This window comes from Burkholderia sp. GW821-FHT14F03 (assembly GCF_058803765.1).
In genome coordinates, this window is record NZ_JBXAPG010000002.1 from 112836 (window position 1) to 225707 (window position 112872).

At 68.4% G+C, this 112872-nt stretch carries 96 protein-coding genes and 1 pseudogene (2 of these 97 running past the window's edge); 53 read left to right on the forward strand and 44 right to left on the reverse strand.

The features are described 5' to 3' along the window. From AC1RQF_RS02015 to rpiB, 4 genes are all read right to left on the reverse strand, one after another. Positions 1-187, reverse strand: partial view of a methyltransferase family protein gene (locus AC1RQF_RS02015; protein WP_492871187.1) — the 5' end (the start) only. Its footprint begins 473 nt before the window's first position; only the first 187 of its 660 coding nucleotides appear in the window; it begins with the start codon at positions 185-187; its stop codon lies beyond the left edge, outside the window. 88 nt (positions 188-275) lie between these two features. Then, positions 276-503, reverse strand: coding sequence for a hypothetical protein (locus AC1RQF_RS02020; protein WP_273997382.1), 228 nt, complete (start codon positions 501-503; stop codon positions 276-278). A 118-nt stretch (positions 504-621) separates the two neighbouring features. Continuing rightward, positions 622-1584 (reverse strand): sugar-binding transcriptional regulator, encoded by a 963-nt coding sequence (locus AC1RQF_RS02025; RefSeq protein WP_273997383.1) that lies wholly within the window; start codon positions 1582-1584, stop codon positions 622-624. A gap of 34 nt (positions 1585-1618) precedes the next feature. Further along, positions 1619-2113: a ribose 5-phosphate isomerase B gene (gene rpiB / locus AC1RQF_RS02030; protein ID WP_273997384.1), complete on the reverse strand. Its 495-nt coding sequence runs from the start codon at positions 2111-2113 to the stop codon at positions 1619-1621. A gap of 275 nt (positions 2114-2388) precedes the next feature. Between rpiB and AC1RQF_RS02035 the strand changes: the two genes are divergently transcribed. The 7 genes from AC1RQF_RS02035 (at position 2389) to dhaL (ending at position 9553) form a co-directional block, all read left to right on the forward strand. Continuing rightward, positions 2389-3870 carry a sugar ABC transporter ATP-binding protein gene (locus tag AC1RQF_RS02035; RefSeq protein WP_492871188.1) on the forward strand — a complete coding sequence of 494 codons (1482 nt, stop codon included), beginning with the start codon at positions 2389-2391 and terminating at the stop codon, positions 3868-3870. A gap of 8 nt (positions 3871-3878) precedes the next feature. Further along, positions 3879-4856 (forward strand): ABC transporter permease, encoded by a 978-nt coding sequence (locus AC1RQF_RS02040; RefSeq protein ID WP_273997387.1) that lies wholly within the window; start codon positions 3879-3881, stop codon positions 4854-4856. 30 nt (positions 4857-4886) lie between these two features. Then, complete coding sequence (locus AC1RQF_RS02045) at positions 4887-5912, forward strand: substrate-binding domain-containing protein (protein WP_273997388.1); 1026 nt, start codon at positions 4887-4889, stop codon at positions 5910-5912. An 11-nt stretch (positions 5913-5923) separates the two neighbouring features. Continuing rightward, positions 5924-6694, forward strand: coding sequence for a GolD/DthD family dehydrogenase (locus AC1RQF_RS02050; RefSeq protein WP_273997389.1), 771 nt, complete (start codon positions 5924-5926; stop codon positions 6692-6694). 61 nt (positions 6695-6755) lie between these two features. Next, positions 6756-7898, forward strand: a complete 1143-nt coding sequence (locus tag AC1RQF_RS02055; RefSeq protein WP_492871189.1) for an MDR/zinc-dependent alcohol dehydrogenase-like family protein — start codon at positions 6756-6758, stop codon at positions 7896-7898. A 3-nt stretch (positions 7899-7901) separates the two neighbouring features. Then, positions 7902-8906, forward strand: coding sequence for a dihydroxyacetone kinase subunit DhaK (locus tag AC1RQF_RS02060; RefSeq protein WP_273997392.1), 1005 nt, complete (start codon positions 7902-7904; stop codon positions 8904-8906). Continuing rightward, on the forward strand, positions 8903-9553 hold the full coding sequence (dhaL, locus tag AC1RQF_RS02065; protein WP_273997393.1) for a dihydroxyacetone kinase subunit DhaL: 651 nt from the start codon (positions 8903-8905) through the stop codon (positions 9551-9553). Before AC1RQF_RS02060 ends, dhaL begins: the two co-directional genes overlap by 4 nt. 79 nt (positions 9554-9632) lie before the next feature. Here the strand turns inward: dhaL and aac(6') are convergent, their stop codons facing one another. The 4 genes from aac(6') to AC1RQF_RS02085 all read right to left on the reverse strand — a co-directional run bounded on the left by aac(6') (position 9633) and on the right by AC1RQF_RS02085 (position 12198). Next, the gene (gene aac(6') / locus AC1RQF_RS02070) at positions 9633-10091 is read right to left on the reverse strand and encodes an aminoglycoside 6'-N-acetyltransferase (RefSeq protein WP_492871190.1); all 459 of its coding nucleotides are present in this window, start codon (positions 10089-10091) and stop codon (positions 9633-9635) included. Between the two features lie 31 nt (positions 10092-10122). After that, on the reverse strand, positions 10123-10503 hold the full coding sequence (locus tag AC1RQF_RS02075; RefSeq protein ID WP_252982880.1) for a DUF6232 family protein: 381 nt from the start codon (positions 10501-10503) through the stop codon (positions 10123-10125). A gap of 90 nt (positions 10504-10593) precedes the next feature. Then, complete coding sequence (locus AC1RQF_RS02080; RefSeq protein ID WP_252982881.1) at positions 10594-10854, reverse strand: DUF2866 domain-containing protein; 261 nt, start codon at positions 10852-10854, stop codon at positions 10594-10596. A 204-nt stretch (positions 10855-11058) separates the two neighbouring features. Further along, a complete protein-coding gene (locus tag AC1RQF_RS02085) occupies positions 11059-12198 on the reverse strand; it encodes a porin (protein WP_273997397.1) in 1140 nt (379 codons plus the stop codon). A 301-nt stretch (positions 12199-12499) separates the two neighbouring features. Between AC1RQF_RS02085 and AC1RQF_RS02090 the strand changes: the two genes are divergently transcribed. Continuing rightward, positions 12500-13309: a MetQ/NlpA family ABC transporter substrate-binding protein gene (locus AC1RQF_RS02090; RefSeq protein ID WP_492871191.1), complete on the forward strand. Its 810-nt coding sequence runs from the start codon at positions 12500-12502 to the stop codon at positions 13307-13309. Between the two features lie 114 nt (positions 13310-13423). On the opposite strand, the gene AC1RQF_RS02095 is transcribed toward AC1RQF_RS02090, so the two are convergent. Then, positions 13424-14539: a succinylglutamate desuccinylase/aspartoacylase family protein gene (locus AC1RQF_RS02095; protein WP_273997401.1), complete on the reverse strand. Its 1116-nt coding sequence runs from the start codon at positions 14537-14539 to the stop codon at positions 13424-13426. 271 nt (positions 14540-14810) lie between these two features. Between AC1RQF_RS02095 and AC1RQF_RS02100 the strand changes: the two genes are divergently transcribed. Next, positions 14811-15296 carry a DM13 domain-containing protein gene (locus tag AC1RQF_RS02100; protein WP_273997403.1) on the forward strand — a complete coding sequence of 162 codons (486 nt, stop codon included), beginning with the start codon at positions 14811-14813 and terminating at the stop codon, positions 15294-15296. A gap of 90 nt (positions 15297-15386) precedes the next feature. Here AC1RQF_RS02100 and AC1RQF_RS02105 read toward each other — a convergent pair whose 3' ends face one another. Continuing rightward, entirely contained in the window at positions 15387-16169 is a 783-nt protein-coding gene (locus AC1RQF_RS02105) for an ABC transporter substrate-binding protein (protein WP_273997404.1), read from the reverse strand. Positions 16170-16813: 644 nt separating this feature from the next. Between AC1RQF_RS02105 and AC1RQF_RS02110 the strand changes: the two genes are divergently transcribed. Continuing rightward, positions 16814-17083, forward strand: a complete 270-nt coding sequence (locus tag AC1RQF_RS02110; protein ID WP_492871193.1) for a hypothetical protein — start codon at positions 16814-16816, stop codon at positions 17081-17083. Between the two features lie 22 nt (positions 17084-17105). Here the strand turns inward: AC1RQF_RS02110 and AC1RQF_RS02115 are convergent, their stop codons facing one another. Beyond that, positions 17106-18026, reverse strand: coding sequence for a LysR family transcriptional regulator (locus AC1RQF_RS02115; RefSeq protein WP_492871194.1), 921 nt, complete (start codon positions 18024-18026; stop codon positions 17106-17108). 461 nt (positions 18027-18487) lie between these two features. On the opposite strand from AC1RQF_RS02115, the gene AC1RQF_RS02120 reads away from it, so the two are divergent. Continuing rightward, entirely contained in the window at positions 18488-18973 is a 486-nt protein-coding gene (locus tag AC1RQF_RS02120; RefSeq protein WP_273997407.1) for an Lrp/AsnC family transcriptional regulator, read from the forward strand. Positions 18974-19020: 47 nt separating this feature from the next. Here AC1RQF_RS02120 and AC1RQF_RS02125 read toward each other — a convergent pair whose 3' ends face one another. Further along, a complete protein-coding gene (locus AC1RQF_RS02125; RefSeq protein WP_492871195.1) occupies positions 19021-19686 on the reverse strand; it encodes an O-methyltransferase in 666 nt (221 codons plus the stop codon). A gap of 107 nt (positions 19687-19793) precedes the next feature. Here AC1RQF_RS02125 and AC1RQF_RS02130 point away from each other — a divergent pair, with 107 nt between their 5' ends. Next, positions 19794-20411 (forward strand): TetR/AcrR family transcriptional regulator, encoded by a 618-nt coding sequence (locus AC1RQF_RS02130; RefSeq protein ID WP_273997409.1) that lies wholly within the window; start codon positions 19794-19796, stop codon positions 20409-20411. An 87-nt stretch (positions 20412-20498) separates the two neighbouring features. On the opposite strand, the gene AC1RQF_RS02135 is transcribed toward AC1RQF_RS02130, so the two are convergent. Beyond that, a complete protein-coding gene (locus AC1RQF_RS02135) occupies positions 20499-20981 on the reverse strand; it encodes an aminoacyl-tRNA deacylase (protein ID WP_492871196.1) in 483 nt (160 codons plus the stop codon). A gap of 297 nt (positions 20982-21278) precedes the next feature. On the opposite strand from AC1RQF_RS02135, the gene AC1RQF_RS02140 reads away from it, so the two are divergent. Next, entirely contained in the window at positions 21279-22466 is a 1188-nt protein-coding gene (locus AC1RQF_RS02140) for a M20 aminoacylase family protein (protein WP_492871198.1), read from the forward strand. 105 nt (positions 22467-22571) lie between these two features. Beyond that, a complete protein-coding gene (locus AC1RQF_RS02145; RefSeq protein WP_273997412.1) occupies positions 22572-23888 on the forward strand; it encodes an MFS transporter in 1317 nt (438 codons plus the stop codon). A gap of 22 nt (positions 23889-23910) precedes the next feature. On the opposite strand, the gene AC1RQF_RS02150 is transcribed toward AC1RQF_RS02145, so the two are convergent. Next, positions 23911-24615, reverse strand: coding sequence for a TetR/AcrR family transcriptional regulator (locus tag AC1RQF_RS02150; RefSeq protein WP_492871199.1), 705 nt, complete (start codon positions 24613-24615; stop codon positions 23911-23913). Positions 24616-24825: 210 nt separating this feature from the next. Here AC1RQF_RS02150 and AC1RQF_RS02155 point away from each other — a divergent pair, with 210 nt between their 5' ends. Next, positions 24826-25341, forward strand: coding sequence for a GNAT family N-acetyltransferase (locus AC1RQF_RS02155; protein WP_492871200.1), 516 nt, complete (start codon positions 24826-24828; stop codon positions 25339-25341). A 22-nt stretch (positions 25342-25363) separates the two neighbouring features. Here AC1RQF_RS02155 and AC1RQF_RS02160 read toward each other — a convergent pair whose 3' ends face one another. Then, positions 25364-26317: a CgnE/CgnB domain-containing protein gene (locus AC1RQF_RS02160; RefSeq protein ID WP_273997415.1), complete on the reverse strand. Its 954-nt coding sequence runs from the start codon at positions 26315-26317 to the stop codon at positions 25364-25366. 61 nt (positions 26318-26378) lie between these two features. Further along, positions 26379-26501: a hypothetical protein gene (locus AC1RQF_RS02165; protein WP_059573278.1), complete on the reverse strand. Its 123-nt coding sequence runs from the start codon at positions 26499-26501 to the stop codon at positions 26379-26381. 648 nt (positions 26502-27149) lie between these two features. On the opposite strand from AC1RQF_RS02165, the gene AC1RQF_RS02170 reads away from it, so the two are divergent. The 5 genes from AC1RQF_RS02170 to hydA all read left to right on the forward strand — a co-directional run bounded on the left by AC1RQF_RS02170 (position 27150) and on the right by hydA (position 34212). Continuing rightward, positions 27150-28415 carry a Zn-dependent hydrolase gene (locus AC1RQF_RS02170; RefSeq protein ID WP_273997417.1) on the forward strand — a complete coding sequence of 422 codons (1266 nt, stop codon included), beginning with the start codon at positions 27150-27152 and terminating at the stop codon, positions 28413-28415. Positions 28416-28524: 109 nt separating this feature from the next. Beyond that, positions 28525-29877 carry an NAD(P)-dependent oxidoreductase gene (locus AC1RQF_RS02175; protein WP_492871202.1) on the forward strand — a complete coding sequence of 451 codons (1353 nt, stop codon included), beginning with the start codon at positions 28525-28527 and terminating at the stop codon, positions 29875-29877. 52 nt (positions 29878-29929) lie between these two features. Continuing rightward, the gene (preA, locus tag AC1RQF_RS02180; protein WP_492871203.1) at positions 29930-31192 is read left to right on the forward strand and encodes an NAD-dependent dihydropyrimidine dehydrogenase subunit PreA; all 1263 of its coding nucleotides are present in this window, start codon (positions 29930-29932) and stop codon (positions 31190-31192) included. Between the two features lie 33 nt (positions 31193-31225). Beyond that, entirely contained in the window at positions 31226-32749 is a 1524-nt protein-coding gene (locus AC1RQF_RS02185) for an NCS1 family nucleobase:cation symporter-1 (RefSeq protein WP_492871204.1), read from the forward strand. After that, positions 32746-34212: a dihydropyrimidinase gene (gene hydA / locus AC1RQF_RS02190; protein WP_492871205.1), complete on the forward strand. Its 1467-nt coding sequence runs from the start codon at positions 32746-32748 to the stop codon at positions 34210-34212. Before AC1RQF_RS02185 ends, hydA begins: the two co-directional genes overlap by 4 nt. Before the next feature lie 180 nt (positions 34213-34392). Here hydA and AC1RQF_RS02195 read toward each other — a convergent pair whose 3' ends face one another. Then, a complete protein-coding gene (locus AC1RQF_RS02195; protein ID WP_273997424.1) occupies positions 34393-34731 on the reverse strand; it encodes a DUF4148 domain-containing protein in 339 nt (112 codons plus the stop codon). A gap of 346 nt (positions 34732-35077) precedes the next feature. Between AC1RQF_RS02195 and AC1RQF_RS02200 the strand changes: the two genes are divergently transcribed. Next, complete coding sequence (locus tag AC1RQF_RS02200; protein WP_492871206.1) at positions 35078-35275, forward strand: hypothetical protein; 198 nt, start codon at positions 35078-35080, stop codon at positions 35273-35275. Between the two features lie 408 nt (positions 35276-35683). Here the strand turns inward: AC1RQF_RS02200 and AC1RQF_RS02205 are convergent, their stop codons facing one another. Further along, a complete protein-coding gene (locus AC1RQF_RS02205) occupies positions 35684-36223 on the reverse strand; it encodes a cytochrome b (protein WP_492871208.1) in 540 nt (179 codons plus the stop codon). Between the two features lie 365 nt (positions 36224-36588). Between AC1RQF_RS02205 and AC1RQF_RS02210 the strand changes: the two genes are divergently transcribed. Then, positions 36589-37125: a sigma-70 family RNA polymerase sigma factor gene (locus AC1RQF_RS02210; protein WP_273997426.1), complete on the forward strand. Its 537-nt coding sequence runs from the start codon at positions 36589-36591 to the stop codon at positions 37123-37125. Beyond that, the gene (locus AC1RQF_RS02215; RefSeq protein ID WP_492871209.1) at positions 37125-37910 is read left to right on the forward strand and encodes an anti-sigma factor family protein; all 786 of its coding nucleotides are present in this window, start codon (positions 37125-37127) and stop codon (positions 37908-37910) included. The genes AC1RQF_RS02210 and AC1RQF_RS02215 overlap by 1 nt, the downstream gene beginning before the upstream one ends. Before the next feature lie 131 nt (positions 37911-38041). Here AC1RQF_RS02215 and AC1RQF_RS02220 read toward each other — a convergent pair whose 3' ends face one another. Both AC1RQF_RS02220 and AC1RQF_RS02225 read right to left on the reverse strand, forming a co-directional pair. Next, a complete protein-coding gene (locus tag AC1RQF_RS02220; RefSeq protein WP_492871210.1) occupies positions 38042-39772 on the reverse strand; it encodes a S8/S53 family peptidase in 1731 nt (576 codons plus the stop codon). Between the two features lie 227 nt (positions 39773-39999). Beyond that, the gene (locus AC1RQF_RS02225; protein ID WP_273997429.1) at positions 40000-40788 is read right to left on the reverse strand and encodes an IclR family transcriptional regulator; all 789 of its coding nucleotides are present in this window, start codon (positions 40786-40788) and stop codon (positions 40000-40002) included. Positions 40789-40994: 206 nt separating this feature from the next. Between AC1RQF_RS02225 and pcaF the strand changes: the two genes are divergently transcribed. Next, positions 40995-42197, forward strand: a complete 1203-nt coding sequence (gene pcaF, locus AC1RQF_RS02230; RefSeq protein ID WP_492871211.1) for a 3-oxoadipyl-CoA thiolase — start codon at positions 40995-40997, stop codon at positions 42195-42197. A 110-nt stretch (positions 42198-42307) separates the two neighbouring features. On the opposite strand, the gene AC1RQF_RS02235 is transcribed toward pcaF, so the two are convergent. Together AC1RQF_RS02235 and AC1RQF_RS02240 are read right to left on the reverse strand one after the other, a co-directional pair. After that, positions 42308-42856: a GNAT family N-acetyltransferase gene (locus tag AC1RQF_RS02235; protein ID WP_273997431.1), complete on the reverse strand. Its 549-nt coding sequence runs from the start codon at positions 42854-42856 to the stop codon at positions 42308-42310. Next, a complete protein-coding gene (locus tag AC1RQF_RS02240; RefSeq protein ID WP_273997432.1) occupies positions 42853-43698 on the reverse strand; it encodes a class I SAM-dependent methyltransferase in 846 nt (281 codons plus the stop codon). Before AC1RQF_RS02240 ends, AC1RQF_RS02235 begins: the two co-directional genes overlap by 4 nt. 268 nt (positions 43699-43966) lie before the next feature. Here AC1RQF_RS02240 and AC1RQF_RS02245 point away from each other — a divergent pair, with 268 nt between their 5' ends. Then, positions 43967-45511, forward strand: coding sequence for a methyl-accepting chemotaxis protein (locus tag AC1RQF_RS02245; RefSeq protein ID WP_492871212.1), 1545 nt, complete (start codon positions 43967-43969; stop codon positions 45509-45511). Between the two features lie 42 nt (positions 45512-45553). Here the strand turns inward: AC1RQF_RS02245 and gabD are convergent, their stop codons facing one another. Further along, positions 45554-47014: an NADP-dependent succinate-semialdehyde dehydrogenase gene (gabD, locus tag AC1RQF_RS02250; protein WP_273997434.1), complete on the reverse strand. Its 1461-nt coding sequence runs from the start codon at positions 47012-47014 to the stop codon at positions 45554-45556. Between the two features lie 81 nt (positions 47015-47095). Continuing rightward, positions 47096-48379 carry a 4-aminobutyrate--2-oxoglutarate transaminase gene (locus tag AC1RQF_RS02255; RefSeq protein ID WP_492871213.1) on the reverse strand — a complete coding sequence of 428 codons (1284 nt, stop codon included), beginning with the start codon at positions 48377-48379 and terminating at the stop codon, positions 47096-47098. A gap of 134 nt (positions 48380-48513) precedes the next feature. Between AC1RQF_RS02255 and pdxR the strand changes: the two genes are divergently transcribed. Then, positions 48514-50031: a MocR-like pyridoxine biosynthesis transcription factor PdxR gene (pdxR, locus tag AC1RQF_RS02260; protein WP_273997437.1), complete on the forward strand. Its 1518-nt coding sequence runs from the start codon at positions 48514-48516 to the stop codon at positions 50029-50031. 109 nt (positions 50032-50140) lie between these two features. Here pdxR and AC1RQF_RS02265 read toward each other — a convergent pair whose 3' ends face one another. Genes AC1RQF_RS02265 through AC1RQF_RS02275 form a run of 3 tightly spaced genes read right to left on the reverse strand, consistent with a single transcriptional unit; the run spans position 50141 to position 53360 of the window. Next, a complete protein-coding gene (locus tag AC1RQF_RS02265; protein ID WP_492871215.1) occupies positions 50141-51661 on the reverse strand; it encodes a YfcC family protein in 1521 nt (506 codons plus the stop codon). 29 nt (positions 51662-51690) lie between these two features. Then, positions 51691-52464, reverse strand: coding sequence for an IclR family transcriptional regulator (locus AC1RQF_RS02270; RefSeq protein WP_492871217.1), 774 nt, complete (start codon positions 52462-52464; stop codon positions 51691-51693). Continuing rightward, positions 52461-53360 (reverse strand): N-formylglutamate amidohydrolase, encoded by a 900-nt coding sequence (locus AC1RQF_RS02275; protein WP_273997440.1) that lies wholly within the window; start codon positions 53358-53360, stop codon positions 52461-52463. The genes AC1RQF_RS02270 and AC1RQF_RS02275 overlap by 4 nt, the downstream gene beginning before the upstream one ends. A 348-nt stretch (positions 53361-53708) precedes the next feature. Between AC1RQF_RS02275 and AC1RQF_RS02280 the strand changes: the two genes are divergently transcribed. Further along, entirely contained in the window at positions 53709-54812 is a 1104-nt protein-coding gene (locus AC1RQF_RS02280) for a porin (RefSeq protein WP_273997441.1), read from the forward strand. A gap of 31 nt (positions 54813-54843) precedes the next feature. On the opposite strand, the gene AC1RQF_RS02285 is transcribed toward AC1RQF_RS02280, so the two are convergent. Next, complete coding sequence (locus tag AC1RQF_RS02285; RefSeq protein WP_273997442.1) at positions 54844-55677, reverse strand: DMT family transporter; 834 nt, start codon at positions 55675-55677, stop codon at positions 54844-54846. Between the two features lie 107 nt (positions 55678-55784). On the opposite strand from AC1RQF_RS02285, the gene selD reads away from it, so the two are divergent. Further along, complete coding sequence (gene selD, locus AC1RQF_RS02290; RefSeq protein WP_273997443.1) at positions 55785-56849, forward strand: selenide, water dikinase SelD; 1065 nt, start codon at positions 55785-55787, stop codon at positions 56847-56849. Positions 56850-57338: 489 nt separating this feature from the next. Beyond that, positions 57339-58409, forward strand: a complete 1071-nt coding sequence (locus AC1RQF_RS02295) for a purine-nucleoside phosphorylase (RefSeq protein ID WP_273997445.1) — start codon at positions 57339-57341, stop codon at positions 58407-58409. A 206-nt stretch (positions 58410-58615) separates the two neighbouring features. Here the strand turns inward: AC1RQF_RS02295 and AC1RQF_RS02300 are convergent, their stop codons facing one another. Next, a complete protein-coding gene (locus tag AC1RQF_RS02300) occupies positions 58616-58903 on the reverse strand; it encodes a DUF4148 domain-containing protein (protein WP_492871218.1) in 288 nt (95 codons plus the stop codon). A 481-nt stretch (positions 58904-59384) separates the two neighbouring features. On the opposite strand from AC1RQF_RS02300, the gene AC1RQF_RS02305 reads away from it, so the two are divergent. The 4 genes from AC1RQF_RS02305 (at position 59385) to AC1RQF_RS02320 (ending at position 64747) form a co-directional block, all read left to right on the forward strand. Beyond that, positions 59385-60305: a dihydrodipicolinate synthase family protein gene (locus AC1RQF_RS02305; RefSeq protein WP_492871219.1), complete on the forward strand. Its 921-nt coding sequence runs from the start codon at positions 59385-59387 to the stop codon at positions 60303-60305. A gap of 176 nt (positions 60306-60481) precedes the next feature. Further along, positions 60482-62044, forward strand: a complete 1563-nt coding sequence (locus AC1RQF_RS02310) for an APC family permease (RefSeq protein ID WP_273997447.1) — start codon at positions 60482-60484, stop codon at positions 62042-62044. Between the two features lie 65 nt (positions 62045-62109). Beyond that, the gene (locus AC1RQF_RS02315) at positions 62110-63714 is read left to right on the forward strand and encodes an aldehyde dehydrogenase (NADP(+)) (protein ID WP_273997448.1); all 1605 of its coding nucleotides are present in this window, start codon (positions 62110-62112) and stop codon (positions 63712-63714) included. After that, on the forward strand, positions 63707-64747 hold the full coding sequence (locus tag AC1RQF_RS02320; RefSeq protein ID WP_273997449.1) for an Ldh family oxidoreductase: 1041 nt from the start codon (positions 63707-63709) through the stop codon (positions 64745-64747). Before AC1RQF_RS02315 ends, AC1RQF_RS02320 begins: the two co-directional genes overlap by 8 nt. A 19-nt stretch (positions 64748-64766) precedes the next feature. Here AC1RQF_RS02320 and AC1RQF_RS02325 read toward each other — a convergent pair whose 3' ends face one another. Then, positions 64767-65453, reverse strand: a complete 687-nt coding sequence (locus AC1RQF_RS02325; protein ID WP_492871220.1) for a response regulator transcription factor — start codon at positions 65451-65453, stop codon at positions 64767-64769. A gap of 317 nt (positions 65454-65770) precedes the next feature. On the opposite strand from AC1RQF_RS02325, the gene AC1RQF_RS02330 reads away from it, so the two are divergent. Then, positions 65771-66112 (forward strand): H-NS histone family protein, encoded by a 342-nt coding sequence (locus tag AC1RQF_RS02330; RefSeq protein WP_492871222.1) that lies wholly within the window; start codon positions 65771-65773, stop codon positions 66110-66112. Between the two features lie 166 nt (positions 66113-66278). Next, the gene (locus tag AC1RQF_RS02335; RefSeq protein ID WP_273997451.1) at positions 66279-66944 is read left to right on the forward strand and encodes an IS110 family transposase; all 666 of its coding nucleotides are present in this window, start codon (positions 66279-66281) and stop codon (positions 66942-66944) included. Between the two features lie 15 nt (positions 66945-66959). Here the strand turns inward: AC1RQF_RS02335 and ceoR are convergent, their stop codons facing one another. Beyond that, on the reverse strand, positions 66960-67964 hold the full coding sequence (gene ceoR, locus AC1RQF_RS02340; RefSeq protein WP_273997452.1) for a putative multidrug efflux transcriptional regulator CeoR: 1005 nt from the start codon (positions 67962-67964) through the stop codon (positions 66960-66962). 498 nt (positions 67965-68462) lie between these two features. Between ceoR and AC1RQF_RS02345 the strand changes: the two genes are divergently transcribed. From AC1RQF_RS02345 to AC1RQF_RS02360, 4 genes are all read left to right on the forward strand, one after another. After that, positions 68463-69308 carry an alpha/beta hydrolase gene (locus tag AC1RQF_RS02345; protein WP_252983913.1) on the forward strand — a complete coding sequence of 282 codons (846 nt, stop codon included), beginning with the start codon at positions 68463-68465 and terminating at the stop codon, positions 69306-69308. A gap of 32 nt (positions 69309-69340) precedes the next feature. Then, the gene (locus AC1RQF_RS02350) at positions 69341-70555 is read left to right on the forward strand and encodes an efflux RND transporter periplasmic adaptor subunit (protein WP_252983912.1); all 1215 of its coding nucleotides are present in this window, start codon (positions 69341-69343) and stop codon (positions 70553-70555) included. A gap of 61 nt (positions 70556-70616) precedes the next feature. Then, positions 70617-73802, forward strand: a complete 3186-nt coding sequence (locus AC1RQF_RS02355) for an efflux RND transporter permease subunit (protein WP_492871224.1) — start codon at positions 70617-70619, stop codon at positions 73800-73802. Between the two features lie 10 nt (positions 73803-73812). Continuing rightward, the gene (locus AC1RQF_RS02360) at positions 73813-75348 is read left to right on the forward strand and encodes an efflux transporter outer membrane subunit (RefSeq protein WP_273997455.1); all 1536 of its coding nucleotides are present in this window, start codon (positions 73813-73815) and stop codon (positions 75346-75348) included. Positions 75349-75447: 99 nt separating this feature from the next. Here AC1RQF_RS02360 and AC1RQF_RS02365 read toward each other — a convergent pair whose 3' ends face one another. The 4 genes from AC1RQF_RS02365 to AC1RQF_RS02380 form a co-directional block, all read right to left on the reverse strand. After that, positions 75448-75846, reverse strand: a complete 399-nt coding sequence (locus tag AC1RQF_RS02365) for a type II toxin-antitoxin system VapC family toxin (protein ID WP_273997456.1) — start codon at positions 75844-75846, stop codon at positions 75448-75450. Continuing rightward, complete coding sequence (locus AC1RQF_RS02370) at positions 75843-76088, reverse strand: AbrB/MazE/SpoVT family DNA-binding domain-containing protein (protein WP_273997457.1); 246 nt, start codon at positions 76086-76088, stop codon at positions 75843-75845. The genes AC1RQF_RS02365 and AC1RQF_RS02370 overlap by 4 nt, the downstream gene beginning before the upstream one ends. A gap of 96 nt (positions 76089-76184) precedes the next feature. Beyond that, a complete protein-coding gene (locus AC1RQF_RS02375) occupies positions 76185-76679 on the reverse strand; it encodes a GNAT family N-acetyltransferase (protein WP_492871225.1) in 495 nt (164 codons plus the stop codon). 382 nt (positions 76680-77061) lie between these two features. Next, positions 77062-77520, reverse strand: coding sequence for a hypothetical protein (locus tag AC1RQF_RS02380; protein ID WP_492871226.1), 459 nt, complete (start codon positions 77518-77520; stop codon positions 77062-77064). Between AC1RQF_RS02380 and AC1RQF_RS02385 the strand changes: the two are divergent. Next, positions 77519-78124 (forward strand): annotated as a pseudogene (locus AC1RQF_RS02385) (aminoacyl--tRNA ligase-related protein); the annotation flags it as partial. The gene AC1RQF_RS02380 and the pseudogene AC1RQF_RS02385 overlap by 2 nt on opposite strands. A gap of 300 nt (positions 78125-78424) precedes the next feature. Here the strand turns inward: AC1RQF_RS02385 and AC1RQF_RS02390 are convergent. Both AC1RQF_RS02390 and AC1RQF_RS02395 read right to left on the reverse strand, forming a co-directional pair. Beyond that, positions 78425-79930 (reverse strand): M81 family metallopeptidase, encoded by a 1506-nt coding sequence (locus AC1RQF_RS02390; RefSeq protein ID WP_273997461.1) that lies wholly within the window; start codon positions 79928-79930, stop codon positions 78425-78427. A 109-nt stretch (positions 79931-80039) separates the two neighbouring features. After that, positions 80040-81371, reverse strand: a complete 1332-nt coding sequence (locus tag AC1RQF_RS02395) for an MFS transporter (protein ID WP_492871227.1) — start codon at positions 81369-81371, stop codon at positions 80040-80042. A gap of 155 nt (positions 81372-81526) precedes the next feature. Between AC1RQF_RS02395 and AC1RQF_RS02400 the strand changes: the two genes are divergently transcribed. Next, positions 81527-82504, forward strand: a complete 978-nt coding sequence (locus tag AC1RQF_RS02400) for a LysR family transcriptional regulator (RefSeq protein WP_492871228.1) — start codon at positions 81527-81529, stop codon at positions 82502-82504. Positions 82505-82537: 33 nt separating this feature from the next. Here the strand turns inward: AC1RQF_RS02400 and AC1RQF_RS02405 are convergent, their stop codons facing one another. After that, the gene (locus AC1RQF_RS02405; protein ID WP_273997464.1) at positions 82538-83395 is read right to left on the reverse strand and encodes a LysR family transcriptional regulator; all 858 of its coding nucleotides are present in this window, start codon (positions 83393-83395) and stop codon (positions 82538-82540) included. Positions 83396-83498: 103 nt separating this feature from the next. Here AC1RQF_RS02405 and AC1RQF_RS02410 point away from each other — a divergent pair, with 103 nt between their 5' ends. Then, a complete protein-coding gene (locus AC1RQF_RS02410) occupies positions 83499-84800 on the forward strand; it encodes an aspartate aminotransferase family protein (protein ID WP_492871229.1) in 1302 nt (433 codons plus the stop codon). On the opposite strand, the gene AC1RQF_RS02415 is transcribed toward AC1RQF_RS02410, so the two are convergent. Both AC1RQF_RS02415 and AC1RQF_RS02420 read right to left on the reverse strand, forming a co-directional pair. Then, the gene (locus AC1RQF_RS02415) at positions 84736-85446 is read right to left on the reverse strand and encodes a LysR family transcriptional regulator (protein WP_492871230.1); all 711 of its coding nucleotides are present in this window, start codon (positions 85444-85446) and stop codon (positions 84736-84738) included. The genes AC1RQF_RS02410 and AC1RQF_RS02415 overlap by 65 nt on opposite strands. 5 nt (positions 85447-85451) lie before the next feature. Next, the gene (locus AC1RQF_RS02420; protein WP_273997467.1) at positions 85452-86360 is read right to left on the reverse strand and encodes a spherulation-specific family 4 protein; all 909 of its coding nucleotides are present in this window, start codon (positions 86358-86360) and stop codon (positions 85452-85454) included. A gap of 548 nt (positions 86361-86908) precedes the next feature. On the opposite strand from AC1RQF_RS02420, the gene AC1RQF_RS02425 reads away from it, so the two are divergent. Genes AC1RQF_RS02425 through AC1RQF_RS02450 form a run of 6 tightly spaced genes read left to right on the forward strand, consistent with a single transcriptional unit; the run spans position 86909 to position 93058 of the window. Then, on the forward strand, positions 86909-87739 hold the full coding sequence (locus AC1RQF_RS02425; protein ID WP_492871231.1) for a MetQ/NlpA family ABC transporter substrate-binding protein: 831 nt from the start codon (positions 86909-86911) through the stop codon (positions 87737-87739). Positions 87740-87752: 13 nt separating this feature from the next. Further along, positions 87753-89144, forward strand: a complete 1392-nt coding sequence (locus AC1RQF_RS02430; protein WP_492871232.1) for an LLM class flavin-dependent oxidoreductase — start codon at positions 87753-87755, stop codon at positions 89142-89144. Between the two features lie 17 nt (positions 89145-89161). Beyond that, positions 89162-90319, forward strand: coding sequence for a methionine ABC transporter ATP-binding protein (locus tag AC1RQF_RS02435; protein ID WP_273997470.1), 1158 nt, complete (start codon positions 89162-89164; stop codon positions 90317-90319). After that, the gene (locus AC1RQF_RS02440; RefSeq protein ID WP_273997471.1) at positions 90312-90968 is read left to right on the forward strand and encodes a methionine ABC transporter permease; all 657 of its coding nucleotides are present in this window, start codon (positions 90312-90314) and stop codon (positions 90966-90968) included. Before AC1RQF_RS02435 ends, AC1RQF_RS02440 begins: the two co-directional genes overlap by 8 nt. Positions 90969-91004: 36 nt before the next feature. Continuing rightward, the gene (locus AC1RQF_RS02445; RefSeq protein WP_273997472.1) at positions 91005-91853 is read left to right on the forward strand and encodes a hypothetical protein; all 849 of its coding nucleotides are present in this window, start codon (positions 91005-91007) and stop codon (positions 91851-91853) included. Further along, positions 91850-93058 carry an acyl-CoA dehydrogenase family protein gene (locus AC1RQF_RS02450; RefSeq protein ID WP_492871233.1) on the forward strand — a complete coding sequence of 403 codons (1209 nt, stop codon included), beginning with the start codon at positions 91850-91852 and terminating at the stop codon, positions 93056-93058. The genes AC1RQF_RS02445 and AC1RQF_RS02450 overlap by 4 nt, the downstream gene beginning before the upstream one ends. On the opposite strand, the gene AC1RQF_RS02455 is transcribed toward AC1RQF_RS02450, so the two are convergent. From AC1RQF_RS02455 to AC1RQF_RS02465, 3 genes are all read right to left on the reverse strand, one after another. Continuing rightward, on the reverse strand, positions 93049-94050 hold the full coding sequence (locus AC1RQF_RS02455; protein WP_492871234.1) for a fatty acid desaturase family protein: 1002 nt from the start codon (positions 94048-94050) through the stop codon (positions 93049-93051). The genes AC1RQF_RS02450 and AC1RQF_RS02455 overlap by 10 nt on opposite strands. A 112-nt stretch (positions 94051-94162) precedes the next feature. Continuing rightward, positions 94163-95251: a GNAT family N-acetyltransferase gene (locus AC1RQF_RS02460; RefSeq protein WP_492871235.1), complete on the reverse strand. Its 1089-nt coding sequence runs from the start codon at positions 95249-95251 to the stop codon at positions 94163-94165. An 86-nt stretch (positions 95252-95337) separates the two neighbouring features. Beyond that, on the reverse strand, positions 95338-96147 hold the full coding sequence (locus AC1RQF_RS02465; RefSeq protein ID WP_492871236.1) for a class I SAM-dependent methyltransferase: 810 nt from the start codon (positions 96145-96147) through the stop codon (positions 95338-95340). An 895-nt stretch (positions 96148-97042) separates the two neighbouring features. Here AC1RQF_RS02465 and AC1RQF_RS02470 point away from each other — a divergent pair. Next, positions 97043-97348, forward strand: coding sequence for a type II toxin-antitoxin system Phd/YefM family antitoxin (locus AC1RQF_RS02470; RefSeq protein WP_273997478.1), 306 nt, complete (start codon positions 97043-97045; stop codon positions 97346-97348). 52 nt (positions 97349-97400) lie between these two features. Here the strand turns inward: AC1RQF_RS02470 and AC1RQF_RS02475 are convergent, their stop codons facing one another. Beyond that, complete coding sequence (locus AC1RQF_RS02475) at positions 97401-98141, reverse strand: hypothetical protein (protein ID WP_273998298.1); 741 nt, start codon at positions 98139-98141, stop codon at positions 97401-97403. A gap of 267 nt (positions 98142-98408) precedes the next feature. Between AC1RQF_RS02475 and gspI the strand changes: the two genes are divergently transcribed. From gspI to AC1RQF_RS02495, 4 genes are all read left to right on the forward strand, one after another. After that, the gene (gspI, locus tag AC1RQF_RS02480) at positions 98409-98795 is read left to right on the forward strand and encodes a type II secretion system minor pseudopilin GspI (RefSeq protein WP_492871237.1); all 387 of its coding nucleotides are present in this window, start codon (positions 98409-98411) and stop codon (positions 98793-98795) included. Continuing rightward, the gene (locus tag AC1RQF_RS02485; RefSeq protein WP_273997480.1) at positions 98779-99450 is read left to right on the forward strand and encodes a PulJ/GspJ family protein; all 672 of its coding nucleotides are present in this window, start codon (positions 98779-98781) and stop codon (positions 99448-99450) included. The genes gspI and AC1RQF_RS02485 overlap by 17 nt, the downstream gene beginning before the upstream one ends. A gap of 442 nt (positions 99451-99892) precedes the next feature. Then, positions 99893-100234, forward strand: coding sequence for a glycosyltransferase family 9 protein (locus AC1RQF_RS02490; RefSeq protein WP_492871238.1), 342 nt, complete (start codon positions 99893-99895; stop codon positions 100232-100234). A 251-nt stretch (positions 100235-100485) separates the two neighbouring features. Next, positions 100486-112872, forward strand: the 5' portion of a protein-coding gene (locus AC1RQF_RS02495) for a filamentous hemagglutinin family protein (protein WP_492871239.1). 27 nt of this gene lie beyond the right edge of the window; only the first 12387 of its 12414 coding nucleotides appear in the window; the start codon lies at positions 100486-100488; the stop codon falls past the right edge of the window.

Consider the following 112872-nt stretch of genomic DNA (forward strand, 5'->3'; position numbering starts at 1 on the left):
CGCCGGGGTTCAGGTTGGCCTGCGAGAACAACGAGACGACGGCCAGCGCCACGGTGGCGAGCGCGACGGTCGTGAGCGCGGGTTCGGCGAAGAAGGCGCGGCCGCCGCCCCGGGCGACGATCGCGAGACCGAGGTAAACGGCGGTCGAGACGAGGATCGCGGGGGTGAGTTGGGGGTTGAGTTTCATGCGCGTTTCACCGTGTGGACGTGGCCGGCCTGCCGCGCGGCCGAGCGGACGGCGAGGCGCGGCTGAGCCTGCCGCGCAGGCGGCTTCCTCATCCGAGCGATTCGATCCGGATCAGCAATTTCCTGGCGTGGGTGATCATCGCGTCGTGCAGTTCCTTGTCGGCGGGCGACGCGTGGGACGTGTCCTCCGCGAAGCCGATCTGCTGCCGGAATCCTTCGACGAGCGCGCGGCGCAGGTCGTCCGGCATTGCCCGGACCATCGACGCGACCAGCATTTCCTGGGCGCGCAGCGCGCCCGACAACGCGGTGGTGTTCATGCGGACCTCCAATCGGTGGAACAAGGCGGGCCCGGATCGGGCTCGCGCTTGCTGTTTCCATCGTAGGCGCTGCGAAGCGAAGCTGCCGAGGCATCGGGTCGGGGCGCGCCCGGGCCACCTAGCGCCGCGCGCCCCGTTCGGTCGCTTCGGCCAGACTCAGCACGGTCTGCGCGATCGACTGCGTCGTCGCGAGCGTATTGATCACGCCCGAGCGCAGCGCGCCCAGGATGCCGGTCGCCTTGGTCGGCTCGCTCGCGGTCGCGATCACGTTCGGGATCCGCTTCAGGTCGTCGAGCGTGAGGCCGATCACGCGCCCGCGCAGCATCGTGGTGGTCGGCTCGCCGTGCAGGTTGATGAAGTCGTAGCCCATGATGTCGCCGACGGCGCCCGCGCGCTTCGCCTCGGCCATCTCCTCGGGCGTGAACCAGCCCATCCTGACCATGTTGCTGTCCTCGAGGATGTCGCCGATCCCCACCAGCGCGAACGATGCGCGCCGCGCCTTGTCGAGCGACTGGCGCACGACATCGTTGTCGAGCAGCGCCTTGAACAGCTGCGGGTCGTTGACGAGCGCGGGCGCGTAGAGCGTCTCGCTCTCGCCGCCGAAGCGCGCGGCGAGCTGCCGGCAGATGTGGTCGGCGTTCATGGTTTCGCCGCCGCGATACGAGCCGCCGATCGCGGAGACGAACGAGCAGCGTCGCTGCGTGGTCGACACGGCGTGCCGGGATACCGCGCTCACGTTGCGGCCCATGCCGACCGCGACGATCGAGCCGTCGGCCAGCACCCGGTCGAGATAGCTCGCGACGAGGCCCGCGAGCAGTTCGCGCTGGCTGTCCTGGTTGTGATGGTCGACGGAGATGATGGCGCGCTGGATGCCGAAATGCGCGATCAGCGCCTGTTCCAGATCCTGAACGGCGCGCGAGTGGTGCCGCACGCGGATCTCGACGATGCCCTCCTCGACGGCGCGCTTCAGCATCCGGCCGACTTTCGGGCGCGAGATCGCGAACTTGTGCGCGAGTTCTTCCTGCGTCAGCCCGTCGACGTAATAGCAGGTCGCGAGCTGCGTGAGTTCTTCGTTTGTCATGTCGTAGTCGATTGGCGCGCGCCGCGCGGCCGTGTCACGAGCTGCGCGGCGCGTCGTTCGGGCCGGCGTGGGGGACGCCGGCCCGGCGTTCGTATTCGGCGATGCGCTCTACCTTCGGCCCGGAGCGTCCGCCGTCGAATTCTGCCTTAAGCCAGGCGTCGACGATGCTGTTCGCCAGCTCGACGCCGATCACCCGCGCGCCCATCGTGATGATCTGCGCGTCGTTGCTGCGCCGCGCGCGTTCGGCCGAGTAGGTGTCGTGGCACTGCGCCGCGCGGATGCCCGGCACCTTGTTCGCCGAGATCGCGACGCCGATCCCGGTGCCGCACAGCAGGATGGCCCGCGCGAACTCGCCGGCGGCGACCCGCTGCGCGACCTCGATCGCGATGTCGGGATACAGCACCGATTCGTCCGCGCTGTGGGTGCCGAAATCGACCAGTTCGACCTCGGGGTGCCGCGCGCGCAGGTGGGCCTTGAGCGATTCTTTCAGCGTGTAGGCCGCTTCGTCGCAGCCGATCGCCACTTTCATGGGGGCCTCCGGGCAGGCGCATCGAATGCGCGAATGTTCAGATGCGAGCAATTATAACAATGATATCGAGCATTTGCTGAGAGGTGATTTTTTGCTCGGTGCAGCATCAAATCAACCCAACGCATTGATGGGTAAGCGTTTGCGCTGCATATACAGATGATTCCTAGTGTTTACCAGTAATTGACACCGCAAAATTACGATCGCTACCATGACCTCACGATGTATCAAATTATCGATATTGATCAAAAGTTCATTCGATCGTTCGAGGAGTGATCGTGACATCCGTTCTGCTCGAGGCAAGCCAGGTGGCGAAGCGGTTCAATGGCGTGAGCGCGTTGCGCGACGGCCGCCTGACGCTTGCGGCCGGCCGCGTGCATGCGCTGTGCGGCGGCAACGGCACCGGCAAGTCGACCTTCCTGAACATCCTGATGGGCCTGCTGCGCCGCGACGCGGGCTCGATCCGCGTCGACGGCCGCGAGGTGGATTTCGCCTCGCCGGCGGAGGCGCTCGCGCACCGAATGGCGATCATCACGCAGGAACTGTCGCCGGTGCCGGGGATGAGCGTCGCGGAAAACCTGTTCCTTGGGCGCGAGCCGGTGCGGTGCGGCGTGATCGTCGACTACCGGAGCCTCAAGCGGCGCGCGCAGGCGCTGCTCGACCGGCTCGGCTTCGCGATCGACGCGGGCGCGCCGATGAACCGGCTGAGCCTCGCGCAGACCCAGCTCGTCGAGATCGCGAAGGCGTTCAGCCACGACTGCCGGGTGATGATCATGGACGAGCCGACGTCCGCGATCGGCGAGCGCGAGACCGAGACCTTGTTCGCCGCGATCCGCGGCGTGACCGCGCAGGGCGCGGGCATCATCTACGTATCGCATCGGTTGAGCGAACTGTTCGAGATCGCCGACGACTACACGGTGTTTCGTGACGGCGCGTATGTCGAGAGCGGCCGGATGGCGGACATCGATCGCCTGCGCCTGGTGCGCGCGATCATCGGCCGCGCGCCGCCCGCGGCGGCCCCCACGCGGCGCGCGGCACAAGGCGCGCCCAGTCTCGCGACGCGCAACCTGTCGCGCGCGGGCGAGTTTCAGGACGTGACGCTCGACGTACGGCGCGGCGAGATCCTCGGCATCTACGGCCTGATGGGCTCCGGCCGCAGCGAATTCCTCAATTGCCTCTACGGGCTCACGCGCCCCGACGCGGGCACGCTCGAATTGAACGGCCGGCCCTTGCCGCAGGGCAACCCGGCGCGCGCGATCGCGGCCGGCGTCTCGCTCGTCACCGAGGATCGCAAGCACTCGGGGCTCGTGCTGAGCGGCAGCGTGCAGGACAACATCGCGCTCGCGGCCTATCCGCGGCTCGCCTGGTGCGGCGTCGTGCGCGGCGCGCGCGTGCGGCGGCTGGCGCAGCGGATGGTCGGGCAACTGCGGATCAAGGCCGCGTCGCTGCGGATGCCGGTCGCCATGATGAGCGGCGGCAACCAGCAGAAGGTGGTGCTCGCCAAGTGCCTGTCGACGCAGCCGACGCTGCTGCTGTGCGACGAACCGACACGCGGCATCGACGAAGGCGCGAAGCAGGAGATCTACCGCCTGCTCGATGCGTTTGCGCGCGACGGCGGCGCCGTGATCGTCGTGTCGTCGGAAGCCCCCGAGTTGTTGCAGCTCGGAGACCGCATCGCGGTGTTCAAGGGTGGGCGCGTCGCGGCGATCTGCGACGGCGCGCACGCCCCCCAGGAATCCCTGCTCCACCTTGCCTCCTGAGAGTCGACATGCCCAGCCAGATCCTGTCCCGCCCCGAGCCCGTGCCGTCCCGCGTGAATCTTGCCGAGTGCGCGAGCCGCTTCGGCATTCCACTGATCTTCGTCGCGCTGTGCATCGTGCTGGCGTTCGCGAGCCCGTATTTCCTGACCTGGCGGAACTGGAGCGACATCCTGCGGCAAACCTCGATCAACGGCATTCTCGCGGTCGGCATGACCTGCGTGATCCTGACCAAGGGCATCGACCTGTCGGTGGGCTCGGTGCTCGCGCTCGCGGGCATCGTGAGCGGGCTGGTCGCGGCGGCGGGTTACGGGCTGGCGGCTGCGCTCGCGGCGGGCGTTGGGTGCGGCGCGTTGCTCGGCGCGTTGAACGGCGCGACGATCGCGCGTTTCAACGTGCCGCCGTTCGTCGCGACACTCGGGATGCTGAGCGTCGCGCGCGGTGTCACCTACATCGTCAACGACGGCAGCCCGGTGGCGAACCTGCCCGACGGCTATCTCGCGCTCGGCGTCGCGCGGCTCGGGCCGCTCGGCATGCCGGTGCTGATCTTCGCGGCGGTCGCGCTCGCCTGCTGGTGGGTGCTGCGCTATACGACCTACGGGCGCTATCTGTATGCGGTCGGCGGCAACGAGAAGAGCGCGCGCACGTCGGGGATCGGCGTGCGCAAGGTGGTGTTCTCGGTCTACGTGGTGTCCGGCGCGCTCGCGGGGCTCGCCGGGATGATCCTCGCCGCGCGCACGACATCCGCGCTGCCGCAGGCCGGCGTGTCCTATGAACTGGACGCGATCGCGGCGGTGGTGATCGGCGGCACCAGCCTGTCGGGCGGGCAGGGCGGCGTGATCGGCACGCTGTTCGGCGCGCTGCTGATCGGCGTGATCAACAACGGCTTGAATCTGCTCGGCGTGTCCTCGTATTACCAGCAGATCGCCAAGGGACTCATCATCGTGCTGGCCGTCCTGATCGACGTCGCCCGCAAGCAGCAGCGCTGATCCAGCGCATTCCCATCCGGAGGAGACGACATGAAGACACGCAGGACTTGGCTCGGGCGCGCCGTCGCGGCGGCGCTCGGCGCGACGCTGGCCATCGCGGTGACGCACGGCGTGGCGCAGGCGGCGGGTGCGCCGTATCGCGTGGGGGCGGCGGTGTACGGGATGAAAGGGCAATTCATGCAGAACTGGGTACGCGAGATCAAGGCGCACCCGGCCGTGAAAAGCGGCATGGTGCGTCTCACGGTGTTCGACGGCAACTACGACGCGCTGACCCAGAACAACCAGATCGAGACGATGCTGACCCAGCAGTACAACGGCATCCTGTTCGTGCCGATCGATACGAAGGCGGGCATCGGCGTGTCGGCGCGCGCGGCCGCGTCCGACACGCCGCTCGTGGCGTCGAACACGATGCTCGCGACGCCGAAGGTGCCGTACATCGGCAACGACGACGTGCAGGGCGGGCGCTTGCAGGCGGAGGCGCTCGCGAAGCGGCTCGGCGGCAAGGGCAATGTCGTGATCATCCAGGGGCCGATCGGCCAATCCGCGCAGATCGATCGCGAGCAGGGCGAGATGGAGGTGCTCGCCCGATATCCGGGCATCAAGGTGATCGAGAAGAAAACCGCGAACTGGTCGCGCGCGGAGGCGATGAACCTGATGGAGGACTGGCTGAACGCGCATCCGAAGGGCATCGGCGGCGTGATCGCGCAGAACGACGACATGGCGCTCGGCGCGCTGCAGGCGATCAAGAACCGCGGGCTCACGGCCCGCGATATTCCGATCACGTCGATCGACGGGATGCCCGATGCGATCCAGGCCGCGAAGCGCGGGGAACTCACCACCTTCCTGCAGGATGCGCAGGCGCAGTCCCAGGGCGCGCTCGATCTCGTGCTGCGGCAACTCGTCGGCGCGGACTACAAGCCGCAGTCGGTGATCTGGCAGCGCTATGCGAAGGATTTGAAGTGGGACGGCGGCACCGCGAAGCGCTACATCCTGCCGTGGGTGCCGGTGACGCCGGACAACGCGGATGCGCTGTACAAACAGGTCACGGGCGGATGAACGGGAACGCGATGAGCCACTTCTGGGACAAGGCGTTCGACTTCGACGGGCGCGTCGCGTTCGTCACGGGCGGCGCGGCGGGGATCGGTCATGCGTGCGCGGCCTTGCTGGCCGCGCGCGGCGCGCGGGTGGCGCTCGGCGATCGTCATCCGGACACCGAACGGATCGCGGCCGCGCTGCCGGGCGGGGCCGGCCGGCATCGGGGCTTCGTGCTCGACCTCGGCGACGGCGCGGCCGCGCGCGAGGGCGTCGAACGCGTGACGGCGCATTTCGGCGCGCTCGACCTGGTGGTCAACAGCGCCGGCGTGGCCCTGCTCGACAAAGCGCTCGACGTGGACGAGGCCGCATGGGACGCGACGATGGCGATCAACCTGAAGGCGTCGTTCTTCGTGGCGCAGGCGGCGGCGCGCGCGATGATCGCGCAGGGGCGGGGCGGGCGGATCGTCAATCTCGCCTCGCAGGCGAGCGTGGTCGGGCTGGAACGGCACGCCGCGTATTGCGCGAGCAAGGCCGCGGTCGTCGGCATGACGAAGGTGCTCGCGCTCGAATGGGCGCCGCACGGGATCGCGGTCAACGCGGTGTCGCCGACCATCGTGGAGACCGAGTTGGGGAAGCAGGCGTGGGCGGGCGAGGCGGGCGAACGCGCGCGGCGCGAGATTCCGGCCGGGCGGTTCGCGCAGCCCGACGAGATCGCCGCGCTGGTGCTCTATCTGCTGAGCGGCGCCGCCGCCATGATCACCGGTGAGAACGTCGTGATCGACGGGGGTTACACGGTGCGTTGAACGCGCGCGGCGCCGCGCCGCGCATATCGAGTGCGAAACAGCATCACCCAGGAGGCGTTTCATGACGTCGACAGCCGAGGCGGCCGTGCCGCCCCAAACCATTGACGCGACGCACGAACCGGGCCCCTTGCCCGAGACGATGCGCGCGGTCGTGTGCCACGGGCCCGAGGACTACCGGCTCGAACAGGTGCCGGTGCCGCGTCCGGGGCCGGACGAGATCCTGACGCGGGTCGAGCGCGTCGGCATCTGCATGGGCGATATCAAGACCTATCGCGGCGCGCCGTCGTTCTGGGGCAATGCGGTGCAGCCGCGCTACGTGAAGCCGCCCATGATTCCGGGGCACGAATTCGTGTGCCGCGTCGTCGTGCTCGGGGCGAATGCCGCGCGACGCGGCGTGCGGGTCGGCGAGCGGGTGATTTCCGAGCAGATCGTGCCGTGCTGGGGCTGCCGCTTCTGCAACCACGGCCAATACTGGATGTGCCAGAAACACGATCTGTACGGCTTTCAGAAGAACGTGCACGGCGCGATGGCCGAATACATGATCTTCACCCGCGAAGCGATCGTGCACGGCGTGCCCGATTCGATCCCGCCCGATGAGGCGATCCTGATCGAGCCCCTGGCGTGCTCGCTGCACGCGGCCGATCGCGCGAACGTCGGGTTCGACGACGTGGTGGTGGTCGCCGGCGCGGGAACGCTGGGGCTCGGCATCGTCGGCGCGGTGCGGATGCGGAATCCGAAACGCCTGATCGTGCTCGACATGAAGCCGGAGCGCGCGGCGCTCGCCCGGCGCATGGGGGCGGACGAGGTGTGGAATCCGGCCGAGGAGAACGTGATCGACAGGATCCACGCGCTCACCGACGGCTACGGCTGCGATATCTATATCGAGGCCACCGGCCATCATCGCGCGGTCAACCAGGGCCTGTCGATGCTGCGCAAGCTCGGTCGTTTCGTCGAATTCAGCGTATTCAACGACGACGCGACCGTCGATTGGTCGATCATCGGCGACCGCAAGGAGCTGGACGTGCTCGGTTCCCATCTCGGCCCCTACATGTATCCGCGCGCGATCGATTTCATCGCGTCGCGCAAGATCGACATGCGCGGGATCGTCACGCATACGTTTCCGCTGTCACGCTTCGCCGACGCGTTCGCCGTGATGGAACGCGGCGAGCAATCGCTGAAGGTTGTCCTGGATCCAAGAGGGTGAAACATGAATCGTGTCATCAATGATCCCGACTACGTCGTCGAGGACATGCTGCGTGGGGTGATCGCCGCGCATCCGGCGTTGTCGCTCGATCCGCGCAATCCGCGCGTGATTGGCGTCGCCCGGCCGATCGCGAACAAGGTCGGCGTCGTCACGGGCGGCGGATCGGGGCATGAGCCGGCGTTCCTCGGCTATGTCGGGCCGGGCCTCGTCGATGCGGCCGCGGTGGGCGAGGTGTTTTCCTCGCCCACCGCGAAAAGCTTCTTCGATGCGTTCAAGCGCGCGAATGGCGGCTCGGGCGTCGCGTGCCTGTACGGCAATTACGCGGGCGACAACATGAACGTGAAGCTCGCGATGAAGATGGCGGCCGAGCAGGGCATCGAAGTGCGGACCGTGGTCGCCAACGACGACGTCGCATCCGCGCCGAAGACCGAGCGAGACAAGCGCCGCGGCGTGGCGGGCGAGATCCTGATGTGGAAGGCGGGCGGCGCGCGGGCCGCGGCGGGCGGCGATCTCGACGCCGTGATCGCGAGCGCGCGCAAGGCGATCGATCAGACCCGCTCGGTCGGCATCGGGCTGTCCGCGTGCACGATACCGGCGAACGGCAAGGCGAACTTCCATATCGCGGACGGCGAGATGGAGCTGGGCATCGGCCATCACGGCGAGCACGGCGTGCGCGTGGCGCGCACCGTGCCGGCCAGGGACATGGCCGCCTTGATGCTGGACATCGTGCTGCCGGATTTTCCGCTCGAACGCGGCGAGGAGGTCGCGGTGCTGGTGTCCGGGCTCGGCGCGACGCCGCTGATGGAACAGTACATCCTGTATGCGGAGGTCGCGGAGCAACTGGCGGCCGCTGGCATCCGGATCGGTTTCCGGCGGGTGGGCAATCTGTTCACGTCGCTTGAAATGATGGGCGTGACCTTGACCGTCACGCGGCTCGACCAGGAACTGAGGGACTTGTTCGCCGCGCCGTGCGCGAGCATCGGCCTGGTCCAGGGAGAATCGACATGACTGCGCAGACCCTGCCGCTCGGCGATGCCGGCTACGTCGTTCGTGAACTGGTGGACGTGATTCGTCAGCACCGCGATCAGCTGTCCGAGATCGACGCGGCGATCGGCGACGGCGACCACGGCGTGAACATGCACAAGGGCTTCAGCCAGTGCGGGGCGCATCTCGATGCGCTGGGCGTCACGAGCCTGCCCGATGCGCTCGGTTTGCTGTCCGAAGCGTTGCTGGACGGAATTGGCGGTTCGATGGGGCCGCTCTACGGCAGCTTCTTCATGGCGTTCGCGGCGGAGCTGAAGGGGCGGGACACGCTCGATGCGCCGTTGTTCGGCGCGGCGCTGTCGGCGGGGCTGAGCGGGGTGCGGTCGCTCAGCGATGCCGAGGTGGGCGACAAGACGCTGATCGATACGCTTGTGCCGGCGGACGCCGCCTTTCATCAGGCGGTGCACAGCGGCGAGGATTTCCGGCACGCGCTGGCGGCCATGAGCGCGGCGGCCGAGCGCGGGAAGGCGTCGACGCGCTGGTTGCAGGCGAAGATCGGGCGGGCGGCGCGTCTCGGCGAGCGATCGGTGGGCACGCTGGATGCGGGGGCGACCTCGTGCTGCCTGATCTTGTGCAGCATGGCCGGGTCGATCGGCGCGCGCTTGCGGTGAGGTCGTGCCGGGCGGCGCCCGGCTCAACCGCTCAACCGCTCAACCGCTCAACCGCTCAACCGCTCAACCGCTCAACCGCTCAACCGCTCAACCGTTTCCGAAAAAACACCACCCGCTCGCTTTCATCGAACCCGAGCGCGCGATGCAGCGCATGCGCGGCCGGATTGTCGACGGCGGCGTCGGACGCGAACTCCTCGCAGCCGCACTGCCGGCCCCACGCGGCGGCGGCCGCGCACAGTGCGCGCGCCACGCCCTGCCGGCGCGCGGCGGGCGTCACGTGGATGCCTTTGAGAAACAGCACCGGCGAGGTGTCGCAGCCGTTCACGTGATCGTGCCGCAATGCGACTTCGGCGAAGCCGAGCGGCGCGCCGTCGGGCGCCGTGGCGATGAAGCCCGCGTGGCGCGCGGGATCGGCGAGTTGCTGCGCGATCTCGCGTCGATGCGCGGCGGTGTCCGCGTGCGGCCACAAGGCGCGGCGCAAGGCGAGCCACGCATCGAGGTCGGCGTCGGTCGCCGCGCGTATCGCGAAGCCGGACATGGGAGCAGCGGGTAGGTGGTTCAGCGCGCGTTCAGGCCGCGTTCGCGGCGCGCGCCGCGCGCACGACCTCGGCGACCCGCTCGACGAAGTCGAGATCGACGCTCGACAGCGCCTCGCGCTTGCCGTCCGTCATGTCGACCATCAGCCGGTGCGTGACGTCCTGCGTGGTCCATGCCAGATAGCCGACCACGACGAGCATCACGCCGGCGACGAGCGCGACGTTCGAGCCGTACACACCGCCCACGATCGCGGCCAGCGCGCCGAGCAGCGAGATCGAGATCGGCACGACCCGGTTCTTGTTCACGGTAAGCACTTCGACGCCGCGGATGTCGCGCAGCGCGAACAGTTGGCCGGCGGCGGAAAGACCATTGCGCGTGACCATCACGCCGCGTTCGTTGAAAGCGTTTTCCATCATGTCAGACCGTGCGGAAAACGCGCAGGGTAACAGACTTCATCGCCGCGCCACACGAGGCGCGATGCCGCACGAACGCGCCGCCGCTCGCTAGAAGCGCACGGCGCCCTCGCCGTACAGCCGGCCCGGCACGTGCGCGGCGACCACCTCGGCAATCTCTTCCTCGGTGGATTCGGCGGGTACGACCTGCCGGCGCGCGGGCGCGTCGAGGTGCATCGTCCATTCGACGAGCCGGTACGGACGCCCCCACGGGCGTTGCATCTCGACCGAGACGCGGCAGCTTTGAACCGGTAACGCGTGCTGGCGCGTGAGAATCGTGTGCAGGTGGCAATAAACGGTATCTTCGATCATCGTCGCCTCCGGTCCTGTCTTGCGTTGGGCGGCGGGGCCGCCTTCATCTGGATAAAAAAATGCCGCCGGTACTCAGGCGGCCAACAGGGGGGGTGAAGACATCCTCGCAGCCCAGAATTAAGCGAAACTTAAAAGGAATAAAAAAACGCCCCGCAAGATTGCGGGGCGTTTCTGCCGTAGTGTGCCGCGAGTTAAGCGAACGCTTTAGAACTTGTGGCGGATACCGACGCGGGCAGCGATCTGGTTCGTCGTGCCCGTGCCCGACGGCGTGAAGAAGCTCGATGCGCTCGAACCGATCTGCGCTTGCGTGTTGCCCGATGCCTTCTGGTAGATCACGAGGCCGTAGACGTCGGTGCGCTTGCTGAGCGCGTAGTCGAGCGCGGCGTTGGCCTGGTTCCAGTGGTACGAGTTGCCGTTGTTTTGCGCGCTCGTGTACGTGTAGCCCAGCGCAGCCGACAGTGCCGGCGTGAACGCGTACTTGCCGCCTGCTTCATACGCGTTGTACGACGCGCCTGCCGACGTGCCGATCGTCGTGAACTGCGTGCGCGTCCACAGCGCCCAGACCGTTGCCGGGCCCCACACGTAGCGGCCGCCGACGCCGTACGTCTTCAGGTCCTGCACGTTCGAGATCGCGACTGCCGCGATGTTCGTCGAGAACGACGGCGACGCAGCCGACGGGTAACGGATGTCCGTGTACGCCGCGCCGATCGAGAACGGGCCGTTCGCGTAGTTCGCGCCGAAGCTGTATGCGCGCGACGAAGCCGTCGACGAGCCCGTCGGCGAGCCGGCGAACGAGGTCGTGTTCGAGAAGCCGTACAACGCGCCGAACGTCAGGCCGCCGTAGTTCGCGCTCTGGTACTTGACCGCGTTGTTGATGCGGCTCGACGTCAGCTGGTCGATATCGTTGACGTGGTACGCGTAGTTGCCCGCGACCGTGTTGCCGCCCGTCGAGTAGTTCGAGCCGAGGATGTCGGTCGAGAACGAGTACTGGCGGCCGAACGTGACCGTGCCGTACTGGTTGTGCGACAGGCCGACGTATGCCTGACGGCCGAACATCGCGCCGCCCTGGCCAGCCGTGCCGTTGCCGCTGTTGAAGCCGTTTTCGAGCACGAAGATCGCCTTCAGGCCGCCACCGAGGTCTTCGGTGCCGCGCAGGCCCCAACGGCTGCCTTGGGCGACGCCGTCGTCGTACTTGAACAGCTTGCCGCTGCCGTTCCCCACCTTCACGTGGTTGACATAGCTGACGCCGGCATCGATCACGCCGTACAGGGTCACGCTGCTCTGCGCGTGGGCGGCGGTCGCGGTCGCGGCGAGGACAGCGGTGGTCAACAGTTTCTTGTTCAAAGGAATCTCCGAGCGAATGAAAGATAAATGCGGTTCCACTGCGCTCTCGTGGCGCCTGGAAGGAACGGACCGCACTGTAATGGTCAGGCGCGTAATGAATGTGACAGCTCTTGTCATATTAATGGAGTGTCGCGCCCGCGCCACAGCTCATGATCGTCGCTTGTGTGACCGGCAGTTATATCGATTTCGCAGGACGATCCCGGCCGAGGCGGAATAAGCGTAGCAGAAATATTTGGTTTGACCCTATCTGCTTGCGTGCCACGATGCGCGCACGATACAAACGGGATAAGGGGACCCAACTATGCAAGGTTTTGCTTCTATTTCTCGCCTGGTGGCGGTAGGGGCGGCGCTGGCGCTGTCGGCGACGCTCGCGCACGCGGGCGGCCAGGTGCTCAAGGTCGGCACGATGAGCGGGCCGGACGCGGAGATCTGGACCGAGGTGACCAAGGTCGCCGCGCGCGACGGGCTCACGCTCAAGGTGATCGAGTTCAACGACTACGTGCAGCCGAACGCCGCGCTCGACGCGGGCGATCTCGATGCGAACGGCTTCCAGCACCAGCCGTTCCTCGACAGCCAGATCAAGCAGCGCGGCTACAAGATCATCAACGCCGGCCTGACCTACGTCATGCCGATGGGTTTTTATTCCAGGAAAATCAAGGGCTTGAAGGATCTGCCCGTGGGCGCGAAGGTGGGCATCCAGAACGATCCGTCGAACGGCAACCGCGCGCTGCTGCTGCTGCAGAAGTACGGCGTGATCAAGCTGAAGCCGGGCGCGGGCGTCAACGGCGTCAATGCGACGCCGCTCGATGTCGCCGAGAACCCGAAGAAGATCAAGCTCGTCGAGTTGGATGCGGCGCAACTGCCGCGCGCGCTGCCGGATCTCGACGCCGCATCGATCAATACCGATTACGCGGTGAAAGCCGGGCTGACGCCGGTGCGCGACGCGATCGCGGTCGAGGACCTGAAGGGCCCGTACGCGAACCTGATCGCGGTGCGCGCGCAGGACAAGGACAAGCCGTGGGTGAAAAAGCTGGTGGCCGCGTATGAATCGGAGGATGTCCGCCGCTTCATCGACGCGAAGTACAACGGCGCGATCATTCCCGCGTTCTGAGCCGGTCGCGCGGGCTGCCCGCTGCCCGTGCGTGAAATCCGGCCGTGATCCTGCCGGTTGCAGCTTGTCCGCGATCGTCCGCCTGGCGCGGGCGATCGCGTTTTGACGCGGTGCTCAGGCGGACAGCAGCGAGCCCGTGCGGATCGGCGTCGCGCCGGCGATGCGCGCGACTTCCATGCCGGCCGTCGCGAACCGCGCGATCTGACGCGCATACAGCACGCCCGACACGCTGCTTTTCAGCGTGATCACGCGGTCGGTGAGCGGGTCGACGATGTCCGCGACCGCCTGCCCCGCTTCGATCCACACGCCGACCGCCGTGCGGAACACGATGATCCCCGACACCGGGGCGACGAGCGGATCGGTGCCGGCGAGCGGCGTGGCCGGGTAGGCGAGCGGCGGCAGCGGCGCGGGCGTGCCGTCGATCGCGTCGCGCAGGGTCAGGTAGTCGAGCAGCGCCTGAGCGTCGCGTTCGGCCAGCTCGTAGGAGACGTCGCGCTCGCTGCGCAGCTCGACCGTCACCGAGATCGAGCCGTTCGGGATCGGGAAGCGGTCGCCGAAGCGGCCGCGCAGGTCCGACCAGCAGAAGCTGTGGATCTCGTCGAACGGATTGCCGACCGAATTGAGCGCGAGCAGCGAGGCCTGTGCGTCGAGGTAGCGCGCGAGCGGCTCGACCTCTTCCCACAGTTCCGGATTCGTGTAGAGGTGCATCACCGCATCGCTGTCGCAATGCAGGTCGAGCACGATATCGGCGTCGTAGGAGAGCTTTTGCAGCGCGAGGCGCTGTGACTCCAGCTCGGTGCGCGGCTTCTGCTCGTCGAGCGCTTCGCGCATCGCCGCGCGCACCGCCGCGAGGTTCTTCGTCGCGTCGCCGGTCAGCCGGGACTCGATGCGCGGCGCCACCAGCGCGGCGAGATCGTGGAAATTGCGGTTGAAGTTCTGCATCGAGCCCAGCTCGAAGCGGCCCAGGTGGTCGCCGAACACGTGTTGCGACAGGCCGATCGGATTCGGCACGGGCACCACGACGATCTCGTCGCGCAGCCGGCCGGCGGCTTCGAGCGTGGCGAGCTTGCGGCGCAGGAGCGTGGCGACCAGCATGCCGGGCAGTTCGTCGGCGTGCAGCGACGACTGGATGTACACCTTTTTCCCGCTGCGCGGGCCGTAGTGGAAGCTCGTGAGGTGGCGCTCGGTGCCGAGCGAGGGGGAGATCAGCGGATGGGTCTGCGTTTGCATGTTTGGTATGAGCGGCGCAGCGGCTGCGATCGTTCGAACGATGTCAGTGGAAGGACGATTGTACGTTGCCCGTCGCACACCGACCAAGCGCGCGGCAAACGCTTGAGATTTCTCATTTGAATCAAGGGTTTGGCGGGAAAGCGGAGAGGTTGTGACGGTTTTTTGTCAGATTCGGGCGGGTCGGCCGACCATGGGAGAGGCGTCGCTGTCGCGGCGCGCCGAGATGATCGCGCCGGCACCCCGTCGGCGCGCGCGATGGAGTATCGAGACGATGAAGCGCCCCTTGATCCTGATCTGCACCCACCTGGCGATGCTGGCCGTCGGCTTTGGCGCGGGCGTCTACACCCTGCCGATCCTGACGGCCGGCCCGGGCCTCAGCGCGGCCGACGCGCGCGCGGCGGCTCAGGAGGCGCGCTATCGCGGACATTTCGTGCGGGATCTTCCGGGCAGCGATGCGCTGCATTGGGCGGACGGCGCGCTCGCGGTCACGGATGACGCGCTGGTGTTCGACGGGCGCGTCGCGCCCGGGCCGGACTACCGGGTCTACCTCGTGCCCGAGTTCGTCGATTCGGGGCCGGCGTTTCTCGCGCTGAAGGCGCGCGCGCGGCAGGTGGGCGCCTTGCGCACCTTCGGCGCGTCGCGCACGCCGCTTCCGTCCGACGTCGATGCCGGCGCCTATACGACGGTGGTGATCTGGTGCGAGCGCTTCTCGCGCTTCATCGGCGCCGCGCAGTACCGGGGCGCGGGCGATGCCTGAGCGCGACATGAAAACAGCCCGCGCGGCGCGGGCCGGGCGGGCTGTTCGAGGCGCCCGGCGCGGGTGCGCCGGGCGCGGCGTCGACGGGCTTTACTTGCCGTAGACGTCGAAGGCGAAGTACTTCTTCGCGATCTTGTCGTAGGTGCCGTCCTTGCGCATGTCGGCGATTGCCTTGTCCATCTTCGCCTTCAGGTCTGTGTCTTCCTTGCGCAGGCCCACGCCCGCGCCTTCGCCGAGCGTCTTCGGATCGTCGAGGTCCGGGCCGGCGAACGCGTAGCCCGCGCCGCGCGGCGTCTTCAGGAAGCCGATGTCGGCCTGCACGGCGTCCTGCAGCGTGGCGTCGAGGCGGCCGGCGATCAGGTCGGCGTACACCTGGTCCTGATTCTGGTACGGCTGGACCTTCACGCCCTTCGGCGCCCAGTAGGTCTTTGCGTAGGTTTCCTGGATCGTGCCCTGCTCGACGCCCACCGTCTTGCCCTTCAGCGATTCGGCGGTCGGCATCAGGTTGAGGCCCTTCTTCTCGACGAGGCGGGTCGGCGTGTTGAACAGCTTCGAGGAGAATGCGATCTGCTCCGCGCGTTGCGGGGTCATCGACATCGACGACAGCACGCCGTCGAACTTGCGCGCCTTCAGCGCGGGGATCATGCCGTCGAAGTCGTTCTCGATCCACACGCATTTGGCGGCGATGCGCTTGCAGATCTCATTGCCGAGATCGATATCGAAGCCGACCAGCTTGCCGTCCGCGGCTTTCGATTCGAAAGGCGGGTAGCTCGCGTCGACGCCGAAACGGACCGTCGTCCAGTCCTTCGCATAGGCGCCGCCCGCCGAGACGGCAAGCATGGCGACCGTCCAAGCCGCTACGATTTTTTTCACTGTGACTCCTCGTGTAGTTCGTGGTTTGCGCGCGGGATTCCGCGAACGCTGCGCTCCGGCGCGGCTGCTGGCCGGGCGGGCAGGGCGCCCGTCCGGGTGCGGACGAACGTTCCGCGAACATTATCAAGACAAAATTGTGCACAGCGGCTTAGTGGAAGACCTGATGGCGGTGGGGGACGGGGGGAAGCGCTGCCGGGCGGGGGGCTGCGCGTGCGCGTTTGTGTAAGGGGCGGTTTGCCGGTTTCAGATCGGACTCATGGTTTTCATTTCAAGGGGGAGATAGTTTGGGAATTCTTGGGGAGAGGCGATGGACTTGGCATTTGTTTTGAATGGCCAGGAATATTTATCAATCAGGTATGGGTCCAGGACATTCAAGACATTTCCCGGGAGAGGGCGGGATAAGAATGAGCGGGCGTATCAATGTATGAATGGTTGCGGATCGATGCCGAAAGCACGGTATTTCATTGCCGATAGACCGTCGGGATGAAGGGGCGGACCGATCACGGATATCGTCAAACGAGAGACAAGTTCGGTTGTGTTATTCGTGGATGACGGGAAGATCGATGACTGGACATTATGCAATTGTGTCGAGCGGAGCGATTTTCGGCTTCATCGGTATCGGCTGAGGGAATATTGAAGGTGCGATGAAAAAGGCTGTCAAGTTCGCGGGTTTGCTTTTGGCGGCCCTGTCGATCTCATCCATCCTCGTCAATCCATGGTTGGGGAGAATCATCCCCTTCCCATCGATCAGCGATGAATGCGCGAACCTCATCCACGGCCTCTACGGCGCAAGAAACCAGGAGCAGGCGGTCGACGCGCTTGCCGTCGTCGGCTACCTGATCTGGACGCCGTTCGTCATATTGGCCGGCTGGATTCCGCGGCGGCTCCGGCAACGCCATCGCCGCGAACCTTGATCCCGCGCAAGCCCCCGCCTCATCACCCCAGCGTTTCGCTTACCGCCTGCCGCAGGCACGCGGTGAACTGCGTGACGGCGGGCGTCGGCAGCAAATCGCGGCGCGCGAGGATCGACAGGTCGTAGCTCGGCAGCGCATCGTCGAGCGGCGCCGCGCGGATGCCGAGCGGCGCGACCACCTCGGCGAGCGGCTTCGTGAAGCAACCGATCACGTCCGAGTGCGCGACGAGGCCGAGCGTGACCGCGAACGACGACGGCGCGCGCAGCATCCGCTTCGGCAGCGGCAGCCCGTGCGCATTGAACATCGTCATCATCACGCTGTGCGGGAACTGGTCCGCGCCCACCGTGAGGATCCATTCGGCGTCGAGCAGTTCGGACAGCCGGTGCGCGTGCGCGAGCGGGTGACCCTCGCGCATCACGACGACGAACTCGGTCGAGAACAGCGGGGCCTGGGTGAAGTCGCGATCGAGCGCGGGGATGTGGTGCATGGCCGCGATGTCGAGCGTGCCGTTGCGCAGCCGCGCGAGCGCGTCGGGCACCGTCACCTCCTCCATCGACAGGCTCACGTTCGGCATCGCCGCGCGGAATTTCACGACCGCGCGCGGCAGCGCGGTCAAGGCGATCGACGGCATCGTGCCCACTGCGACCCGGCCCGACATCTCGCCCTTCACCTGTTCCACCGCTTCCACCGTGCGGCGCATGTCGCCGAGCAGTTGCTCGGCGCGCGGCAGCAGCGCATGGCCGCAGGCGGTCAGCTCGACGCCGCGCACGCTGCGCGCGAGCAGTTCCGCGTTGAGCGCATGTTCGAGTTCGCGGATCGTGTGCGTGATCGCCGGCTGCGTGACGCCGAGTTCGCGCGCGGCGGCGCGCAGGCTCTTGTGATGCGCGGCGGCGACGAAGGCCTGCAGTTGCGTGAGGTTCAGGTAGTTGCGGGGGCGGGTCATCGAGAGGCGTCCGGAGAGGCGGGCGCGTTCATTGTCCTACAACGCGGCCGTTCACCCGTTCGCGCGCCGCGCGGCGCCCAGCGCAGATCGAACGGACCGGCGGCGATACCCGTGCACAGGGGTGATCGACAATGCAACGAGGAACGGCAAGCCGAATCTCCACCTGGACGATTCGGTGCGGGTCACGGTACGCATCGGTACTGCGCCGAGGGCGGACCTGCCACGGGAACCCGCACATGCTTAACAGCGGCGGCGAACTGATTAAGAACGCGTCGTGCACACTGAAGATCTTCGGCCATGTGTCCCACGCGCCGAAATCGACACAGCCATCGCGATGCCGAGCGCCCCGTCCCGCACGGCAGCGGCGGAAAAATAAAATGAACGTTCGAATTCACGGACAGCGGCAGGGTTCGTCAGTAGAATCTGCGCCACAACAAAACGAGACCAACGGAATCCGCGACATGAACCCCGATCGCACCGACATGCGCATCCTGCGTCAGCTCGAACGCGATGGACGCATCAGCAACCAGGATCTCGCGAGCGCCGTGGCGCTTTCACCGTCCGCCTGCCTGCGGCGCGTGAAGCTGCTCGAGGAGGCGGGAATCATCGACGGCTATCGCTGCGCGATCGCCGCCAAGCGCGTCGGCGTCGCATTCGAGGCGCACGTGCATGTGTCGATGCGACAGGACGATCCGGGTTGGCACGATCGCTTCAGCGAGGCGATCATGAACTGGCCCGAGGTGGTGTCGGCCCAGGTCGTGACCGGCGCGTCGAACTACGTGCTGACCGTGCGCACGCGAGACCTCGAACATTACTCTGCATTCGTCATCAACGAATTGCATCGCGCGCCCGGCGTGATGTCGATCCAGTCGAACGTCGTGCTCGCGACGCTCAAGCGTGACGGATCGGTGCTCGACCTGGTCGACGCGCCCGCGCCCGCGGGCTGAGATCGGGCAGCGGCGCGGTTGCGCGCCGCCGCCGCCTCAACGCGGTTTCAACCGAGCCGCATCGACAGCTCGACTTCGTCACCGAACGGAACCGACAGATAGCCGCCGGCGGGCGTGCGCACGCGCGCCAGATACTCGGGGCTGTAGTCGGCGTTGTCCGCGATGATCAGCGCGCCCGGCTTCAGGTGCGGTTCGAGCAGGCTCAGGATGTCAGGATAGAGCGCCTTCGCGCCGTCGAGCAGCACCAGGTCGATGGCGTCGGGAAGATCGTGCGCCAAGGTTTGCAGCGCATCGCCCACGCGGATCTCGACGAGATCGACGAGGCCGCCTGCAGTCAGGTTGGTGCGCGCCCGCTCGACCTTGGAAGGCTCGAACTCGGTCGTGATCAGACGGCCGCCGCCGTTGTCGCGCAACGCCGCCGCCAGATGCAGCGTGGAGATGCCGAACGACAGGCCGAACTCGACGATGGTCCGCGCACGGCCGGCGCGGGCGAGCATGTAGAGCAGCGCGCCGGTATCCCGCGAGACCGGGATCGGCACATCTTTCAGTTGTCCGTATAGATCGAAATATTCGGTCTTGCTCTGCATCAGGCGCGTGTGCTCCTCGGGCGGCAGGGCCGCCAGGACGGGGTGCGTCCTGGGCGTGATCGCGTCGGATTCGGCGAACAGGCGCGCCAGCAGGGGCGCGACGGGGGAGGTGGTCAAGGTGGTCATGCGGGACTCCGTCTAAGGGTTGAAGGCATCGATGCGCATGTCTAGAATACGACTAATCATTCAGGTTTTACTATTCGCATTGGCGGCCCCCGATGAGCGAACGTCGCATGACCCAGATTTCCTCGCGAAAACAGCCCAAACAGGCGCGCTCGACCCGTCTCGTGGAGGACGTGCTGCAGGCGGCTATTCAGGTTTTGGCGAAGGAAGGCGCGCCGCGCTTCACGATGGCGCGGGTGGCGGAGAAGGCCGGCGTGAGCGTCGGCTCGCTGTATCAATATTTTCCGAACAAGGCGGCGCTGCTGTTCCGCTTGCAGAGCGACGAGTGGCGGGAGACCGGCGACCTGCTGCGCGAGATCCTCGAGGATCGGGAGAAGACGCCGCGCGAGCGTCTCCACGCGTTGACGCGCGCGTTCATCCGCTCGGAATGCGAGGAGGCGGAAATGCGCGTCGCGCTCAGCGATGCCGCGCCGCTCTATCGGGATGCGCCGGAGACGCAGGAGGTGAGGGCGTCGGGTCGATGCACGATCCAGGCGTTCATGTTGGAAGTGCTGCCCGATGCGGCGGAGCCGGCCCGGGTGCTGGCCGGCGAATTGATCGGGGCGACGTTCGGCGCGGTGGGGAAGCAGTTCTCGGAGCAGCCCCGGACCCCGGCGGAAATCGACGTCTATGCCGAGGCGATGGCGGAGATGTTCTGGGCGTATCTGGAGCGGGTGCGGGAGGGATGAGGCGCGCACACCCGGCCTTTCGTGGAATGGCACGCGCGGCCATGCCGCCGCGGTCGGCTCCCGGATCCCGCCCGCCCGGCGGCAAGCTCAGCCGTCTGCGCCGACATCGCAGAACTGCACGCGGGCGATGCGCTCGAGTTCCTCCGGCGCGAGTTTCATCGCGCAGAACTCGCTGCCGCCGGAACCATAAACGAACGAGGCATCCCTGACTCTCCGGCTGATCACCCGGTAGGTGCAGTGGTCGAGGGCGATGGGCGGGACGCCGCCGATCACATATCCCGTGATCCGGGTGACTTCCTCGGGGCTGGCGAAGCGCAGGTTCTTCAGGCCGGTCGCATCGCGCAGCTTTTTCTGATCGATGCGCTCATCGCCGCGGATCAGGACGCCCGCGCTGTCGCTGGTCTTCTCGTCGACGAGAATCATCATCTTCAGGATGAGGCCGGCGTCCACGCCGAGGGCGAGCGCCGCGTCCGCGGTGGCCTTGCCGCTGGTGTCGTGCGGAATGATCTCCATCGCGACGCCGAGCCTGGCCGCCTCTCGACGCGCTTTGTCAGTATCGTCCTTGACCATCGATGTCCTCGCTTCGCATGTCATGAGCGGCCGTCGGCAGTTCCCTATTTCTCAGGGGCGATCTTGGTTGGGAAGTCATGCCGCGGTGCGACGGCGCGAGAATCCGAGCCGCGCGTGCCGGACCCATCATTGCACAAGACAGGTCGACGCACCCGGCTCAACCCCAGGGATAACCCCCGATAAACATCCTTTATCGCAGTGAAAAATTCCGCATCTTATTGACGTTGATTTGGCTGGCTATAGTGGCCCGCTTCACGCATCCGCCGCCGGATGCCCGAGCACCCCACGGAGCCCGCCATGAGCGACACACGTTTCACCGAGATCGACGATCTCGCGCCGGCCGCGGCCGGCCTGCGCGAGATTCGCCACCACATCCACCGCCACCCCGAACTCGCCTACGAGGAAGTCGCCACGGCGGCGCTCGTCGCCGAGCGGCTCGAAGCGTGGGGCTGGCAGGTCACGCGCGGCGTCGGCCGGACGGGCGTGGTCGGCACGCTGAAGGTGGGCGACGGCGCGCGCAGCATCGGCATCCGCGCCGACATGGACGCGCTGCCGATCATCGAGGCGACCGGCCTGCCGTACGCGAGCGCCACCCACGGCAAGATGCACGCATGCGGCCACGACGGCCACACGACGATGCTGCTCGGCGCGGCGCAGCAGCTCGCGCGAACCCGCCGCTTCTCCGGCACCGTGCATCTCTACTTCCAGCCCGCGGAAGAGCACGGCGTCGACAGCGGCGCGAAAAAGATGATCGACGACGGCCTGTTCACGCGCTTCCCGTGCGACGCCGTGTTCGGCATGCACAACCACCCCGGCGCGGAGCCGGGCGTGTTCCTGATGCGTCGCGGCGCGTTCATGTCGGCGGGCGACAAGGCGATCATCGAGATCGAAGGCGTGGGCGGCCACGCGGCGCGGCCGCAGCTCACGGTCGATCCGGTGGTCGTCGCGGCGAGCATCGTGATGGCGCTCCAGACCATCGTCGCGCGCAATGTCGATCCGACCCAGCCGGCGGTGGTGACGGTCGGCACGATCCACGCGGGCACCGCGAACAACGTGATCCCGAATCGCGCGCGCCTCGAACTGAGCGTGCGCTCGTTCAGCCCCGACGTGCGCGCGCTGCTCAAGCGCCGTATCGTCGAGCTGGCCGAGGCGCAGGCCGCGAGCTATGGCGCGCGGGTGGAGGTCCAATACATCGAGGGTTATCCGGTCGTCGTGAACAGCGATGCGGAAACCGATTTCGCCGCGCAGGTCGCGAAGGAACTGGTCGGCGCGGACAAGGTGGTCGAGCAGGCCGACCTGCTGATGGGCAGCGAGGATTTCGCGTTCATGCTGCAGCAGCGGCCCGGCGCGTTCGTGCGGCTCGGCAACGGCGCGGGCGAGGACGGCTGCATGGTGCACAACCCGCACTACGACTTCAACGATCACAACCTGCCGATCGGCGCGGCGTTCTGGACCCGGCTCGTCGAACGCTATCTCGGCCGTTGATGCGGCGCGCGGCGGCGGCGTGACGAAACGACGGAGCGATAAAACGACAAGGCGACGCCGCGCCCGGACCACGGCGGCGGCGCGATCGCGAAGGAGACACACACGATGCAACACGACCCCATGACGCTCGCCGCCGAATCCGGCGCCCTGCCGCCGGCGCGTGCGGTCACGCGTCGGCGCGGCGCGGTGGCCGCCGCCGTGATCGGCAACTGGCTGGAGTTCTTCGACTTCACCGTCTACGGTTTCTTCGCCGTACTGATCGGCAAGCTGTATTTCCCCTCGGACGATGCGACGACGTCGTTGCTGCTGTCGGTCGCGACGTTTGCGGCGGGCTTCTTCACGCGGCCGCTCGGCAGCGTGATGCTGGGCGTGTACGCGGACCGCAGGGGCCGCAAGGCGGCCTTGAACCTGACCATCATGCTGATGGCGCTCGGCACCGGCATGATCGCGCTCGCGCCGACCTACGCGCAGATCGGCGTGCTCGCGCCGTTGATCATCGTGAGCGCGCGCCTGATCCAGGGCTTCTCGCAGGGAGGGGAGTTCGGCGCGGCGACGTCGACGCTGCTCGAGCAGGGTGGCGTGTCGCGGCGCGGCTTTCGCGCGAGCTGGCAGCTGGCGACGCAGGGCGGCGCGGCCCTGATGGGATCGGGCTTCGCCGCGCTGCTGTCGAACACGCTCACGAAGGACGCACTCGAAAGCTGGGGCTGGCGCATTCCGTTCCTGGTCGGCGTGCTGATCGCGCCGGTCGGCATGTACCTGCGCCGGCGGCTCGCCGACGACGCCCCGGGCGAGCATCACGGCGTCGGCGACGGCGTGCTGCGCGAGCTGTTCACGCGCCACGCGCGCACCGTGGTGCTGTTGACGCTGACGGTGATGGGCGGCACGGTGTCGACCTACATCCTGACCTTCTACATGCCGACCTACGCGATCCATACGCTGGGCCTGCCGATGAAACTGTCGATGTTCGTCGGCGTGGCGTCGGGCTGCGTGATGCTGGTCACGTGCCCGCTGTTCGGCTGGCTGTCGGACCGGATCGGCAGCCGCCGGCTGCCGATCTTCATCGGCCGCGGCGTGCTGGTCGCGCTGCTGTTTCCCGCGTTCATGCTGATGAATCACTATCCGTCGCTGTTCGTCGTGATGCCGCTGACCGCGCTGATGCTGCTGTTCTATTCGATGGGCTCGGCATCGGAATTCGCGCTGATGTGCGAGTCGTTCCCGCGCCGCGTGCGCGCGACCGGCATCTCGATCGCCTATGCCTTGAGCGTCACGTTGTTCGGCGGCACCGCGCAACTGGTCGCGACCTGGCTCGTGCGGATCACGGGCAGCAAGCTCGCGCCCGCGGGCTACGTCGCCGCATGCGTGGTGGCGTCGCTGGTGGCGGTCGGGATGCTGCGCGAGACGGCGGGCGAGACGCTCGACTGAGGCGGCGGCGCGCCGCGCGCGTTCAGTCGTCGCGCGGCGTGGGCCGGGTCGCGCCGCAGGCGCGCAGGATCATCCGCACGACTTCCTCGGTGGTCGCCTCGAACGCCCTGTCGGCCAGCGCGCGCTTGCCGGCCAGCGCCTGGATCTGCGCCTCGAAGTCCGCGTAGTGCTGGGTCGTCGCCCAGATCATGAACAGCAGCGTCTTCGGATCGACCGGCTCGAGCAGGCCGCGCGCGATCCAGTGCTCGATCAGCGCGACGCGGCTTTCCATCCAAGGCTTCACGCGCGCGTGCAGAATGTCCTGCATGTGGGTCGCGCCGCTGATGATCTCGTTGGCCCAGACCTTCGAGCCGAGCGGCCGGCGGCGCGACAGCGCCATCTTCGCGCGCACGTAGCCGCCGAGCGCCGTCACCGGATCGTCGCCGGCGTCGAAGGTGTTCGCGGCCTGGTGCCAGTCCTCGAAGAGATCGTCGAGCACGCGCCAGTAGAGCGCGAGCTTGGTCGGGAAGTAGTAGTGCAGGTTGGCTTTCGGCAGGCCCGCGCGTTCCGCGATCAGCGCGGTGCTCGCGCCCTCGAAGCCGCGTTCGGCGAACACGGCTTCCGCGCAGGCGAGCAGGTGCGCCTCGTTGAGTTCGCGGATGTGCGCCTTGCGGCGGCGCGCGGCGGCCGGCGCGGCCGCTGCCGCGGCGGGCGGGCGGGGGGACATCGTCGGATCGTCGTCTTGCATGAGGCTCGCGGAAAGAGTGGGACCGGGGCCGGTAACGGTATGGGTATTGTAGACGGCGCGTAGGCGACGGCGCGTAGGCGACGGCGCGCAGGCGGCGGGTGCATCCGGGATGGCGGACGGGCGGGTCGATTATTCGTTCACGCGGAACAGCGTGCGTCTGGATAGAATCGCCGTCTTTATTTCTATTTCCATCCCAACGCGAGGCCCCGCATGCTGACGATTCGACCCATGATCCACGAGGATTTCCCGGCGCTCTGGCCGATCTACCGATCGGTGGTGGAGTCACGGGAAACCTATGCGTACGACCCCGCGCTCACGCAAGAGGCGGCGTGCGCGCGCTGGATCGACACGCCGCTCTGTACCTGGGTCGCGGAACTCGACGGCGTGCTGGTCGGTTCGTACTTCCTGAAGGCCAACGCGGAAGGGCCGGGCGATCATGTCGCGAACTGCGGCTACATGGTCGACGAAGCGGTGCGCGGGCGCGGGATCGCGAGCCGCATGTGCGAGCACTCGCAGCAGATCGCGCGCGAGCGGGGCTTTCTCGCGATGCAGTTCAATTCGGTGGTCGAGAAGAACGAGGCCGCAGTCGCGCTGTGGCAGAAGATGGGCTTCGAGATCGTCGGCCGCGTGCCGCGCGCGTACCGGCATGCGCGCTTCGGGTTGGTCGATATCTTCGTGATGTACAAGTGGCTCGGCGATGCCGAGCCGGCGACGCGCGCGACCTGAGGGGCGCGCGCATCGCGGCGCGTCAGAGGGTGAAGCGGCCGTCGAACACGATGCGCTCATCGAGCGCCAACGTGCCGCTGGAGAAAATCAGGTCGAGGTGGTGGCTGCCTTGCGCGCCGCCGCCGAGGCCGAGGTGCAGGCCCGGGTGCCGCTCCTCGAAACCGGCATTGCGACCGTACAGGCCCTTGATGCCGAGGTTCGTGCCGATGCCGAACTCCTCGATTCGCCGATGATTCTCGTGCCGGTCGAGGTAGGCCGTGAAATCCTGCCGGAATCCCGCGTGTTCGGTGTCGAAGCCGACGACCCTGCTCGCTTCGACGTGCAGCACCGCGAGCCGCTCGGCCACCTTGTACTTCACCGCGAACGGAATGGTGCTCAGGAAGGTGCCGCTGAACACGATCGAGCCGTGCAGGTCGGTGACGTGCGTCGCGATTTCGCCGGGCACCACGTCGAGATTGCCCATGCCGTCCACGCTGGTCCATTTCTGGTCGGGCGCGAGCGAGCCCGTCAGCGTGTTGCCGGCCTCATCGATGAAGCGCACCTGCGAGGCCTGTGCGGCCGCATCGATCAGGCGGCGGTTGCGTGCGGCGATTTCGTCGAGCGACTCCGCGAACGCTTCGTCGAGATGCGGGCCGTAATCCTTGAACAACACCGATTTTTCCCAGTGCTCGACGAGCGCGGGCCGGATCGCGGCGAGGAACGGCGGGCCGTTCGGCGACGGCGTGGGCAGGCAGGACGAGTCGTACAGCAGCACGATCAGATCGGCGCGATCGAGTGCGGCGAGGGTGTCGGCGGGCGGGGTGCCGTCGAGGCTGACGGTGGCGGCGTCGAACGTGGCGGGCAGCGTCTCGAACGCGCGCAGCGCCGTGTCGCGATTGCGCTCGTCATAGCCGATCAGCAGCCGGCCCCGGTCGCCGCGCGCGAGCTTGTCGCGCAGCGCGGGGTGATGGCCGAGCGCGCGATGCAGATTCAGCATGCGGAAGTCTCCGGAAGCGGCGGAAGGAGCACGGCCCCTTCCGCCTGGTCGAACGGGTGGCTTAGACCGGCCACAGCGCGGTGCCGAACGGCACCACGGCGTCCTCGACCATCATGTCGACCGCTTGCGGATGGGTGTCTTCCTGCATCCAGTCGAGCAAGTCGATTTGCTGATTTTCCTGCATGTCTCTTCTCCTGGTGTTGTGAACCGGGTTATTCAACATGAATGCCTCAAGGGCACGCCTGCTTGGCATTTTTTCCAATGCCTTACAGGTGCTTTCGATATTACTTGGTGAATTTATTGAATGCAATCGGGGTGAGCGTTTTTATCTTTGAGTGCTAAACAAGCTGGAAATGAAGGGTTTTTTTGTGCATCGGGTGTGATGGATGCCGATGTTTAATAAGGATTTTCATGTATTTTCGGCTGTATGTCATGAAATGAATTGTGAGTCGGCGTGAATGGGTGAGATGGATTTATTATTAATAATTTGTTGAATTGTTTCGAATCGGGGCGTGCCGGGTCGTGGTGGTTTTCATGCGGCGTCGGCGCCTGGAATTCGATATCGATGGTTTCAGCACGAACGTGCGTGCTATCTCTCGCGCAGCGCCGCATCCGGATTTTTGACACGTTGTATTCGACATGTCGATACGCTATAACCTGACCAATCGGACAGGATTCAAGCAGCGGGCCGCCCTTGTTTCATAAGACAAATAACGATCAGGGCCGTGCGGGCGGCCGCGTTCCTCCGGGAACCATGCTTGCCGGTCCGATGCGGTAGGTCCCCGCCGCCGCCACGAGAAGCGCGTAGCAAACGCGCGCAGGAGAGATGCAGATGACTGTGATGACCGAAGTCGCACTGGCCGCATCGATCAAGGTGAATGGCCGGCGTCTGTGGGACAGCCTGATGGAGATGGCGAAGATCGGCGCGACCCCCAAGGGCGGCGTCTGCCGGCTTGCCCTCACCGATCTCGACAAGGCGGGGCGCGACCTGATCGTCGGCTGGGCGAAAGAGGCCGGCTGCACGGTGAGCGTCGACCGGATGGGCAACGTGTTCATGCGCCGGCGCGGCCGCGACGATGCGCTGCCGCCCGTGATGACCGGCTCGCACGCGGATTCGCAGCCGACGGGCGGCCGCTTCGACGGCATCTACGGCGTGCTCGGCGGCCTCGAAGTGATCCGCACGCTGAACGACCTCGGCATCGAGACCGCGCGCCCCATCGAAACCGTGATCTGGACCAACGAGGAAGGCTCGCGCTTCGCGCCCGCGATGGTCGCATCCGGCGTGTTCGCGGGCGTGTTCACGCTCGACTACGGGCTGTCGCGCCAGGATGTCGACGGCAGGACGATCGGCGAGGAACTGGCGCGGATCGGCTATGCGGGCGACCTGCCGTGCGGCGGCCGCGCGATCCACGCCGCGTTCGAGCTGCACATCGAGCAGGGGCCGATCCTCGAAGCCGAGTCGCGCACGATCGGCGTCGTGACCGACGCGCAGGGCCAGCGCTGGTACGAGGTGGTGCTGACCGGGCAGGAGGCGCATGCGGGCCCGACGCCGATGCCGCGCCGGCGCGACGCCTTGCTCGGCGCGTCGCGGGTCGTGCAGCTGGTCAACGAGATCGGCCTGCGCCACGCACCGCTTGCGTGCGCAACGGTCGGCATGATGCAGGTGCACCCCAATTCGCGCAACGTGATTCCGGGGCGCGTGTTCTTCACCGTGGACTTCCGCCATCCGCAGGACGACGTGCTGGCGCAGATGGACGCGGAGCTGCGCGCAGGCATTGCGCGGATCGCCGCCGAGGGGCGGCTCGATGCGCAGGTCGAGCAGATCTTCTACTACGCGCCGATCGCGTTCGATGCCGCCTGCGTGCGCTCGGTGCGCGCGGCGGCCGAGCGCTTCGGCTACGCGCATCGCGACATCGTGTCGGGCGCGGGCCATGACGCGTGCTATCTCGCGCAGGTCGCGCCGACGTCGATGGTGTTCGTGCCGTGCATCGACGGCATCAGTCACAACGAAGTCGAGGACGCGACGCCCGAGTGGATCGAGGCGGGCGCGAACGTGCTGCTGCACGCGATGCTGGAGCGCGCCGCCGAGCCGGGCTGAACCGCGCGGCGCGCGTCGGCGGAATTCCGAGCTTTTGCCGTGTCCTGCCCAGGCGGGCGGGACGCCGGACGCGTGCGTCCGGACACTACGATGACAACAGGAGTCCCCCATGTCCTGGAAAGCCACCGGCGATATCGCCCCGGGCCGTCTGTCGGCCACGCAACTCGCCTGCAATTTCGTGGACGTCGCGCCGCCGCTCGATGCGGCCGCCGCCCGCGTGGCCGCCGACCGCTGCCACTACTGCTACGACGCGCCGTGCATCGCGGCCTGTCCGACCGGCATCGACATTCCCGGCTTCATCCGCAAGATCGGCAACGGCAACCTGCGCGGCGCGGCGCACGACATCCTGGCCGCGAATCCGCTCGGCGGCATGTGCGCGCGCGTATGCCCGACCGAGATCCTGTGCGAGGGCGCTTGCGTGCGCAACGACCAGGACCATGAACCGGTGTCGATCGGAGCGCTGCAGCGGCACGCGACCGATTGGCAGATGGCGCGCGAGCAGGCGGGCGCCGCGCCCTTGTTCACGCGCGGGGCCGACACGGGACGCCGCGTCGCGGTGATCGGCGCGGGGCCGGCGGGGCTCGCCTGCGCGCATGAATTGGCGCGCGCCGGGCATCAGGTGACGATCTTCGATGCGCGCGCGAAGGCGGGCGGCCTCAACGAATACGGCATCGCCGCCTACAAGACGGTCGACGGTTTCGCCCAGCGCGAGATCGACTGGCTGTTGTCGATCGGCGGCATCGAATGGCGCGCCGGGCAGGCGCTCGGCCGCGACGTCACGCTCGGCGCGCTGCGCGGACAGTTCGACGCGGTGTTCCTTGGCCTCGGCCTGGCCGGCGTCAACGCGCTCGGCATCGAAGGCGAGCAGCTGGATGGCGTGCGCGACGCGGTCGAATTCATCGAGACCGTGCGGCAGGCCGACGATCTCGCGCGCCTGCCGGTCGGGCGCCGGGTGGTCGTGATCGGCGGCGGCAATACCGCGATCGATGCGGCGGTGCAAAGCCGCAAGCTCGGCGCGCTGTCGGTGACGATCGCGTACCGGCGCGGCGCCGAGCGCATGAGCGCGACCTGGGCCGAACGCGAATTCGCGCAGCAAAGCGGCGTCGTGCTGCTCGAATGGGCGCGGCCGGTGCGCATCGTCGGCGACGCGGGGCGCGCATGCGCCGTCGAGTTCGACGTGACCCGGGAAACCGATGCCGGCGGGCTCGACAGCACCGGCGAACGCATCCGCATCGAGGCGGACGTCGTGCTCAAGGCGATCGGCCAGCGCCCCGCGGCCGCGGAGCCGGCGCTCGCGCTCGACGGCGGCCGGATCGTGGTGGACGCCGACGGCGCGACCTCGATCGAGGGCGTCTGGGCGGGCGGCGATTGCACCAACCACCGGGCCGTCGACCTGACCGTGCAGGCGGTGCAGGACGGCAAGCGCGCGGCGCAGGCGATCGATCGCCGGCTTCGCGCCTGACGCGCACGCACCGCTCGCGTTCCGACATTTTCCAGGATCCAGGAGGTCCGTCATGGCCGATCTGCGCTGCACGATTGCCGGTATCCATTCCCCGAATCCGTTCTGGCTCGCGTCCGCGCCGCCGACCGACAAGGCCTACAACGTCAATCGCGCATTCGAGGCAGGTTGGGGCGGGGTCGTGTGGAAGACGCTCGGCCTCGATCCGCACGTGGTCAACGTGAGTTCGCGTTACGGCGCGACCTCGTTCAACGGCCAGCGGATCGCCGGGCTCAACAACATCGAGCTGATCACCGACCGGCCGCTGGAGGTGAACCTGAAGGAGATCGCGCAGATCAAGCGGGACTGGCCCGACCGCGCGCTGATCGTCTCGCTGATGGTGCCGTGCAACGAGCAGGACTGGAAATCGATTCTGCCGCGCGTCGAGGATACGGGCGCCGATGCGGTCGAGCTGAACTTCGGCTGCCCGCACGGGATGAGCGAGCGCGGCATGGGCGCGGCGGTCGGCCAGGTGCCCGAGTACGTGGAGATGGTCACGCGCTGGGTCAAGGAAGGCAGCCGCCTGCCGTGTCTCGTCAAGCTCACGCCGAACATCAGCGACATCCGGGTCAGCGCGCGCGCCGCGCGGGCGGGCGGCGCGGACGGCGTGTCGCTGATCAACACGATCAACTCGATCGTCGCGGTCGATCTCGACCAGATGGCGCCGTGCCCGACCGTCGACGGCAAGGGCACGCACGGCGGCTACTGCGGGCCGGCCGTGAAGCCGATCGCGCTCAACATGGTGGCCGAGATCGCGCGCGACCCCTTGACCGCGAACCTGCCGATCTCGGGCATCGGCGGCATTTCGAACTGGCGCGACGCGGCCGAGTTCATCGTGCTGGGCGCCGGTTCGGTTCAGGTCTGCACCGCCGCGATGCATTACGGCTTCCGGATCGTCGACGACATGATCGACGGCCTGTCGAACTGGATGGACGAGAAGGGCTATGCGTCGCTCGACGCGATCCGCGGCCGCGCGGTGCCGAACGTCACCGACTGGCAGTACCTGAACCTGCAATACGACATCAAGGCGCGCATCGATCAGGCGCGCTGCATCCAGTGCGGGCTGTGCCACATCGCATGCGAGGACACCTCGCACCAGGCGATCACGGCGACGCGCGACGGCAAGCGGCACTTCGAGGTGATCGATGCGAACTGCGTCGGGTGCAATTTGTGCTTGCATGTTTGTCCGGTCGATTCGTGCATCACGATGGAGCGGGTCGACCACGGCGCGTATTCCAACTGGACGACGCATCCGAACAATCCGGCGCGCGCGGCCTAGCGGCCGTCCGGCCCGCCCGGCAGGGAGCGGCACATGAGCATTCCGGCGATTTCCGACGAACGTCCCGCGCCGAGCGCGGCGGGCGGCCTCTTCAACGACGACCTCGCGCCGACGGGCGTCGCGCAGCGCACCTGGCGCTGGCACCATTTCGCGGCGCTGTGGGTCGGGATGGTGATGAACATCGCCTCGTACATGCTCGCGGCGGGACTCACCGACCAGGGCATGTCGCCGGTGCAGGCGGTGCTGACCGTGCTGCTCGGCAACCTGATCGTGCTGGCGCCGATGATCCTGATCGGCCACGCGGGCGCGAAGTACGGCATTCCCTATGCCGTGCTGGTGCGCACTTCGTTCGGCACGCAGGGCGCGAAGCTGCCGGCGCTGTTGCGCGCGGTGGTCGCGTGCGGCTGGTACGGGATCCAGACCTGGCTCGGCGGCAGCGCGATCTACACGCTGCTCAACATCCTGACCGGCAATGCGCTGCACGGCCCCGCGCTGCCGCTGCTCGGCATTACGGCCGGCCAGCTTGCGTGCTTCCTCGGCTTCTGGGCGCTGCAGCTCTATTTCGTGATCCGTGGCACCGAGTCGATCCGCTGGCTCGAAAGCTGGTCCGCGCCGATCAAGATCGTGATGTGCGCGGTGCTGGTCGCATGGGCGTGCTCGAAGGCGGGCGGCGTCGGATCGATGCTCGCGCAACCGTCGCGGTTCGTCGCGGGCGGCCGCAAGGCCGGCCAGTTCTGGGCGACCTTCTGGCCCGGCCTGACCGCGATGGTGGGCTTCTGGGCCACGCTCGCGCTCAACATCCCCGATTTCACGCGCTTCGCGCGCTCGCAGCGCGACCAGATGATCGGCCAGAGCCTCGGGCTGCCGATCCCGATGGCGCTGCTGTCGGTGGTCTCGGTGGTCGTGACCTCGGCGACCGTGGTGATCTACGGCAAGGCGATCTGGGATCCGATCGATCTCGCGAGCCGCATGGAGGGCATCGGCGTCGGTATCGCGCTCGTGATCCTCACGCTCGACACCATGTGCTGCAATCTCGCCGCCAACCTGGTCGGGCCGGCCTATGACTTTTCGAGCCTGTGGCCGCGCGCGGTGTCGTACCGCACGGGCGGGCTCATCACGGCCGGCCTCGCGGTCGCGATGATGCCGTGGAAGATCCTCGCGACCACGGAAGGCTACATCTTCACCTGGTTGATCGGCTATTCGGCGCTGCTCGGCCCGGTCGCCGGCATCATGGTGGTCGACTATTTCGCGATCCGGCGCACCCGGATCGACGTCGCGCAGCTGTTCGAGCCGCGCGGCGCGTATGCGTACGCGGGCGGTTGGAACCTCGCGGCGGTCGCGGCGCTCGTGCTCGGCGTGCTGCCCAACCTGCCCGGCTTTTTGCACGAGGCGTTTCCCGGCGCGTTTCCGGGCGTGCCGGCGCTGTTCCGGCATCTGTACACCTATGCGTGGTTCGTCGGGCTCGCGATCGCGGCGGCCGTCTACGGCGTGCTGATGCTGGCCGCCGGCTGCCGCGCGCGCGAGGCGGGCAACCCGTTCCACCAGGAGACATCATGACGATATTGATTCGAGGCGGCACGGTCGTCGACGCGAACCAGAGCTACCGCGCGGACGTGCTGTGCGCCGCGCGCGCGGACGGCGGCACGATCCTCGCGGTCGGGCCCGGGCTCGACGCGCCGGCGGGCGCGACCATCGTGGATGCGGGCGGCCAGTACGTGATGCCGGGCGGGATCGATCCGCACACGCACATGGAGCTGCCGTTCATGGGCACCACCGCGAGCGACGATTTCTATACCGGCACGGCGGCCGGCCTCGCGGGCGGCACGACGTCGATCATCGATTTCGTGATTCCGAACCCGAAGCAGCCGCTGATGGATGCGTTCCGCGAATGGCGCGGCTGGGCGGAGAAGGCGGCGGCCGACTACGGCTTCCACGTCGCCGTGACCTGGTGGGACGAATCGGTGCACCGCGACATGGGCACGCTCGTGCACGAGCATGGCGTGTCGAGCTTCAAGCACTTCATGGCGTACAAGAACGCGATCATGGCGGACGACGAGATTCTCGTGAACAGCTTCGCGCGCGCGTTCGAGCTGGGCGCGCTGCCGACCGTGCACGCGGAGAACGGCGAGCTCGTGTTCCAGCTGCAGCGGGCCTTGCTCGCGCGCGGCATCACGGGGCCGGACGCCCATCCGTTGTCGCGTCCGCCGGCGGTCGAGGGCGAGGCGGCGAACCGCGCGATCCGGATCGCGCAGGTGCTCGGCGTGCCGGTGTACATCGTGCACGTGTCGGCCAAGGAGGCGCTGGAGGCGATCGTGCGCGCGCGCGCGGAAGGCCAGCGCGTGTTCGGCGAGGTGCTGGCCGGGCATCTCGTGATCGACGAAGCGGTGTACCGCGATCCGGACTGGAACCGCGCGGCCGCGCACGTGATGAGCCCGCCGTTCCGCACGCAGGAGCATCGCGATGCGCTGTGGCGCGGCTTGCAGTCGGGCAACCTGCATACGACCGCGACCGATCATTGCGTATTCTGCGCGTCGCAGAAGGCGATGGGTCGCGACGATTTCAGTCGGATTCCGAACGGGTGCGGCGGCGTGGAGGACCGGATGGCGATTCTGTGGGATCAGGGCGTGAACACCGGGCGGCTCACGCCGAACGAGTTCGTGCGCGTGACCTCGACGCATGCGGCGCAGATTTTCAACCTGTATCCGCGCAAGGGCGTGGTGGCGGTCGGCGCGGATGCCGATCTCGTTGTCTGGGATCCGCAGGCGACGCGCACGATCTCGGTGAAGACGCATCACCAGAAGGTCGATTTCAATGTGTTCGAGGGCATGACGGTGCGCGGCGTCCCGTCGCATACGGTGTCGCAGGGCGAGCTGGCTTGGGCGAACGGCGAACTGCGCGCGCAGCGCGGCGTGGGGCGCTATCTGGAGCGGCCGGCGAACCCCGGGTATTTTGATGCGCTGCGCACGCAGCAGCGTTTGCATCAGGTCGAGCCGGTGCGGCGCGAGGGCGACGCGGCGTAGCGCCTTCGGTCTTTCGGCGGGTGCCGCGCCGGGTATCCTGCGTCGGGCGCGGCGCTCGGACGGCGTGCACTGGGCCGGGATGCTCGCGCGATGCGGATCGGATCGGCGGCCGTGCTCCGGGGAGTCGGCTCCCGTCTGCCGCATCGCGCTCGCGAAGGGATGCGCGACCGCTTGCGCGGCTCACGAGCCCGAATAGATGTTGCAGAAGCTGGCCGGCCCGACGCAGGCCGGCGAGCCGGACGGCGACGTTTGAAGCTTGCCGCGTCCGCTTTCGCTCATGCCCGTCATGGCGGCGCCCATGCCGCCGCCGTTCTGCTGCTTGTACCAGGCCGCCTGGCTTGCCAGGCTCGGCGAGACGTCGGGATACGACGCGTCGGTCACGAAATTCAGGCCGTTGTGCTGCGCCTCGATCAGTTCCTGGCGCACCTGCGCCCGGGTCACTTCCTGCGCCGATGCGCAGACGGCAAGGCTTGCGCCGGCAACGAGCATCGTGGATGCGATGAGGTTTCGCGTGTTCATTTCGGACTCCAGTTTAATTTGAAGGCGTGATGATCCGGTTGGCGTTGGGCAAGACACCCGGCGGCGCACCTTCGGATCGGCCGGGCCGCGAGGCTGAACGCCGGTCCGGCTGTTTCCTTTTCATCACCTGACTCAATGCGAGGCGGGAAGACGATGGACTGTTGCCGTCATCTGTCGCGCTCTCATGACGTAATACTCGGCCCGGGGAGTGTTTATTCCAGTGGCGGCGTTGCGTTGTCGTTCGTCGCGCGATGGCGTGACGGAAGCCCGGCATACGCGACCCATGAATCTTGTGCGCGCGATGCGCCGGACGATGTTTGGCAGCGCGACAGGGTATTGAGCATGGGTGGATTGGGACGCGATACCGGCGGGTAAGCTCAGTCTCGATCCGAATGCCCCGTGGTTCGTCGATGCCGCCGCGCCTGCCTTGTTCCGCGTGCCGGAAGAGCGCATCGTGCTGATCAAGCCGGCGCATCGCGACGCACGACGTATCACGGCGACCAAGCTTCGCCGTCGGCGCTGCGGTGCGCGGGTTTGGGCGTGAGGATCGTGGATTGCTGACGCAAAGGTCGACAGTCAGACGCTGCCGACAGGCATGAACTGGGCGCCCGTATTTGGAAAGCGGTCTTGCCGCACGCTTGCCACGTGCGCGGCGTGACGTTTCCGCCCGACGTCGTCGATCTGTCCGTTACGGCTTTGACGGAGTGCCGCAGCGGCGCTGAATGCCCATCAAGGCCGGCGCGTGCATGCGGATCATGCGATGACGACCGGCGACGCTGGACGCAGCGCAGCGAGCCGCGGCATGAAGTCATGCGTCGCGCGGTTTGCAGGAAATCTGAAGCTCGCGTCGGCCCGCGACCGAAGGCCACCGGCGAGTCGACGCCGAGCCATTGAACTTGTGATTTCCCACTCGCCGCCCGATCGCGCCGATCCAGGCGGGGCTGCCCACGGATCAAATACCCATGCGCCCTGCCACGCCGTCGCGATCGACGAACTTGTGCTTCAACGCGGCGCCGATATGCGCGACCAGCAACAGCGCGAGCGTCAGCACCAAGGCGCGATGCAGCGTGTCGGTCAGCAGGCGCAGCGGTTCGTCGCGGCCGATGAAGACGGGCAGATTCACCAACCCGAAGAAGCTGACCGGATGCGCGCCCGCCAGGCGGTGCACGTAGCCTGCGAGCGGTACGAGGAACAGCAGCACGTACAGGATGCCGTGCAAGGTGCCCGCCGCCCGCGCCTGCCAGGTCGGCACGCTGGAAGGCAGGGCCGGCGGGGTATGCGTGAAGCGCCACACCAGGCGGGGGATCGTCAGCATGAAGATCAGGCTGCCGATCGACGCGTGATAGAACAGGATGCCGTTGAATTGAGGCGAGTTGTGCGGGAAGGTATCCATGTAGAGCCCGATCATCAGGTTCAACAGGATCAGGAGCGCGATGGACCAGTGCATGACGACGGAAAAGCGCGTGTAGGCGGCATTGCTGGCGGGGGACATGGGCGACCTCGCTTTCAAGAATGGTGAAATGGACGGAACCTCGCGCGCCGGGTCGATGGACATGGCAAACGGCGTGGCGGCACCCTGTCAAACCGCTCCTCGGCCGAATTTATTCCCATCATTTTCATTGCGGCGCGCCCGTCGGAAGCGCATCGCGGGACCGGCGCTTCCAGGCCGGCCGTGATCCCCGCCGCGGTCGATTTCCTGTCCTCCTGCCGATTTCCCCATCAAGCGCGCCGCGCACGTCGCGACAGGCGAGGCGAATGCCCGGCCGGCCCAACGCGCGAGCGGGAATAAAACACGCAGCCCGGCGGTTATCCATACGTCAGGCACGGTCGACGATCGCGCAACTATCCGGGTCGAACATGAACGAACAGACTGCTGTCGGGCGCTTTGAAACCTTGGTGATGCCCCATATGAATTCCGCATACAGCGTGGCCAGATGGCTGACGCACAACGATCAGGACGCGCAGGACGTCGTCCAGGAGGCGTACGTCCGGGCGTTCCGGTTCATTGCCGGCTTTCAGGGCGGCGACGCCCGGCCCTGGCTGCTCGCCATCGTCCGCAACGTGTTCTACACGTGGTACCAGCAGAACAAGCGCCGTGAGGCCGATTCGCAGGCGTTCGAGGAAGACGAATACCTGCCGGAGTCGGACGACGACGGCAACGACAATCCCGAGGTGCTCATGATGCGCAATCAGGACCGTCAGCAGGTCATCGCGGCGCTCGGCATGCTCAGCCTCGAATACCGGGAGATCATCGTGCTTCGTGAGATCGAGGAACTGTCCTATAAGGAGATCGCCGCGATCGTCGGCATTCCGATGGGCACGGTCATGTCGCGTCTGGGACGCGGGCGTCAGCGGCTTGCCGCGATCCTGGCAAAAATGGGACAGGTGGCATGATGAACCACGAGAATACATTCGCGTTGCTCCCGGGATACGTCGACAACGAACTCACGCTCAGTGAGACGGTCGAGTTCGAGCGCCATCTGGCCGGGTGTGCCGAGTGTCGGCGCGCGCTCGAGGCACAGCGGCAGGTGGGCGTGCTCCTGAAGGCGTCCGACCTGCGGTTCGCCGCGCCCGAGGCATTGCGCGCGCGCATCGAGGCCGAACTGTGTCCGCGCCGGTCCCTTGCCCATCGTTTCGGGGCATGGCTGCGGGCGTGGAAGCAAAAGAGGCGATCGAACTGGATGCCGGTCGGGGCGCTCGCCGTCAGCGCGGCGGCGCTCGTGTGGAGCGGGACGCTTTACCTGGCCGCGCCGCCGGCCGACGTTCAACTGAGCCAGGAACTCGTCGACAGCCACGTGCGCTCGCTGCAACCCGATCGGCTGATCGACGTGATCTCCACGGATCGGCATACCGTGAAGCCCTGGTTCAACGGCAAGATCGATTTCGCTCCGCCGGTGCTCGACTTTGCGCAGGCGGGGTATCCGCTGATCGGCGGGCGTCTCGACTATGTCGACGGCCGGACCGTGGCGGTGATGGTCTATCGCTACAAGCTTCATCCCATCAACCTGTACGTGTGGCCGGGGCATGCGGCCGGAAAGAATCCCGCGATTCAGGAGCGGCAGGGCTACCACATCGCGCACTGGAGCGACGGGCGCATGAATTACTGGGTGGTGACGGATGCCGGCGCGGACGAGCTCGACGGGTTCATCAAGAACCTGAGGGCGCATACGGAATCGTAGCCGGGCGGCCGGCGCCGGCTTTCCACGGCAGCCCGTCGTCGAGGACCGGCGTGCCGGGATCGGACGCATGACGCCATCGGCGGCGCTGCGCCGATGGCTTGCCTGTCTCGGCATCGTCGCGCGGTCGGTCGCTACGCGTGCGCCGTCAGATACCCGCGCAACGCATCCGACATGTCGACTGCCTGGAGAAAGCGCGCGCGCAGGCCGGGCAGGTCGCCGGCGGCGGGCGGCCGGCCGCGGTCGTAGTCCTCCACGGCCTTGACGAGATCCGGATCGGCGCTGCGATAGAAGATCTGCAGCGCCTCCACCTCGTACATCTCCTCGACGCCCTGGCCCTCGATGCCCTTGCCCGGCGGCGGCAGGCCGAACAGCAGGCGCAGGAACGGGAACGAGACCTCGTCGGGATCGATGTGCTGCAGCTTGTTCTCGTCGCACAGCGTCTTGATCTCGGCCGCGAGCGCCTCGCTCATCATCGCGCAGGCGTCGAGCCTGCCCAGCCCGATCTCGCCGAAGTTCTTCCGCGCATCGGCCACCGACCGGCCGAGCGCCGCGCGACAGGCGGCGACCCTGCGCCAGTCGTCGGGAAACCGGCTGCCGTACCTGGCCAGCCACAACGCGCAGGCGGCCGCGATCTGCGGCGTACTGGCCGAGGTGCCGCCGCCGTCGAGACCCCAGCCGTACTGCGTCTCGATGCGCATCCACGGCACGTTCGGCGTGTACGCGCCGACCGCCTTCGCCATGACCGCGTCGGGGCCCCAGCAGCCCTGCATCACGCCGAGCTGGTCGCGCTTGTACGGGCCGTCGTCATACGTCACGCCCGTCGCCGTGACCACGCGGTAGAACGCGGCCGGATAGACCGTGTAGTGCGTGGCGATGTCGGTGACCACGGCCCAGTAGCTGTCGCCCGCCGCCGCGACCACGACGACGCCCGCCTCGTACAGCGCATTGACCGCATACGCCCAGGACTTCAGCGGCAGGCCGCCCTGGCTCAGGCTGATCACGTCGCAGCGCCGGCCGTCGCCCGGGTCCAGCGCATAGTCGAGGCCGCGCGCCATCGTGTTGCCGTACAGATAGACGACCGAGCCCAGCACGCCGGCGATCCTGACCGGGACGATCTCGGCCTCGGGCGCGCCGCCGATGAAGCCTTCGTAGACCTGCCCGTGCGGCGTCGCCTCGGTCTTGCCGTCCAGGCTGACCTTGTTGCCCGCGAGCAGGGCCAGCGTGGCCGTGCCGTGTCCCGCGTTCGGTCCGTCGTCCGGGTCCACCGTGTCTTGGTTGTCCTCGACGAAGTTGTAGCCGAGGTCGGGCCGCATGCATCGCGGCGCGGAATACTGCCCGGGCCACCAGCCGATGTCGAGGTGCGCGATGCGCACGCCGCCGCCCCGGGTGACGGCCCATGCCTGCGGGAAGCCCGCGCGCGACAGGTGCCAGCCCGGCGAGAACGCGGTGTCCGCGGCCGGCGGATAGGCGCTGTTGAGCGGCGCGGAGGGTGGAAAGGGCGGTGCGGTCGTGGGCGCGGCGTCGAGGGTCGGCGCATCGGGGGCGGTGCGCACGAAGTTGCGCCGGTGTGCGCTGTTCGGCTCCACGTAGACATCGAGCGCGGCCGCGCCGCGCGCGATCGAGGCGGCCTGGCGATGGGCGCGGTCCCAGGGATGGCGGTCCTCGACCTGGTCTGGTTGAAACACGAGCCAGTCGGTGAGGCTGGCGGACAACCGCGCACTGGCGTGCGTGAAGAGCGGCTCGACCGCGCCGGCGCCGAGGCCGGCGAGGATCTGCGTCTGCAGGGTGGGGGTTTGCCGCAAGGTTTGCGTATAGGAACGGGGCAAGCGGATCAGCAGCTTGGTTTCATTGGTATCGGGCATGGTGGTCTCCTCCGGCGCGGGGCCGGGTTGCCTTGATCGGTCGCTGACGACGATTCCGGATGCAACGGGAGCGTGTGATGCGGGATGCCTGAAGCGGCCACCCGTCGGCGCGCGAAGCCGCGCGCCGACGGGTGGCTTAATAAGGATTAGATGACCGAAGCGGAGATTGCAAGGGCAGCGGGACGGGCCGCGCGGGGCGGGCCTTGCGCCCGCTCCCGCCCGCGCGCTCAGCCGCGTCGCGCGACCATCTCCGAGACCGTTTGCGCGGCCTCCAGCAGCGGTTCGAGAAATCCCTTCACCATCTGCCTGGCCGAGTGCCGCTGCGCGTTGCCGCTGATGTTCATCGCGGCGATCACCTGGCCGCGCCGGTTGCGGATCGGCGCCGACAGCGAGATCAGCCCCGCCTCCAGTTCCTGGTCGACGATCGCCCAGCCCTGCCGGCGCACCAGCGCGATCGCTTCCTTGAGCGCGACGGGATCGGTCAGCGTGCGCGGCGTGTGCGCGTGCAGCGCGCTCCGCGCGAGCGTCGCGTCGAGTTCCGCGTCGTCGAGCGTGGCGAGCAGCACCCGGCCCATCGACGTGCAGTACGCGGGCAGCCGGCTGCCGATCGACAGATTGATCGCCATGATCTGGCGGGTCGGCATGCGCAGCACGTAGACGATCTCGGTGTGATCGAGCACCGCCGCCGAGCAGCTTTCGTGCACCTGCGCCGAAAGCTGCTCCATCACCGGCTCGGCGAGGTTCCAGAACGGCATCGAGGTGAGGTAGGCAAAGCCGAGATCGAGGATGCGCGGCGTGAGCCGGAACAGCCGGCCGTCGGCCTCGACGTAGCCGAGGGTCTGCAGCGTCAGCAGGATGCGGCGCGCCCCCGCGCGCGTGAGGCCCGTCGCGGCGGCGACTTCGGTCAGCGTCTGCTCGGGATGCTCGGCGTTGAACGCGCGGATCACCGAAAGGCCGCGCGCGAACGACTGCACGTAGGAGTCGCCGGGCTTCGCCTGAAGGTCTTCTGTAGTCATGGCCTGTTGAAATTTCGCGCAGCCGTGAAGATAGCGCAACGCACGGGGCGCGCCAACCCATCGCTCGTTTCCGCCGCTTGACGCGTGCCGGCGCGCTCCCTATGATCGGCAAATCGTTCGATAGTCGATCTTGTGTTCGAATATAGAACAAATTCGATGCGCGGGTCGGATACGGCGCGCGTCCGGCCCACTTTCCGGAGTTCTCCATGACCGATGCTTTCCTCTGTGATGCCATCCGCACGCCGATCGGCCGCTACGGCGGCGCGCTGTCCTCCGTCCGCGCGGACGATCTCGGCGCCGTGCCGCTGCGCGCGCTGGCCGAGCGCAACCGCGAGGTCGACTGGGCGGCGCTCGACGACGTGATCTTCGGCTGTGCCAACCAGGCGGGCGAGGACAATCGCAACGTCGCGCGGATGTCGCTGCTGCTGGCCGGCTGGCCGGTGGACGTGCCGGGCGCGACGGTCAACCGGCTGTGCGGGTCCGGGATGGACGCGATCGGCATCGCCGCGCGCGCGATCAAGGCGGGCGAGGCCGGGCTGATGGTGGCGGGCGGCGTCGAGAGCATGAGCCGCGCGCCGTTCGTGATGGGCAAGGCGACCAGCGCGTTCGCGCGCCAGGCCGAGATCCACGACACGACGATCGGCTGGCGCTTCGTCAATCCGCTGATGAAACAGCTGCACGGCGTCGATGCGATGCCGGAGACCGCCGAGAACGTCGCGGACGACTACCGCGTGAGCCGCGAGGATCAGGACCGCTTCGCGCTGCGCAGCCAGCAGAAGGCCGCGCGCGCGCAGCAGGACGGCACGCTCGCGCAGGAGATCGCCGCGGTCGCGATTCCGCAGAAGAAGGGCGAGCCGCTGGCGGTGGCGCGCGACGAGCATCCGCGCGAGACCTCGCTCGATGCGCTCGCGAAACTGAAGGGCGTGGTGCGGCCGGACGGCACGGTGACGGCGGGCAACGCGTCCGGCGTGAACGACGGCGCGGCCGCGCTGCTGCTCGCGAGCGAAGACGCCGCGCGGCGTCACGGGCTCACGCCGCGCGCGCGCGTGCTCGGCATCGCGACGGCGGGCGTCGCGCCGCGCGTGATGGGCATCGGCCCCGCGCCCGCGACGCAGAAGCTGCTCGCGCGGCTCGGCATGACGCTCGACCAGTTCGACGTGATCGAGCTGAACGAGGCCTTCGCGTCGCAGGGCCTGGCCGTGCTGCGGCTGCTCGGCGTCGCCGACGACGATCCGCGCGTCAACCCGAACGGCGGCGCGATCGCGCTCGGCCATCCGCTCGGCGCGTCGGGCGCGCGCCTCGTGACCACAGCGATGTACGAGCTGGCGCGCAAGCGCGGCCGCTACGCGCTGTGCACGATGTGCATCGGGGTCGGGCAGGGCATCGCGATCGCGATCGAGCGCGTCTAGCGCGTCTAGCGCGTTCAGCGCGTTCAGCGCGTTCAGCGCGTTCAGCGCGTTCAGCGCGTTCAGCGCGTTCAGCGCGTTCAGCGCGGGGGGCTTCGCCCCCCGCGCCTGCCTCAGGCCGTCGGGCCTTCGAGGTGGATGTCCTCGGGCTCCAGCGCGAACAGCGCGGGGTCGGGCGCGTCGCTGACCACGCAGCCCATCCGCAGGTAGAAATCGATGGTGCGTTGCGACGGCGTCGCCGACACGTACAGCCGCGCGGCGCCCATCCGGCGCGCCTGCGCCTGCGCGGCGCGATACAGCCGTTCGCCGAGCCCGTGGCCGCGCCAGTCGTGGCTCACGTGCAGGAACGCCAGTTGCAGCATGTCGCCGCGCGCGCCCAGCGGGCGGCTGTCGACGAGCGTCGCGGCCACGAGCCGCGCGCCGTCGAACAGGCCGAGGCCCCAGCCGCCGCGATCGAGGCAGTCGACGAGGAGCGGCGTGTAGTGCTCGGCCTCGCCATCGGGCCAGCCGCGCACGTCGTAGAACTCGGGCGCGAGCCGCAGCGCGCCTTCGCGCAGCGCGTACATGTGCTCGATGATCTCGCTGCGATCGATGGTCCACACGAGCGGGATGTCGTCGCGGGCGAGCGGCCGCTCGACGAGCCGGGCGTGAGCGCGCGTCATGGCCGGTGCGCGGCGATGCCGTACATCAGCGGCAGGCTCGGCATGCGCGCGGGCGGCGCCATCCGCCGGCCTTCCAGTTCGCGCATGCCCTCGAAGCCTTTCCAGCCGTTCGCATACGGATACTCGTTCAGGCAGTCGACCACGAGCCCCGCCGCCGTGAGCGCGTTCACCACCTCGCCGAGCCCCCACATGAATTCGTAGCTCGGGTGCGGATTCACGAAATCCTCGATGCCCGGGTGAGAGGCGTGGAGCCCGATGCCCGATTCGGCGACGTAGTCGCCCACCCCGTTCGGTTCATGGTTCGGCTCGCGCTGGAAATAGTCGTAGTGCGCTCGCCACTGCGCATCGAAGTACAGCGCGAACGGATGAAACTCGACGATCGCGAAGCGGCCGCCCGGCGCGAGCAGGCCCGCGACGCCGCGCGCCCAGGCGCGCAGGTCGGACAGCCAGCAGAGCGCGCCGTACGACGCGAACACCCGCTCGTAGCGCTCGCCGCGCGCGGCCGCCTCGGGCATCCAGGCGAGCACGTCCGCGCGCTCGAAGCGCGCGGGCAGCCCGCTGTCGGCCGACAGGCGGCGCGCGAAATCGATCGCCGTGTCGGAGATGTCGACGCCCGTCACCTGCGCGCCGAGCCGGACGAGGCTCAACGAATCCTGCCCCGCGTTGCATTGCAGATGCAGCAGTCGCGTGCCGGCCAGTTCCCCGAGCAATTCGCGCTCCTCGGGGAACAGGGTGGAGCCGCCCGCACGGAAGAACGCCGCCTGATCGCCCTTGTGACTGTTGTGCGCGACCGTCGCCGCATTCCACGATAGCCGGTTGGATTCATGAAATGTCGAAAGCATGGATTTTTCGATTAAAACGAAAAGAAGAAATCGTTTGCGTCGCCATTTGAAATCAATATCGCGCCAGACGCAAGCGGGACAAGCATTTGATCGACATCACAATAACCGGGAAAGAGAAGTTTTTTTGTCATGAAAGGGTAATGTTTTGGGTTCGCCGGCCGTCAGTAAAGAGGGATGCCCGGTTTAAAACGATGGCTTTTTGGAATTCGACAAAGGTAGGGGCATCCACGCGACAAGCGGGCAACAGACCCGCCTTTTGGAGCCAATAATGCGCAATAACCAACCCGTTACCCAACAGGAATACGATTTTCCCGACGAGCTGACGCTGATGTCGACGACCGACACCGACAGCATCGTCACCTACGCGAACACCGCGTTCGCGCAGGTCAGCGGCTTCTCGACCGAGGAACTGGTCGGCCAGCCGCACAACGTGGTGCGTCATCCGGACATGCCGCGCGAGGCGTTCGCCGACATGTGGGCGACGCTGAAGGGCGGCGAGCCGTGGACCGCGCTCGTCAAGAACCGCCGCAAGAGCGGCGACCACTACTGGGTGCGCGCGAACGCGATCCCGGTGATGCGCGACGGCCGGCCGGAAGGCTATATGTCGGTGCGCACCAAGGCGTCGCGCGACGAGATCGCCGCCGCCGAGGCGCTGTACAAGGCATTCCGCACCGGCAAGACCGGCTGGCGCGCGTTTCACAAGGGGCTGGTTGTCCGCACCGGGCTGCTGCGCTGCCTGTCGTGGTCGCGCACGGCGCCGGTGCGCGCGCGGCTGCACGCGCCGTTCGTCGCGCTGGTGCCGGTCGTGACCGGCGCGGCGTGGACGCTCGGGCTTTCCGACGCGCCACTGGCGGCATTGGCCGGCGTCACGGCCGGCGCGGCCGGGCTCGCGGCCTGGTGGCTCGACGCGCAGATCGCCCAGCCGCTGCGCGCGGTGCGCGACCAGGCGCTGCGGGTCGCGTCCGGCGAAAGCCGCGACGCGGTGCGGATGGACCGCGTCGACGAGATCGGCATGACGCTGCGCACGATCAGCCAGCTGGGCCTGATGTTCCGCTGGCTCGTCGACGACGTGAGCGAACAGGTCCACAACGTGCAGCGCGCGAGCAACGAGATCGCGCAGGGCAACAACGACCTGAGCGCGCGCACCGAGCAGGCGGCGACGAGCGTGCAGCAGACCGCGGCGTCGATGGCGCAGATGACGGCCACGGTCGAGAGCAATGCGGATACCGCGGTGCAGGCGGACCAGCTGTCGCGCTCGGCGAGCGGCGCGGCGGAACGCGGCGGGCAGGCGGTGCACGAGGTGGTGAGCACGATGAACGACATCAGCGAAAGCTCGCGGCGCATCTCGGACATCATCGGCGTGATCGACGGCATCGCGTTCCAGACCAACATCCTGGCCTTGAACGCGGCGGTCGAGGCGGCGCGCGCGGGCGAGCAGGGGCGCGGCTTCGCGGTGGTCGCGGGCGAGGTGCGCGCGCTCGCGCAGCGCAGCGCGAACGCGGCGAAGGAGATCAAGTCGCTGATCAGCACGAGCGTCGACCGGGTCACGTCGGGCGCGCGGCTCGTCGACGACGCGGGGCGCACGATGGACGACATCGTCAACCAGGTCAAGCGCGTGTCGGACCTGATCGCCGAGATCAGCACCGCGACGGCGGAGCAGAGCAAGGGGGTGTCGCAGGTCGATCAGGCGGTGGTGCATCTCGATTCGATCACGCAGCAGAATGCGGCGCTCGTGGAGCAAAGCGCGGCGGCGTCGGACAACCTGCGGCAGCAGGCGACGCGGCTCGTGGAGGCGGTGGGGGTGTTCCGCTGAGGCGGGAGGCCGCGCGCGCCGGACGCGCGCGGCCGGCGGGCGTTACAGCCCCATGCACAGGTACTTGATCACCACGTAGTCGTCGATGCCGTAATGCGAGCCTTCGCGGCCCAGGCCCGACTGCTTGACGCCGCCGAACGGCGCGACCTCGTTCGAGATCAGGCCGGTGTTGATGCCGACCATGCCGTATTCGAGCGCCTCCGCGACGCGCCATACGCGGCCGATGTCGCGGCTGTAGAAGTACGCGGCGAGCCCGAACTCGGTGTCGTTCGCGTAGCTGATCACTTCGTCGTCCGACGCGAAGCGGAACAGCGGCGCGAGCGGGCCGAAGGTCTCGTCCTTCGCGACCTTCATCGCGGGCGTGACGCCGGCGAGCACGGTCGGCTCGAAGAAGCCGTGGCCGAGCGCGTGACGCTTGCCGCCCGTCAGCACGCGCGCGCCTTTCGCGAGCGCATCCTCGATGTGCGACTCCACCTTCAGCACGGCCGCCTCGTTGATCAGCGGCCCCTGCGTGACGCCGGCCTCGGTGCCGCGCCCGACCTTGAGCTTCTCGACCGCCGCGCGCAGCTTGTCCGCGAACGCGTCGTACACCTTGTCGTGCACGTAAAAACGGTTCGTGCACACGCAGGTCTGCCCGCTGTTGCGGTACTTCGACGCGATCGCGCCCTCGACCGCCGCATCGAGATCCGCGTCGTCGAACACGATGAACGGCGCATTGCCGCCGAGTTCCAGCGAGACCTTCTTCACGGTCGGCGCGCATTGCGCCATCAGCAGGCGGCCGATCGGCGTCGAGCCGGTGAACGACAGCTTGCGCACGATCGGATTGGCGGTCAGCTCGCCGCCGATCGCCTTCGGATCGCCGGTGATCACGCTGAACACGCCGGCGGGCACGCCCGCGCGCTCCGCGAGCACCGCGAGCGCGAGCGCCGAGAACGGTGTGGCTTCCGCCGGCTTGACGACGATCGGACAGCCGGCCGCGAGCGCCGGGCCGACCTTGCGCGTGATCATCGCGGCGGGGAAGTTCCACGGCGTGATCGCGGCGCACACCCCGACCGGCTCCTTGGTCACGACGATCCGCTTGTCGCCCGCGGGCGTCGGGATCGTGTCGCCGTACACGCGCTTGCCTTCCTCGGCGAACCATTCGAGGAACGACGCCGCGTACAGGATCTCGCCCTTCGCTTCGGCGAGCGGCTTGCCCTGCTCGGTGGTCAGCAGCAGCGCGAGGTCGTCGGCATGCGCGAGCATCAGGTCATGCCACTTGCGCAGCACGGCCGCGCGCTCCTTCGCGGTGCGCTTGCGCCACGCGGGCCAGGCGGCGTTCGCGGCGTCGATCGCGCGCCGCGTGTCGGCCGCGCCCAGCGCGGGCACGGCGCCGATGCGCTCGCCCGTCGCCGGATTGCGCACGTCGAACGTCTCGCCGCTCGCGGCGGACTGCCATTCGCCCGCGATGTACGCCTGCTGGCGGAACAGCGCGGGATCCTTCAGTGCAACGTCGATGCTCATGATGTAGGTTCCGATAGACAGAAACGACGATCGCCGCCGTCCGGGCGGAGGCGGCGATCCGGGATGCGACGCGTTCGGCGCTCAGGCAGGCACGCCGACCGCTTCCTTCAAGACCTCGGCGAGGATGCCGAGCGCTTCGTCGAACACCGCGTCCGGCACCGTGAGCGGGTACAGGAAGCGGATCACGTTCGCATGCACGCCGCACACGAGCAGCAGCAGGCCGCGTTCGAGCGCGCGCGCCTGCACGCGCTTGGTGAACTCGGCGTCCGGCGTCTGCGTGCCGGCCTTGAAGAACTCGACGGCGACCATCGAGCCCGGGCCGCGCACGTCGGCGATCTGCGGCACCTCGGCCTGCAGCGCGACGAGGCGCGCCTTGAGGGTGTCGCCGAGCGCGACCGCGCGCTCGATCAGCCGCTCCTCGTCGATGATGTCGAGCACCGCATGCGCGGCGGCGACCGCGAGCGGGTTGCCCGCGTAGGTGCCGCCGAGGCCGCCCGGCGCGGCGGCGTCCATCACGTCCGCGCGGCCGACCACGCCCGACAGCGGCATGCCGCCCGCGAGGCTCTTGGCCATCGTCATCAGGTCCGGCGCGACGTCGTAGTGCTGCATCGCGAACAGCTTGCCGGTGCGCGCGAAGCCCGTCTGCACTTCGTCGGCGATCAGCAGGATGCCGTGCTCGTCGCACAGCTTGCGCAGCGCGCGCACGAAATCGGCCGGCGCCGCGTAGAAGCCGCCTTCGCCCTGCACCGGTTCGAAGATGATCGCGGCGACCCGCTTCGGATCGATGTCGGCCTTGAACAGCATGTCGATCGCGCGCAGCGCGTCGGCGGTCGTCACGCCGTGCAGCGGATTCGGGAACGGTGTGTGGAACACCTCGCCCGGGAACGGGCCGAAGCCGAGCTTGTACGGCGCGACCTTGCCCGTCAGCGCCATGCCCATCATCGTGCGGCCGTGGAAGCCGCCCGAGAAGGCGATCACGCCGGGACGGCCGGTGGCGGCGCGGGCGATCTTCACCGCGTTTTCCACGGCTTCCGCGCCGGTCGTGAAGAACGCGGTCTTTTTCGCGAAGCTGCCCGGCGCGCGCGCGTTGATCTTCTCGGCCAGCTCGACGTACGACGCGTAGGGCACGATCTGGTACGCGGTGTGCGTGAAGTGTTCGAGCTGGGCCGCGATCGCCTTCACGATCTTCGGGTGGCGGTGGCCGGTGTTCATCACCGCGATGCCGGCCGCGAAGTCGATGACGCGACGCCCCTCGACGTCCCACAGTTCGGCGTTCTCGGCACGCGCCGCGTAGAAATCGCACATCACGCCGACCCCGCGCGGGGTGGCGGCGTTCTTGCGGGCGTGCAGATCGGCATTGTTCACGGTCATCTCCTTCCAGTCGGATTCGTGTCGGTATTCAAGGACGGCGGACGCGTCGACGCGTCCATGAGGTGACTATAATCAGATTTGGCTCCGAAAATCAGAGCCATTTCGCAAAATATCTAGGAGCCAATTCGATGCGGTCGAGCGTGTTGTCCGACTGGCTGGCGCAGCGCCTCGTGCGCGGCGGCGGCGCGCAGCCGATCTACCGGCAGCTGCACCGGCTGTTGCAGCAGGCGATCCTGAGCCGCGAGCTGCCGGCCGGGGCGCGCTTTCCGTCGTCGCGGCTGCTGGCCGCGGAGCTGGGCATCGCGCGCAACACGGTCACGCAGGTCTATGAACAGCTCGCGCTCGAAGGCTATGTGACCTCGGCCACCGGGCGCGGCACCTTCGTCGCGGACAGCGCGCCGGACGAGATCGTCGGCGCGGGCGAGGCGGCCGCCGCGCGCGCGCCGGACGCGTCGCGCGCGGCGGCGGCGCGGCCGTTGTCGGCGCGCGGCGCGCACCTGCTGGAGGCGGCGGGGGTGTCGAAGCGGCAGGGCGGCGCGTTCATGCCGGGCGTGCCGGACGTGTCGCGCTTTCCGGCGCGGGTCTGGACCCGCCTGCACAACAAGTATTGGCGGCGGCTGCGCCCGGACCTGCTGACCTACGCGCCGGGCGGCGGCCTCGCGCTGCTGCGCGAGACGCTGGCCGACTACCTGCGGACCGCGCGCTCGGTGCGCTGCACGCCCGAGCAGATCGTCATCACGACCGGCATCCATCAGTCGGTGGACCTGGCGGTCCGGCTCCTGACCGACCCGGGCGACGTGATCTGGACCGAGGATCCGTGCTACTGGGGCGTGCGCAGCGTGCTGAACGTGTCGGGGCTGACCACGCGGCCGATTCCGGTCGACGACGAGGGCATCGCGCCGTCGGCCGCCGATCTCGCCGAACCGCCGAAGCTGATGCTCGTCACGCCGTCGCACCAGTATCCGCTCGGCATGGTGATGAGCCTCGCGCGGCGGCGCATGCTGCTCGAATACGCGCGCCAGCACGGCTGCTGGATCATCGAGGACGACTACGACAGCGAATTCCGCTACGGCAGCCGGCCGCTCGCGTCGCTGCAGGGTCTCGATACGGCCGGGCAGGTGATCTACGTCGGCAGCTTCGGCAAGACCCTGTTCCCGGGGCTGCGGGTCGGCTACCTGGTCGCGCCGGAACCGCTCGCGGAAAGCTTCGCGACCGCGAGCGCCGAGCTGTATCGCGAAGGACAGCTGCTGCAGCAGGCCGTGCTCGCCGAATTCATCGCGGAAGGGCACTTCGTGTCGCATATCCGCAAGATGCGCACGCTGTACGGGCAACGCCGCGAGGTGCTGCTCGACGCGGTCGCGCGCCGCTACGGCGATACGCTGCATGCGCTCGGCAGCGACGCGGGGTTGCATCTCGTCACGCAATTGCCGGGCGGCGTCGACGATCGCGCGGTCGCGCGGGCCGCGCTCGAACGCAATATCGTCGCGCGCCCCTTGTCCGGCTATTACGCGGACCGCGCCCGCGCGTCGTCGGGGCTGTTGCTCGGCTATGCGTGCGTGCCGGAGAACGAGATCGAGACGGCGTTCGCGACGCTGGCCGAGGCGATCGACGAACAGGCGTTCGGTGTCGCGAGCGCGGCGGGATGAGCGGCGCATCGACTTCGCGCGGCGCGTTGCGCGGCAAGCCGCCCGCGGCGAAGGCGGCGCCGCGCTTCGCCGCGCGGCGCGCCTGCGCGTTCGACCGCGCCTGCGGACCTCAATACCCGATCCACACCGCGAACGTCAGCACGACGCACGACAGCGCGAGCAGGATCGTGAACAGCGGCAGCACGAAACGGAGCCACGCGCCGAAGTCGACGCGCGCGGTCGCGAGATAGGCGAGCAGCATGCCGGACGTCGGCGTGACGAGGTTCGTCAGCCCGCCGCCGAGCACGAAGGCGAGCACCGAGGTCTGGCCGCTCACGCCGGAGAGCTGGGCGATCGGCCCGATGATCGGCATGCTGACCGCGGCCTTGCCCGACACCGACGGAATGAACACGTCGAGCATCATCTGCACGGCCATCAATCCGTTCGCGACCCATACCGGCGACTGGCCGTCCGCGAGCCGCGTGAAGAAGTGGATCAGCGTGTCGAGCACGAGGCTGTTCTGCAGCAGCAGCTCGACCGATGCGGCGAGGCCCATCAGCAGCGCGGCGAGCATCATGTTCTTCATCCCGTCGACGAACGCGTCGGCCGCGCTGCGCGAATCGAGCCGGCCGATGACGGCCGTCGCGATGCTGACCGCCGCATAGAACGCCGCGAGTTCGACGTTGCCCCACCTCAGTTCGCGCGTCCCGAAGATCAGCATCGCGACCGCCGCGGCGAACACGAGCAGCGTCGCCTTGTGACGCAGCGACAGCTTCGCGGCCGCGTGCACGGCGGCGCCCGGCGCTATTTGCCCGACCTGGTAGCCGGTGCGGCGCACGTGGCGCAGCAGGTACAGGATGCCGATCGTCAGGAATACGACGAAGACGACCGCGCGCAGCGCGACGCCGCTGAACAGCGGCACGCCGACGAGCGGCTGCGCGACGGCGAGCGCGAGCGGATTCGTGACCGAGGCGATGTAGCCGATCTTCGCGGCGAGCGCGACGAGCGCGACCGCGAACAGGTCGGACAGCCCGAGCCGCCGCGCGATCACGACGACCATCGGAATGATCACGAGGTATTCGGAGATGAAGCCGAGCAGCGTGCTGCCGAGCCCGATCAGGATCATCAGCAGCGGCGTCAGCAGGTACGCGTTGTTGCCGGTGAGCTGCAGCAGCCGGTCGATGCCCGCGTCGACGACGCCCGTGCGGCGCATCACGCCGAACATCCCGCCGACGAACATCACCATCACGATCAGCGGCGCGTTCTTCAGCAGCCCTTCCGGCACCGCGACGAACGCCGAGACGAGGCTCGCCGGCAGTGCGTGCGCGGGCGTGCTGTGGCTGACGGCCGGCGCGACGAGCGTCGCGAGCGCGGTCGTCTTCGGCACCACGTGATAGGTGCCCGGCACGACGAGCCGGCCGTTGCGCTCGAAGTGGCCGGCGTCGACGATCCACGTGAGCGCGATCGCGGCGGCCAGCACCCACAGCATCATCACGACCGGGTGCAGCATCTTGCCGTGCGGATGCGGCGCGCGGCCGGCGCTCGCCGCCGGGTCGCCGGCCGCCGGGTCGCCGGCCGCCGGATCGCCGGCCGTGCGTGCGGTGGTGTCGATGTGGCGTGCGTCGGCCGGATTCGGGGAAGAGGCGGGCATCGGATCCTCGTCGATGAAGTAGCGGGCCGTCAGGCCGGTTGCAGCGCGGCGCGCGCCGGGACGTAGCCGAGTTCGGCGGAAATGGCGAGGCTGCACGCCTGCAGGCGTTCGAGATAGTCGGGAATGTCGGCGTGGCTCACGCGCACCTCGGGGCCCGTCACGCTGACCGAGGCGACCGCTCCGCCCGTCAGGTCGCGCACCGGCACCGCGATCCCGACCGCGCCGGGCGTCACCTCGCCGCTGCTCACCGCGTAGCCCTTGCGCGCGACCACGTCGAGTTCGCCGGCGAACGTCGGCAGGTCGTCGGCCCGCCCGTTCCTGCGCAGCTGCGCGAGATATTCGTCGCGCACCGCGTCGGGCGCGAACGCGAGCAGCACCTTGCCCGATGCGCCGAAACTGATCGGGCGGCGGTTGCCGACCGCGCCGACGGTGCGCACCGCGTGCGTCGTTTCGCAACGCGCGACGCACACCGATTCGAGCCCTTCGCGCACGCGCAGCACGATGGTCTCGTTGATCGCCTGGTTGAGGGCAAGCATGTGCCGGTGCGCGGCGCGCACGAGCGCGTTCTGCTGCGACGCGGCCACGCCGATCACGAATGCCTGCGGGCCGAGCGCGTAGGTGGACGTGTGCGCGTCCTGCACGACGAAGCGATGCAGTTCGAGCGTGCACAGCATCCGGTAGGTGCGCGACTTGTTGATGCCGAGCTGCGACGCCAGCTCGGTCACGCCGAGGTTCGGGTGCTCGGCGACGTAGCTCAGCAGCTTCAACGCGCTGTCGACGGCGTCGACGATGTAGGTTGTCATGGGGTGTCTCCCGGCGAGGCGAGGCGTGCGCGCACGTAATCGGCGAGCGCATCGAGGTAGGCGTCGACCGAGCGCTTCAGCGCGTCGAAGCCCGCGTGCTTCGCGAACGCGGCCTCGTCCATGTACAGCGCGCGGTTGAATTCGATCTGGATGCTGTGGCGCTGCCGCGCCGGATCGGCGAGCGCGGTCAGCAGGTCGCCGCCCTGGTACGGGTCGTTGATCTGCACGCGGTAGCCGGCGTCGGCGAACCACTGCGCGGTCCAGGCGGTGAAGGCCGGGTCGGCGGTCGCGCCGCGCCGGTCGCTGACGACGACATCCGGCCGCAGCGCGCCCGCGTCGACGTTCATCGCGTTGCCGCGCGATTTCATCGAGTGGCAATCGATGTGCCACAGCGCGCGATGCGCGGCATGCAGCGGCTCGGCGATGCCGGCGAGCGCCCGGCGGTACGGCCGGTAGTACGCGTCGATCCGGCGGCGCACGTCGGCGAGCGACAGCTTGCGGTCGTACAGCGGCACGCCGGGCAGCGCGTCGCGCCGGATCAGCCCCATGCCGCGCTGCGTGTACGGCTGCGGGGAAAGCGGCTCGGGCCACGGCTCGGCGAGCAGCGTGGCGTCGATGTCGGTTTCCGCGCGGTTCGGATCGATGTAGGCGCGCGGGAACGTCGCGCCGAGCAGCGTGCCGCCGCGCGCGGCGGCGCCGCTCCACAGTTCGTCGACGTACGCATCCCACGTCGTGCGGATCGCATCGTCCGGCGCGACGGGGCGGAAGTCGGGCGGATACGCGATGCCGCTGTGCGGCGAATCGACGACGATCGGCAGGGCGGGCGCGGTCGGCTGCGCGACGAAATACGCGGGCGATTCGCCGGCGTGCGTGTTGTTGCAATTAAACGTCAGCATGGAGATCAGGTTCTTTACCTAGTTTCTTGGAGCGTCTCGTCCGTTTGTTTTAATGAATAAAACAGCGTATCAATATTTCACAACGGCAGAAAATCGCGGTCAAGGGCTTTTTACGGCGGCGCGGCGATGCGTGATGATCGGGCTGTAATGGCTGTCGTTATTGGACTTGTTTCATTCTTCGAAACGCTTTCAGAACCAGATCGGTGCGACTCCCGTAGGCGATTTTTGGCATGGCTTGACGCATCAAATCGCCAGATTGAACAATAAATAAGACGATGTTTTATTAAATAAAACACGTTGTGAGCGAAATAAATCGCTCCCCATATTCAATCTAATAAGGGGTCGGAGATGAAACGGAAAGGCATGGCGATCGTGTTGGCCGGTATGGCGGGCGCGACGGGGGCGACCTGCGCGCAGGCGCAGTCGAGCGTGACGCTGTATGGCGTCGTCGATTCGGGGATCACGTATACGAACAACCAGAACGGGCATGCCGCATGGCAGGCGACGGGCGGCAACGAGCAGGGCACGCGCTGGGGGCTGGTCGGCAAGGAGGATCTCGGCGGCGGAACGCGCGCGGTGTTCCGGCTCGAGAACGGCTTCAACATCGAGACCGGCGCCGCGAGCCAGGGCGGCCGGCTGTTCGGGCGCCGCGCCTACGTGGGGCTGGACAACGACCGCTGGGGCACGCTGACGATGGGCCGCCAGTACAACGCGGCGCAGGAAGTGCTGGAGCCGCTGCAGATCGGCGCGAGCACCGCGCTCACGCAGTACGCGCTGCATCCGTTCGACACCGACGACCTCAACAACACGTTCCGCACCAACAACTCGGTGCAGTACCAGACGCCCACCTGGTACGGCCTGCGCGCGATCGGCCTGTACGGCTTCTCGAACTCGACCGCGTTCGCCCAGAACCGCGTGTGGAGCCTGGGCGCGAGCTACGGGAACGGGCCGCTGCAACTCGGCGCGGCCTACGTGCGCGTCGATCATCCGGCGCTCGACACGACCGGCGCGGTGGCGTCCGACAACTACTACACGTTCATCAAGGGCGTGGCGCGCCAGCAGATCTGGGGCGCGGGCGGCACCTACGCATGGGGGCCCGCGACGTTCGGGCTGCTCTACACGAGTTCGTTGTTCAACCTGCAGACGGGCGGCGCGGTGCGCTTCAACAACTACGAGGGCAGCGTGCGCTATCTGATGACGCCCGCGTTGCAGTTCGCGCTCGGCGAGACCTACACGCAGGTGCTCGCGTCGCAGGGGCCGAAGCCCAGCTCGCACTACCTGCAGACGAGCGTCGGCGCGCAGTACTTCCTGTCGAAGCGCACCGATGTCTACGTGAATGCCTTCTACCAGCGCGCGTCGTCGAACGCGGTGGCCGCGATCGAAGGGATCTCGAACCCGTCGAGCACGCGTACGCAGATCGTCGCGGTGACGGGCATCCGCCACAAGTTCTGACCGGCGGGCCGCGGGCGCGCGTCGGTTCCGTCTAAAGCCGGATCAGCGCCGCGCCCGCCACCACGAGCGCGCACGCGACGAGCCGTCGCGGGGTCGGTCGTTCGCGCAGCGCGGACCAGCCGATCGCGAGCGCGAAGATCGGGCTCGTCTCGCGCAGCGCGGAGACGGTCGCGACCGGCAGGCGCCGGTACGCGAGCGTCACGATCGCATAGGCGCTGAGCGCGAGCGTGCCGGCCAGCATGCCGCGCCCGAGCGCGCCGCGCGCGGCGAGCAGCGTGCGCGGGCCGCGCAGCGCGCAGATCAGCGCGAGCTGCGGCGCGTTCCACAGCAGGTAGACCCAGGCGATGTACGCGAGCGGATCGCCCGCGATCCGTACGCCGATGCCGTCGACGACCGAATAGGCGGCGATGAAGGCGCCCGTCAGCAGCGCGTACGGCACGCTGTCGCCGGCCGGATGGCGGCCGCGCCGGAGCGCGAGCGACATGATGCCGGCCGATACGCAGGCGATGCCCGCGAGCGCGGCGGGCGTCGGCCGTTCGCCGAGCAGCGCGAACGCGAGGCCGGTGACGAGGAGCGGCGACAGCCCGCGCGCGATCGGGTAGATCTCGCTGAACTCGCCGCGCCGGTAGGCGCGCAGCAGCGCGGCGCAATAGCCCAGTTCGAGCAGCGCCGAGGCCGCGACATAAGGCCACGCCGCCGGGGGCGGCAAGGGCAGCAGCAGCGCGCCGGCAAGGCCGGCCGCGAGATAGGGCAGGGACATCGTGCCGAGCTGCACGACGCGGTCCTCGCTGACGTGGAGGAACGCATTCCAGACGGCGTGCAACAACGCGGACAGCAGGACGAGCGCGACGAAACGATGATCCATGAACGGCTGCGGGGGATGGCGGGGCCGGGAATTTTGCGGCGGGCGCCGCGCGCGCTTGCGCGGGATTGCCGATAATAGAGCGTTTATCTCTTTTCCGGAACCTCGCCATGACTGACTCCACCCGCCCCGACGCCGCGCCGCCGCGCCTCACGAGCCTGTCGCATGGCGGCGGCTGCGGCTGCAAGATCGCGCCGGGCGTGCTGTCCGAGTTGCTGAAGCGCAATGCGCCGCCCGCGCTGTTCCCCGACCTGCTGGTCGGCACCGAGACCTCGGACGATGCGGCCGTCTACCGGCTGAACGACGAGCAGGCGATCGTCGCGACCACCGACTTCTTCATGCCGATCGTCGACGATCCGTTCGACTTCGGCCGGATCGCCGCGACCAACGCGCTGTCCGACGTGTACGCGATGGGCGGCAAGCCGATCCTCGCGCTCGCGCTGGTCGGGATGCCGATCAACGTGCTGCCGCACGAGACGATCGCGGCCGTGCTGCGCGGCGGCGAATCGGTGTGCGCGGACGCGGGCATTCCGGTCGCGGGCGGCCATTCGATCGACTCGGTCGAACCGATCTACGGGCTCGCGGCGATCGGCGTCGTGCATCCGTCGCGCGTGAAGCGCAATGCGGCCGCGCGCGCGGGCGACGTGCTCGTGCTCGGCAAGCCGCTCGGCGTCGGCGTGTTGTCGGCGGCGTTGAAGAAGAACCAGCTCGACGCCGCGGGCTACGCGCAGATGGTTGCGACGACCACCAAGCTGAACCGGCCGGGCACGGAGCTTGCCGCCCTGCCGGGCGTGCATGCGCTGACCGACGTCACGGGCTTCGGGCTGCTCGGCCATACGCTTGAACTGGCGCGCGGCGCGCACCTCACCGCGCGCGTGCATTACGCGTCGCTGCCGTGGCTCGCGGGGGTCGAGGCGTTCGTCGCCGACGGCGTGTTCACCGGCGCATCGGGTCGCAACTGGACCTCGTACGGCGCCGAGGTGCGGCTCGCCGACAGCCTGCCGCCCGTCGCGCAGGCGCTGCTCACCGATCCGCAGACGTCCGGCGGCCTGCTCGTCGCGTGCGCGCCGGAAGCGGTCGACGATGTTCTCGCGTGCTTCCGCGCCGACGGCTTCGATCGCGCGGCCGTGATCGGCGAGATGTCGGACGGGCCTGCGCGCGTCGACGTCGCCTGACGTTGCGGGCGAGGCGGCTTTCAGGCGCTGCCGCGCGGAAGTAGGGTGGTGGGGCGCGAGGCTCGCCGGTGCGGCTGGGCGGGGGCGTTCGGTTGCGTGTCTGGCCGACCGCGTCTGGCCGACCGCGTCTAGCCGACCGCGTCCGGCCGACCGCGCTTGGCTGGCGGTGCGGACTGGCGTGTCGAGTACCGGGCTCGGTGATTTCGCGCCCGTCATTGATGGGCGCATTGCATCCCAGGTCGTCCGGCGCGCGCTCCTTCCAATTATCACGGCGGTGCCGTCACAGCCCCTGTATCGACCTCACCGCAACGGCTCCGCCGCAACAGCCCCCCGCAACGGCTCCGCCGCAACAGCCCCCCGCGACGGCCTACCCCCCGCGCCCTGCCGAATCCATCGCGCGCGCCACCGTTCTATACTGCGCGCGGGCCATGACACGCCGTGCCGCACGTCTTCCCCCAGCTTCCAACAACAATCGACAAAGGAACGCCGATGCTGACTCGATCGATTCTGTCCGCCGCAGTCTTCACGCTGGCCGCCTGTTCGGCCGTCTCCGCCTTCGCCCAGGACACCGGCCGCGACGCCGGCGCCGGCGCCGCCGCCGCCGCGCAGGGCCGCCCGGTGAAGGTGATGATCATCACGATGTTCGGCCCCGAAGGGCAGGCCTGGCTCGACAAGCTCGGGCCGTGGAAGACCGTGTCGGTGCCCGGCCTGTCGCCCGACTATCCGGCCGTTCACTGCAACAAGCAGGACGTCTGCGTCGTGACGACCGGCATGGGCTACGCGAACGCGGCGTCGTCGATCATGGCGCTCACGTTCTCGCAGCGTTTCGACCTGCGTCGCACCTATTTCCTGATCTCGGGCATCGCGGGCGTCGATCCGGCGCGCGGCACGCTCGGCTCCGCCGCATGGGCGAAGTATCTGGTCGACTTCGGGATCCAGTGGGAACTCGATGCGCGCGAGATCCCGGCCGGCTGGAGCGGCGGCTATCTCGGCATCAACACGAAGAACCCGACGGAAAAGCCGCCGCTCGACTACCGCAACGAAGTGTTCCAGCTCAACCCGCAGCTCGCGGACGCCGCCTACGCACTGTCGCGCAACGTCACGCTGTCGGACAGCCCGCAGGCGCAGGCGGCGCGCGCGAAGTTCGACTACGCGCCCGCGAACCAGCCGCCGACGGTGATCCAGTGCGACACGTCGTCGGGCAACACGTGGTTCTCGGGCACGCTGCTCGGCGAGCGCGCGCGCGAATGGACCAGGATCCTGACCGACGGCAAGGGCACGTATTGCATGACGGCGCAGGAAGACAACGCGACCTTCGAGGCGCTCAAGCGCGCGGCGAGCGTGAAGCGGGTGGATCTGAATCGCGTGGCGGTGCTGCGCACCGGTTCCGATTTCGATCGGCCGCACGCGGGCCAGACCAGCGCGGACAATCTGCTCAACTATGCGGACCAGGGCGGCTTCCCGCTCGCGACCGCGAACCTGTATCTGGCGGGCAACCCGCTCGTGCAGGACATCGTCACGCACTGGAGCGCCTGGCGCGACGGCGTGCCGCGCCGTTGAGCGCGGCGGCGGCCGTCGTCGCGCTCAGCGGCCGGCCGTCGGGCGGAACGGCGTCCAGACGGGGATCGTGCTGTCCCATTGATCGAGCGGCGAAGGAGACGGTTCGTTCATGGTCGTAACCCTTGAAGGAAAGACGTGACGCGATGAAGTTGCTGTGGAGCGGCGTGGGCCGCGCGTCGGGCGACCCGACGCGCGGCCCACGGCGTTTACCGGCCCGCGCCCGCGAGCTGATTGGCGTCGGGATCGGGACGATAGGCGCGGCGGGCCAACTCGACGCCTTGCGGATACGAGGTGGTCTTGCGCAGCGCATCAAGCGAGCCGTCCTGCTGCGCCTGTTCGAGTTCCGCGCGCACCTCGGCGCGGCTGCGGGTGCTCTTGCCGTGCCACGCGTTGTCGCCATATGCGCCGGTGAGGCCGATGCCGCCTTCCGCGAAGGCCGGTGCGGAAACCGTCAGCGCAAGGGCGACGGCGGCGAAGAGACTGCTGCGTTTCATGATGCAACTCCTGTCGATTCGATGCGCGATGGAGGTTTTCCCGCGCGACAGGGGTAATTTAGGTGCAGGTGCAGCATCGATAAATGGCCGGCGAGCGAATTGAATTGTCGCGAAGTTGGAACAATCGATATCCGCGTCGCGGGTGGGGGCATCGTCGCGCACCCTCGTGAGCGATGCGCCCGGCGTGCGCCGGACGCTGTGCCGATTGCCGCGCGCGGGCCGTGCGAAAAGGGCGCACCGGCGTGTTTGCCGGCCGGTCGAGCGCTTGCGCACGAGGCTTGCGCCAAGCCTTGCGGCAAGGCGCACCATGCTTGCCGGCGCAGCGTCGCGCGTCGCGCCGGCCTGCCGCGAGGCCCCGCGCACTGTGCCGATTTCATCTTCCACGAGCGGGAAAAGTCACAAGCCGCCGCTGCGCCGCGAGCGGATACTTGTCGACAGTCCGGAGCCATTCCGCGCCCCCTACCCATTCGAGGAGACATTGATGAACCATCGCACCGAGTACTGGAGCGGCGTTTTCCCCGCCGTCAGCACCCAATTCAAGGCGGACTTCTCGCTCGATCTCGAAGCGACGCATCGCGTGATGGCCAATCTCGTCAAGGACGGCATGTCGGGCCTCGTGGTCTGCGGCACGGTCGGCGAGAACACCTCGCTGAAGACGGCCGAGAAACTCGCGGTGATCGAGGCCGCGCGCGACGCGGCGGCCGGCCGCGTGCCGGTGATCGCGGGCATCGCGGAATTCACCACGGCCTTCGCGTGCGACACGGTGCGCGAGGCCGCGCGCGCCGGCGTCGACGGCGTGATGGTGATGCCGGCGCTCGTCTATTCCGCGAAGACCCACGAAACGGCCGCGCACTTCCGCGCGGTCGCGACGAGCACCGACCTGCCGGTGATGGTCTACAACAATCCGCCGATCTACAAGAACGACGTGACGCCCGACGTGCTGATCGCGCTGCAGGATTGCGAGAACATCGTCTACTTCAAGGATTCGTCGGGCGACACGCGCCGCTTCATCGATATCCGCAACGCGGTGGGCGATCGCTTCGTGCTGTTCGCGGGGCTCGACGACGTGGTGGTCGAAAGTCTCGCGGTCGGCGCGCAAGGCTGGGTGTCGGGGATGTCGAATGCGTTCCCGAAGGAAGGCGAGACGCTGTTCCGTCTCGCGATGCAGCGGCGCTTCGACGAGGCGCTCGCGCTGTATCGCTGGTTCATGCCGCTGCTGCATCTCGACGCGCGCCCCGATCTCGTTCAGTGCATCAAGCTGTGCGAGGAGCTGGTCGGACGCGGCAGCGCCGTCACGCGCCCGCCGCGCCTCGCGCTGCAGGGCGAGACGCTGGCCGAGGTGAAGGCGATCGTCGCGAAGGCGCTCGCCGAGCGGCCGACCCTGCCCGACGTGGGGCTGTAAGCGCCCCGGCGCGCGGTGTTCCCCCGCCCGCGCGCGTTCGACAGACGCGCCCCGTTCCCGCGGCCGTCCTCCCGTCGCCGCCTCTCCGATGTCGCGAAACCCACGGGCGCTCACGCGCCGCGTGGGCGGGTGCCCGTCTGCCTGTCATCGCGGTTCCGATACAAGGCATCTTCCTCATGGCAACACAAGGCAAATTCCAGAAGCGGCTGTCGCTGACCGATCTCACCTTCATCGGTCTCGGCGCCATCTTCGGATCCGGCTGGTTGTTCGCGGCGAGCCACGTCGCCTCGATCGCCGGGCCCGCCGGCATCTTCTCGTGGATCCTCGGCGGCGTCGCGGTGCTGCTGCTCGGCATCGTCTACTGCGAGCTGGGCGCGGCGCTGCCGCGCGCGGGCGGCGTGGTGCGCTACCCCGTGTATTCGCACGGCCCGCTGCTCGGTTACCTGATGGGCTTCATCACGCTGATCGCGTTTTCGAGCCTGATCGCGATCGAGGTGGTGGCCGCGCGGCAGTACGCGGCCGCCTGGTTCCCCGGCCTCACCGTCGCGGGCGGCAACAACCCGACCGTCGCGGGCTGGCTGCTGCAGTTCGCGCTGCTGGGCGTGTTCTTCCTGCTCAACTATTCGAGCGTCAAGACCTTCGCGACCGCCAACAACCTGATCAGCCTGTTCAAGTTCATCGTGCCGCTGTCGGTGATCGGCGTGCTGTTCATGTTCTTCAAGCCGGCCAACCTGACCGTCGCCGGCTTCGCGCCGTTCGGCCTGTCCGGCGTCGAGATGGCCGTGTCGGCGGGCGGCGTGATCTTCGCGTACCTGGGCCTCACGCCGATCATCTCGGTCGCGAGCGAGGTGCGCGAGCCGCAGCGCACGATCCCGATCGCGCTGATCCTGTCGGTGCTGCTGTCTACGCTGATCTACGTGCTGCTGCAACTCGCGTTCCTCGGCGGCGTGCCGACCGGGATGCTCGCGGGCGGCTGGCAGGGCATCGGCCACGCGTTCTCGCTGCCGTACCGCGACATCGCGCTCGTGCTCGGCGTCGGCTGGCTCGCCTACATGGTGGTGGCCGACGCGATGATCTCGCCGAGCGGCTGCGGCAACATCTACATGAACGCGACGCCGCGCGTGGTCTACGGCTGGGCGAAGAGCGGCACCTTCTTCAAGGTCTTCACGCGCATCGACGCGCGTTCGGGCATTCCGCGCCCGGGCCTGTGGCTGACCTTCGGGCTGTCGGTGTTCTGGACGCTGCCGTTCCCGTCCTGGGAGGTGCTGATCAACGTCGTGTCGGCCGCGCTGGTGCTCAGCTATGCGGTCGCGCCGGTGTCGGTCGCCGCGCTGCGCCGCACCGCCCCCGAGCTGCCCCGGCCGTTTCGCGCCGCCGGCTTCGCGGTGCTCGGCCCGCTGTCGTTCATCGTCGCCGCGCTGATCGTCTACTGGTCTGGCTGGGGCACGGTGTCCTGGCTGCTCGGTCTGCAGATCGCGCTGTTCGTCGTCTATCTCGGCTGCGGCCGCCACGTGCCGACCGGGCAGCTGAGCCTCGCGCGGCAGGTGCGCGCGTCGCTGTGGCTGATCGCGTTCTATGCACTGATCGTCGGCGCGTCTTATCTCGGCAGCTTCGGCGGCATCGGCGTGCTCGCGCATCCTTACGACACGCTCGCGGTCGCGCTGATCGCGATCGTCATCTACTACTGGGGCGCGGCGACCGGCGTGCCGGCCCGGCTTGAACTGGAGGACGACGAATGAATGCGCCGTCCTCCGCCACCACGGCGCGGCCTGGCGGGCCGCGCATCCGACCCGAGGAAGAGAGCATGGTCATTGAAGGCAAGCAACTGATCGGCCGCGCGGCCGCGTTCGGCGCGAACGGCACCTTTCACGCGATCGCGGCCGCCACCGGCGAGGCGCTCGCGCCCGCGTTCGGCGGCGCGACGCCGGCCGATCTCGATACCGCCTGCCGGCTCGCCGACGCGGCGTTCGATGCGTATCGGGAGACGCCGCCCGCGGCGCGCGCGGCGTTTCTCGACGCGATCGGCGCGGAACTCGTCGCGCTCGGCGACGCGCTCGTCGAGCGCTGCTGCGCCGAGACCGGCCTGCCGCGCGCGCGCATCGAGGGCGAGCGCGCGCGCACGGTCGGCCAGCTCGCGATGTTCGCGACGCTCCTGCGCGAAGGCGGCTACCTCGGCGCGCGCATCGACAACGCGGATCCGGGCGGCGCGCCGCTGCGCATGCCGCTGCCTTGCAACGACCTGCGCCTGCGCAACATCGCGCTCGGGCCGGTGGCGGTATTCGGCGCGTCGAATTTCCCGCTCGCGTTCTCGGTGGCGGGCGGCGACACCGCGTCGGCGCTGGCGGCCGGTTGCCCGGTGATCGTGAAGGCGCATCCCGCGCATCCGGGCACCTCTGAACTGGTCGGCCGGGCGATCCAGCGCGCCGCGCGCGCGTGCGGGATGCCGGAAGGCGTGTTCGCGCTGCTGTTCGACGCGGGGCACGCGATCGGCCAGGCGCTGGCCGCCGATCCGCGCATCAAGGCGGTCGGGTTCACCGGCTCGCGCGCGGGCGGCGCGGCGCTGATGCGGATCGCGGCCGCGCGTGCGGAGCCGATTCCGGTCTATGCGGAGATGAGCGCGGTGAACCCCGTGCTGCTGTTGCCGGGCGCGCTCGCCGCGCGGGCGGCGACGATCGCGCAGCAGTTCGTCGCCTCGTTGACGCTGGGCGCCGGGCAGTTCTGCACCAATCCGGGCCTCGTACTGGCGGTCGACGGGCCGGCGTTGCGCGCGTTCGAGCAGGCGGCCGCGGCCGCGCTCGACGCCGCGCCCGCCGCGACGATGCTGACGCCCGCGATCGACGCCGCCTATCGCGCGGCGGTCGAGGCGCGCGCGGCAAGCGCCGGCGTGGTCGCGCTCGCGACCGGCGCGGCGGGCGGCCCGCATACGGCGCGCGCCGCGCTGTTCGCGACCGCGGCCGAGACGTTCATGCGTGACGCCGCGCTGCGCGACGAAGTATTCGGCGCGGCGTCGCTGATCGTGCGCTGTTCCGACGAGGCGGCGCTGCATGCGCTGCTGGCGTCGCTCGAAGGTCAGCTGACGATCGCGGTGCACGCGGACGATTCGGACGCTGCCGCGTTCGGCGCCTTGCTGCCGCTGCTCGAAAGGCGCGCGGGGCGGATTCTCGCGAATGGCTTCGGCACGGGGGTCGCGGTCTGCGATGCGATGGTGCACGGCGGCCCGTTTCCCGCCTCGTCGGATGCGCGCACGACGTCGGTGGGCAGCCGGGCGATCGAGCGCTTCCTGCGGCCCGTGTGCTACCAGGATTTCCCGGCGGACTGCCTGCCGACCGCGCTGCGCGACGGCAATCCGCTCGGCATCGCGCGCCGCGTGAACGGTGTCGATCAAGCTGCGGAGACGCGCGATGCATGACGCCGCGAAACAGGACGAAGTCGTCTTGTCGCTCGACGAAGTCGAGCGGCTGTCATTCGAGGTGCTCACGCACCACGGCATGTCGGACGCGCACGCGCGCGCGATCGCCCGCGTGATCACCCGATGCCAGCGCGACGAGTGTCACTCGCACGGCATCTATCGCCTGCTGGTCTGCGTGCGTTCGCTGCGCGAAGGCCAGGTCGATCCGCGCGCGGAGCCGATCCTGCGCACGCTTGCGGGCGGCGTCGTATCGGTCGACGCGCAGCGCGGCTACTCGCTGCTCGCGTTCGAACTGGGCTTGCCGGCGCTGGTCGAGCGCGCGCGCGCCCAGGGCATCGCGGCGCTGGCGATCAATCGCTGTTTCCATTTTTCGGCGCTGTGGCCGGAGGTGGAGGCGCTCGCCGCGCATGGGCTGGCCGCGCTCGCGATGTGTCCGAGCCATGCGTGGGTCGCGCCGGAAGGCGGCGCGCGGCCGGTGTTCGGCACGAATCCGCTGGCGTTCGCTTGGCCCCGGCCCGGCGGCGAGCCATACGGCGAGCCATTCGTGTTCGATTTCGCGACGAGCGCGATCGCGCGCGGCGACATCGAGCTGCACGCACGCACCGGCCGGCCGATCCCGCCGGAATGGGCGATCGACGCGCACGGCCGGCCGACCACCGATGCGCGCGCGGCGCTCCAGGGCGCGATGCGGACCTTCGGCGGACACAAGGGCTCGGCGCTGGCGGCGATGATCGAGTTGCTCGCGGGTGCGTTGATCGGCGATTTCACGAGCATGGAATCGCTGGCGTTCGACGCAGGCGTCGGCGCGACGCCTTGCCACGGCGAGTTGCTGATCGCGTTCGATCCCGACGTGTTCCTCGGCGCGCGACGCGACGAGGGGCAGGCGCGCGCGGAGCGCTTGCTGGAGGCGATCGCCGGGCAGGGCGCGCGCCTGCCGTCGCAGCGCCGCTTCGCGGCCCGCGCACGCAGTCTCGCGCAGGGTGTGCGGGTGCCGGGTCCGCTCTATCGCGACATCCAGGCACTGCTGGGTTGAGTACGAGCGCGCGGGCGCGTCACATGGCTTCGAGCCGGTAGCCGTGCGTGTAGATGGTGCGCAACCGCACGCCGTTGCCCGCGTGGATCGAGAGCTTGGCCCGGATCCGATAGATGTGCGTGTCGAGGCTGCGCGACACGGCGCCCAGGTCGCGCCCCCAGATCGAACGGATCAGGGCGTCGCGTGGCATGACCCGGTCGACGTTGCGAAACAGCAGCGCGACGATCTCGAACTCGCGCGGCGTCAGCTTGACCGGCTCGCCATGCAGCTGGGCAGTGCGGTATTTCGTGTCGATCCGGTAGCCGCCGATCTCGATCGTGTTGCTTTGCTCGCCGAGCTTCGGATACGCACGGCGCGCCAGCGCGTTGATGCGCGCGATCAGTTCGCACCGGTTGACCGGTTTCACGAGGTAGTCGTCCGCGCCCGTATTGATGGCCTCGAGAATCTCGTCGTCGCGCGCCCGGCTGCTCAGGAACAGGATCGGCAGATGCGGGCCGATGCGCTCGCGCACCCAGGCCAGCACTTCGAGCCCGGACAGGCCCGGCACCTGCCAGTCGAGGATCAGCAGGTCCGCAACCTCGCTTTCCAGATGGCGAATGGCCTCGCACCCGTCGCGCACCGCGTGCACGTGATGGCCCAGTTCCACCAAGATCGATCTGACCAGAGCGATATAAGCGATATCGTCCTCGAGATATAAGATTTTCATAATATTTCGTAATCCTGTCTTAAATTCTCGATCGGCATGGGCAGACTTTTCGTGGGATGATTCGGTTGGAGAACTGGGCCGGGGCTTGACATTTTCCTCGCCGAAATGGTCGCATTGAAGGCTAGGCGAAATTGTCAACGTTTATGAACATTGAATCTTCCGAAACAAATTGTTTCGATGAGTAAAACTGCTGGTCGTGTAAGCACTGTTGACAAAAGTTGTCAATAGCCGAAAGTGCCGCTGCTACGCTTTCCTCAACAGCTCCCGTCCTCCAGGCGCTGCCCGCGATGGGATGCGTGGCTGGGTCGAGGCGAGCCATGATGGTCTACGAGTCATATATGGAGAAGAAGGCGCTGCTCGAGGATCAACTGAGCCGGGAGCGCGTCATCATTGCCACCGCGGTGCTCGCGGAAATCCGACAATGCATCCAGGAGTTCGGATTTACGCAAAGCGATCTGTTCCCGGATGAGTCGAATGGCGCGACGCGAAAGCGTCGCGCCAAGTATTTCAATCCGGAAACGGGCGAAACCTGGTCCGGCGTCGGCAAGGAGCCGCGCTGGCTGCGCGGCAAGGATCGGGACCAATTCGCGCTCGATGCGGCGCCTGAAGAGGATCGCCGTGAACCTGCCGGCGTCCAATCCGCGCACGAGGCTCCCTGATTTTTTGTCGCGCGACCGACACGCGACTTCATCCGCCGCCGGGTCCGGGAAACGCCATGCGGCAGGGCGGGAGCGCCGTGGCCCGTCTTTCAATCATGACCGTGCATCGTGCGGACGCAATTGGTTTCGTATGACTCATCATTCGGCGTGTGGCAAGGAGAACGGCATGGCTGACGACGTCTTCGTCGGCGTCGACGTGGCGCATGACATGCTGGACATCGTGGTGTCCAGCGCCGGGCTCGTGTGGCGCTATCCGAACGATCCGGCTGGCATCGACCGGCTGGTCGATGCGGTCGCGGCATGGCGGCCGGCGCTCGTGGCCGTGAAGTCGAGCGGCGGGCATGAATTCGACGCGATTTGCGCGTTGCAGGCGGCCGGGCTGGCGGTGCTCGTGATCAGCCCGCATCAGGCCAGGGAGTTCGAGCTTGCGCTCGGCGAGCCGGGCGGCACGGACGTGCTCGATGCGCAGCGGCTCGCGACGCTCGGCGCGACGCTGTATCGGCAGCCCAGCGGCGAACAGTGTGCGAAGCCGATGGGCGACCTGGAACGGATGCGCATGCAGGCGCTGATGCAGCGCCATCGCCAGTTGTTTGCCCTGCTGATGGCGGAATATCAGTTGCTGGCGCAGTCGCACCCGAGCGTGCGCAAGGGCGTCGAACAGACCATCGGGTTCCTGAAAGTGCAGATCGCGGGCGTCGAGCGTTGCTGCGCGACGCATCTGAGATCGCACCGCGCGACGCTGACCGATGCGCTGAGCATCGCGCGCCGCGCCGGACGCGGCCGCCGCGCCGAGGGCGCATACGGCCGGCTGTGGGGCCGGCGGGTCAAGTAGCGCGGCGGGTCGCTGCTACGCGACCCATTCATTGAGCACCGGCGTATCGAGCGCGGGCGCGCGCTCCGCGTCCTCGAAGGTGCGCTTGCTGCAGGTCGCGTCGAGGCTGCCCCGGCCGCTCAGCAGCGGGCAGCGGTCGAACACCTCGGCGATCCAGTCGACGAACACGCGCACCTTCGGCGACAGATGCCGGCTGTGCGGGTAGACGATCGAGATCGGCATCGGCAGCGGCTTGTAGCCCGGCAGCACCTCCTTCAGCGTGCCGGCGCGCAGGTGCGGCAGCACCATGAAGAGCGGCGGCTGGATCAGGCCGAAGCCTTCGATGCCGCAGGTCACGTAGGCGTCCGCGTCGTTGACCGACACGATGCCGTTCACCTTGACCTCGACTTCCTTGCCGTCGATCAGGAAGGTCCAGTCGAAGGTGCGGCCGGTGCGGTGCGAGAAATACATGACCGCCTTGTGTTGATCGAGATCCTCGATCGACTTCGGTTCGCCGTAGCGTTCGAAGTAGGCGGGCGACGCCACCGTCACGCCTTCGAACAGGCCGATCCGGCGCGCGACGAGCGAGGAATCCTGCAGCGCGCCGACCCGGATCACGCAGTCGACGCCTTCCTGCAGCAGGTCGACGGGGCGATCGGTGAGGCCGAGCTGGAGGTCGATGTCCGGATAGCGCTGGTGGAATTCGCACAGCGACGGAATCACGAGCAGGCGGCCGAGCGAGCCGGGCATGTCGACGCGCAGCTTGCCGTGCGGCTTGCGGTTGTTGGTCTGGAAGCTCGCCTCGGTTTCCTCGACGTCCGCGAGGATGCGCACGCAGCGCTCGTAGTACGCGGCGCCGTCCGGCGTCAGCGACAGGCGCCGGGTGGTCCGGTGCATGAGCCGCACGCCGAGGAACGCTTCGAGATTCTGGATGATGGTCGTGACCGACGCGCGCGGCAGGCCGAGCGTTTCGGCCGCCTTGGTGAAGCTGTTCGTATCGACGACGCGCGTAAACACCTGCATGGCCTGAAGCCGGTCCATTACTCCCTCCAGAAAACGAAGCCGGAACAAGGGCAGGCCGCCACGCGACGGGGCGCGGGCGGCATCGATTGTTCAGGGGTGTGGAATTGTGTTGCGGGATTATAGGCATTTATCCGGATTTTTGCCGAAGATGGCAAATCGCGGGCGCGGATGCGCCGTGCCGCGCGCCGCCTGGGCCCGGCCGGGTCTGCAAGACCGGACTGCGAGTAGTGGTTTGGGCCGGCGCGATCGCGGACCGTTACCGCTGACGGGCGGCCGCCTCGGTCCGCGTCGGCGACGCACCCGCCGCGCGCCGCGCGCCGCGCACCCGGACGGGCGCCGCGCCGGTTCCCGCCCAAGGGAACGCCGCCCGGCCGCCCCCCGCGCATCCTTCCTCCCGCCGTCGATTGTTCAGATGCATTGAATTGTGTTGACGGATTGTCGGGATTTATCTCGATGGCGCACGGATCCAGAATGCGATCCATCTTGAAATGAATGCGCGCTGCCGCCTCATCTGCCATGAATGGATCCGACTTACGCTTTCCGCCGACCTCCCCGTGGGGCGGAGAAGCGCGTGCACGCGGGGCGCTCGCGGTCACCGACGTCGAAATCGGCGGCTACGCGAAAGACATCGTATTGCGCCTGTACCGGCGGCCCGACAAGACCGGGCTGCCGATCGTGCTGTATTTCCACGGCGGCGGTTTCGTGCGCGGCTCGCTCGCCGACGCCGATTTCGCCGCGCGCTTCCTGGCCGAGCATCTGCCGGCGCTCGTCGTTTCGGTCGATTATTCGCTCGCGCCGGCTTATCCGTTCCCGGCCGCGCCGGAGGACGCGTTCTGCGCCGCGCGCTGGGTCGAGGCCCGCGCCCGCGCGTTCGGCGGCAATCCGCGCCGGATCGCGGTGGCGGGCCATGACGCGGGCGGTCAACTCGCGAACTGCCTCGCGTTCATCACGCGCGATCGCGGCGAGGTGCCGATCACGGCGCAGGCGCTGTTCGGCCCGATGCTCGATCCGAGCATGACGCGGATCGGCGACGAGCAGCGCCTCGCGTCCGACATCACCGCGCGCGATTGCGCGGCGTGCTATCGCGCCTACCTGCCGCAACCCCTGCAGCGCATGCATCCGTACGCCGCGCCGCTCGAATCGGTGCGGCTTGCCGGGCTGCCGCCGACGCTCGTCGTCACGGCACAGAACGACGTGCTGCACGTCGAGGCCGAGAAGTACGCGGCCTGCCTGATCGACGCGGGCGTGCCGACCCAGGTGATGCGCTTCCCCGACACCACCCACGCGGCCCTCGCGGATCACCCGCCCGCGCTGCTGGAGGCGACGCGCTTCTTCCAGTGCCGCTTCCACGCCCGCTCCTGAATTCCATTCCATTCACGCTACTGGAGATCTTCATGGCTATCCTGCACTCCCGCCGCGCCCGCCTCGCGGCCGCCGCGCTGGCGACCGTCGCGGTCGCCGGCTTCGGCGCCTTCAGCGCGATCCGCGTGAACGCGAGCGCGCCCGACAAGTCGGCGCCGCCTCCGCCCGAAGTCGACGTCGCCACGGTTCTCGCGAAGACGGTGACCGACTGGCAAAGCTATTCGGGCCGCCTCGAGGCGGTCGAGAAAGTCGACGTGCGGCCGCAGGTGGCCGGCACGATCGTCTCGGTCAACTTCAAGGACGGCGCGCTCGTGAAGAAGGGCGACACGCTGTTCGTGATCGATCCGCGCCCGTATCAGGCCGAGGTCGACCGCGCGGCCGCGCAGCTCGCGGCCGCGCAGGCCCGCGACGGCTATGCGCAAAGCGACTGGCAGCGCGCGCAGCGCCTGATCGGCGACAACGCGATCGCGAAGCGCGACTACGACGAGAAGCAGAACGGTGCGCGCGAGGCGAACGCGAATTTGAAAGCGGCCGCCGCCGCGCTCGAGACTGCGCGCATCAACCTCGGCTACACGCGCATCGTCGCGCCGGTCGCGGGCCGCGTGTCGCGCGCGGAGATCACCGTCGGCAACGTGGTGTCGGCCGGCGCATCGGCCGCGCCGCTGACCACGCTGGTCTCGGTATCGCCGATCTACGCGTCGTTCGACGCCGACGAACAGACCTACCTGCAATACATCAACGGCGCGAAGGACGGCCGCCGGGTGCCGGTGGAACTGGGGCTCGCGAACGAGAGCGGCTATTCGCGCAGCGGCGCGATCGATTCGGTCGACAACCGGCTCGATGCGTCGTCGGGCACGATCCGCGTGCGCGCGCGCTTCGACAATGCGGACGGCATGCTGGTGCCGGGCCTGTATGCGCGCATCAAGGTGGGCGGCAGCGCGCCGCATCCGGCGCTGCTCGTCGACGACGCGGCGGTCAACACCGACCAGGACAAGAAGTTCGTGTTCGTGGTCGACGGACAGGGGCGCGTGTCGTATCGCGAGGTGCAAGTGGGCGGGCAGCACGGCAACCAGCGCGTGATCGTCAGCGGCCTGCAGGCGAGCGACCGCGTGGTGGTGCGCGGCACGCAGCTGGTGCGGCCCGGCGAGCAGGTGAAGCCGCATCTCGTGCCGATGACGGGCGGCGAGGATGCGCCCGCCACCCCGGTCGCGGCGGCGCAGGGCGCGCCGGCGGCGGCCAAGTCCTGATCCGCCCGCACTGCTGATCCGGGCGCGCCGTGCCGGCGCGCCCTATCCGATAGAGCTTTCCATGAACATATCCAAATTTTTCATTGATCGACCGATCTTTGCAGGGGTGCTGTCGGTCATCATCCTGCTCGGCGGGGTGATCGCGATGTTCATGCTGCCGATTTCCGAGTATCCGGAAGTCGTGCCGCCATCCGTGATCGTCAAGGCGCAGTATCCGGGCGCGAACCCGAAGGTGATCGCCGAAACGGTCGCATCGCCGATCGAAGAGCAGATCAACGGCGTCGAGGACATGCTGTACATGCAGTCCCAGGCCAACAGCGACGGCAACCTGACGATCACCGTCACGTTCAAGCTCGGCACCGATCCCGACAAGGCCACCCAGCTCGTGCAGAACCGGGTGAACCAGGCGCTGCCGCGCCTGCCCGAGGACGTGCAGCGGCTCGGCGTGACGACCGTGAAAAGCTCGCCGACGCTGACCATGGTGGTCCACCTGATCTCGCCGGACAACCGCTACGACATGACCTACCTGCGCAACTACGCGCTGATCAACGTGAAGGACCGGCTGTCGCGGATCCAGGGCGTGGGCCAGGTGCAGCTGTGGGGCTCGGGCGACTACGCGATGCGCGTGTGGCTCGATCCGCAGAAGGTCGCGCAGCGCAACCTCACGGCCGACGACGTCGTGAGGGCGATCCGCGAACAGAACGTGCAGGTCGCGGCGGGCGTGATCGGCGCGTCGCCGTCGCTGCCGGGCACGCCGCTGCAGTTGTCGGTGAATGCGCGCGGCCGCTTGCAGACCGAGGGCGAATTCGGCGACATCGTCGTGAAGACCGCGCCCGACGGCGGCGTCACGCATCTGCGCGACATCGCGCGCATCGAACTCGATGCGTCCGAGTACGGGCTGCGTTCGCTGCTCGACAACAAGCCGGCGGTCGCGATGGCGATCAACCAGTCGCCGGGCGCGAACTCGCTCGCGATCTCCGACCAGGTGCGCAAGACGATGGCCGAGCTGAAGCAGGATTTCCCGGCCGGCGTCGACTACCGCATCGTCTATGACCCGACGCAGTTCGTGCGCTCCTCGATCAAGGCCGTCGTGCACACGCTGCTCGAAGCGATCGCGCTCGTCGTGATCGTGGTGATCGTGTTCCTGCAGACCTGGCGCGCCTCGATCATTCCGTTGATCGCGGTGCCGGTGTCGATCATCGGCACCTTCTCGCTGCTGTTGCTGTTCGGCTATTCGATCAACGCGCTGTCGCTGTTCGGGATGGTGCTCGCGATCGGGATCGTGGTGGACGACGCGATCGTCGTGGTCGAGAACGTCGAACGCAACATCGAGAGCGGCCTGAGCGCGCGCGCCGCCACCTACAAGGCGATGCAGGAAGTGAGCGGGCCCATCATCGCGATCGCGCTGACGCTGGTCGCCGTGTTCGTGCCGCTCGCGTTCATGTCGGGCCTGACGGGCCAGTTCTACAAGCAGTTCGCGATGACGATCGCGATCTCGACGGTGATCTCGGCGTTCAATTCGCTGACGCTGTCGCCCGCGCTGTCGGCAATCCTGCTCAAGGGTCACGGCGACAAGGAAGACTGGCTCACCCGCGTGATGAACCGCGTGTTCGGCGGCTTCTTCCGCGGCTTCAACAAGGTGTTCCAGCGCGGTTCGGAGCACTACGGTCGCGGCGTGCGCGGCGTGCTGTCGCGCAAGGCGGTGATGCTCGGCGTGTACGTGGTGCTGGTCGGCGCGACGCTGCTGGTTTCGCGCGTGGTGCCGGGCGGCTTCGTGCCCGCGCAGGACAAGGAATACCTGATCGCGTTCGCGCAGCTGCCGAACGGCGCGTCGCTCGACCGCACCGAGAAGGTGATCCGCGAGATGGGCGCGATCGCGCTCAAGCAGCCGGGCGTCGAGAGCGCGGTGGCGTTCCCGGGGCTGTCGGTGAACGGCTTCACCAACAGTTCGAGCGCGGGCATCGTGTTCGTCACGCTGAAGCCGTTCGACCATCGGCACGGCAAGGCGCTGTCGGCGGGCGCGATCGCGGGTGCGCTGAACCAGCAGTACGCGGGCATCAAGGATTCGTTCGTCGCGGTGTTCCCGCCGCCGCCCGTGCTCGGGCTCGGCACGCTCGGCGGGTTCAAGCTGCAGGTCGAGGATCGCGGCGCGGTGGGTTACGCGCGGCTGGCGGATGCGACCAACGACTTCATCAAGCGCGCGCGGGAAGCGCCCGAGCTGGGGCCGCTGTTCACCAGCTACCAGATCAACGTGCCGCAGCTCAACGTCGACCTCGATCGCGTGAAGGCGAAACAGCTGGGCGTGAACGTGACCGACGTGTTCGACACGATGCAGATCTACCTGGGCTCGCTGTACGTGAACGACTTCAACCGCTTCGGCCGCGTCTACCAGGTGCGGGTGCAGGCGGACGCGGCGTTCCGCCAGCGCGCGGACGACATCCTCCAGCTCAAGACCCGCAATGCGGCGGGCGAGATGGTGCCGCTGTCGTCGGTCGTGACGGTGTCGCCGACCTTCGGGCCGGAAATGGTGGTGCGCTACAACGGCTACACCGCCGCCGACGTGAACGGCGGGCCCGCGCCCGGCTACTCGTCGGGGCAGGCGCAGGCGGCGATCGAACGGATCGCCGCGCAGACCCTGCCGCGCGGCGTGAAGTTCGAGTGGACCGACCTCACGTATCAGCAGATCCTCGCGGGCGACTCGGCGTTCTGGGTGTTCCCGATCAGCGTGCTGCTGGTGTTCCTGGTGCTGGCCGCGTTGTATGAAAGCCTGACGCTGCCGCTCGCGGTGATCCTGATCGTGCCGATGAGCATCTTGTCGGCGCTGACGGGCGTGTGGCTCACGCAGGGTGACAACAACATCTTCACGCAGATCGGCTTGATGGTGCTGGTCGGCTTGTCGGCGAAGAACGCGATCCTGATCGTCGAATTCGCCCGCGAGCTGGAGCATGACGGCAAGACCCCGCTCGAAGCGGCGATCGAGGCGAGCCGGCTGCGCCTGCGGCCGATCCTGATGACGTCGATCGCATTCATCATGGGTGTGGTGCCGCTCGTGCTGTCGACGGGCGCGGGCGCCGAGATGCGTCATGCGATGGGGATCGCGGTGTTCTTCGGGATGCTGGGCGTGACGCTGTTCGGCCTGATGCTGACGCCGGTGTTCTATGTGGTGCTGCGCACGCTGGCGGGCGGCAAGATCCACGTCGCGCAGAAGGATTCAGCGGCTTATGGCGTGCCGGCCGCCGATGCTTGAGGACAGGATGATGAACGACAACAACATGGTGCGCGGCGTGCTGCGCGTCGCAAAGCTCGCGGGCGCGAGTGCGCTGCTGGTCTCGCTGCTGGCCGCATGCGCGGTCGGGCCGGATTATCACCGGCCGGACGTCACGACGCCCGCCGCGTTCAAGGAAGCGCCGGCGCTCGCGCCGGGCGAGCAGGCCGGCAGCTGGAAGGCTGCCGAGCCGGCCGACGCCGCGCATCGCGGCGAATGGTGGACAGTGTTCGGCGACCCCGTGCTCGATGCGCTCGAACAGCAGGCGCTCGATGCGAACCAGAACCTGAAGGCGGCCGCCGCCCGGGTCGAGGAAGCGCGCGCGGCGACCCGCGCGGCGCGCTCGCAATGGTTCCCGCAGATCGGCGCGGGTTTCGGGCCGACGCGCGAAGGGCTGTCGTCGGCGTCGCAGTTCCAGCCGCAGGGCACCGGCCCGACCAACGCGACGCTGTGGCGCGCGCAGGGCACGGTGTCGTATGAGGCCGACCTGTTCGGACGGGTGGGACGGAACGTCGAGGCGTCGCGCGCGGACGCCGCGCAGAGCGAGGCGCTGTTCCGTTCGGTGCAGCTTGCATTGCAGGCCGACGTCGCGCAGAACTACTTCGAGCTGCGCCGGCTCGATTCGGACCAGGACCTGTACCGGCGCACCGTCACGCTGCGCGAAGAAGCGCTGAAGCTCGTGCAGCGGCGCTTCAGCGAAGGGGATATCAGTGAGCTGGATGTGTCGCGTGCGAAGAACGAACTGGCGACCGCGCAATCGGATGCGATCGGCGTCGCGCGGCGCCGCGCGGCATCCGAGCATGCGCTGGCGATCCTGCTCGGCAAGGCGCCGGCCGACTTCGCGTTCAAGGAAACGCCGATCGTGCCCGTCGGCGTGACGATTCCGTCGGGCTTGCCGTCGGCGCTGCTGGAGCGGCGGCCGGACGTCGCGGCGGCGGAGCGGGCGATGGCGGCGGCCAACGCGCGCGTCGGGCTGGCGAAGTCCGCGTATTTCCCGAAGCTCGACATCACGGGTGCGTTCGGCTACGAGGCGACCACGCTCGGCAGCCTGTTCATGTGGACGAGCCGCACCTTCCTGCTCGGGCCGTTCGCGGGCACGGCGCTGACCTTGCCGCTGTTCGACGGCGGACGGCGCAGCGCGGGCGTGGCGCAGGCGCGCGCGCAGTATGACGAGCAGGTCGCGAACTATCGGCAGCAGGTGCTGGTGGCGTTCCGCGAAGTCGAGGACAACCTCGCGGACCTGAGGCTGCTCAACGACCAGATCCGCGCGCAGGACGACGCGGTCAATGCGTCGCGGCGCGCCGCCAAGTTGTCGCGCACGCAGTATCAGGAAGGCGAGGTCAGCTACCTGGATGTGATCGACAGCGAGCGTTCGGTGTTGGTGTCGCAATTGCAATCGAACGAGCTGACGGGCACGCAGGCGGTGTCGACGGTCAATCTGATCCGCGCGCTGGGCGGCGGCTGGGGGAATGCGGCGGCCGCGCCGATGGCGGGCGAGGCGAAGCGGGACCAGGTCGCGCAGCGCTGAGCGGGGAGTGAGTCGGGCGGGCGCCGCGTGCCGGGGGCGGCGTCGTGCGGGAGTACGACGCCGCTTTTTTCAGGCGGCGTGCAACGGCTCGCGCCGCGATTACTTGATCAAGCGCATTCCCGCGACCTTCGAGGCCGCGACATCGAAAGTCGCCGTGTATTCGCAGCCGGCGACATGCCCGGACTGCTCGATCAGGCAGTCCGCGAAATCCGCCTTGCCCGAGGCGCCGAACACACGAAGCGCCTTTCGCACCGTTTCGGCGCCTTCGATGATCAGCTCCTTGGTGCCGATCATCGCGTCGATGATGTCCTCCATCTGTTCGTGTTCGACGTCGTAGCAGCGCGCGAGCACCCACACGATCTCGATCAGTGCGACCTGTGAAACATAGCCCGGCTCTTCCGCCGACAGCGATTCCATGAGGGCCGTCGCCTTCCTGGACTGCGCAGCGTCGTCTTGCGCGAAGTAGCGGACCAGGACGTTCGTATCCAGGCCGATCATCGTGCGGATGCCCCCTGGTCGGCGATGGCGCGGTTCATGTCGTCGATCGACACCGCTTTGGCGGGCTTCTTCACGATGCCCTTGAGCGCGGCGAGCGAGCGCGTGACGGGATAGACCTCGTACCGGCCCGTGGCCTCGTTGAGGCTGAATTCGACCCGGTCACCGGACTCCAGCCCAAGCTCGTTGCGCACATCCACCGGGATCGTGACCTGGCCCTTCGATGTAATGGTTGCTTTCGTCATGACGGTTCTCCGTTTTCCTTACTTTAGGGTAAGGAATGGGAAAGTGCAACCTCGAGACCGGAACCCGCAGCCTCGGATCGCACTTCCGCACAGGCCCTAGCCCACGTTGCGTTCATAAAGCGACGCCACATAACCCGAAGGCAGCGGCATGACCTTCACCTGCCGGAAACCCTGCGACGCGTAGTATGCGCAGAGCTTCTCGTTTCTCGCATCGCAATCGAGCCTGAGCCGGCTGCGATGATTCGCGCGCACCTGCGCCGCACACCAATCGACGGCGTAGCTGCCGAGCCCGAGCCCATGGAGGCCGTTGCGGATGCCGAGGTTGTGCAGGTAGCCGGCGTCGGGCGCCTGCGGCCCCCAGTATTCCTCGTCGTCCCACTGGAGCGACAGGATGCCGGCCGGCACGCCGTCCTGTTCGATGATGAACCAGCCGCCCCGGTCGAGACGCGCGTGCGCATCGGTTTCGCTCCAGCCCGTCTTGCCCCAGACCGCATCGCCGCGGCTCAGCTTGTAGTCGATGGCGTCCCGGCGGATCTGGCGGAGCAGGGGGACGTCGTCCCGCACGGCGCGGCGGATGCGTCTGTCGGTCATCGGGTTGCCCGGTTGGCCGGAAGCCTGCGCAGAGGCCCGGTGTGGAGGAAAGGTGGTTGGGCGATTTCACCACAGGCTTGCGATTGTGTCGAACCTCGGGCAGGGTAGCCGGACGGGTATACGGTGCCAACCGGCATCGCCCCGCGATCCTTCACACGCCACCGGAACTCGCCAGCCCCACGCCATGAACTTCTTGACGCATCTCCCACATCGACCACCGATGCCCGCAATGGCGGCCGGCGTTCGTTCGGAGGCTCAAGATGCGTGTGGGACAGGCTGACCCCGCGCCTCGCACGAGAATCGACGATCCGGACGCCCTTGCGGGCGTTTTTTCATTTCAGTTTCTTTCTGAATGCAAAACCCGGAGCGACACATGAAATTCTCACAGCAATTCTTTTCCAATCGTTTCTTCGAGCAAGACAACGCCAAGCTCGAACTGGTCGATCTTGCCCGCAAGGCGTGCTTCATTCACCAGGACGCGGCAGGACTCTACTCGTAGCTGTCGCTGGGCCTGCGCGCGCAGCGGTGCGTCGAGCGCATCGTGCGCGAGGAAATGGAATACGCCGGCTTCTGCGAAGTCCAGCTGAGCCTGTCGCAGGATGCCGATCTCTGGCGGCGGAGCGGTCGGTTCGATGCCTACGGTGCGGAAATGATGCGGTTCGCCAAGCGCTCCGGACGACTGCTCTGCCTTGGCGCGACGTGCGAGGAACTGGCCACGCAAATGGTCAAGACCCACTACAACAGGACGGACATGGCCCTGGCCCTGTACCAGTTCGGCAACAAGTACCGCGACGAGCTTCGCACCCGCGTGCGGACTGGCGAGGGCCAAGGAGTTCATCATGAAAGACGCCTACACGTTCAACGCCACGGAAGCCGACGCCCGTGCGATGTATGGGACCGTGCGCGAGGCGTACGTCCGCATCCTCGCGCGGCTCGGGCTGGAGGCGATCGTGACGTCGAGCGACAACGGCGAGATCGGCGGTCAGGGCTCGGAGGAATTTCATGTCCTCAGCGAACTGGGCGAGGATGAAATCGATGGACGCAGGACGCTCGAATGCGCGCACATCTTCGATCTCGGCGATCGCTACTCGCGGGCCATGGGGCTGGTCAACGGCAGGGATGCATTCGTCAGGATGGCGTGTTTCGGCTGCGGCGTGTCGCGTCTCGTCATGCTGCTGCTCGAACGTCAGCGCGACGCGCGCGGCTTCCGGGGGAGCGCCTCGTTCAACGCGTTCGACGTCGTCCTCACGGTCATCGACTGGGAGCGTGAGGCGCATCGGACGGTCGCGGAAGCGCTGCGGCACGAACTCCAGGCGAGAGGCTTGCGCGTGCTGGTGGGCGATCGACGGGCACAGGCCGGAAAGAAGCTCGCCGACGCGGAACTGATCGCGTGCCGCCAACGCGTGGTGATCCGCCACAAGGCGATCGAGTCGGGGCGTTTCGAGTGGATGGAGCGGCGAACCCTGATGCGGGAAGCCGTGTCGGCGGAAGAGATCGTGGCGCGTTGCTCGCGGGGGATTAGCCCGCGTGCGTTCCGCCGCCGATACGGGCCAGGCCCGCCACGGCGCGGCCTTTCCGGCAAACGTCTGCGCCACTCGCTCCATGACGGAATCGACCACCGCCCGGATCGACGGTGCATGCCGCGGGTCGGCATGCACGACCGGCCGGATTTCGCGATGAAACGGCACGCCGCCGCCTGCCGCGCGCCGATATCGCTGACCCGACCTCGCCCACCCGCGCGCACGCTACCCCGAAAACACCTCGCCCATCGGCCTCATCCGCATGCCCGGCGCGAGCCTGGTCCAGGGCAGGTCGGCGGGATCCGCCTGCATCGGGCCGGGCGCCTTCGCGACGAGCACCGCGTGCGCGATGTCCTGGAAATCGGCGCGGAAGTGCACCGAGCTTTTGTTGACGAGGATCTTCATCGCTTCGGGCTCGATACCGCCCACGCGATAGAGGTTGCGATCGAGCATCTGCGCCTTGCCGCCGCTCACCACGATCCGCACGCCGTCGATCCTGAGGCAGGCCACGGGGCCCACGTCGGCCAGCATGCCGTTCATCATCGGCCCGTCGTAGCGGCACACGCCGTCGGACAGCGTCACGACCTCGTAGCGCCCCAGCAGCGGCGTGTCGCCGGGCACGCCGGAGCCGCCGAGCGCCAGCTCGACGAAGCCGCCGACCCCGGCGCGCTGCGCCGCCGCCACCGCGGCGGGATCCCACAGCAGGCCGATCGCCGCGTCGCGCGCGCCGTTGCGCAGCAGCGCGCGCAACAGCCCCGTCGTGTTGGAATCGCCGCCCGCGCCGGGATTGTCCTGCGTGTCGGCGATGACCACCGGCTTGTCGGCCCCTTCCGCGAGCCGCATCGCTTCCCGCACTGCTTCGTCGGGCGACAGGAACGGCACCTGCCACGCGGCTTCGTCGGCCAGCATCTTGTCGTACAGCGTCCGCACCGCCGATTCGACGGCCTCGGCATCGTCTCCGTAGCCCCACAGCACCGGGCCGCATTCCGGGAAATCGGCCGCCGGGAAACCCGGCGCGAACGACAGCGACGCCACGCCGTCGGCTTCCAGCGCCGCGAGCCGCGCGTACATCGCGCGCGCGGGTTCGACCAGCGTGCACATGCCGTTGATCGGAATCAGGAACGGCAGCCGGCGCGCGTCGCGATGCAGCGTGCGGCCGCCCTGCGCGCGCCGGTCGAGCAGGCGCTGCAGCAGCACGGCCGCGCGCTCGCCGGTCTCGGCCATGTCCACATGCGGATAGGTGCGGAAGGCCACCAGCGCATCGGCCGCGTCGAGCATGCGGCCGGTCACGTTGGCGTGCAGGTCGAGCGAGGCGACCACCGGCAGGCCCGGCCCGACCGCCGCGCGCACGCGTTCCAGCAGCGTGCCCTCGCCGTCGTCGGTATGCTCGGCGACCATCGCGCCGTGCAGGTCGAGATAGATCGCGTCGTAACCGCCGCGCCGCGCCGCGTCGACGATTTCACCGGCGATACGCTCGAACGCGTCCTCGGTGACGTGGGCCGACGGGCTCGCGCCCGCCCAGATCACCGGCAGCAGCGTCCAGCCGCGCCGTTCCGCCGCGGCGATGAAGCCGCCGGCCGGGATGTTGACGTCGCGCAGCGCGAGCACGTCCGCGCCGCGCGCCATCGCGGGAAAGCCCTCGCCGCGCTCGAAGTTCGCATAAGCGGCCTTCGAGGGCGCGAAGGTATTGGTTTCGTGTTGGAAACCGGCAATCAGGATGCGTGTGGTCATGAGACAGATTCCAGGAAGCGCGCGGGATGCGTCATGGTTGAAGTCGTCCGCGCGGCCGGCGGCCGCGCGTGCAGGGTGTCGGTGTCGCGATCGGGGCGGGCCGGCGGCATCAGGCCGGACCTGTCGCCGGACCTGTCGCGTCGCCTTGCGTGGGCAGGCGGTTCAGGACCAGCACCGCCGCGCCAGCGATCAGCAGCGCCACCATCACCAGCAGGCCGGCCTGCATGCTGCCGGTCGCGGTGCGGATCTCGCCGATGAGGGTCGGGCTCAGGAAGCCGCCGATCAGGCCGATCGTGTTGATGAGCGCGATGCCGCCCGCGGCCGCGTCGCCCTTCAGGTATTGCGACGGGATCGCCCAGAACACGGTGTAGGCCGCCCAAACCATGGCCGTGGCGATCGTCATGCAGATCAGCGAGAACGCGAGATGGCCGCCCGCGAAGGTCGCGGCGCCGAGCGCGAGCGCGCCGACGAGCGCCGGCACCGCGCTGTGGAAGCGGCGTTCGCCGCGCCGGTCCGAGCGGCGGCCGATGACGAGCATCGCGAACGCCGCGCCGAGGTAGGGAATCATCGAGTAGAAGCCGATCTGCATGGTGTCGGCCACGCCGTCGGCCTTGAGGATCGACGGCAGCCAGAAGCTCACCGCGTAGATCCCGCAGATGATCGTGAAATAGGAGAACGCCAGCAGGTAGACGCGCGGATCGCGCGCCACCTGCCCAAACGAATGGTGGCCGGCGCCGGGCGCGCGCAGTTCGGCGGCGAGCAGGCGTTTCTCCTGCTCGCTGAGCCAGCCCGCGTCGGCCGGCCGGTCGGCCAGCACCTTGAACACGAACAGGCCGAGCAGCGCGCACGGCAGGCCCTCGACCACGAACATCCATTGCCAGCCCGCGAGGCCGTGCGCGCCGTCGAACGCGGTCATCAGCCAGGTCGACAGCGGCGAGCCGACGATGCCGCCGATCGGGCCGGCCAGCATCACGACGGCCATCACGCCCGCCATGCGGCGCGGGCCGTACCAGTAGGTCAGATAGAAGATCATGCCGGGCGCGAAGCCGGCCTCGAACACGCCGAGCAGGAAGCGCAGCAGGTAGAACGTGGTTTCGTCGCGCACGAACATCATGCCCGCCGACGTCAGCCCCCACAGCACCATGATCCGGCTGATGGTCCGGCGCGCGCCGATCCTGGGCAGCATCAGGTTGCTCGGAATCTCGAACAGCACGTAACCGAGGAAGAAGATGCCCGCGCCGAGCCCGTAGGCCGCGTCGGAGAACCCGAGCGCGCCCTGCATGTGCAGCTTCGCGAAGCCGATGTTCACGCGATCGAGGTAGGCGAACGTGTAGCACAGCAGCAGGACCGGCAGCAGACGCCAGTCCAGCTTGCGGTACAGGGCCTGCAGGGCCGGGCTGTCCGGGGCGGCGGGATGGCTGGGCGACGGAACGGCGGACATGTCTCTCTCCAGTGGCGTGGGCACGGGCGTGTGCGTCTTGTCGATCTTGTCTGGTCGTCCCATCGTCGGAGAGACGAAAAGTCAGAGCAAGAGCAACTTAAGTGATTTAATGTTGCCTGCGTGGCAACACCCTACATAAAAAGCGGGAATCCCACATGCGCGAACTGAACCAGCGCCGCCTGCGTTACTTCCACGAGGTCCTCACGCACGGCTCCATCCGCGGCGCGGCCGACAGCATCAACACCTCGCCTTCCGTCATCACGCGGCAGATCCGCCTGCTCGAGGAGGAGGTCGGCGCCGTGCTGTTCGAGCGTCAGGCGCGCGGCGTGCGCCCGACCGAGGCCGCCGCGCATCTGCTCGAATACTGGCGCGGCTGCCGTTCCCAGCAGGAATTGTTCGAGGAGCGCCTGCAGGCGCTGCGCCGGCTGCAATCGGGCCAGGTTCGGATCGTGACCAGCGAAGGCTACGTCGATGTGTTGATGGACGAGGTGCTGACCGATTTCTGCATGCGCTATCCGAAGCTCGACGTGATCGTCGACGTGCTGCCGGTCAACAACGTGCTGCAGGAGGTGGCCGAGAGCCGCGCGCATATCGGCCTCGCGTACAACCCGCCCGCGCATCCGGAGGTCGACTATCTCGTGACGTCGGCGCAGCCGGTGGTGGTGCTCGTGCATGCCGGGCATCCGCTCGCCGTGCGCGGCGGCGCGGTCGCGGCGCACGAGCTGACCGAGTATCCGCTCGCGCTGATGCCGCCCGCGTTCGGCCTCGGGCAGATCGTGCAGATGCTCGCCTACGCGGAGAACCTGTCGCTGCGCCCGGCGCTCACCACCAATTCGCTCGCGGTGCTGCGCCACTTCGTCAAGCGGCACGACGGCGTCACGCTGATCGGCGCGTTCGCGGCCTATCGCGAACTGGAGATTGGGGAACTCGTCGCGCTGCCGATCGCGCATCCGCTGTTCGATTCCGCCAAGGCGCGCGTGCTGGTGAAGACGGGGCGGCCGCTCGGCGTGGCCGCGGACACCCTGCTCGGCTGCATCCTGCGCGACATGAAAATGTTTGCGAAACCTGACGGCAAGGCGCCGCGCGCGGCGCGCGGCGGGGTGGCCCGGCGCGGGGGAAAGCGGGGGGGATAGCGCGGATCGGCGACAGGGCGCGCGCGGCGTCGCTCACAGCAGCGGCAGCGTGAGCCGGATGTGTTCCGCGAAGGCCGCGACGAGATGCGCGGGACGCTTCCGCCCGAACCGCACGGTGATGCCGACGGCGGGCAGGGCCGGCAGCGCGGGATCGCCATTGAGGATCGCGAGGTCCGCCGGCACGGCGGTCTGCGTCATGACGGCGAACGCCTGCCCGGACCGCACCAGCGCGGTGAGCCCGGACAGGCTGCTGCTCGCATACGCGATGCGGTAGTCGCGGCCGGCGCGCCGCAGGGCGTCGCACGCCGCGAGGTGGTCGAGCGTGTCCGGGTCGGAGAGCGCGAGCGGCAGCGGCGCGAAGCGCGCGGGCTCCATGCCGGGGTAGCCGATCCACACCAGTTGCTCGCGGCGGATGAGGTCGTCGTCCGCGCTGTCTTCCGGCAGCGAGATCATCGCGAGGTCGACCGCGCGCTGCTCCAGGTGTTCGAGGAGGCGCGGCGTGGGTCCGCTCACGACCTCGACGAGCGCGTGCGGATGCCGGCGCGAGAACGCGCGCAGCAGCGCGGGCAGGAAGGCGGCCGCGTAGTCGTCCGGGCAGCCGAAGCGGATGGTGCCGGACAGGCCCTTGCCGCCCAGGTCGGCGAGCGCCTCGTCGTGCTGGCGCAGGATCCGCTGGGCGTGGATCAACAGCCGCTCGCCGGGATTCGTCAGCACCACGCCGCGCCCGGTGCGCTGGAACAGCGGCTGGTCGACGATGTCCTCCAGCCGCTTCATCTGCTGGCTCAACGCGGACTGGGTCCGGCCGATCCGGGCCGCCGCGCGGCTCAGCGCGCGTACCTCGGCGATGACGACGAACGAGCGGAGCAGGTCGATTTCGAGTGGACGTCCCAAGGTATCAGTCTCCTTTCTACCTTGCATAAGAACTATTCGATTCTATAAAAGCAGAGGGGCTCCTAGACTGCAAGTCATGTTCATTTCAGCCCGGAGCCGCGCCATGTCCCGCAATCTCGACGCGACCTTCTGGCAGCGCGCCAGGCAGCATCTGGTCCGCTATGGCGGCGTGTTCGAGCCGATGATCATCGAACGCGCGCAGGGCAGCTTCGTCTACGACGCCGACGGCCGGGCGATCCTCGATTTCACGTCGGGACAGATGAGCGCGGTGCTCGGGCACAGCCATCCGGAGATCGTGTCGGTCATCCACGAATACGCGGGCAGGCTGGATCATCTGTTCAGCGGCATGCTGTCGCGACCGGTGGTCGACCTGGCCACCCGGCTCGCGGCGGTCACGCCCGACGGGCTCGATCGCGCGCTGCTGCTCAGCACCGGCGCGGAGTCGAACGAGGCCGCCATCCGCATGGCGAAGCTCGTCACCGGCAAGTACGAGATCGTCGGCTTCGCGCAGTCGTGGCACGGGATGACGGGCGGCGCGGCGTCGGCGACCTACAGCGCCGGCCGCAAGGGTGTGGGGCCCGCCGCCGTCGGGTCGTTCGCGATTCCCGCGCCGTCCGCGTACCGGCCGCGCTTCGAGCGCGGCGGCCAATACGATTGGCGCGCGGAACTCGACTATGCGTTCGACCTCGTCGATCGCCAGTCGAGCGGCAGTCTCGCCGCGTTCATCGCCGAACCGATTCTCAGTTCGGGCGGCATCATCGAACTGCCGGATGGCTACATGGCGGCGCTCAAGCGCCACTGCGAGGCGCGCGGCATGCTGCTGATCCTCGACGAGGCGCAGACCGGCGTGGGGCGTACGGGCCGGATGTTCGCCTGCGAGCGCGACGGGGTGACGCCCGACATCCTCACGCTGTCGAAGACGTTGGGCGCCGGGCTGCCGCTCGCGGCCGTCGTGACGTCGGCCGCGCTCGAGGAGCAGGCGCATGAGCGCGGCTATCTGTTCTATACGACGCATGTGTCCGATCCCTTGCCGGCGGCGGTCGGGCTGCGCGTGCTCGACGTGGTGCGGCGCGACGGGCTGGCCGCGCGCGCGAATGCGATGGGGGACCGGCTCAGGCGAGGTCTGCTCGACCTGATGGAACGCTTCGACTGCATCGGCGACGTGCGGGGGCGCGGCTTGCTGCTGGGGGTGGAGATCGTCAGGGATCGGAAGTCGAAGGAACCGGCGGACGGGCTCGGCGCGCGCATCACGCGCGAATGCATGAACCTCGGGCTCAGCATGAATATCGTCCAGTTGCCCGGGATGGGCGGCGTGTTCCGGATCGCGCCGCCGTTGACGGTCAGCGAGGAGGAGGTCGATCTCGGGTTGGCGCTGCTGGAGCAGGCGCTGCGACGGGCGCTGTAGGCGCGGCGCAGGCTTGGCGGAGGTGAGACCGAGGCTCGAAGGTGCAAGCAGGCGAACCGTTCGGCGATGCGGCTATCGACAAGGCTGCCGGGATGGCGCGTCTCCTGATGGTCGTGCTGGAAGGAACACCGTCTCGTGCGTCGGGCGCGCCAGGGTTGGCTGGTTCCGATCGATGGCATCGTGTGGCGGTCGGGCGGGATGCCGGCGCGGCACGTTCATATGGTATGCGCGGCGTCCGCCTTTCCGAGGTGGGCAACGATGGCTCGGTTATGTCCCATATGCGGAGCGCCGGAGTGCATCGGCGGATGGGGGCCGTCGCGCGGAACACGTATCCGATTGCGGGCTCAGGTCGTCGTGGCAAGAACGCTTCGGATGACTGGCGATGAGTCTCCGCTGCGAGGCCGACGACGGAGAGCGTCGCCGTGGCGGGTGACCCGACCGTCATTGATTCGATGTCCCCGAAGCCGCCGGTAAGCCGATCGAACAGTGCGCGGCCCATGCCTGTCAGCACGATCTCCCGGCCGGTGCGTTCGAACGGGCGGATCGCGAGCCGGTCTTCGAGGTTTCGGATGGGCTGGCTGACGGCGCCCGGAGAAATGCACAGCAGGCCGGCCGCCTGGGCGTCCAGCGCGACCGGCCGCCGCATCGCTCCTACCTTCCGTGCCTACGCGTCGTCGTCGTCGCCGCCGGCGGCGGATTCGCCGTCGACACCTCGCTCGACCAATACGACGGCAGCCCGCCATACGGATTCGGCAAGGTCAGCGAGGTCACGAACACGCCGCCCGCCCCATGCAGGATCGCGAACGCGAGGTCGGTCACCATCTGCAGCGCCGACGTCCCGTACACGATATGAATGAACCGGCTCGCCGGATAGCTCGCCTGCCACGCGGCGGGCGCATACGCCGCGTAGTTCGCCTGCGTATCCTCGAACACCACGAACCGGTCCGCCACCGGCAGGCTTGCGTAGACCTCCGGGAGGTTGGTGCCGGGATTGTTCACGACCTGATAACTGGTCGACAGCCCCTTGATGTAGTTGTAGATCGATTGGTAGTACTGCACGTGCGCGGCCGAGCTGTCGTTCGCCATCTCGTCGATGAAGAACCCGTCGACCGGATAGAACGACAGATAGGTGTTGATGTCGTTCGTCACGGCGGACAGCGCGCGCTTGCCGTACGACGTATGCACGTAGGCGATCACCTTGCCGCCTGCCGCGCGCAGGTTCGTGACGACCGTCGTGTAGTTGGGATCGACGGCCGTTCCCGGTCCGCTCGCTGGATTGAGGATCGCGGTGAGCGGGATCGCCGGCGCGGTGGTCGTGAGCGCGGCCCAGGCCGCGGCCCCCGCGCCCGACGGATAGAAATACGCGGGAACGACGATGTCGACCGCGTGCGCGGCCCCCGCCCAGGCGATGCCGAGCGTGCCCAGGAAGGTCGCGAGCCGCGCGCGCCATCGTCGGGTGAGGCGATGCACGGGCGGCTCGGCGGAAGCGGGGTCGTCATACGGGTTGATCACGGCAGCGTGGGTGCGCTGCAATCGGTCTGCATGGTGTGCTTGCTTCATGGGTACCCCCGTATGGCTGGCGGGCGCTGAACGCGCGAATATCAATTGATCCCCGGGATGCCGTCTTGCCTCGTCGCGGCTGTCCCGGTGCGAGACCAATAACAGTTTTCGAAGGGCCGGACAATTAGGAGTGTTGTCGTATTCGACGTCTGCCGATCCGCCACGAAAACGTTGCATGCGCAAGCGATCGGAATTTTAAGTTATGACGAATAGCCGATGCGATTCGTCCCTCGTTCCATCGTCGACGTCGTGCGCCCCTCCCCGCCGCATGCGCGAACGACGGCCGACCGTTTCCGATCAAGGCTGGCGTACGAGGTCGCGGACGACGCTGACGTCGCGTCGCCCGTTCCGTCCCCTCGCACCGCTCCTATATCGTCCGCCGCGATTTACTTTGCGAAATCGCTTCGTAGACCGCCGTCGCGGGCCGGTTCTATCATCGATTCCAGCTCTTCCTTCCCACCCGACGCCGCAGCCGGCGCTTTCATGCGCCACGGCCGCGCGCCTCCGCTATTTCGTCCACCTTCCTGAACGTGAAGAGAGTGTCCCGTATGCCGCATCGCCTCCTTTCCGCGTCCCGCATCCGGCGCGTCGCACGTGCATTCGCGACGGCGCTCGTCGGCGTCGTCGTCGCGGCGTCCGCTGCGCACGCGGATTCCGCGCCGCTCAAGGTCGGCATCGCGACCAGCCCGCAGATCGACGCGCTGCGGATCGCCGCGAAGGAGGCGAAGGCGCGGGGCCTCGACGTGAAGATCATCGAGTTTACCGACTGGAACACGCCGAACGCGGCGCTCGCGAACAAGGACATCGACGTCAACTACTTCCAGCACATCCCGTTCCTGGAGAACGCGAAGAAGCAGGGCGGCTACGATTTCGTCGCGATCGCACCGGGCACGATCATGAAGATCGGCCTCTACTCGAAGAAGGTGAAGCGCTTCGCGGACCTGAAGGACGGCGCGACCGTGGCGATCGCGAACGATCCCGTCAACGGCGGGCGCGGGCTGTTGCTGCTGCAACGCGCGGGCCTGATCCGGCTGAAGCCCGGCGCGGATTTCCGCGCGACCCGGCTCGACATCGTCGAGAACCCGAAACACCTGAAGATCGTCCTGCTCGAAGCGTCGCAGCTTGCGCGCGCGCTCGACGACGTCGATCTCGCGCAAGGCTATCCGAGCTTCATCAAATTGGCCGGCACCACCGATCCGAACAGCGCGCTGCTGTTCGACGGCACGGAAAACAAGCAGTTCGCGGTGCAGTGGGTGGTGCGCCCGGACAGCGTCAACGATCCGCGCATCCGCGCATTCATCGCGATCTACCAGCATTCGCCCGCCGTGCGTCACGCGCTCGACGAGGCGTTCGGTTCGCTGTACGCGGTCGCGTGGTGAAGGAGCCCCGGCCATGACCCGCAAGCGGATGCTCCTCAACGCCTTCAACATGAACTGCGTGGGCCATATCAACCACGGCCTGTGGACCCACCCGCGCGACCGCTCCGCGCACTACACCGATCTCGACTACTGGGCGGACCTCGCCCGCACGCTCGAACGCGGCAAGTTCGACGGGATCTTCCTGGCCGATATCGTCGGCGTCTACGACGTGTTCGAGGGCGGGCCGGATGCGGCGCTGCGCGAAGCGGTGCAGGTGCCCGTCAACGATCCGCTGCTGCTCGTGCCGGCGATGGCGCAGGTCACGCGCCATCTCGGCTTCGGCGTCACCGCGAACCTGACCTACGAGCCGCCGTATCTGTTCGCGCGCCGCATGTCGACGCTCGACCACCTGACCCGCGGCCGGGTCGGCTGGAACATCGTGACCGGCTATCTCGACAGCGCCGCGCGCGGCATGGGCCTTGCGCGGCAGGTCGGCCACGACGACCGCTATGCGCGCGCGGACGACTACATGGAGGTCGTCTACAAGCTGTGGGAGCAGAGCTGGGACGACGACGCGGTGATCCGCGACGCCCAGGCGCGCATCTACACGCAACCGGGCAAGGTGCGGCGCGTGCGGCACGACGGCCCCTACTACACGATCGACGCGATGCATCTGAGCGAGCCGTCGCCGCAGCGCACGCCGGTGCTGTACCAGGCGGGCGCCTCGGCGCGCGGCGTCGAGTTCGCGGCGAAGCATGCGGAATGCGTGTTCGTGAACGGGCAGAGCAAGGCGTCGGTGCGCGCGGCGGCGGCGGACCTGCGCGCGGCGGCCGCGCGCATCGGCCGCGCGCCGGAGTCGTTGAAGATCTTCGCGGGCATCACGGTCGTGACGGCCGCGACGGAGCGGCTCGCGCGCGAGAAGTTCGACGAATACCGGCGCTACGCGAGCCCCGAGGCCGGCCTCGCGCACTTCGCGAGTTCCACCGGCATCGATTTCTCGCGCTTCGGCCCGGACGAGCCGATCTCGCATGTGCAGACCGATTCGATCCAGTCGGCGGTCGACGCGATCTCGCGCAAGAGCACGTCGGGCACCTGGACGGTGCGGCGCATCCTCGAACAGATGTCGCTGGGCGGCCGCTATCACCCGGTGGTCGGCTCGCCGTCGCAGGTCGCGGACGAACTGCTGGCATGGATCGACGAAACCGGCATCGACGGCTTCAACCTGACGCGCACGGTGATGCCGGAATCGTTCGAGGATTTCGTCGACTGGGTGGTGCCCGAGCTGCAGGACCGCGGCCGCTACAAGGAAGACTACGACCCGGAACCGACGCTGCGCGGCAAGCTGTTCGGCGCGGGTCCGCGCCTGCCCGGCCGGCATGCGGGCGCGCGTTGGCGCGCGGCGGCCGGCGTCGCCGAACCGATTTGAACCGACAGGGAGCAGCGATGACGCAATGGCTCGATTCACCGGGCTTCATCGAGCGCGCGGCAACGCGCGCGGACGCCGTGCGCCGGACGACGGGCGCGGCCGCCGAGGCCGCCGTGTCGTTCCGTCATGTCGGCAAGACCTTCGCGGGGCCGCGCGGGCCGAGCGTCGCGCTGCGCGACGTGACGCTCGATGTCGCGCGCGGCGAGGTATTCGGCATCATCGGCCGCAGCGGCGCGGGCAAATCGACGCTGCTGCGCCTGATCAACGGCCTCGAAACGCCGTCCTCGGGCGCGGTGCGCGCGAGCGGCACCGAAGTCGGCGCGCTCGACGAGCGCGGCCTGGTCGCGCTGCGCCGCCGCACCGGCATGGTGTTCCAGCATTTCAACCTGCTGTCCGCGAAGACGGTCGGCGAGAACATCGGCCTGCCGCTGCGCATCGCCGGCGTGCCGAAGGCGGAGCGCGCGCGCAAGGTCGAGGCGCTGCTGGAACTGGTGGGCCTCGCGGCGAAGCGCGATGCGTATCCGGCGAGCCTGTCGGGCGGGCAGAAGCAGCGGGTCGGGATCGCGCGCGCGTTGGTCCACGACCCCGAGATCCTGCTGTGCGACGAAGCGACCTCGGCGCTCGATCCGGAAACCACGCAGTCGATCCTCGCGCTGCTCGCCGACATCAATCGCCGGCTCGGCCTGACGATCGTGCTGATCACGCACGAGATGGAGGTGATCCGCGCGGTGTGCGACACGGTGGCCGTGATCGAGCAGGGCGAGGTGGTCGAGACGGGGCCGGTATGGCGCGTGTTCGGTGATCCGCGCCACGGCGCGACGCGCGCGCTGCTGCGCACGCTCGTGCACGACCTGCCCGCGGATCTCGCGGCGCGCGTGCGGCCGTGGTCGCAGGCGGACGCGCTGCCGGCGCACGCGCACCTGCTGCTCGACGTGCGCTACACGGGCGCGGAGGGCGACGAGCCCGATCTCGGCGCGCTGGCCGGCGCGCTCGGCGCGGCGGCGGGCGCCGCGGTGCGCTTCGTGCACGGCGGGCTCGACCGGATCCAGGGGCGCGCGCAGGGGCGGCTCGTGATCGCGGCGGCGCTCGGCGCGGCATCGCCCGAACGGGTCGCCGCGCTGCTCGACGGCGCGCGCCGGCACGCGGGCCGCGTCGAGGTGCTCGGCTATGTTTGAGCTGTGGCTGCCCGAGCTGGTCGATGCGGTCCGCGACACGCTGTGGATGGTCGCGGTGTCCGCCTGCGCGGCGGCGCTGGCCGGCGTGCCGCTCGCGCTCGTGCTGGTCACCACCGCGCCCGGCGGCATCTATGCGCGCCGCGCGCTCAACGCGCCGCTGGGCGCGCTCGTCAATGCGTTGCGCTCGACGCCGTTCGTGATCCTGCTGGTCGCGCTGCTGCCGCTCACGCGCGTGCTGATCGGTACCACCATCGGGGTATGGGCGGCGATCGTGCCGCTGTCGGCGGCGGCGATCCCGTTCTTCGCGCGCATCGCCGAGGTCAGCCTGCGCGAAGTCGATCGCGGGCTGATCGAGGCCGCGCAGGCGATGGGCGCCGAGCGGCGTCACATCGTCTGGCACGTGCTGCTGCCCGAGGCGCTGCCCGGCATGCTCGGCGGCTTCACGATCACCGTGGTCGCGCTGATCGGCTCGACCGCGATGGCGGGCGCGGTCGGCGCGGGCGGGCTCGGCGATCTCGCGATCCGCTACGGCTACCAGCGCTTCGACACCACGGTCATGGCGACCGTGATCGCGATCCTGATCGCGCTCGTCACGACCGTCCAGTTCGGCGGCGATCGCCTCGCGCGCCGCCTGACCCGTAGAACCTGAACGCGGCGCGCCGCGCGCCGCAAGGATCCCTGAATCATGACGACTGCCCCGCTCGATCCCCTCGAAGAATGGCGCCTGCCGTTCGAGGAGCGCCTGTTCGTGCAGGTGGCGCGACGCCATCTGCCCGCGTTCCCGGAAAAGCTCACCATTGCGCCGCGCGCGCCGCGCGATGCGGCCGAAGTGGCCGCGATCGCCGACTATTACACGCGGATGGCGTCGCACGACCTGTTCATCGTGCAGGTGGCGGCGCGCGCGATCGATACGCTGTTCCGCGACGATCCGCATGTCCAGCTGATCCTGTCGCGCCAGCTCGGCGACGACGGCGCGCATGCGGCGGCGGCCCGCGCGCGCGTCGAGGCATTGACGGGCCGCGATCCGCTGCCCGAGATCGCGCGGCGGGTGCGTGCGCACTGGGCGCGCGTCGGCGATCTCGCGCTGCGCGACGTGCCGGGCTTCCTCGCGTTCCAATGGCACTACGAGCTGCACATCCTCGCGAAGCTGTGGATCCAGCGCAAGACCGCGCGCATCGGCGACGCCGAGATGCGAGAGTACGGCGAGGCGCGCATCAAGCCCGACGAGGAATGGCATCGCGTGCAGATCGTCGGCTGGTGGCTGGCGACCCGCGATGCATTGCCGGCCGGCGCGCGCGACGCCTTGATCGAGCAGGTGCTCGATGCGGACGATGCGCAGCAGCAGCGTCTCGACACTTACTTGCATGACGAATACGCGCATGTCGCGGCCGTGTTCGGCGCGGACGTCACGCACTATCGCGCGATCTACGATGCGTGGCGGCGCGAGATGCTCGTACGCCTGACGGGCCGCGCGACGCTGCGGCCGCTGGTTGCGCTGACGGCCGGGCGCGCCGCGCTGGAGGCCGTCGCATGAACGATCGGCACACGCCGTCCCCGCTCGCGGGCGAGGCTGACGCGGGTGACGCGCCGCGCACTTTTGCGGCGCTGCTCGATGCGCTGCGCGCGAGCGCGCCCGAACGCGATCGCGCGGGCGGCCATGCCGCGCGCGAGAAGGACTGGCTGGCCTCGGCCGGGCTGCTGACGCTCGCGGTGCCGCGCGCGTTCGGCGGCCAGGAAGCCGCATGGCCCGAGATCTACCGCACGATCCGCGCGCTGGCCCGGGTCGACAGCGCGCTCGCGCACCTGGTCGGTTTCCAGTGCCTGCAGGTGGTCAGCGTCGAGGTCTGGGGCAATGCCGCGCAGCGCGAACGCTACTTGCGCGGCACGGTCGAGCATGGCTGGTGGTGGGGCAATGCGGTGAATCCGCTCGATGCGCGCCTGCAGGCGCGGGCGACGCCGGACGGCGGCTACCGGCTCGACGGCGTCAAGGGTTTCTGCTCGGGTACGCGGGGCTCGCAGCGCATGACGGTGTCCGCGCACGACGCCGCGACGGGCAAGCCGGTGTTCGCCGTGGTGCCGACCGCGCGCGCCGGCATCACCGTGCACGACGACTGGGATCCGATCGGCCAGCGCCAGACCGACAGCGGCAGCGTGTCGTTCGAGGCGGTGCGGGTCGAGGCCGACGAAGTCCTGCATCGTTCCGAGATGCCGCCGACGCCGCGCGCGACACTGCGCACGCTGGTGTCGCAACTGGTGCTGACCAACCTGTTCGCGGGTCTGGCCGAAGGCGCGCTCGACGCGGCGCGCGACTACGTGCGCGCACATGGGCGCGCGTGGGTGCATGCGGGCGTCGCGCAGGCGAGCGACGATCCCTATACGCTGCAGCGCTTCGGCGAGATGCGGGTGCAGGCGGTGGCCGCCGAGGCGCTGGCCGAGCGCGCGGCCGGCGCGTTGCAGCGTGCGTGGGAGGCCGGCGACGCGCTGAGCGTCGACGCGCGCGCGGAAACGGCGCTCGCGGTGTCGGAGGCGAAGATCGTCGCGCAGCGCGCGGCGCTCGCGCTCGGCGAGGCGCTGTTCGATGCGTGCGGCGCGCGCGCGACGGCCGCGCCGCTGGCGCTCGACCGCTTCTGGCGCAACGCGCGCACGCATACGCTGCACGATCCGCTCGACTACCGCGTGCGCGACGTCGGGCGTTATGCGTTGACCGGCGAATTGCCCGAAGCGTCGCTCTATACCTGAGGACGCGAGGGCGCGCGCTTGTCGAAGAAGTGCCCCATGAGCTGAAGCAGGGGCCGGCGTCGATTGGTCAGCGAAAACTCCCACTCGTCCATCTGCTTCGCCGCGGGATCGAGATTCTTCGCATCGAGGATGCGCTGCGTCCTGGGCAACTGATACCAGGCGATCCACGGAAACGCGTGATGCGCGATGTGCAGGTTGAAGCTGAGGATGATGTACTTGGACCAGATCGGGACGGACCGGCAGCTGTGCGAGACGATGTCCTGTTCCCAGAGCGGCGGGCGTTGGGCGTCGTTCGCGAGCAGCGGGATTTCGGCGTGATGCGGCAGGTTGAGCAACTCGACCGCGAGCCACAGCAAGACCAGCAGGATCGCGACGAACGCCGCGAATTCGGCGAACACGCCGGCATGCACCGCGCAGTACGCGAGCAGGCCGTAGCCGGCGAGATAGATCACGGCGAACCGCGCCTCCTGCTTCGACGTCTTGCGCGCGGCGTCGCCGGCGGGCGGCCTGAGCACGCACAGCCAATGATTGACGAAGTGGTTGATCGCGATGATCGGAATCCAGTGGCGCCAGAGGAATTCGAGCGTCCTGGCCTGCTGTTCCGTCATCACCGAGAATTTCTCGATCATCCCCTTGTTCTCGGGATCGCGCTTCGGATGAGCCGTCCAGGCATGGTGGCCCAGGTGATTGCGCCGCCTGGGCAGGAACGGCAGCGCGATCAGCCAGCCGCTGGCGTGGCCGACGGCTTCGTTGATGAAGCGGTTCCGGCATACCGACCGATGGATCGCCTCGTGCAGGATCAGGTAGATCTGGATCACGGACAGCTCGGCCAGCACCACGGCGCAGACGCGCGCGAGCAGGCTGCCGCGGGTCCACAGCAGCCATGCGCCGCCGAGGATCGACATATCCAGCAGCCAGAGCCCGACGGTCCAGTATCCCTGCGGGCCGTCGGGCAATTGCTTGCGCACCGCCAGCCATTCTTCCTTCGTCATGTTCGTTGTCCTTTCTCGATGTAGCGTTTAAGAGCGATCGCCTCGGCCGGCGCCGGGCGGCGCGATGCCCACCCAATGCATGCGATGCGTCGCGCCCCGTGCCGTGGCGGGCTTACTGCTCGAACTCGAGTTCGCGGGTTTCGAGCAGATCCTCCGCGAGCCTTTGGAATGCGAGATCGAATCCATCGATCTGCGTATCGAAGCCGTTCATGTTGATGGTGTCGAAGCGCTGCCTGACGAGCCGCACGCAGTCGTAGCGACGCCCCTGATGCCAGTGCCAGGCCGGCAGGTAGGCGGTGATGCCGAAGCCCAGATTCAGCATCGCCTGGATCAGCACGACGTTGTGGGCGAGGACGTCGCCGCTGACATAGCTGCACTGCGCGTGATGCGTCATGAAGCGGGCCAAGGCGTCGGCGGTCTGCGTTTCGTCGCCCGATACCCGGTATCCGCACAGCTGGATCGCATCGAGGTGATCGTCCCTGCAGTAGGTGAAGTCGTGCCCGGCATGCGTTCCCTCGCCGGAGAACAGCAGAGACGGATAGAGGCCGGTGCGCCATTTGAGGCCCAGCGGCGCATACACGCGATCGTGGATGAACGGAGAGCGGCGCCATACCTCGTTGGGCGGCGCGACGTGCGGGAAATACGCGGGGATCCGCTGGGCGATCGCCGTCACGTGATATTCCCGGATGGAGTCGACCCAGTTCGGTCCGCCGTCATGGCCGACGAGGATGCTCGCGACGTCCTTCGTCAAGGCGCGGTACGCGGCGAACGAGCGCGTGACGGCGAACACCATTTCGTCCGACTGGATCTCCGTCTGTTCGAGCCCGGTGCGCAGCAGCATGGAGAACACGCCGAGCCGCCGGTAGGCCGGATCGATCACAGCGTGCCCGAGTTCCCAGGTCCGGTTGACCGTGTTGCGCAGGAAGCAGATGCAGCCGACCATGCCGGCCGACTCCGCGACGTACCAGCGGCCCTTCGCCCGCGTGATCGATTGCGCGATATAGCCGGCCGACTGGCACGGGTGGGTGGTCACGCCATAGGCGTCGCGGAACAGGCCGGCCAGCGTCTCGCTGTCGGCGGCGACGGCGCGCCTGACGGCGATGCGCGCGGTGTGCTGCGATGAATCGACGGCGGGGTGCGGCAGCCCCCCGATCGGGTCGAACTGCGTGCCATTCCCTGCCTGGGTGAATGGATCGTGCATGGATAGCGCCCTCTAGGACAGATGAGTGTGTCTGCGGCGTTGACGGGTGAATGGCCCCGCGATCCCTCGATGGCGGGGCGGGGCGGCTACAGCCGGATCCAGGCGCACACCTGGCCCGGGAATTCGACCTGGGCCTGTGCGTCGAGCAAGGCGCGTTGCAGGTCCGCGCTCAGTTGATCGAGATCGACGGTTTCGCCGCTGGCGAGCTGGGTGTGCTGCGCGCCGCCCGACAGCGTGCGCAGCGACTGCGCCAGCCACGAGCAGAGCGGGGACGCAGGACCGCCGCCGAGCGGGATTTCATAGGACATCGTCGGCGTCGGCAGCCCGGCGACGGCGAATGCCTGCACCAGGCGTCGCGCCACGTCATAGGTCGCGCTGCCGTGCTGGCAACGTTCGAGCACCTCGCGCACGATCGTGTCCCAGAGCGCGACGCTGGGGCTCGACCCGGTCTGCCGGACGAGGTCCGGTTCGTGAAAGCCGAGCGCGCCGCCCGGCCGGACGAAACGCGCGGCGAGCTGCAGGAACGCCGTGGCGTCGGGCTGATGCGACAGCACATAGCGGCCGACGACGATGTCGAATTCATGGGCCGCCTGGAGTTGATCGAGTGCGCAGACCTCGAAGCGGAGATTGTCCAGGCCGGCCTCGGCGGCATGCCCGGAGGCCGTCTCGATGGCGGATCCGCTGCGGTCGATCGCCGTCACCGAACCCGTGGGACCGACCAGTTCGGCGGCAAGCAGGCTCACGCCGCCCGTCCCGCATCCGATGTCGAGGACACGCATGCCGGGCCGGATGCCCGCGGACTCCAGCAAGCGCCGCGTGATCGGGCGCAGCATTTCCGACTGGTAATCGAGCCGTTTGAGTTCCGTCGGCGAGTGACCTAGTACGTATTCACGCATGTTCGTGCTTCTCCGTGGTTGTATTCGAGATCCGCGTGTTCGATTCCGCCTGCCGTCAGCGTCTCGCGCTTCGGCTCCGAGGTGTTCGGCATTGCCGCACGGGGCGAACGGAATTCGTCGTTTTAATTGCCTGATTTGCTGAATTGTTCTGATTTCGGTTTACGAAAAAAGAATGGAATCGGTTTTGTGAAACTATTGAGTTCGTAAATCGAGCGAATTGAATTGAAGAAAAGGATTGCTGTTGGATTGCTGCGGCCAATGGGGAGATCCAGATGAATGTGCCGTGATTCCTTGGGTAGCCAGGATCGGCGTCGTCTCGACCTCGTGCCGGGATTTTATGATTTCCCTTGTTTTTTAAATGAATTTATTTGAAAGCAATTGTTAAGCGGGTCGAATTTGAAATGTTTGTCTAATGGATGGCAACTGTATTAAATGCCGGTTGACGAAATCGGCTGTTTGAATTAGGCGATTTGTTTGGGGATTTTCGTCAACAATTCGACGTATTGGAAGCGATGATTTATTCAGGAAGTAAATCAGTCCGGAGGATATTGCGTCGTCGGGATGCGGATGCGCGGTGTCGCGCGGCTCCGTAATCTCGGCTTTTCGCCGGCGGTTCCGCACGGATTCCGGAGCAGGTTCGTCTGTACAGTACATTTCGACACGGGCTTGCCATTTCCCTGCAACACCATTTCAGTGCATTACACACACCGGCGATGCCGGACCGCACGCGCCGGCATCGGGCGGCATGCCGCCCCGGGCGCTCATGCGGCCGCGTCTCGGCGCGGCGCCGGATGCGCCGGATCACCCAGATCGCCCGCGGGCCGCGTCGAGCGCCGGCCAAGAACCGGTTCCACGCGCGCGGGCCTACGATGCACATCCGCTTGAGAGGGCTGGAATGGAACAATGGTCGATGCAGGGGGTATCGGCGATCACGACTCGTGATCTCAGCAAGAATCCGTCGAAGGCGTTGCGGGACGTCGGCGGCCATCCGTTGGTCGTGATGCGGCATCAGCGGCCGATCGCGTGTCTGGTGTCGATCGAGCAGTGGGTCGAACTGACGAATCGGCTCAAGGACCTCGAACTCGCGCGCTGCATCGCGGGTGCGGACAGGCCGGGCGTCGATATGTCGGGCGTCGGGACGTCGGGTGTCGACACCTCGGGCGTCGGGGCGCACGAGCCGGCGCCGGTGCACGTCGCCTGATGCCGCGGCCGGCGCGTGGGCCCGCGCCGGCCTTTGGCCCGCAGGCATTCACTCACTCGGCCGCGCGGCGCCACGCGCGCGCCATGAACGCTTCGAAGGCCGCGACGTCCTGGCGCGGCATCCCGTCCGGCGCCGTCGGCGCGTCCGGATCCTCCATCTCCACGGGCGCGCAATCGATCAGGTGCCGCACGCCCGGAAACACCGCGCGGCGCGGCGGCCGGTAGCGCAGCCGGAACAGGCGCGGCAGCTTGCCGGCCGGCTTGCTGAGATCGTCGATCTCACGCACCGCGCCGTTGAACCAGAAGCGCGACCAGAGCGCGGCCCGCCCGCTGGGCGCGGCCGCGATGAATTCCGTCAGCACCAGCAGGATGTAGGGAATGTCGCGTTGCGCGAGCGTCGGCCACGCCCATAGCTTGAGGACGTCCGCATGCTCGATCGCGTGCATGAAGCGCGCGATGCCGAAGCTCGACGCGACGCGCCGGATCGTTTGCAGGTGACCGGGCCAGTGCAGCAGGAAATGCGCGCGCCGCTGCCGGCCGCGCGCATCGAGCGGCGGGCCGATGCGCATGGCGAGCGGATTCGGCAGCGCGTCGCGCACCAGCGGGCAGGCCGCGAGGTCGCGCGCGAGATGCATGAAGCGACGGCTGCGCGCGCGATCGCGCAGCGACACCACGCACAGGGGGCCCAGGCACAGCGGGCAGCGCGCCCACGGGCGCGGCAAGGCGCCGACGTGCGCGAGATCGTCGACGTGGATCAGGCGATCCTCGACCGGGTGCAGTGCGTACTCGAGCATCGGCCGTTCTTTCATGGCGATACCGGTCCAGTACCGGGGGAAGCAGCGGGCGTGCGCGAGCATAACCGCGCCGCGCGGCGCGGCGATGACGGAAACGCCGTACCGTGGCATCAGATCCGCGCGATGTGACACGGCGATGTGCGTCGTGCGCGCGGCGGGAATGACGCACATTCCGACCCCGGGGCGTCACCGCGCGCCGCTACCCTCGACGCTTTCGGGCGCGGGCCGCACACGCCGCGCCGGACGCAACGGGGCGGCGGGGGATGGATGCGGGTGCGGAACGGGGATACGGGTTTCACGCTGATCGAGGTGCTGGTGGCGCTCGCGATCGTCGCGATCGCGCTGGGCGCGGTGCTGCGCGCGGTGGGCGCGCTGACCGAGAGCACCGAGTCGGCGCGCGTGCGGCAGCTTGCGCTGTGGAGCGCGGACAACGCGCTGGGCGAAGTCGTGATCGCGCGCGCCTGGCCGCCCATCGGGCAGACCGAGTTCGATTGTCCGCAGGGACGCTATCGCTTCGTGTGCCGGCAGACGGTCGGCGCGGCGGCCGCGTCGCCGTTGCTGCGCGACGTGTCGGTCAAGGTGTTCCTGTCGCGCAAGGGGGGCACGGCGCTCGCGGCGGCCGCGACCCAGGTGCACGATGAAGCGCCGCGTTGAACGTCGCGCGGCGCGCGCCGGCCGGCGCACGGCGGGCTTCACGCTGATCGAGATGCTGGTCGCGATCACGCTGCTCGCGGTGGTCGCGGTGTTGTCGTGGCGCGGGCTCGACGCGACGATCCGCGGCCGCGACGGCGTGGTCGCGAGCCTCGCCGAGACGCGCGCGTTCGGCCGCTGCTTCGGGCAACTGCAATACGATCTGCTGAACCTCGCGACGCCGGGCGAGATGAACGGCGCGCCGCTGCGGCTGCGGCCGAACGAACTGGTGCTCGTGCGGCACGTCGGCGCGGACGACGGCATGACGCGCCTGCAAGTGGTGCGTTATCGGCTGCAAGGGCGCACGCTGACGCGCAGCGCGTCGGCGCCCGTCGCATCGCTGAAGCTGCTCGCGGACGCCATCGCGAATCTCGACAAACTGCCGGGCGTGGTGGTCGGCGCCGACGTACGCGCGTTGACGCTCGCCGTCTGGCTGCCGCCCGACGGCTGGACCGCGAAGCAGGAGGCCATCGACGCCGCCTATGCGCGTTATCTCGCGCAGTACGCGGTCAGCACCACGGCGACGACCGAGATGCCCCTGCCGCGCGGCTTGCGAATGTCGGTCGCGCTCGGGCGCGGTGCGCTGCGCTATGTGCGCACGGTGCCGCTCGGGCAGTGAGAAGAGGCGCCGGGTCATTCGAGCGAGGCGGAACGCGATGCATGGCGAGCGGCGCAAATCGATATCGCCCGGCATGGCGGTTGCCGTGGCGGCTCGATGGGCGCCGGGCAGGCGTCTTGAGCGCGCCGTATGCGTGACGGGGTTGTCGATGCGCGGTGTCCATCTTGCGTCATGTCACGCCCAACCACCCCATGCCAGGCATCGCGCCGACGCCGGTCGGCTTTGGGGCGTGATGCGAATGCCTCGGCATCGCATGGAAAGTGCATCCGGGGGCGGCCGAGGATGGCGAGCGCTGCCGCGCAGCCCGGCGATTCGGACGGCTGCATGGAGTAGCCGGCCGGCGCCTGTACGCGAATATGGCCCGGGCATGCGCGCCGGCCTCGGCCAACTACCGAGATAGCTAATATTCTGGCATTTTAAAGATAAAAGAGATGGAATCAGCTTGCAGGCGCGCATCCCCGCGCGCGATGCCGAGGTGTTCGCCGCGTCGCCGTTGCGCGATCAGGCGGCCGAGCTGCACGACTTCGCCGACACCGCCGCGCTGATCGATTCGCTCGATCCGGTCGTGAGCGTCGATACCGCTGTCGCGCATCTCGCGGGCGCGCTCGGCGCGCCGCCGTGGGTGCCGTTGCCGAGCGCGCCGGACTGGCGCTGGCTGCTCGATCGTGACGACAGCCCGTGGTACCCGAGCGCGCGACTGTTCCGGCAGTCCGCGCCGGGAAACTGGAGCGCGGTGCTCGATGCGGTCGCCGCGGCGCTGGCGGCCGTGCGCGCATCGCCTTGAAGCCGTTGCCGCCGCATCGCTTCGGCTTCCTGACGGCAGGTACGCAACATGTCAAGGCGATGACGGAATGTCCGTCACGCGTGTCATGCGGCGGACGATGTCAGTAACATCATAAATACGCATGCCATCGCGGCTCCTTAGTCTCCCGTGGATTGGCGCGGTCGGTTCCGGCTCGCGCCCGATCGGGCAATGACCGGTGCCGAGCGGCATGCGGCACGGCTCACATTTCATCCAGATCCAGGATTCAAGCGATGCGAGCACGTGTCACCCGCCAGGCCCGGCCTTTCTCCCGCCGTTCCCCTCGTCCGCTGTCGGTGAGGCCGCTATGCCAGGCTGTCGCGGTGATGGTGGCCGTGAGCGCGGCCACGCATGCGCACGCGCAGGCGATGATGAACCTCGGGCAGGTCGGCGCGCGCATGGGCGCGCCGGGCGCGGCCGGCGGCGCGGGCATGCCGGGGATGCCGAGCGTCGGCGTGTCGCCGCAGCAGGCCTTGCAGGCGAGCCAGCCGTCGATCGTCAACCTCGCGCGCGCGGCGCAGGGCATCGCCGCTCAGATGGCCGCGCAGCAGGCGGCCGCGGCGGCCGCCGCCGCGCAACCGTCGACGGTGCCGAACGGGCTCGCGATCGGCGGCCTGCAGGTCGCGCCGGGCGCGATCGCGAATTCCGCGCTGTGGCAGAACGCGAACCTGCCGACCCAGTCGGTCGACGGGCGCGGCGGCGTGACCGTCGACGTCAAGCAGACCGGCCAGAGCGCGGTGCTGACCTGGCAGACCATGAACGTCGGCCGGCAGACCACGCTGAACTTCGACCAGTCGGGCGGCACGCAGGCCAACGGCGCGAACAACTGGGCGGTGCTGAACCGCGTGGCCGACCCGTCGGGGCTGCCGAGCCAGATCCTCGGCAGCGTGAAGGCGCAGGGCTCGGTGTTCGTGATCAACCGCGACGGGATCCTGTTCGGCGCGGGCTCGCAGGTGAATGTGCATTCGCTCGTTGCGTCGTCGCTCGATTTCCTCAACATGACGAACACGCTGAAGCCGACCGCCGCCGACATCGCGGCCAGCAACCAGCAGTTCTTCAATCAGCTGGGCGGATTGCGGGGCACGCCGGTGAGCAATGCGACCACCGGCGCGCTCGGTCTTGCCAATGGCGTGGCGCTGTCGTCGGCGGGACAGTATGTGAAGTCGGGCGACGTGACGATCGAGCGCGGCGCGTCGATCAGCACCCATGCGAACGGTACGGCGACGGACGGCGGCTTCGTGCTGATCGCAGCGCCGAACGTGACCAACGCGGGCGCGATCACGACCGGCAGCGGACAGGCGATCCTCGCGGCGGGCATCGGCGTCGGCTTCGATTCCACCACGTCGCCCGCCCTGGTGCCGCGCCTGACCGGCAGCCTCACGCTGAACGGCCAGGATGTCACGCCGACCGGCACGCTCGTCAATACCGGCATCGTGCAGGCCGACAAGGGCTATGTGAACCTGCTCGGCTCGCGCGTGAGGCAGGACGGCGTGGTGGGCGTGACGACGGGCGTCAGCAACCCGGGCGCGATCTCGATCTCGACGGCGGACGAGTGGGGCGCGTATCGACCGGACGGCACCCTGGACTCGCCCTATCAACAAACCAGCTCGACGCAGACCCCGAGCTATCTGCGCGCGGGCGTGCTGAGTTTCGGCCCGGGGTCGGTCACGACGGTCCTGCCCGACGCGAACGGCGGCACCGCGACCTCGGGGCCGAACGGCGCGTTTTCGTCGGGCAGCATTGCCCTGCTGACGCGCGGCATCCTGATGCAGCCGGACGCGTTGATCGAGGCCCCGGGCGCGACCGTCAGCGCGATTGCGCTGACCAGCCAGAGCGTGCGGCAAACCGCGGCCGACAGCGCCGTCGCGCCGGGCCGGATCTACCTCGATCGCGGCGCGACGATCGACGTGTCCGGGCTCGCCGACGTGCAACTGCCGGCGGCGAGCGCGCTGCTGACGGTGGCCCGGATCGGCCAGAACGAACTCGCGGATTCGCCGCTGCTGCGCAACAGTTTCCTGTTCACGCTGAAGAACGTGGTGGTCGACAGCACGCTGACCGGCACCAATGCCGACGGCCTCGCCTGGGTCGGCAGCCCGATCCTCAACCTGTCGGGGTTGGTGAGCCTGATGCCGCGCTCGGTCAACCAGCTGCTGACGAACGGCGGGACCATCACGCTCGCGGGCGATCAGGTGATGACCGCGCAAGGATCGTCGTTGAACCTGAACGGCGGCTACGTGCACTACCTGGGCGGCACGTTGAACACGACGCGCCTGATCGATGCGAACGGCGCGATCGTGCCGATCGGACAGGCCAATCCCTACACGCGCTACGTCGGCATCGCGGGGCAGTTCGTCGAGTCGCATCCGCGCTGGCAGGTGAACACGGTCTGGTACAACCCGCTGCTGACGGGCGGCGCCTATCAGGCGGACTACATCGCCGGCGGCAACGCGGGCACGCTCAATGTGTTCGCGGCGCAGGCCGCGGCGCTCGACGGCGCGGTCAGCGCGCAGGCGTTCGCGGGGGCGAGGCAGGTGCAGGGGTCGAGCCAGCCGGTGGGCGGCACGTTTGCGCTGGGGGCGGCCGCGGTTGCGGGCAGTGCATCGTCGAGCGGTAACTTCTCGTATTTCGACGGACAGCACGGCGGCATCGTGGTGCGCGACCATGCGACGCCGCTCGCCGATCTGTTGCCGGGTTTCGGTGCGGCGACGCCGCTCGCGGCGTTGAGCGGCGCGGGGTATGACAACGTGCTGGCCTGGACCACGCTGTCGACCGACATGATCCGCAACGCGGGCTTCTCGAACGTGAGCGCCGGACTCGACACGGTGTCCGGTACTCAGATCCTGGTCCCCCAAGGCAGCCAGTTGCGCGTGCAACCAGGTGGTTCGATCGCGTTCTCCGCCAGCGTCAGGGCGCCCATCGCCGTGCTGGGCGATCTGATCGCACCGGGCGGCAAGATATCGCTGTCGATGCGCAATCCGACCGGCGTGCTGGACGGCGACACGCCGCAAAACATCACGATCGGACCACGCGCGACGGTGAGCGCGGCAGGCCAGTGGGTCAACAACGCGCTGCCGCCGGTCGGCCCGAGCGCGACAACGGGGCTCGCCGGCACGCAGTTCATCAACGGCGGTTCGATTTCGATTTCCGTGGACAGCAAGCTGAACAACGCCACCAAGCTCGATACGTCAGGGTCGGTCGTGCTGCAGCCGGGCAGCGTGCTCGACGTGTCGAGCGGCGGCGTGATGCAGGCGGACGGCACGCTGCTGATGACGGACGGCATCGCGCGGGGGCAGGGCGGCAGCATCACGCTGTCGACCTATGCCTCGCTGTTCAACGGCGACGGGAAGTTCCCGGCTGCGCAGCCGGTCGGCGGAAAGATCGTGTTGGGCGGTACGTTGCGCGGCGCGGGATTGGCGGGGGGCGGCGCGCTGACGCTTCACGGCCTGGGCTTTCTGGTGGGCGACGGTGCGGCGCCCGCTTGGGCAACCGTATTGCCGGCTGAGTTTTTCTCGACGCAGGGCTTCGGTCAGTACGTGCTGAACGCCGTGTATGACGCAGGCATCGCGCCGGGGACGACGGTGCGCGTGACGCAGCGGAATCTGCTGCCCGACGCGAGTGCATTGCAGCATGCGGCGACCGGCAGCGACCTGAACACCGGTGGCTTGACCACGGTGGGCACGCTCGATGCCTATCATCGACAGCCGACGAGCGTGACCATGACGGGCGGCGAGTGGTTGAACTGGGTGCCCGCCACCGATCCCGCCAATCCTGGCACCCCGCAGGCTTTGCCGGCTTATCCGGGTGTCACGGGCGGCGTGACGCTCGCCGAAGGCGCATCGATCATCGCGGACCCCGGCGCGGCGGTGCGTCTCGGTTCGCCCGCGCAGGTGACGGTGCTGGGTTCGATCGTCGCGCCGGGCGGTTCGATCGTACTGAGCGCGGATTCTTCGAAAGCGTCTCCGGCGACGTCTGCCGGCCAGGTATCGCTCAGTTCGGGGTATTTCTCGCCGAGCCATTCGGTGTGGCTCGGGTCGAACGCCGTGCTCGACGCGCAGGGTGTCGCGCTCGCGAATCCGTTCAGCCTGCCGCAGCAGATCGGCGCGACGGTCGTCGTGCCGCAGACGGGCAAGGTGCTCGCGGGTGGTTCGGTGATTCTGTCGGACCTCACGGGATCGGTGGTCGCCCAACCGGGCTCGCGGATCGACGTATCGGGAAGCGCCGCGCGCTTCGACCAGTTGCAGGCCGACGGCACGTATCGGAACCAGCCGGTCTGGAGCGATGCCGGTACGCTGACGTTGGGGGCGGGCAGCGGCCTGTTCTTCAACAGCACGCTGGCTGCGCAAGGCGGCGCGTCCGGCGCACAGGGCGGAACCGTTACGGTGCTGCCGTTCGCGACGACGCCCATCAACGTCTTGATGCCGGGTGGTCAGACGATCACAGCGAAGGGTGCGCAGGCCCTGCTCGTCCAGCAGAGCGGCGTCATCCTGCCGGACGCGACGCGGCCCGGCGCGGTGCTTGGCGGCGGTGCAAACGGCATGCTGCGTTTTTCGCTCGATACGATCGCCGATTCCGGGGTGTCGACGCTGGTGCTGGGCAATGCGGCGCCCGCCAACCCGAACCTGGCCACGCCGATCGCATTCGCGGGCAACATCGACCTGACGCTCGCCAACGCACTGATCCTCAATACGCCGCAACTCGTTGCATTGCCGTCGGGCGCGACCGGGCTGCCCGCGCTCACGGCCGGCACGCGCGCGGTCGGCGCGCCGACCGTGACGCTGAACGCGCCTTATGTCGCCTTGAGCGGGTCGGGCGTGACGCCGAATGCATTGCAGCCGGTCGCCGCGCTGGGCGACGGCACGCTCAACGTCAACGCACGCTTCATCGACGTCCAGAACCAGCTGCAACTGAACCGCTTCGCGCGGGCGAACCTGACGAGCAGCGGCGACATCCGGCTGTCGTCGCTCGCGGCGAACGGCACCGGCTTGCGCTCGGGCCTGCTGTATTCGGCGGGCGACCTGACCTTGAGCGCGGCGAACGTGTATCCCGCGAGCGGCAGCACCTTCGTGATCGACGCGGTCGGCCCGACCGACGCGAGCACCGGCAAGCCCGCGCCGACCACCGTGACGTTCCGCTCGAACGGCGCGGGCGACGTGCCGTTGTCGGCGGGCGGCAGCCTGCTCGTCGATGCGACCCGCATCGTGCAGGCCGGGGTCGTGCGCGCGCCGTCCGGCAGCGTGGTGCTCGGGGTCGACGATCCGACCGACAAAAGCACCCAGGCGCTGTTCGGCGGCGCGCCACTGACGGCCACGCAATCCGTCACGCTCGCGCCGGGCAGCATCACGTCGGTGTCGAACGGCGGCCGCGTGCTGCCGTACGGCGTGACGGTCGACGGCACGCAGTGGCAATACAATCCGCTCGGCGTGCCCAACGTGGCCGACGTGACCGCACCGCCCGCGAAGCTGATCCGCGTGAGCGGCGCCCAGGTCGACCTGCAATCGGGCGCGACCATCGACCTGACGGGCGGCGGGGACCTGCGCGCGATCGAATGGGTGCCGGGCACGGGCGGCAGCCGCGACCTGCTCGCGCGCTACAACGTCAGCTACGCGACGAACGCGGCGGGCGCGGTCGTGCCGGTCAATCCCGGCGCGGCCGACGTGTACGCGATCCTGCCCGGCTATGCGGCGCCCGTCGCGGCCTATGATCCGGTGTTCGCGCAGATCACGCAGCCGTCGGCCGCGTCGTCGACCGGCGCGAGCGCGCGCATCGGCGTGGGCCAGGCCGGCGCCGGCGCGATGGTCGGACAGGCGGTGTACCTGCAAGGCGTGCCCGGACTCGCGGCGGGGGTCTACACGCTGTTGCCGGCGAAATACGCGACGCTGCCGGGCGCGTTCCGCGTGGTTGCGCAAGGCGCCACGCCGGCCGTCGGCATGGCGGGCGTATTGCCGGACGGCAGCGCACTCGTCGCCGGCTATCAGGTCAACGCGTTGAGCGGCAGCCGCAGCGCGACGCCGACGCAGTTCATCGTGCAGTCCGGTCCGGCGTGGCAGCAGTACTCGCAGTACAACGCGACGAGCGCGAACACCTTCTTCGCGCAACAGGCGACCAAGAGCGGCAGCACGCAGCCGGCTCTCCCGCGCGACGCGGGCCAGCTGGTGCTCGCCGCGACCCAGGCGCTGCGGCTCGGCGCGTCGCTCAAGCCCGATGCCGCGCCGGGCGGCGCGAGCGCGAGCGTCGACATCGCCTCGCGCGACATCCAGATCACCGCGGCCAATGCGCCTGCGCTCAACGGCTACCTGCAGATCGACGCCGGGCAGCTCGATGCGCTCGGCGCGGGCAGCCTGCTGATCGGCGGCACCCGCACGCAGACCCGCAGCGGCATCACGATCGACACGATCGCAAACAGCGTGGTGGTGTCGAACGACGCGAATTCGGCGCTGACCGGCCCGGAAATCCTGCTCGTCACCAAGACCGACGGCAGCGGCGTCGATCCGAATGCGGCGCGCGGGCTGGAGATCCAGTCGGGCAGCGTCGTGAAGGCAGCCGGCAGCTATCCGGCCGCGGCCGCGCAGCCGATCACGATCGGCCGCGTCGCGGACAGCACGGCGGGCACGACGGCGGTCGCGGGCGACGGCGCGCTGCTGCGCGTATCGAACGGCGGACCGGCGCTGGTGACGCGCAGCAACGTGACGGGCGCGACGCCCGGCCTGCTGAAGGTCGGCGCGAATACGACACTGAACGGCGGTGCGTCGCTGACGCTCGATTCGTCGGGCGACCTGCGCGTCGATCCGAGCGCGCAACTGGCCGCGAAGGCGATCGCGGTGAACGGCTCGATCATCACCTTCACCAACGAACGCGGGGCCGGCGCGACGCAATTGCCGGGCTTCGTGATCGGGCCGGACACGCTTGCGCAGTTCGGCAATACCGATCAACTGACGCTGCGCAGCCGCGGCGCGATGCATTTCGCGGACAGCCTGAACGTCACGTTCGGCAAGAGCGTCGACCTGAGTGCGGCCACTTTCGTCGGCAACGGCGGGGGCGTGACGCTCAACGGCCAGCGCGTCGTGCTGTCGAACGAACTCGGCGGCGCGGCGGCGGCCGGCGCGGCCGGCAGCGGCACGTTGACCGTGAACGCGCAGGAACTCGATTTCGGTGCCGGCGACAAGCGGCTGGCCGGCTTCGGCTCGGCCGTGTTCAACGCATCGTCGGGCATCGTCGGGCAGCAGAGCGGCAGCTTCGATTTCGGCGCGCTGCCGGTGACGATGAATGCGCCGGTGTATCTGGCGGACAGCGGTTCGTCGCAACGCATCGTGACGACGGGCGCGCTCAATCTGAATGCACAGACCGGAACGGCGCTCACGCGCACCGTGCTCGGCGGACAATTGTCGTTCACGGGCGGCACGCTCAGCGACAACGGCGCGCAACTGCTCGCGCCGTCCGGCAACCTGAGCCTGCGCGCGACGGCGGGCGACCTCACGATCGGCGCGGGCTCGCTGGTCGGCGTGGCCGGCGTGACGGTGCCGTTCTACGACGTGAATGCATACGGCCCGGCCGGCGCGATCGCATTGAGTGCGGACCAGGGCGCGATTCGCGTCGCGAGCGGCGCGACGCTCGACTTCTCGGGCGCGCAGGGCGGCGGGGCGGCGGGCAGCCTGGCGGTCAGCGCGCCGAAGCAGGCGGCGACGCTCGCCGGCACGCTCAAGGGCGGCGCGGCGAAGGGCTATCGCGGCGGCGCGTTCACGCTCGACACGGGCGCGGCGGCCGATCTCGACGGCCTCGCACGCCTGCTCGCCACGAGCGGCGTGACGGACACGATCAACGTGCGCAGCCGCGGCGGCAATCTGGTGCTGTCGCAAGGCAACACGCTGGCCGCCCGCGTGGTCGGATTGACGGCCGACGGCGGCGCGGGCGGACAGAACCCGGGCCAGGGCAATGTGCGGGTGCTGGGCACGATCGACGCATCGGGCGCGGCGGGCGGCAATATCGTGCTGTACGGCAAGAGCGGCGTGGATATCGAAGGCACGCTGCGCGCGGCCGGCAGCGATCCGAAGCAGCGCGGCGGTACGGTGCAGATCGGTACGACCGGGCAGCCCGACACGGTGGGCGGCGTCGTGCAGCTGAACCCGGCCTATGGCTACGAGAACGTGTCGGCGGCGAATTCCGGCGCGATCACGCTCGGCCCGAGCGCGCTGATCGATGTGTCGGGCGGGACGGCGGGCGGCTTGTCGGGCGGTACGGTAGGCTTCCGCGCGCCGCTGCTCGCGAATGGCGACGTCAACGTGACGGCCGCGTCCGGCGCGCGCATCGCGGGCTCGCGCGACACCGGGCTCGAAGCGTATGCGGTGTGGAGCACGACCGACCCGGGCTCGGGACCGAAGCACTTCGACGGCGTGGTCGATCCGGCCGGCTGGTACGATCGTTTCGGCAGGCTGGTCGCGGGCACCTTCACCGATGCGACCGGCAAGACCACGGTGTACACGCCGCAAAAGGCGGACGGCACGCCCGCGAGCATGACCGACGCGCAGGTGAAGCAGGCGTTGCAGAGCGGCTTCTTCACGCCCTCGGCGGCGAACGCCGATCACCAGAGCTTCTACGGCTACCTGAACGGCGATGCGACCAAGGCCGTGCCGGGCACGGTGATGGGCTTCGTGCAGAAGCCGGGCTTCACGTTCGAGAACCGCTTCGCCGGGATCGACAATTTCCACGCGCGTCCGGGCGTCGAGCTGCTCAATCCGAGCGCGGCCGTGAACGGCGGCGACATCCTGGTGCAGACCAACTGGAACCTCGGCGCGGGCGCGTCGGCGGCCAACCTCGCCTATCGCTACCGCGGGCAGGGGCCCGTCGTCACGCTGAGCGCGGTGGACGACGTGAAGGTCAACGCGAGCCTGACCGACGGCTTCTTCCAGATCGCGAACCCGACGCAGCCGGGCCTCAAGACCGTGTCGATCGTCACGACGATCACGCCGCCGAAGCCGGCGAGCTTCACGCAGGCGTATCAGTCGTTCGCGCTGAATCCGCATTACGTGCCTGGCTGTAATCCTGCGACGGCGGGCTACTGCTATCCGAAGTACGGCGGCTACGACAGCCCGACTTTCAAGTTGCAGCAGTGGATGAGTGCGCCCGCGGCGCGCAATCAGTTCGCGGTCAATGCGCCGGCCGATCAGGTTGCTCAATACTACGGCCTCTACCAGACCTACGTCAGTGATCTGTTTTCGGTGGTCGGCGGGCCGACGAGGTCCTTGCTGATCACTCCCAACTACGTGAACGTCGCGCCGGTGAAGGGGCAGCCGGTACTGACGACGCGCGCGCCGACCGCCGCCGACATGCAGGCGAATCCGAACGCGTGGCTGGTCTACGAGGCGGCATATCGGCGTTACGTGCAGGATCTGGCGACGTGGACCAGCCAGATTGGATCCGATGGCCTGGCCAACAGCCGGCACCCGTACAACATCGCGCCGCTGACGGCTCCGCCCGCGGTGCTGACGGCGCTGATCCAGCCCGGCACGATCACCACGCAGATCACGACGGGTACGCCCGCGCCGGTCGACAACACGCCGGCGCCCGTCGCGCGGCCGGACAACCCGCTGCCCTTGCTGAGCGCCGCGCTCAATGGCGGTGGCGGCGCGTCGTTCCGGCTGGTGGCCGGCGCGGATCCGACCAGCGCGAATCCGCTCGCGCTGCAACCGACGGGCGCGAGCGGCGACATCCTGGTCGACGGTCACCAGTCGCATCGGATGACGACCGATGGCCATTTCACCTACAACGATCCGAACAGCCGCGCGATCGTCGCGCCGACGCTGATCCGCACCAATACCGGTTCGATCGATCTCGCGGCGGCGCGTGACATCTCGCTGCTCGATACGGTCGCGCCGGGCGCGATCTATACGGCCGGCGCGGCCGCGCCCGGCGCGCCGGTGGGGACGACGTCGCTGATCGCCTCGGGCGGCAACGACCGGACGCCGAGCGGCCAGCCGAATTTCATGCTGACGCCGGCTGTCAACCCGCAGGGCGCGGGGGACGTCACGATCCGCGCGCAGCGCGACGTGACGGGGGTCGTCGGCACGGTCGACGTGGACGGCTCGGTGACCGGTACAGCGGGCGCCGGCATGAGCCAGTTCTGGTGGCCGTGGATGCAGCTCGGCAATACCTATGATGCGCAAGGCAACATCACGCAGACCTCCATCAACTACGGCGCGTTCGATCAGGGCGTGTTGAGCGCGGGCGGCAACGTCTCGGTGTCGGCCGGCGGCAACGTGACGAATCTCGCGGTCTCGCTGCCGACCACCTGGTACAAGGCGTCCGGCGCGCTCAACGTGATCGGCGGCGGCAATCTCGACGTGCGCGCGGGCGGCGACATCCGGGGCGGCGATTATTTCGTCGCGAACGGTTCGGGCACGATCACGGCGGGCGGCAGGCTCGGCGCGAGCACGCAGCATCTGTTCGTGGGCACGCGGGATGCCGGACCGATGGCGACGATCCTCGCGACGCAGAACGGCGTGCTGGACGTCAGCGCGCGGACGGGGGCCGACATCGGCGGCATATTCAACCCGTCCTATCTTTCCTCGGGGCTGGCGCTTGGCGCTTACCATATTCCGGGCCTTCAGTCGGTTTCGCTCAAGGTGGATTCCCAATCCTATTCGCCGACGTCGGCCGTGAAGGTGCTCACGTCGGCCGGCAACCTGACCTATGGCGGCGCGCAGGGCGGGAACGGGGCGCCGAACCTGTCGAGCCCGACCGTCGTGGGGGCAGCGGGGGCCGGCGTGGAGGGAATGGCGGCTGAAGTGTTGCCCGCATCGTTGGGTTTCACGGCCTTGTCGGGAAGCATGGCGATCGGTGCGCCGGGACAGACTTATCCGTCCGCGAATGGGCAATTGAATCTTCTTGCAAACGGTACCTTGACGTTTGCCGATCCCGCCCGGTGGGGTGGTTGGATCTCGTTCGGCATGTCCGACGGCGATGCGTCGTGGTTGCCGTCGCCGATGCTTCCGCTGGCGAGTTTCGTGGGCGTTCCACCGGCCGTCAATTACTTCAGTATCGTGTCGAACAAGCAGCACGCCGGCATTCCCTTGCATCAAGGTGACACGACGCCAGTACGGATCTACAGCAACCAGGGCAGTATCGTGACGGGGATGCCGGGTGCAAACGGCATCTATCAGAATCTGCTGGCGCTGATCGTGGGCAAGGCTGCACAAATCTATGCAGGCGGCGATATCGTCAATCTCGCGTTGAGCGGGCAGAACCTGCGACAAAGCGACGTGACCCGGATCGTCGCGGGAGGCGATATCTTCGACCTTGCGCCCACCTCGATCCTGAGCCTCACGACAAGCGACGCCGTGCCGTCGATCGTACTCGGCGGCCCCGGCACGCTCGATATCCAGGCCGGCGGGAACCTGGGGCCGTTCATCGGCCAACTGACCGCGCCGGGCACACTGCTGGGCATCAATACGGTCGGCAATACGAAGAATCCGTATCTGCCGCATGAAAGCGCGCAGGTCCAGATCGGTTTTGGCGTCGGCCCGGGCGCGGACTACGCGAGCTTCATCACGCGCTACGTCGACCCGGCGAACGCGCGTCCGGCCGGCGTACCGGACACGACGCCCGCGCTCGTCACGTTCATGGAGCGCTATGTCGCCGGGCAGGCGTTCGACACGGGTCTCGTGGCGGACCAGCCTGCCATCACGCTGACGTCCGACCAAGCCTGGACCCAGTTCCGCGCATTGCCGCCCGCCGTCCAGCAGATCTTCGCGCGGCAGGTGCTGTTCAGCGTGCTGGCGTCGGTCGGGGCGGACTACAACAACGCGGCGAGCCCGTATTACCAGCAGTACGCGCGCGGCTACCAGGCGATCGGCACGCTGTTCCCCGCGTCGCTCGGCTATACGTCGAACACGGGCGGCCCGACCACGCCGGTCACCACCGGCAACCTCGACATCCGCAACACCACGATCCAGACCCAGCAGGGCGGCGACATCACGATCGTCGGGCCGGGCGGGCAGGCGCTGATCGGCAGCAGCAGCGCGCCGCCGGGCGGCGCGAACGCCGGCAAGATGGGGATCATCGCGCTCGAGAAGGGCGCGGTGAACGTCTACACGGACCAGAGCATGCTGCTCGCGCAGAGCCGGATCTTCACCGAGCAGGGCGGCGACATGACGCTCTGGAGCGCGAACGGCGACATCAACGGCGGCAAGGGCTCGAAGTCGGTCGCCGATATCCCGCCGCCGCTCTATACCTGCGACCGCAACCAATACTGCCTGCTCGATGCGCGCGGCGTCGTCACCGGCGCGGGGATCGCGTCGCTGCAGACGGTGACGGGCGGGCCGCTCGGCACCGTGAACCTGATCGCGTCGCACGGCACGGTCGACGCGGGCGACGCGGGGATCCGCGCCGGCAACCTGAATGTCGCCGCGCTGCGCGTGGTGAACGCGGACAACATCCAGGTGCAGGGCACGGCGACCGGGATTCCGGTCATGCAGTCGGTGAACACCGGCGCGCTGACCGCGGCGAGCGCGGCGGCGTCGGCGGCCGGCAAGATGGCGCAGGACGCGGTGAACGGCAACGCATCGGGCGGCGCGCAGCGCCGTTGGGTCATCTCGGCCTCGGTCGAGAGTTTCGGCGGCGACTCGGAC

Bases quoted from the DNA above. Each gene is read 5' to 3' on its own strand.
- AC1RQF_RS02095 (WP_273997401.1), bottom strand. From the start codon at position 14,539: ATGCAAACGCAGACCCATCCGCTGATCTCCCCCTCGCTCGGCACCGAG.
- AC1RQF_RS02315 (WP_273997448.1), top strand. From the start codon at position 62,110: ATGGTCATTGAAGGCAAGCAACTGATCGGCCGCGCGGCCGCGTTCGGC.
- AC1RQF_RS02395 (WP_492871227.1), bottom strand. From the start codon at position 81,371: ATGTCCGCCGTTCCGTCGCCCAGCCATCCCGCCGCCCCGGACAGCCCG.
- AC1RQF_RS02135 (WP_492871196.1), bottom strand. From the start codon at position 20,981: ATGGTCAAGGACGATACTGACAAAGCGCGTCGAGAGGCGGCCAGGCTC.
- AC1RQF_RS02120 (WP_273997407.1), top strand. From the start codon at position 18,488: ATGAACCCCGATCGCACCGACATGCGCATCCTGCGTCAGCTCGAACGC.
- AC1RQF_RS02485 (WP_273997480.1), top strand. From the start codon at position 98,779: ATGAAGCGCCGCGTTGAACGTCGCGCGGCGCGCGCCGGCCGGCGCACG.
- gabD (WP_273997434.1), bottom strand. From the start codon at position 47,014: ATGAGCATCGACGTTGCACTGAAGGATCCCGCGCTGTTCCGCCAGCAG.
- AC1RQF_RS02165 (WP_059573278.1), bottom strand. From the start codon at position 26,501: ATGCAGGAAAATCAGCAAATCGACTTGCTCGACTGGATGCAGGAAGAC.
- AC1RQF_RS02115 (WP_492871194.1), bottom strand. From the start codon at position 18,026: ATGACCCGCCCCCGCAACTACCTGAACCTCACGCAACTGCAGGCCTTC.
- AC1RQF_RS02370 (WP_273997457.1), bottom strand. From the start codon at position 76,088: ATGACGAAAGCAACCATTACATCGAAGGGCCAGGTCACGATCCCGGTG.
- AC1RQF_RS02430 (WP_492871232.1), top strand. From the start codon at position 87,753: ATGACCCGCAAGCGGATGCTCCTCAACGCCTTCAACATGAACTGCGTG.
- AC1RQF_RS02450 (WP_492871233.1), top strand. From the start codon at position 91,850: ATGAACGATCGGCACACGCCGTCCCCGCTCGCGGGCGAGGCTGACGCG.
- AC1RQF_RS02390 (WP_273997461.1), bottom strand. From the start codon at position 79,930: ATGACCACACGCATCCTGATTGCCGGTTTCCAACACGAAACCAATACC.
- AC1RQF_RS02400 (WP_492871228.1), top strand. From the start codon at position 81,527: ATGCGCGAACTGAACCAGCGCCGCCTGCGTTACTTCCACGAGGTCCTC.
- AC1RQF_RS02175 (WP_492871202.1), top strand. From the start codon at position 28,525: ATGTCCTGGAAAGCCACCGGCGATATCGCCCCGGGCCGTCTGTCGGCC.
- AC1RQF_RS02355 (WP_492871224.1), top strand. From the start codon at position 70,617: ATGAACATATCCAAATTTTTCATTGATCGACCGATCTTTGCAGGGGTG.
- AC1RQF_RS02075 (WP_252982880.1), bottom strand. From the start codon at position 10,503: ATGGAAAACGCTTTCAACGAACGCGGCGTGATGGTCACGCGCAATGGT.
- AC1RQF_RS02270 (WP_492871217.1), bottom strand. From the start codon at position 52,464: ATGACAACCTACATCGTCGACGCCGTCGACAGCGCGTTGAAGCTGCTG.
- pcaF (WP_492871211.1), top strand. From the start codon at position 40,995: ATGACCGATGCTTTCCTCTGTGATGCCATCCGCACGCCGATCGGCCGC.
- AC1RQF_RS02100 (WP_273997403.1), top strand. From the start codon at position 14,811: ATGAAGCGCCCCTTGATCCTGATCTGCACCCACCTGGCGATGCTGGCC.
- AC1RQF_RS02050 (WP_273997389.1), top strand. From the start codon at position 5,924: ATGAGCCACTTCTGGGACAAGGCGTTCGACTTCGACGGGCGCGTCGCG.
- gspI (WP_492871237.1), top strand. From the start codon at position 98,409: ATGCGGGTGCGGAACGGGGATACGGGTTTCACGCTGATCGAGGTGCTG.
- AC1RQF_RS02475 (WP_273998298.1), bottom strand. From the start codon at position 98,141: ATGCTCGAGTACGCACTGCACCCGGTCGAGGATCGCCTGATCCACGTC.
- AC1RQF_RS02365 (WP_273997456.1), bottom strand. From the start codon at position 75,846: ATGATCGGCCTGGATACGAACGTCCTGGTCCGCTACTTCGCGCAAGAC.
- AC1RQF_RS02350 (WP_252983912.1), top strand. From the start codon at position 69,341: ATGGCTATCCTGCACTCCCGCCGCGCCCGCCTCGCGGCCGCCGCGCTG.
- AC1RQF_RS02240 (WP_273997432.1), bottom strand. From the start codon at position 43,698: ATGCTTTCGACATTTCATGAATCCAACCGGCTATCGTGGAATGCGGCG.
- AC1RQF_RS02185 (WP_492871204.1), top strand. From the start codon at position 31,226: ATGAGCATTCCGGCGATTTCCGACGAACGTCCCGCGCCGAGCGCGGCG.
- AC1RQF_RS02300 (WP_492871218.1), bottom strand. From the start codon at position 58,903: ATGAAACGCAGCAGTCTCTTCGCCGCCGTCGCCCTTGCGCTGACGGTT.
- AC1RQF_RS02320 (WP_273997449.1), top strand. From the start codon at position 63,707: ATGCATGACGCCGCGAAACAGGACGAAGTCGTCTTGTCGCTCGACGAA.
- AC1RQF_RS02025 (WP_273997383.1), bottom strand. From the start codon at position 1,584: ATGACAAACGAAGAACTCACGCAGCTCGCGACCTGCTATTACGTCGAC.
- AC1RQF_RS02110 (WP_492871193.1), top strand. From the start codon at position 16,814: ATGAAAAAGGCTGTCAAGTTCGCGGGTTTGCTTTTGGCGGCCCTGTCG.
- AC1RQF_RS02295 (WP_273997445.1), top strand. From the start codon at position 57,339: ATGCTGACTCGATCGATTCTGTCCGCCGCAGTCTTCACGCTGGCCGCC.
- AC1RQF_RS02170 (WP_273997417.1), top strand. From the start codon at position 27,150: ATGACTGTGATGACCGAAGTCGCACTGGCCGCATCGATCAAGGTGAAT.
- AC1RQF_RS02145 (WP_273997412.1), top strand. From the start codon at position 22,572: ATGCAACACGACCCCATGACGCTCGCCGCCGAATCCGGCGCCCTGCCG.
- AC1RQF_RS02160 (WP_273997415.1), bottom strand. From the start codon at position 26,317: ATGCTGAATCTGCATCGCGCGCTCGGCCATCACCCCGCGCTGCGCGAC.
- AC1RQF_RS02210 (WP_273997426.1), top strand. From the start codon at position 36,589: ATGAACGAACAGACTGCTGTCGGGCGCTTTGAAACCTTGGTGATGCCC.
- AC1RQF_RS02280 (WP_273997441.1), top strand. From the start codon at position 53,709: ATGAAACGGAAAGGCATGGCGATCGTGTTGGCCGGTATGGCGGGCGCG.
- AC1RQF_RS02055 (WP_492871189.1), top strand. From the start codon at position 6,756: ATGACGTCGACAGCCGAGGCGGCCGTGCCGCCCCAAACCATTGACGCG.
- AC1RQF_RS02425 (WP_492871231.1), top strand. From the start codon at position 86,909: ATGCCGCATCGCCTCCTTTCCGCGTCCCGCATCCGGCGCGTCGCACGT.
- AC1RQF_RS02225 (WP_273997429.1), bottom strand. From the start codon at position 40,788: ATGACTACAGAAGACCTTCAGGCGAAGCCCGGCGACTCCTACGTGCAG.
- AC1RQF_RS02470 (WP_273997478.1), top strand. From the start codon at position 97,043: ATGGAACAATGGTCGATGCAGGGGGTATCGGCGATCACGACTCGTGAT.
- hydA (WP_492871205.1), top strand. From the start codon at position 32,746: ATGACGATATTGATTCGAGGCGGCACGGTCGTCGACGCGAACCAGAGC.
- AC1RQF_RS02415 (WP_492871230.1), bottom strand. From the start codon at position 85,446: ATGCGGCGGCCGGTCGCGCTGGACGCCCAGGCGGCCGGCCTGCTGTGC.
- AC1RQF_RS02440 (WP_273997471.1), top strand. From the start codon at position 90,312: ATGTTTGAGCTGTGGCTGCCCGAGCTGGTCGATGCGGTCCGCGACACG.
- AC1RQF_RS02265 (WP_492871215.1), bottom strand. From the start codon at position 51,661: ATGCCCGCCTCTTCCCCGAATCCGGCCGACGCACGCCACATCGACACC.
- AC1RQF_RS02335 (WP_273997451.1), top strand. From the start codon at position 66,279: ATGGCTGACGACGTCTTCGTCGGCGTCGACGTGGCGCATGACATGCTG.
- AC1RQF_RS02330 (WP_492871222.1), top strand. From the start codon at position 65,771: ATGATGGTCTACGAGTCATATATGGAGAAGAAGGCGCTGCTCGAGGAT.
- AC1RQF_RS02130 (WP_273997409.1), top strand. From the start codon at position 19,794: ATGACCCAGATTTCCTCGCGAAAACAGCCCAAACAGGCGCGCTCGACC.
- AC1RQF_RS02020 (WP_273997382.1), bottom strand. From the start codon at position 503: ATGAACACCACCGCGTTGTCGGGCGCGCTGCGCGCCCAGGAAATGCTG.
- dhaL (WP_273997393.1), top strand. From the start codon at position 8,903: ATGACTGCGCAGACCCTGCCGCTCGGCGATGCCGGCTACGTCGTTCGT.
- AC1RQF_RS02040 (WP_273997387.1), top strand. From the start codon at position 3,879: ATGCCCAGCCAGATCCTGTCCCGCCCCGAGCCCGTGCCGTCCCGCGTG.
- AC1RQF_RS02460 (WP_492871235.1), bottom strand. From the start codon at position 95,251: ATGCACGATCCATTCACCCAGGCAGGGAATGGCACGCAGTTCGACCCG.
- AC1RQF_RS02235 (WP_273997431.1), bottom strand. From the start codon at position 42,856: ATGACGCGCGCTCACGCCCGGCTCGTCGAGCGGCCGCTCGCCCGCGAC.
- AC1RQF_RS02245 (WP_492871212.1), top strand. From the start codon at position 43,967: ATGCGCAATAACCAACCCGTTACCCAACAGGAATACGATTTTCCCGAC.
- preA (WP_492871203.1), top strand. From the start codon at position 29,930: ATGGCCGATCTGCGCTGCACGATTGCCGGTATCCATTCCCCGAATCCG.
- AC1RQF_RS02305 (WP_492871219.1), top strand. From the start codon at position 59,385: ATGAACCATCGCACCGAGTACTGGAGCGGCGTTTTCCCCGCCGTCAGC.
- AC1RQF_RS02445 (WP_273997472.1), top strand. From the start codon at position 91,005: ATGACGACTGCCCCGCTCGATCCCCTCGAAGAATGGCGCCTGCCGTTC.
- AC1RQF_RS02125 (WP_492871195.1), bottom strand. From the start codon at position 19,686: ATGACCACCTTGACCACCTCCCCCGTCGCGCCCCTGCTGGCGCGCCTG.
- AC1RQF_RS02275 (WP_273997440.1), bottom strand. From the start codon at position 53,360: ATGCTGACGTTTAATTGCAACAACACGCACGCCGGCGAATCGCCCGCG.
- AC1RQF_RS02060 (WP_273997392.1), top strand. From the start codon at position 7,902: ATGAATCGTGTCATCAATGATCCCGACTACGTCGTCGAGGACATGCTG.
- AC1RQF_RS02045 (WP_273997388.1), top strand. From the start codon at position 4,887: ATGAAGACACGCAGGACTTGGCTCGGGCGCGCCGTCGCGGCGGCGCTC.
- pdxR (WP_273997437.1), top strand. From the start codon at position 48,514: ATGCGGTCGAGCGTGTTGTCCGACTGGCTGGCGCAGCGCCTCGTGCGC.
- selD (WP_273997443.1), top strand. From the start codon at position 55,785: ATGACTGACTCCACCCGCCCCGACGCCGCGCCGCCGCGCCTCACGAGC.
- AC1RQF_RS02285 (WP_273997442.1), bottom strand. From the start codon at position 55,677: ATGGATCATCGTTTCGTCGCGCTCGTCCTGCTGTCCGCGTTGTTGCAC.
- AC1RQF_RS02310 (WP_273997447.1), top strand. From the start codon at position 60,482: ATGGCAACACAAGGCAAATTCCAGAAGCGGCTGTCGCTGACCGATCTC.
- AC1RQF_RS02150 (WP_492871199.1), bottom strand. From the start codon at position 24,615: ATGCAAGACGACGATCCGACGATGTCCCCCCGCCCGCCCGCCGCGGCA.
- AC1RQF_RS02195 (WP_273997424.1), bottom strand. From the start codon at position 34,731: ATGAACACGCGAAACCTCATCGCATCCACGATGCTCGTTGCCGGCGCA.
- AC1RQF_RS02345 (WP_252983913.1), top strand. From the start codon at position 68,463: ATGAATGGATCCGACTTACGCTTTCCGCCGACCTCCCCGTGGGGCGGA.
- AC1RQF_RS02465 (WP_492871236.1), bottom strand. From the start codon at position 96,147: ATGCGTGAATACGTACTAGGTCACTCGCCGACGGAACTCAAACGGCTC.
- AC1RQF_RS02205 (WP_492871208.1), bottom strand. From the start codon at position 36,223: ATGTCCCCCGCCAGCAATGCCGCCTACACGCGCTTTTCCGTCGTCATG.
- AC1RQF_RS02325 (WP_492871220.1), bottom strand. From the start codon at position 65,453: ATGAAAATCTTATATCTCGAGGACGATATCGCTTATATCGCTCTGGTC.
- AC1RQF_RS02410 (WP_492871229.1), top strand. From the start codon at position 83,499: ATGTCCCGCAATCTCGACGCGACCTTCTGGCAGCGCGCCAGGCAGCAT.
- AC1RQF_RS02140 (WP_492871198.1), top strand. From the start codon at position 21,279: ATGAGCGACACACGTTTCACCGAGATCGACGATCTCGCGCCGGCCGCG.
- AC1RQF_RS02215 (WP_492871209.1), top strand. From the start codon at position 37,125: ATGAACCACGAGAATACATTCGCGTTGCTCCCGGGATACGTCGACAAC.
- AC1RQF_RS02220 (WP_492871210.1), bottom strand. From the start codon at position 39,772: ATGCCCGATACCAATGAAACCAAGCTGCTGATCCGCTTGCCCCGTTCC.
- AC1RQF_RS02435 (WP_273997470.1), top strand. From the start codon at position 89,162: ATGACGCAATGGCTCGATTCACCGGGCTTCATCGAGCGCGCGGCAACG.
- AC1RQF_RS02420 (WP_273997467.1), bottom strand. From the start codon at position 86,360: ATGAAGCAAGCACACCATGCAGACCGATTGCAGCGCACCCACGCTGCC.
- AC1RQF_RS02375 (WP_492871225.1), bottom strand. From the start codon at position 76,679: ATGACCGACAGACGCATCCGCCGCGCCGTGCGGGACGACGTCCCCCTG.
- AC1RQF_RS02380 (WP_492871226.1), bottom strand. From the start codon at position 77,520: ATGATGAACTCCTTGGCCCTCGCCAGTCCGCACGCGGGTGCGAAGCTC.
- AC1RQF_RS02155 (WP_492871200.1), top strand. From the start codon at position 24,826: ATGCTGACGATTCGACCCATGATCCACGAGGATTTCCCGGCGCTCTGG.
- AC1RQF_RS02090 (WP_492871191.1), top strand. From the start codon at position 12,500: ATGCAAGGTTTTGCTTCTATTTCTCGCCTGGTGGCGGTAGGGGCGGCG.
- AC1RQF_RS02455 (WP_492871234.1), bottom strand. From the start codon at position 94,050: ATGACGAAGGAAGAATGGCTGGCGGTGCGCAAGCAATTGCCCGACGGC.
- AC1RQF_RS02080 (WP_252982881.1), bottom strand. From the start codon at position 10,854: ATGATCGAAGATACCGTTTATTGCCACCTGCACACGATTCTCACGCGC.
- ceoR (WP_273997452.1), bottom strand. From the start codon at position 67,964: ATGGACCGGCTTCAGGCCATGCAGGTGTTTACGCGCGTCGTCGATACG.
- AC1RQF_RS02360 (WP_273997455.1), top strand. From the start codon at position 73,813: ATGAACGACAACAACATGGTGCGCGGCGTGCTGCGCGTCGCAAAGCTC.
- rpiB (WP_273997384.1), bottom strand. From the start codon at position 2,113: ATGAAAGTGGCGATCGGCTGCGACGAAGCGGCCTACACGCTGAAAGAA.